At 66.5% G+C, this 112207-nt stretch carries 109 protein-coding genes and 5 tRNA genes (1 of these 114 running past the window's edge); 88 read left to right on the top strand and 26 right to left on the bottom strand.

From position 1 onward, the window contains the following. The 3 genes from N0B71_RS28110 to N0B71_RS28100 all read right to left on the bottom strand — a co-directional run. A protein-coding gene (locus N0B71_RS28110) for a LysE family translocator (protein ID WP_259756411.1) crosses the window boundary here: on the bottom strand, positions 1 to 468 show its 5' portion. It extends 153 nt beyond the left edge of the window; 468 of the gene's 621 nt are visible here — the first part of the coding sequence; it begins with the start codon at positions 466 to 468; its stop codon lies off the left edge, out of view. A 51-nt stretch (positions 469 to 519) separates the two neighbouring features. Then, on the bottom strand, positions 520 to 1323 hold the full coding sequence (locus tag N0B71_RS28105) for an AraC family transcriptional regulator (protein ID WP_259756409.1): 804 nt from the start codon (positions 1321 to 1323) through the stop codon (positions 520 to 522). 240 nt (positions 1324 to 1563) lie between these two features. Continuing rightward, positions 1564 to 2280, bottom strand: coding sequence for a TorF family putative porin (locus N0B71_RS28100; protein WP_259756408.1), 717 nt, complete (start codon positions 2278 to 2280; stop codon positions 1564 to 1566). 252 nt (positions 2281 to 2532) lie between these two features. Between N0B71_RS28100 and N0B71_RS28095 the strand changes: the two genes are divergently transcribed. From N0B71_RS28095 to N0B71_RS27960, 28 genes are all read left to right on the top strand, one after another. Then, positions 2533 to 2838 (top strand): STAS domain-containing protein, encoded by a 306-nt coding sequence (locus N0B71_RS28095; protein ID WP_259756407.1) that lies wholly within the window; start codon positions 2533 to 2535, stop codon positions 2836 to 2838. A gap of 28 nt (positions 2839 to 2866) precedes the next feature. After that, the gene (locus tag N0B71_RS28090; RefSeq protein ID WP_259756406.1) at positions 2867 to 4564 is read left to right on the top strand and encodes a SpoIIE family protein phosphatase; all 1698 of its coding nucleotides are present in this window, start codon (positions 2867 to 2869) and stop codon (positions 4562 to 4564) included. Positions 4565 to 4669: 105 nt separating this feature from the next. Further along, positions 4670 to 5011, top strand: a complete 342-nt coding sequence (locus N0B71_RS28085; RefSeq protein ID WP_259756404.1) for an Hpt domain-containing protein — start codon at positions 4670 to 4672, stop codon at positions 5009 to 5011. 66 nt (positions 5012 to 5077) lie between these two features. Further along, the gene (locus N0B71_RS28080) at positions 5078 to 6388 is read left to right on the top strand and encodes a flagellar hook-length control protein FliK (RefSeq protein ID WP_259756403.1); all 1311 of its coding nucleotides are present in this window, start codon (positions 5078 to 5080) and stop codon (positions 6386 to 6388) included. 538 nt (positions 6389 to 6926) lie between these two features. Next, the gene (gene fliL, locus N0B71_RS28075; protein WP_259756402.1) at positions 6927 to 7448 is read left to right on the top strand and encodes a flagellar basal body-associated protein FliL; all 522 of its coding nucleotides are present in this window, start codon (positions 6927 to 6929) and stop codon (positions 7446 to 7448) included. A gap of 9 nt (positions 7449 to 7457) precedes the next feature. Then, complete coding sequence (gene fliM, locus N0B71_RS28070; protein ID WP_259756401.1) at positions 7458 to 8429, top strand: flagellar motor switch protein FliM; 972 nt, start codon at positions 7458 to 7460, stop codon at positions 8427 to 8429. 22 nt (positions 8430 to 8451) lie between these two features. Further along, entirely contained in the window at positions 8452 to 8919 is a 468-nt protein-coding gene (fliN, locus tag N0B71_RS28065) for a flagellar motor switch protein FliN (RefSeq protein ID WP_259756400.1), read from the top strand. A 1-nt stretch (position 8920) separates the two neighbouring features. After that, the gene (gene fliO, locus N0B71_RS28060) at positions 8921 to 9397 is read left to right on the top strand and encodes a flagellar biosynthetic protein FliO (protein WP_259756399.1); all 477 of its coding nucleotides are present in this window, start codon (positions 8921 to 8923) and stop codon (positions 9395 to 9397) included. Between the two features lie 23 nt (positions 9398 to 9420). Then, positions 9421 to 10185, top strand: a complete 765-nt coding sequence (fliP, locus tag N0B71_RS28055; RefSeq protein WP_259759697.1) for a flagellar type III secretion system pore protein FliP — start codon at positions 9421 to 9423, stop codon at positions 10183 to 10185. 166 nt (positions 10186 to 10351) lie between these two features. Further along, positions 10352 to 10621 carry a flagellar biosynthesis protein FliQ gene (fliQ, locus tag N0B71_RS28050; protein WP_045212070.1) on the top strand — a complete coding sequence of 90 codons (270 nt, stop codon included), beginning with the start codon at positions 10352 to 10354 and terminating at the stop codon, positions 10619 to 10621. Beyond that, on the top strand, positions 10621 to 11397 hold the full coding sequence (gene fliR, locus N0B71_RS28045) for a flagellar biosynthetic protein FliR (RefSeq protein WP_259756396.1): 777 nt from the start codon (positions 10621 to 10623) through the stop codon (positions 11395 to 11397). Before fliQ ends, fliR begins: the two co-directional genes overlap by 1 nt. Next, a complete protein-coding gene (gene flhB, locus N0B71_RS28040) occupies positions 11397 to 12533 on the top strand; it encodes a flagellar biosynthesis protein FlhB (RefSeq protein ID WP_259756394.1) in 1137 nt (378 codons plus the stop codon). Before fliR ends, flhB begins: the two co-directional genes overlap by 1 nt. Before the next feature lie 137 nt (positions 12534 to 12670). After that, the gene (locus tag N0B71_RS28035; RefSeq protein WP_259756392.1) at positions 12671 to 13978 is read left to right on the top strand and encodes a TPM domain-containing protein; all 1308 of its coding nucleotides are present in this window, start codon (positions 12671 to 12673) and stop codon (positions 13976 to 13978) included. Positions 13979 to 14059: 81 nt separating this feature from the next. Next, positions 14060 to 14641, top strand: coding sequence for a hypothetical protein (locus N0B71_RS28030; protein ID WP_259756390.1), 582 nt, complete (start codon positions 14060 to 14062; stop codon positions 14639 to 14641). 114 nt (positions 14642 to 14755) lie between these two features. Then, positions 14756 to 16879, top strand: coding sequence for a flagellar biosynthesis protein FlhA (flhA, locus tag N0B71_RS28025; protein ID WP_259756389.1), 2124 nt, complete (start codon positions 14756 to 14758; stop codon positions 16877 to 16879). A 15-nt stretch (positions 16880 to 16894) separates the two neighbouring features. Beyond that, entirely contained in the window at positions 16895 to 18205 is a 1311-nt protein-coding gene (flhF, locus tag N0B71_RS28020; protein ID WP_259756387.1) for a flagellar biosynthesis protein FlhF, read from the top strand. 164 nt (positions 18206 to 18369) lie between these two features. Beyond that, positions 18370 to 19197 carry a flagellar synthesis regulator FleN gene (gene fleN, locus N0B71_RS28015; protein WP_017520297.1) on the top strand — a complete coding sequence of 276 codons (828 nt, stop codon included), beginning with the start codon at positions 18370 to 18372 and terminating at the stop codon, positions 19195 to 19197. Continuing rightward, positions 19194 to 19943, top strand: coding sequence for an RNA polymerase sigma factor FliA (gene fliA, locus N0B71_RS28010; protein WP_259756385.1), 750 nt, complete (start codon positions 19194 to 19196; stop codon positions 19941 to 19943). Before fleN ends, fliA begins: the two co-directional genes overlap by 4 nt. 197 nt (positions 19944 to 20140) lie before the next feature. After that, positions 20141 to 20515 carry a chemotaxis response regulator CheY gene (locus N0B71_RS28005; protein WP_085988857.1) on the top strand — a complete coding sequence of 125 codons (375 nt, stop codon included), beginning with the start codon at positions 20141 to 20143 and terminating at the stop codon, positions 20513 to 20515. 19 nt (positions 20516 to 20534) lie between these two features. Next, positions 20535 to 21317 (top strand): protein phosphatase CheZ, encoded by a 783-nt coding sequence (locus N0B71_RS28000; RefSeq protein WP_259756383.1) that lies wholly within the window; start codon positions 20535 to 20537, stop codon positions 21315 to 21317. Between the two features lie 32 nt (positions 21318 to 21349). After that, a complete protein-coding gene (locus tag N0B71_RS27995; protein WP_259756381.1) occupies positions 21350 to 23557 on the top strand; it encodes a chemotaxis protein CheA in 2208 nt (735 codons plus the stop codon). 323 nt (positions 23558 to 23880) lie between these two features. After that, positions 23881 to 24999 (top strand): protein-glutamate methylesterase/protein-glutamine glutaminase, encoded by a 1119-nt coding sequence (locus N0B71_RS27990; RefSeq protein ID WP_259756379.1) that lies wholly within the window; start codon positions 23881 to 23883, stop codon positions 24997 to 24999. Next, positions 24999 to 25739, top strand: a complete 741-nt coding sequence (locus N0B71_RS27985) for a flagellar motor protein (RefSeq protein WP_259756378.1) — start codon at positions 24999 to 25001, stop codon at positions 25737 to 25739. The genes N0B71_RS27990 and N0B71_RS27985 overlap by 1 nt, the downstream gene beginning before the upstream one ends. A gap of 16 nt (positions 25740 to 25755) precedes the next feature. After that, the gene (motD, locus tag N0B71_RS27980) at positions 25756 to 26640 is read left to right on the top strand and encodes a flagellar motor protein MotD (RefSeq protein ID WP_259756377.1); all 885 of its coding nucleotides are present in this window, start codon (positions 25756 to 25758) and stop codon (positions 26638 to 26640) included. 45 nt (positions 26641 to 26685) lie between these two features. Further along, a complete protein-coding gene (locus tag N0B71_RS27975; RefSeq protein WP_259756375.1) occupies positions 26686 to 27474 on the top strand; it encodes a ParA family protein in 789 nt (262 codons plus the stop codon). Between the two features lie 97 nt (positions 27475 to 27571). Further along, entirely contained in the window at positions 27572 to 28510 is a 939-nt protein-coding gene (locus tag N0B71_RS27970) for a CheW domain-containing protein (protein ID WP_259756373.1), read from the top strand. 62 nt (positions 28511 to 28572) lie between these two features. Next, positions 28573 to 29052, top strand: coding sequence for a chemotaxis protein CheW (locus N0B71_RS27965; protein ID WP_015476565.1), 480 nt, complete (start codon positions 28573 to 28575; stop codon positions 29050 to 29052). A 1-nt stretch (position 29053) separates the two neighbouring features. Continuing rightward, positions 29054 to 29461, top strand: coding sequence for a DUF2802 domain-containing protein (locus N0B71_RS27960; protein WP_259756371.1), 408 nt, complete (start codon positions 29054 to 29056; stop codon positions 29459 to 29461). A 62-nt stretch (positions 29462 to 29523) separates the two neighbouring features. Here N0B71_RS27960 and N0B71_RS27955 read toward each other — a convergent pair whose 3' ends face one another. Further along, positions 29524 to 30939, bottom strand: coding sequence for an amino acid permease (locus N0B71_RS27955; RefSeq protein ID WP_442964637.1), 1416 nt, complete (start codon positions 30937 to 30939; stop codon positions 29524 to 29526). Between the two features lie 445 nt (positions 30940 to 31384). Between N0B71_RS27955 and N0B71_RS27950 the strand changes: the two genes are divergently transcribed. Further along, on the top strand, positions 31385 to 31882 hold the full coding sequence (locus N0B71_RS27950; RefSeq protein ID WP_259756369.1) for a hypothetical protein: 498 nt from the start codon (positions 31385 to 31387) through the stop codon (positions 31880 to 31882). Between the two features lie 4 nt (positions 31883 to 31886). On the opposite strand, the gene N0B71_RS27945 is transcribed toward N0B71_RS27950, so the two are convergent. Together N0B71_RS27945 and fliK are read right to left on the bottom strand one after the other, a co-directional pair. Beyond that, positions 31887 to 32228, bottom strand: coding sequence for an EscU/YscU/HrcU family type III secretion system export apparatus switch protein (locus N0B71_RS27945; protein ID WP_259756367.1), 342 nt, complete (start codon positions 32226 to 32228; stop codon positions 31887 to 31889). After that, entirely contained in the window at positions 32225 to 33847 is a 1623-nt protein-coding gene (gene fliK / locus N0B71_RS27940) for a flagellar hook-length control protein FliK (RefSeq protein ID WP_259756365.1), read from the bottom strand. The genes N0B71_RS27945 and fliK overlap by 4 nt, the downstream gene beginning before the upstream one ends. A gap of 300 nt (positions 33848 to 34147) precedes the next feature. Between fliK and N0B71_RS27935 the strand changes: the two genes are divergently transcribed. The 11 genes from N0B71_RS27935 to N0B71_RS27885 all read left to right on the top strand — a co-directional run bounded on the left by N0B71_RS27935 (position 34148) and on the right by N0B71_RS27885 (position 42343). After that, the gene (locus tag N0B71_RS27935) at positions 34148 to 34783 is read left to right on the top strand and encodes a serine acetyltransferase (RefSeq protein WP_259756363.1); all 636 of its coding nucleotides are present in this window, start codon (positions 34148 to 34150) and stop codon (positions 34781 to 34783) included. 142 nt (positions 34784 to 34925) lie between these two features. After that, positions 34926 to 35582, top strand: a complete 657-nt coding sequence (gene ccmA / locus N0B71_RS27930) for a cytochrome c biogenesis heme-transporting ATPase CcmA (protein WP_259756362.1) — start codon at positions 34926 to 34928, stop codon at positions 35580 to 35582. Then, entirely contained in the window at positions 35579 to 36250 is a 672-nt protein-coding gene (gene ccmB, locus N0B71_RS27925) for a heme exporter protein CcmB (RefSeq protein WP_054907301.1), read from the top strand. Before ccmA ends, ccmB begins: the two co-directional genes overlap by 4 nt. 65 nt (positions 36251 to 36315) lie before the next feature. Further along, positions 36316 to 37062, top strand: a complete 747-nt coding sequence (locus N0B71_RS27920; RefSeq protein WP_088416741.1) for a heme ABC transporter permease — start codon at positions 36316 to 36318, stop codon at positions 37060 to 37062. Further along, positions 37059 to 37235 carry a heme exporter protein CcmD gene (ccmD, locus tag N0B71_RS27915; protein ID WP_081519307.1) on the top strand — a complete coding sequence of 59 codons (177 nt, stop codon included), beginning with the start codon at positions 37059 to 37061 and terminating at the stop codon, positions 37233 to 37235. Before N0B71_RS27920 ends, ccmD begins: the two co-directional genes overlap by 4 nt. Then, positions 37232 to 37717, top strand: coding sequence for a cytochrome c maturation protein CcmE (ccmE, locus tag N0B71_RS27910; protein ID WP_259756360.1), 486 nt, complete (start codon positions 37232 to 37234; stop codon positions 37715 to 37717). Before ccmD ends, ccmE begins: the two co-directional genes overlap by 4 nt. Before the next feature lies 1 nt (position 37718). After that, positions 37719 to 39692 (top strand): heme lyase CcmF/NrfE family subunit, encoded by a 1974-nt coding sequence (locus N0B71_RS27905; protein ID WP_259756359.1) that lies wholly within the window; start codon positions 37719 to 37721, stop codon positions 39690 to 39692. Between the two features lie 2 nt (positions 39693 to 39694). Further along, entirely contained in the window at positions 39695 to 40237 is a 543-nt protein-coding gene (gene dsbE, locus N0B71_RS27900) for a thiol:disulfide interchange protein DsbE (RefSeq protein ID WP_259756357.1), read from the top strand. Next, positions 40234 to 40704, top strand: coding sequence for a cytochrome c-type biogenesis protein (locus N0B71_RS27895; protein WP_259756355.1), 471 nt, complete (start codon positions 40234 to 40236; stop codon positions 40702 to 40704). Before dsbE ends, N0B71_RS27895 begins: the two co-directional genes overlap by 4 nt. Next, a complete protein-coding gene (gene ccmI, locus N0B71_RS27890; RefSeq protein WP_259756354.1) occupies positions 40701 to 41912 on the top strand; it encodes a c-type cytochrome biogenesis protein CcmI in 1212 nt (403 codons plus the stop codon). The genes N0B71_RS27895 and ccmI overlap by 4 nt, the downstream gene beginning before the upstream one ends. Positions 41913 to 41935: 23 nt before the next feature. Further along, a complete protein-coding gene (locus N0B71_RS27885; RefSeq protein WP_259756353.1) occupies positions 41936 to 42343 on the top strand; it encodes a hypothetical protein in 408 nt (135 codons plus the stop codon). A 444-nt stretch (positions 42344 to 42787) separates the two neighbouring features. Here N0B71_RS27885 and N0B71_RS27880 read toward each other — a convergent pair whose 3' ends face one another. Beyond that, the gene (locus N0B71_RS27880) at positions 42788 to 43990 is read right to left on the bottom strand and encodes a GGDEF domain-containing protein (protein ID WP_259756352.1); all 1203 of its coding nucleotides are present in this window, start codon (positions 43988 to 43990) and stop codon (positions 42788 to 42790) included. Positions 43991 to 44211: 221 nt separating this feature from the next. Between N0B71_RS27880 and N0B71_RS27875 the strand changes: the two genes are divergently transcribed. Continuing rightward, complete coding sequence (locus N0B71_RS27875; protein ID WP_259756350.1) at positions 44212 to 44925, top strand: lipoate--protein ligase family protein; 714 nt, start codon at positions 44212 to 44214, stop codon at positions 44923 to 44925. 58 nt (positions 44926 to 44983) lie between these two features. Continuing rightward, positions 44984 to 46798: a monovalent cation:proton antiporter-2 (CPA2) family protein gene (locus N0B71_RS27870; protein WP_259756349.1), complete on the top strand. Its 1815-nt coding sequence runs from the start codon at positions 44984 to 44986 to the stop codon at positions 46796 to 46798. A 94-nt stretch (positions 46799 to 46892) separates the two neighbouring features. Here the strand turns inward: N0B71_RS27870 and N0B71_RS27865 are convergent, their stop codons facing one another. Both N0B71_RS27865 and N0B71_RS27860 read right to left on the bottom strand, forming a co-directional pair. Beyond that, on the bottom strand, positions 46893 to 47159 hold the full coding sequence (locus tag N0B71_RS27865) for a hypothetical protein (RefSeq protein WP_259756347.1): 267 nt from the start codon (positions 47157 to 47159) through the stop codon (positions 46893 to 46895). Positions 47160 to 47903: 744 nt separating this feature from the next. Beyond that, a complete protein-coding gene (locus N0B71_RS27860; RefSeq protein WP_259756345.1) occupies positions 47904 to 48626 on the bottom strand; it encodes an RNA pseudouridine synthase in 723 nt (240 codons plus the stop codon). Positions 48627 to 48730: 104 nt separating this feature from the next. Between N0B71_RS27860 and N0B71_RS27855 the strand changes: the two genes are divergently transcribed. Further along, complete coding sequence (locus N0B71_RS27855; RefSeq protein ID WP_259756343.1) at positions 48731 to 49354, top strand: hypothetical protein; 624 nt, start codon at positions 48731 to 48733, stop codon at positions 49352 to 49354. 20 nt (positions 49355 to 49374) lie between these two features. Here N0B71_RS27855 and N0B71_RS27850 read toward each other — a convergent pair whose 3' ends face one another. The 3 genes from N0B71_RS27850 to N0B71_RS27840 form a co-directional block, all read right to left on the bottom strand. After that, positions 49375 to 49983 carry a DUF4893 domain-containing protein gene (locus N0B71_RS27850; RefSeq protein ID WP_259756342.1) on the bottom strand — a complete coding sequence of 203 codons (609 nt, stop codon included), beginning with the start codon at positions 49981 to 49983 and terminating at the stop codon, positions 49375 to 49377. Positions 49984 to 50034: 51 nt separating this feature from the next. Next, the gene (locus N0B71_RS27845) at positions 50035 to 51144 is read right to left on the bottom strand and encodes an AI-2E family transporter (RefSeq protein WP_259756341.1); all 1110 of its coding nucleotides are present in this window, start codon (positions 51142 to 51144) and stop codon (positions 50035 to 50037) included. A 204-nt stretch (positions 51145 to 51348) separates the two neighbouring features. Further along, positions 51349 to 51549, bottom strand: coding sequence for a hypothetical protein (locus N0B71_RS27840; protein WP_416788546.1), 201 nt, complete (start codon positions 51547 to 51549; stop codon positions 51349 to 51351). A gap of 156 nt (positions 51550 to 51705) precedes the next feature. Here N0B71_RS27840 and N0B71_RS27835 point away from each other — a divergent pair, with 156 nt between their 5' ends. Both N0B71_RS27835 and N0B71_RS27830 read left to right on the top strand, forming a co-directional pair. Continuing rightward, positions 51706 to 53475 (top strand): ABC transporter transmembrane domain-containing protein, encoded by a 1770-nt coding sequence (locus tag N0B71_RS27835; protein WP_259756340.1) that lies wholly within the window; start codon positions 51706 to 51708, stop codon positions 53473 to 53475. Positions 53476 to 53726: 251 nt separating this feature from the next. Continuing rightward, on the top strand, positions 53727 to 54563 hold the full coding sequence (locus N0B71_RS27830) for a CvfB family protein (protein ID WP_259756338.1): 837 nt from the start codon (positions 53727 to 53729) through the stop codon (positions 54561 to 54563). A 4-nt stretch (positions 54564 to 54567) separates the two neighbouring features. On the opposite strand, the gene N0B71_RS27825 is transcribed toward N0B71_RS27830, so the two are convergent. Then, on the bottom strand, positions 54568 to 54981 hold the full coding sequence (locus N0B71_RS27825) for a DUF5064 family protein (protein ID WP_259756337.1): 414 nt from the start codon (positions 54979 to 54981) through the stop codon (positions 54568 to 54570). A 187-nt stretch (positions 54982 to 55168) separates the two neighbouring features. Then, on the bottom strand, positions 55169 to 55723 hold the full coding sequence (locus N0B71_RS27820) for a magnesium transporter (RefSeq protein WP_259756335.1): 555 nt from the start codon (positions 55721 to 55723) through the stop codon (positions 55169 to 55171). 237 nt (positions 55724 to 55960) lie between these two features. On the opposite strand from N0B71_RS27820, the gene def reads away from it, so the two are divergent. Continuing rightward, the gene (gene def / locus N0B71_RS27815) at positions 55961 to 56500 is read left to right on the top strand and encodes a peptide deformylase (protein WP_259756333.1); all 540 of its coding nucleotides are present in this window, start codon (positions 55961 to 55963) and stop codon (positions 56498 to 56500) included. Between the two features lie 409 nt (positions 56501 to 56909). Here the strand turns inward: def and N0B71_RS27810 are convergent, their stop codons facing one another. Further along, positions 56910 to 57767 carry a MurR/RpiR family transcriptional regulator gene (locus tag N0B71_RS27810; protein ID WP_259756331.1) on the bottom strand — a complete coding sequence of 286 codons (858 nt, stop codon included), beginning with the start codon at positions 57765 to 57767 and terminating at the stop codon, positions 56910 to 56912. 186 nt (positions 57768 to 57953) lie between these two features. Between N0B71_RS27810 and zwf the strand changes: the two genes are divergently transcribed. The 3 genes from zwf to N0B71_RS27795 are packed head-to-tail and all read left to right on the top strand — an operon-like array spanning position 57954 to position 60791. After that, positions 57954 to 59423, top strand: a complete 1470-nt coding sequence (gene zwf / locus N0B71_RS27805) for a glucose-6-phosphate dehydrogenase (protein ID WP_259756330.1) — start codon at positions 57954 to 57956, stop codon at positions 59421 to 59423. Continuing rightward, positions 59410 to 60126: a 6-phosphogluconolactonase gene (gene pgl / locus N0B71_RS27800; protein WP_259756328.1), complete on the top strand. Its 717-nt coding sequence runs from the start codon at positions 59410 to 59412 to the stop codon at positions 60124 to 60126. The genes zwf and pgl overlap by 14 nt, the downstream gene beginning before the upstream one ends. A 17-nt stretch (positions 60127 to 60143) precedes the next feature. Further along, entirely contained in the window at positions 60144 to 60791 is a 648-nt protein-coding gene (locus N0B71_RS27795; RefSeq protein WP_259756326.1) for a bifunctional 4-hydroxy-2-oxoglutarate aldolase/2-dehydro-3-deoxy-phosphogluconate aldolase, read from the top strand. 165 nt (positions 60792 to 60956) lie between these two features. Here the strand turns inward: N0B71_RS27795 and N0B71_RS27790 are convergent, their stop codons facing one another. From N0B71_RS27790 to N0B71_RS27775, 4 genes are all read right to left on the bottom strand, one after another. Continuing rightward, the gene (locus tag N0B71_RS27790) at positions 60957 to 62789 is read right to left on the bottom strand and encodes an ABC transporter ATP-binding protein (RefSeq protein ID WP_259756324.1); all 1833 of its coding nucleotides are present in this window, start codon (positions 62787 to 62789) and stop codon (positions 60957 to 60959) included. 74 nt (positions 62790 to 62863) lie between these two features. Further along, positions 62864 to 63424, bottom strand: coding sequence for a peptidylprolyl isomerase (locus N0B71_RS27785; protein ID WP_259759693.1), 561 nt, complete (start codon positions 63422 to 63424; stop codon positions 62864 to 62866). 29 nt (positions 63425 to 63453) lie between these two features. After that, complete coding sequence (locus N0B71_RS27780; protein ID WP_259756323.1) at positions 63454 to 64245, bottom strand: alpha/beta fold hydrolase; 792 nt, start codon at positions 64243 to 64245, stop codon at positions 63454 to 63456. A gap of 31 nt (positions 64246 to 64276) precedes the next feature. Next, positions 64277 to 65203: a LysR family transcriptional regulator gene (locus N0B71_RS27775; RefSeq protein WP_259756322.1), complete on the bottom strand. Its 927-nt coding sequence runs from the start codon at positions 65201 to 65203 to the stop codon at positions 64277 to 64279. Between the two features lie 55 nt (positions 65204 to 65258). Here N0B71_RS27775 and N0B71_RS27770 point away from each other — a divergent pair, with 55 nt between their 5' ends. The 9 genes from N0B71_RS27770 (at position 65259) to N0B71_RS27730 (ending at position 72913) form a co-directional block, all read left to right on the top strand. After that, the gene (locus N0B71_RS27770; protein WP_259756321.1) at positions 65259 to 65573 is read left to right on the top strand and encodes a 3-phosphoglycerate kinase; all 315 of its coding nucleotides are present in this window, start codon (positions 65259 to 65261) and stop codon (positions 65571 to 65573) included. Positions 65574 to 65715: 142 nt separating this feature from the next. Then, on the top strand, positions 65716 to 66315 hold the full coding sequence (locus N0B71_RS27765; RefSeq protein ID WP_259756319.1) for an FMN-dependent NADH-azoreductase: 600 nt from the start codon (positions 65716 to 65718) through the stop codon (positions 66313 to 66315). 198 nt (positions 66316 to 66513) lie between these two features. After that, a complete protein-coding gene (ihfB, locus tag N0B71_RS27760; RefSeq protein WP_003091441.1) occupies positions 66514 to 66798 on the top strand; it encodes an integration host factor subunit beta in 285 nt (94 codons plus the stop codon). A gap of 33 nt (positions 66799 to 66831) precedes the next feature. Further along, positions 66832 to 67137, top strand: a complete 306-nt coding sequence (locus N0B71_RS27755; protein WP_259756317.1) for a LapA family protein — start codon at positions 66832 to 66834, stop codon at positions 67135 to 67137. After that, on the top strand, positions 67130 to 68281 hold the full coding sequence (locus N0B71_RS27750; RefSeq protein ID WP_259756316.1) for a tetratricopeptide repeat protein: 1152 nt from the start codon (positions 67130 to 67132) through the stop codon (positions 68279 to 68281). Before N0B71_RS27755 ends, N0B71_RS27750 begins: the two co-directional genes overlap by 8 nt. A gap of 54 nt (positions 68282 to 68335) precedes the next feature. Beyond that, complete coding sequence (locus N0B71_RS27745; protein WP_259756315.1) at positions 68336 to 69298, top strand: UDP-glucose 4-epimerase family protein; 963 nt, start codon at positions 68336 to 68338, stop codon at positions 69296 to 69298. Continuing rightward, positions 69295 to 70320 (top strand): MraY family glycosyltransferase, encoded by a 1026-nt coding sequence (locus tag N0B71_RS27740; protein ID WP_259756314.1) that lies wholly within the window; start codon positions 69295 to 69297, stop codon positions 70318 to 70320. The genes N0B71_RS27745 and N0B71_RS27740 overlap by 4 nt, the downstream gene beginning before the upstream one ends. 73 nt (positions 70321 to 70393) lie before the next feature. Further along, a complete protein-coding gene (locus tag N0B71_RS27735; RefSeq protein WP_259756312.1) occupies positions 70394 to 72382 on the top strand; it encodes a polysaccharide biosynthesis protein in 1989 nt (662 codons plus the stop codon). Between the two features lie 192 nt (positions 72383 to 72574). Next, positions 72575 to 72913, top strand: a complete 339-nt coding sequence (locus tag N0B71_RS27730; RefSeq protein ID WP_259756310.1) for a ComEA family DNA-binding protein — start codon at positions 72575 to 72577, stop codon at positions 72911 to 72913. A 250-nt stretch (positions 72914 to 73163) separates the two neighbouring features. Here N0B71_RS27730 and N0B71_RS27725 read toward each other — a convergent pair. Further along, positions 73164 to 73239: transfer RNA gene (locus N0B71_RS27725), tRNA-Asn, on the bottom strand. A gap of 69 nt (positions 73240 to 73308) precedes the next feature. Further along, entirely contained in the window at positions 73309 to 74505 is a 1197-nt protein-coding gene (locus N0B71_RS27720; RefSeq protein WP_259756308.1) for an amino acid aminotransferase, read from the bottom strand. A 184-nt stretch (positions 74506 to 74689) separates the two neighbouring features. Here N0B71_RS27720 and uvrB point away from each other — a divergent pair, with 184 nt between their 5' ends. Further along, positions 74690 to 76705 carry an excinuclease ABC subunit UvrB gene (gene uvrB / locus N0B71_RS27715; protein ID WP_259756306.1) on the top strand — a complete coding sequence of 672 codons (2016 nt, stop codon included), beginning with the start codon at positions 74690 to 74692 and terminating at the stop codon, positions 76703 to 76705. A gap of 132 nt (positions 76706 to 76837) precedes the next feature. On the opposite strand, the gene N0B71_RS27710 is transcribed toward uvrB, so the two are convergent. Continuing rightward, entirely contained in the window at positions 76838 to 78337 is a 1500-nt protein-coding gene (locus tag N0B71_RS27710; RefSeq protein ID WP_085988858.1) for an MDR family MFS transporter, read from the bottom strand. A gap of 49 nt (positions 78338 to 78386) precedes the next feature. Beyond that, positions 78387 to 79421: an HlyD family secretion protein gene (locus N0B71_RS27705; RefSeq protein ID WP_259756304.1), complete on the bottom strand. Its 1035-nt coding sequence runs from the start codon at positions 79419 to 79421 to the stop codon at positions 78387 to 78389. 109 nt (positions 79422 to 79530) lie between these two features. Here N0B71_RS27705 and N0B71_RS27700 point away from each other — a divergent pair, with 109 nt between their 5' ends. From N0B71_RS27700 to N0B71_RS27650, 11 genes are all read left to right on the top strand, one after another. Continuing rightward, positions 79531 to 80451: a LysR family transcriptional regulator gene (locus N0B71_RS27700; RefSeq protein ID WP_259756303.1), complete on the top strand. Its 921-nt coding sequence runs from the start codon at positions 79531 to 79533 to the stop codon at positions 80449 to 80451. Between the two features lie 61 nt (positions 80452 to 80512). Further along, positions 80513 to 81997 (top strand): glutamate--tRNA ligase, encoded by a 1485-nt coding sequence (gltX, locus tag N0B71_RS27695; RefSeq protein ID WP_259756302.1) that lies wholly within the window; start codon positions 80513 to 80515, stop codon positions 81995 to 81997. Positions 81998 to 82277: 280 nt separating this feature from the next. Beyond that, a tRNA-Ala gene (locus N0B71_RS27690) sits at positions 82278 to 82353 on the top strand. 52 nt (positions 82354 to 82405) lie between these two features. Continuing rightward, positions 82406 to 82481: transfer RNA gene (locus N0B71_RS27685), tRNA-Glu, on the top strand. 43 nt (positions 82482 to 82524) lie between these two features. Further along, a tRNA-Ala gene (locus tag N0B71_RS27680) sits at positions 82525 to 82600 on the top strand. Positions 82601 to 82658: 58 nt separating this feature from the next. Then, a tRNA-Glu gene (locus tag N0B71_RS27675) sits at positions 82659 to 82734 on the top strand. Positions 82735 to 82905: 171 nt separating this feature from the next. Next, positions 82906 to 83445 (top strand): TetR/AcrR family transcriptional regulator, encoded by a 540-nt coding sequence (locus N0B71_RS27670; protein ID WP_259756300.1) that lies wholly within the window; start codon positions 82906 to 82908, stop codon positions 83443 to 83445. Between the two features lie 13 nt (positions 83446 to 83458). After that, positions 83459 to 84298, top strand: coding sequence for an alpha/beta fold hydrolase (locus N0B71_RS27665; RefSeq protein ID WP_259756299.1), 840 nt, complete (start codon positions 83459 to 83461; stop codon positions 84296 to 84298). Between the two features lie 167 nt (positions 84299 to 84465). Continuing rightward, on the top strand, positions 84466 to 85116 hold the full coding sequence (locus tag N0B71_RS27660; RefSeq protein ID WP_259756298.1) for a bifunctional 4-hydroxy-2-oxoglutarate aldolase/2-dehydro-3-deoxy-phosphogluconate aldolase: 651 nt from the start codon (positions 84466 to 84468) through the stop codon (positions 85114 to 85116). After that, positions 85113 to 85568, top strand: a complete 456-nt coding sequence (locus N0B71_RS27655; protein WP_259756297.1) for an acyl-CoA thioesterase — start codon at positions 85113 to 85115, stop codon at positions 85566 to 85568. The genes N0B71_RS27660 and N0B71_RS27655 overlap by 4 nt, the downstream gene beginning before the upstream one ends. Positions 85569 to 85644: 76 nt before the next feature. Beyond that, on the top strand, positions 85645 to 86604 hold the full coding sequence (locus N0B71_RS27650; RefSeq protein WP_259756296.1) for a tRNA dihydrouridine synthase: 960 nt from the start codon (positions 85645 to 85647) through the stop codon (positions 86602 to 86604). 119 nt (positions 86605 to 86723) lie between these two features. On the opposite strand, the gene N0B71_RS27645 is transcribed toward N0B71_RS27650, so the two are convergent. After that, positions 86724 to 87470 carry an SDR family oxidoreductase gene (locus tag N0B71_RS27645; protein WP_259756294.1) on the bottom strand — a complete coding sequence of 249 codons (747 nt, stop codon included), beginning with the start codon at positions 87468 to 87470 and terminating at the stop codon, positions 86724 to 86726. 147 nt (positions 87471 to 87617) lie between these two features. Between N0B71_RS27645 and N0B71_RS27640 the strand changes: the two genes are divergently transcribed. Beyond that, on the top strand, positions 87618 to 88064 hold the full coding sequence (locus N0B71_RS27640; protein ID WP_259756293.1) for an Hsp20 family protein: 447 nt from the start codon (positions 87618 to 87620) through the stop codon (positions 88062 to 88064). Between the two features lie 109 nt (positions 88065 to 88173). On the opposite strand, the gene N0B71_RS27635 is transcribed toward N0B71_RS27640, so the two are convergent. After that, positions 88174 to 91050 (bottom strand): sensor domain-containing protein, encoded by a 2877-nt coding sequence (locus N0B71_RS27635; protein WP_259756292.1) that lies wholly within the window; start codon positions 91048 to 91050, stop codon positions 88174 to 88176. A 112-nt stretch (positions 91051 to 91162) separates the two neighbouring features. After that, the gene (locus tag N0B71_RS27630; protein ID WP_259756290.1) at positions 91163 to 92056 is read right to left on the bottom strand and encodes a LysR family transcriptional regulator; all 894 of its coding nucleotides are present in this window, start codon (positions 92054 to 92056) and stop codon (positions 91163 to 91165) included. Positions 92057 to 92222: 166 nt separating this feature from the next. On the opposite strand from N0B71_RS27630, the gene leuC reads away from it, so the two are divergent. The 17 genes from leuC to N0B71_RS27545 all read left to right on the top strand — a co-directional run bounded on the left by leuC (position 92223) and on the right by N0B71_RS27545 (position 112015). Continuing rightward, positions 92223 to 93650 (top strand): 3-isopropylmalate dehydratase large subunit, encoded by a 1428-nt coding sequence (gene leuC, locus N0B71_RS27625; RefSeq protein ID WP_259756288.1) that lies wholly within the window; start codon positions 92223 to 92225, stop codon positions 93648 to 93650. A gap of 11 nt (positions 93651 to 93661) precedes the next feature. Next, the gene (gene leuD / locus N0B71_RS27620; protein ID WP_259756286.1) at positions 93662 to 94306 is read left to right on the top strand and encodes a 3-isopropylmalate dehydratase small subunit; all 645 of its coding nucleotides are present in this window, start codon (positions 93662 to 93664) and stop codon (positions 94304 to 94306) included. Positions 94307 to 94338: 32 nt separating this feature from the next. After that, positions 94339 to 95103 carry a class I SAM-dependent methyltransferase gene (locus N0B71_RS27615; protein ID WP_259756285.1) on the top strand — a complete coding sequence of 255 codons (765 nt, stop codon included), beginning with the start codon at positions 94339 to 94341 and terminating at the stop codon, positions 95101 to 95103. 73 nt (positions 95104 to 95176) lie between these two features. Next, entirely contained in the window at positions 95177 to 96259 is a 1083-nt protein-coding gene (gene leuB / locus N0B71_RS27610; RefSeq protein WP_259756284.1) for a 3-isopropylmalate dehydrogenase, read from the top strand. A gap of 80 nt (positions 96260 to 96339) precedes the next feature. Further along, the gene (gene asd, locus N0B71_RS27605; protein WP_236170979.1) at positions 96340 to 97452 is read left to right on the top strand and encodes an aspartate-semialdehyde dehydrogenase; all 1113 of its coding nucleotides are present in this window, start codon (positions 96340 to 96342) and stop codon (positions 97450 to 97452) included. A gap of 261 nt (positions 97453 to 97713) precedes the next feature. Next, complete coding sequence (locus N0B71_RS27600) at positions 97714 to 98904, top strand: type IV pilus assembly protein FimV (RefSeq protein ID WP_259756281.1); 1191 nt, start codon at positions 97714 to 97716, stop codon at positions 98902 to 98904. A 97-nt stretch (positions 98905 to 99001) separates the two neighbouring features. Then, the gene (locus tag N0B71_RS27595; RefSeq protein WP_259756279.1) at positions 99002 to 100012 is read left to right on the top strand and encodes an aspartate-semialdehyde dehydrogenase; all 1011 of its coding nucleotides are present in this window, start codon (positions 99002 to 99004) and stop codon (positions 100010 to 100012) included. Positions 100013 to 100179: 167 nt separating this feature from the next. After that, entirely contained in the window at positions 100180 to 103071 is a 2892-nt protein-coding gene (locus tag N0B71_RS27590; protein WP_259756277.1) for a FimV/HubP family polar landmark protein, read from the top strand. A gap of 19 nt (positions 103072 to 103090) precedes the next feature. Beyond that, positions 103091 to 103948 (top strand): tRNA pseudouridine(38-40) synthase TruA, encoded by an 858-nt coding sequence (truA, locus tag N0B71_RS27585; RefSeq protein WP_259756276.1) that lies wholly within the window; start codon positions 103091 to 103093, stop codon positions 103946 to 103948. 57 nt (positions 103949 to 104005) lie between these two features. Beyond that, positions 104006 to 104629 (top strand): phosphoribosylanthranilate isomerase, encoded by a 624-nt coding sequence (locus tag N0B71_RS27580; RefSeq protein WP_259756275.1) that lies wholly within the window; start codon positions 104006 to 104008, stop codon positions 104627 to 104629. A 266-nt stretch (positions 104630 to 104895) separates the two neighbouring features. Continuing rightward, positions 104896 to 105771 (top strand): acetyl-CoA carboxylase, carboxyltransferase subunit beta, encoded by an 876-nt coding sequence (gene accD / locus N0B71_RS27575; protein ID WP_017520379.1) that lies wholly within the window; start codon positions 104896 to 104898, stop codon positions 105769 to 105771. Then, a complete protein-coding gene (gene folC / locus N0B71_RS27570) occupies positions 105768 to 107048 on the top strand; it encodes a bifunctional tetrahydrofolate synthase/dihydrofolate synthase (protein WP_259756271.1) in 1281 nt (426 codons plus the stop codon). The genes accD and folC overlap by 4 nt, the downstream gene beginning before the upstream one ends. Before the next feature lie 47 nt (positions 107049 to 107095). Beyond that, positions 107096 to 107770 carry an SPOR domain-containing protein gene (locus N0B71_RS27565; RefSeq protein ID WP_259756270.1) on the top strand — a complete coding sequence of 225 codons (675 nt, stop codon included), beginning with the start codon at positions 107096 to 107098 and terminating at the stop codon, positions 107768 to 107770. Positions 107771 to 107874: 104 nt separating this feature from the next. Then, positions 107875 to 108417: a CvpA family protein gene (locus N0B71_RS27560; RefSeq protein WP_259756268.1), complete on the top strand. Its 543-nt coding sequence runs from the start codon at positions 107875 to 107877 to the stop codon at positions 108415 to 108417. A 105-nt stretch (positions 108418 to 108522) separates the two neighbouring features. Beyond that, on the top strand, positions 108523 to 110028 hold the full coding sequence (gene purF, locus N0B71_RS27555) for an amidophosphoribosyltransferase (RefSeq protein WP_259756267.1): 1506 nt from the start codon (positions 108523 to 108525) through the stop codon (positions 110026 to 110028). Between the two features lie 11 nt (positions 110029 to 110039). Continuing rightward, positions 110040 to 111251: an O-succinylhomoserine sulfhydrylase gene (locus N0B71_RS27550; protein ID WP_259756265.1), complete on the top strand. Its 1212-nt coding sequence runs from the start codon at positions 110040 to 110042 to the stop codon at positions 111249 to 111251. Between the two features lie 5 nt (positions 111252 to 111256). Next, positions 111257 to 112015, top strand: coding sequence for an SDR family oxidoreductase (locus N0B71_RS27545; protein ID WP_259756264.1), 759 nt, complete (start codon positions 111257 to 111259; stop codon positions 112013 to 112015). Positions 112016 to 112207 lie beyond the last annotated feature (192 nt).

Raw genomic sequence — 112207 nt, 5'->3', positions numbered from 1 at the left:
GAAGGTCATGACCGCGAACACCAGGCCCAGCGCCAGAAACAGCGTCCGCGCGTCGTCATTGCCGGGCGGCACGAACTGCGGCAGAAAGGCCAGGAAGAACAGCCCGAGCTTGGGGTTGAGCAGGTTCAGCCAGAGCCCGGTGCCCACCAGTTGCGGCGTACTGCGCGGGCGGTCGGTGCCCTCCAGCGCCAGCGCGCCGCTGCCGCGCAAAACCTGCCAGGCGATGAACAGCAGGTAAGCCGTGCCCAGCAGCCGGACGACCTGGAAGCTGGTGGCGCTGGCCTGCAGGATCACCGACAGGCCGAAGGTGGCGAGCAGCAGCTGCGGGAGCATGCCCAGCGTGCAGCCGAGCGCCGCCAGGGTGGCGGCACGCGCGCCCAGGCCGAGGCCGACGGCGAGGGTGTAGAGCACGCCGGTGCCCGGCAGCAACACGACGACGAACGCCGTCAGCAGGAATTCTGCGTTCATTCCCGTGGGTTTCCTGTCAGTGGAGGGGAGGGGCGCAGCAGCGCCGCGCGTTCAGCGTTTGGCGGGCGGCGGCCTGATGGATGAGCGCCATTGCCCCGGCGTCAGCCCGAACTGACGAACGAAGGCGCGGGTCATGTGCGGCTGGTCGGCGAAGCCGGCCAACTGCGCGGCCTCCGCCAGCGTGCGGCCTGCGCCGATGGCCTGGTGCGCCTGGCGCACGCGGTACTGCAGGAGATAGGCGTGGGGCGTGGTGGCCAGTTCGCGACGAAAGCGGCGCAGGGCTGCAAAGGGCGTCAGCCCGGCAATGCCGGCCAGCTCCGCCAGCGAGGGGGCGTGGCGCGGGTCGTCGTGAATTCGTTCGAGCATGCGCGCCACGCCGCGCGAGGGCAGCGCCGCCACGGTCGTGGCACGGCGCTGTTCGAGCAGGTCGCCGAACAGCTCCAGCACGCCTTCGCTGGCCTCGTCGGGACAGGCGTCCGGCAAGCGCTGCAGCAGGGTGGCGATGCGCCGGGCAAGGCGTGGATCGGTGAGGGTCGGCAGGGAGAATTCCCGGCCGGCCCACTCGGCGCCGGCCAGCCGGGCGATCACCGCCGGCTCGACGTAGAGCATCCCCCAGCGGCGCGGGGCGCCACGCAGCGAGGCGCCGTCATGCAGTTCGTTGGGGCTCACCGTGATGATGTCGCACGGCTGCGCCTCGACCTGGCCGCGGCCACTCCAGGAGCGATGCCCGCCTTCGAGCATCACGCCGATGCCGTATTCGTCGTGGGCGTGACGCGGGAAACTGCGCTGGGTGAGGATCTCGACGCTGCGCAGGCCGGGCAGGGCGGTCGGGGTGCAGATCACGTGGTGCAGCATGGGTAGGCCTGCGTGAATGGTGAAGTGACTGGCAGAGTAGACCCTGCTCCCACGGCCATCTTGAATGAAATTGACTTTTTCAGGACCGCCAGGCGTCGCCCATCACGCATCGCACTGAAGCATGGCGGCGCCTTTGTGTAGGAGCGAGCTTGCTCGCGAACCTGCGCAGCTCCGCGGTCGAGAGGTTCGCGAGCAAGCTCGCTCCTACAGGTTGGTGGGGCGTCCGGACAAGGCCTGAGATCAGAAGAACGGCCGCGACGCCTTGAGCATGAACGCCGAATCGCAATAGGCGTTGTGCCCGGAGTAGGCGCTGCAGTCGCTGCCGGTGAGGCTGCTGCCGCTGTAGGAGAAATTCAGGTCGATGCCTTTCCACGGCCGGCTGAAGTTCAGGGACCAGTCGCCGAATTCGCTGACGCTGCCACCGCTGCCCAGGCTCACCGGTGAGGCGAGGTTGTAGGTGGAGTACTTGAAGGTGACGTCGAAGCCGAGGTCCTGCTGCACGCCCAGGTCGGTGAACAGCGTGGCCGTGCTGCGGCCGGCCTGGGCGCTGTAGGCGGCGCCCAGGCGGCTGCCGAATACCGAGAGGCCGCCGTACAGCGCCTGGCTGTCGTAGTCGGGCTGTTCCGGGCGGCTGTAGCGCAGGGTGCCGACTTCATAGCCCAGCTTGCCGTCGCCCAGCGGGTGCTTGTAGCCGGCGTAGCTGTCGATCTCCAGGGGCTTTTCCTGCTCGATGTTGGAGGTCCAGCTGCCGATGTACCAGCCACTGTCGTGGGTGATGTCGAGGCCGCCCTGGGCGCTGTTCGCCTGGCCCGGCTGGACCAGCCCCTGGGCCATGCTGCGGGTTGGCGAGGTGGCGAACTTGAGCTCGAAATCGCCCAGCTCGCGCTGCATCACCTGGGCCCCCGCGTACGGCGCCGCGCACAACACGCAGGCCGCGATGAGAATGGACTTGTACATGCTCCCCCCTTCATGCCTGGCGCGACGAGCCTGGCATGGCCTCTGCGGGCCTTCGCCAGGTGTCGCACGGGTAAAAGGGTAAAGGCATTTGCCGTGCCTGTGGCGACCGGTGGTCCAGTAATCGACCCGGGCGGCGACCCTCGGACCGGTCTGGCGAGGCGGTTTCCCATCGCTCGTCGAGGTTGCCGCTGTCATCGCTAGCTGCTACATCTTCAGACTCGTGCGCGACCATCGATCGATAAGGAGAATCCCATGGCCATCACTTCCGTTCCCTCCGCTGACGGGCAGGAGCTCACCATCGTGGTCCAGGGGCGTTTCGATTTCGGCGCACACCAGGAATTCCGCAATGCCTACGAACGCGTCGAGACCACGCCCAAGCGCTACGTGGTGGACCTCAAGGGGGCGACCTACCTCGACAGCTCGGCGCTGGGCATGCTCCTGCTGCTGCGCGACCACGCCGGCGGCGAGCACGCGCAGATCAGCCTGGCGCACTGCAATCCGGACGTGCGCAAGGTGCTGGCCATCTCCAACTTCGAGCAGCTGTTCACCATCAGCTGACCCGGCCCGCTGCGCAGTGGCAACGGCCGTGGCCGAACTCCTCACCGTCCTGATCGCCGACGACAACGCGGCCGATCGCCTGTTGCTGTCCACCATCGTCAGCCGCCAGGGGCACCGCGTGCTCACTGCCGCCAACGGCCTGGAGGCGCTGGCGCTGTTCGCCCAGGAGCGCCCGCAGCTGGTGCTGATGGATGCGCTGATGCCGGTGATGGACGGTTTCGAGGCGGCGCGACGGATTCGCCGGCAAGCCGGCGAGGAACTGGTGCCGATCATCTTCCTCACCTCGCTGAGCGAACCCGAGGCGCTGGTGCAGAGCCTGGAGGCGGGCGGCGACGACTTTCTCTCCAAGCCCTACAACCGCGTCATCCTCGAAGCCAAGATCCGCGCCATGGGCCGTCTGCATCACCTGCAGCGGATGGTGCTGGAGCAGCGCGACCTGATCGCCCGGCACAACGAGCACCTGCTCAACGAGCAGCGGGTGGCCAAGGCCGTGTTCGACAAGGTGGCGCACTCGGGCTGCCTGAATGCGGCGAACATCCGCTACCTGCAATCGCCCTTCGCGCTGTTCAATGGCGACCTGCTGCTGGCGGCCTTCAAGCCCTCCGGCGGCATGCACGTGCTGCTCGGCGATTTCACCGGCCACGGTTTGCCGGCGGCCATCGGCGCCATGCCGCTGGCCGAGGTGTTCTACGGCATGACCGCCAAGGGCTACCCCATGGCGGACATCCTTCGCGAGATGAACGCCAAGCTCAAGCGCATCCTCCCGGTGGGCGTGTTCTGCTGCGCCGCGGTGCTCAACCTGAGCTTCCAGCGCGGCCTGGTGGAGGTGTGGAACGGCGGCCTGCCCAACGGTTACCTGCACCGCCACGCCAGCGGCGAACTGCAGCCGCTGGTGTCGCGCCACCTGCCGCTGGGGATTCTGGAGGCCGCCGCCTTCAGCGACCAGTGCGAGGTCTACGCAATGGAGGAGGGCGACCGTGTGTTCCTCTTCTCCGACGGTGTGCTGGAGGCGCGCAATGCCAGCGGCGAGGCGTTCGGCGAGGAGCGCCTGCACCAGGTGTTCGCCGAGGGCCTGGCGCCGTCGCGCCTGTTCGATGGCATCCAGGCGGCGGTGGCGCGTTTCCGTGGCGAGGCCCAGGACGACGTCAGCATGCTGGAGGTCGCGCTGGTCCCGGAGGATTCTTTGCAGCGACCGCCGCTGGCGTTCGCCGACAATGGGTTGAGCAGCCCGCTGGACTGGTCCGCCAGCTTCGAATTCCGCGCGCCGACCCTGCGCCACTTCAACCCTCTGCCCTTCCTCCTGCAATTGCTGATGGAGGTGCACGACCTGCGTCCCCGCGGCGGCGCCCTCTACAGCGTGCTCGCCGAGTTGTACTCCAACGCCCTGGAGCACGGCGTGATGGGCCTGGACTCCGCGCTCAAGTGCGACGCCGCCGGCTTCGCCCGCTACTACCAGGAACGCAGCCAGCGCCTGGAGGCGCTGCGTGACGGCTTCGTCCGCTTCCACCTGGACCTTGCGCCCCACGGCGACGGCGGGCGGCTGCTGGTGCGGGTGGAGGACAGCGGCGACGGATTCGACGTGGGCGCGGTGCTGGCCTCCCAGCAGGCCGCCGGCAGTCTCTGCGGGCGCGGTCTGGCGCTGGTCCGGCAACTGGCGGACCGCTGCCAGTGGTCGAGCGACGGCAAGGCGGTCTCCGTGGAGTTCTTCTGGTCGGCTCAGGCATAATCGAGCCTTCTCGTCCCTTGGGAAGCTGTTCCGATTCTCGCGCTGCGCCAGGCCGGGCCTGAACGGATTCCCCGGGGTGGCGAGCCACCCTCCAGGGAGTGCCCAATGTCCGAGCCGCATCTCGATGGCGCCGTGCTGAGCAATTTGCTGTCGATCATGGAAGACGAGTACCCGCTCCTGGTGGAGACCTTCCTCAGCGATTCGGAAGAGCGCCTGCGCAGCATCCGCGAGGCCTTTGCCGCGGCCGACGCACCGGCCCTGCGCCACGCCGCGCACAGCTTCAAGGGCAGCTGCGGCAACATGGGCGCCGCGGTGCTCAGCAGCCTGTGCAAGCGCCTGGAAGAGGCCGCACGGCAGAATGACCTGGCCGGGGCGCAGAGCCTGATCGGCAAGGTCGAGCACGAGTTCTCCATCGTTCGCACCCTGCTGGTGGCCGGTCGTTCCTGAGCCTTTCCAAGTTGGCCCGCGCCTTGCTATCTCCGTGTTGGATATTCACCTCAACGGAGCACTCCGATGGCTGTCGCCCCGGATATTTTATTGAGCTCGGCGCCTGATATCAGGCCCAAGGCGGCGCTCTCCAAGTCTGCCCAGAATTCGCCGAACAGCAGCAACGACAAGGGTTCCAGCTTTGCCGACGTGTATGCCAGGGAGCAGCGTCCGGCGCCCAGCGAGCGAACCGACAAGCCCGCCAAGGCGAAAGCCGACAAGCCGCGGGACAGCGCCGACAAGGACACTGCCAGCCAGGATGCCACGGCGCCGGCTGCCGCCGACCAGCCAAAGGTTGCCGAGGACGGCAAGGCCTTGCCGGCCGACGGCGCGAGCAAGGCGGACGAGCCGGTGGCGGACACCGACGCCAAGCCCGACGCGACCCTCGACCCCCTGCTGATGCTGGGCATGACCGGCCAGCTGCCGGAGCCCGAGGCGCCGCCGCTGGTGGTCAGCAGCGGCACCAGCGCGCTTACCGAGGCCAGTGGCGACGACGACCTGCAGAAGCTCAACGAGATTCCCGGCGTCAGCCTGGCGCTCGGGCTGGGTGGCGACGAGCAGCCTGCCCAGGTGCAGCAGACCCAGTTGACCAACCCGTTGTCGGCCAAGGCTGGCGGCAAGGCAGTGGATGCCAACGGCAAGGATGACCTGTCGGCGGCGCTCGCGGCGCTGAACCCGGAGTCGGCCACCAAGGGCACAGGCACCCAGCTTGCCGAAGGCGCGCTGAAGGACGCCGTGGACCTGACGCAGCAGGTGGCGGACGTGCAGACCGACGCCAAGCCGGAGATGCCGCGCAACGAAGCCTTCGCCGCGCGTCTGGAATCCCTGACCCAGGCACTGAACACCCCGCAGGCCGTGACCAGCCGCCCGGTGAACCCGCTGGTGCCCGGCCAGGCGGTGTCGATGCAGCAGAACGGCTGGACCGACCAGGTGGTCGACCGGGTGATGTGGATGTCGTCGCAGAACCTCAAGTCCGCCGAGATCCAGATGGACCCGGCCGACCTCGGCCGCCTGGAAGTGCGTATCCACATGAGCGCCGACCAGACCCAGGTGAACTTCGTCAGCGCCAACGCCGGCGTGCGCGAGGCACTGGACAGCCAGCAGCACCGCTTGCGCGAGATGTTCAGCCAGCAGGGCATGGGCCAGCTCGACGTCAACGTCTCCGACCAGTCCGCCCGTGGCTGGCAGCAGCAACAGCAGCAGAGCGACGGCCGCGGCGGCGCGCGGAGCGTGGCGGGGGCCGAGGGCGGCGATGACGAGCCGATGATCAGCGGCATGTCGGAGATCCGCCCGGCATCGACGGCGCAGGGCAGGGGATTGGTGGATTATTACGCGTGATGGGGTGGGCGCGTTCCGGGTGGCGCGGTGCTGCCTGGAAGCGCCCTCTCCCTAACCCTCTCCCTGAAGGGAGAGGGGACTCGTTCGGCGTGCGTTGAAAGATCGACGCTCGCCGGGTGGCACATTACCGAGCACGGCACGAATGGCGCCCTCTCCCTTCAGGGAGAGGGCTGGGGAGAGGGCGTTCGCCCGAGTGCTGATGCCGCCCCTGGTCGCGCCCCTTCGGAGCGGGGCGCGCAGCCAGGGCTGGGGAGAGGATCCAAGCCCGAGCGCCACGCTTGCCCTCGTTCGCGAGCAAGCTCGCTCCTACAGTTTGGGCCCGACGCCGAGGCGGCTCTTCGTAGGAGCGAGCTTGCTCGCGAACCGCCCAACCCCCATCCCCTCCTGCGCCAAGGAAAATTCTTACTCCTCCCCGTGACATCCTCCGTCTAGCCTGTAATATCCGCGGCGGCGCCAGTCGGACGTTTCCGAACTGGCACAGCCCTTGCTGGTACCCCGGTATCAGCGTATCGCGCCGCAAAAGTGACGGATTATTGGCATGGCCAAGAAAGAACAGACGCCTTCTCTCCCCGATGGCCAGGCGCCCGGCAAGGGCAAGCTGAAGCTCATCATCATCATCGTGCTGGCCTTCCTGCTGGCGGTGGGTGCATCGGTGGGCGGTACCTGGTTCTTCCTGCACAAGAGCGCCAAGCCCGACGAGGCCGAGGCCAAGGCCGCGGAACACGCGGAGCCCACCCGCAAGCAGGCGGTGTACGAAATTCTCGCGCCGTCCTTCGTGGTCAACTTCAATCAGAACGGCCGCCAGCGTTATCTTCAGGTGGCCGTTGCCCTGATGGGCCGCGACCAGGCGCAGATGGATGCCCTGCGCGAGCAGATGCCGCTGGTGCGCAACCAGCTGGTAATGCTGTTTTCCAGCCAGAATTTCGACAACCTGGTGACGCCGGTCGGCAAGGAAATGCTCCGCCAGCAGGCCACGTCCAGTCTTCAGGAACTGGCGAAGAAGGCGACCGGTCAGTTGACCGTGGAGCAAGTGCTTTTCACCAATTTCGTATTGCAGTAGGTACCCGCCATGGCCATGCAGGATCTACTTTCCCAGGACGAGATCGACGCGCTGCTGCACGGCGTCGACGACGGCCTGGTGGAAACCGAGTCCGACGTCGAGCCGGGGGCGATCAAGTCCTACGACCTGACCAGTCAGGACCGTATCGTCCGGGGCCGCATGCCGACCCTGGAGATGATCAACGAGCGGTTCGCCCGCTACACCCGCATCAGCATGTTCAACCTGCTGCGCCGTTCGGCGGATGTCGCCGTGGGCGGCGTGCAGGTGATGAAATTCGGCGAGTACGTGCATTCGCTGTACGTTCCCACCAGCCTCAACCTGGTGAAGATGAAGCCGCTGCGCGGCACCGGCCTGTTCATCCTCGACGCCAAGCTGGTGTTCAAGCTGGTGGACAACTTCTTCGGCGGCGACGGCCGTCACGCCAAGATCGAAGGCCGCGAGTTCACCCCCACCGAGTTGCGCGTGGTGCGCATGGTCATCGAGCAGGCCTTCGTCGACCTCGCCGAGGCCTGGCACGCGGTCATGCCGATCACCTTCGAGTACGTGAACTCCGAGGTGAACCCGGCGATGGCCAACATCGTCAGCCCCAGCGAAGTGGTGGTGGTCTCCACCTTCCACATCGAGTTGGACGGCGGCGGCGGTGACCTGCACATCACCCTGCCATACGCGATGATCGAGCCGATCCGCGAGATGCTCGATGCCGGCTTCCAGTCCGACGTGGACGACCAGGACGAGCGCTGGATCAACGCCCTGCGCGAGGACATCCTCGACGTCAACGTGCCGCTGGGCGCCACCGTCGTGCGTCGCCAGCTCAAGCTGCGGGACATCCTGCACATGCAGCCGGGCGACGTGATCCCGGTGGAGCTGCCCGAGCACATGATCATGCGCGCCAACGGCGTGCCTTCCTTCAAGGTCAAGCTGGGTTCGCACAAGGGCAACCTGGCCTTGCAGATTCTCGATCCGCTCGTGCGCCCGCGCTGAGCGAATCCCAAGAGGACCCACCATGTCTGACGAAGAAAACGTAACCCCCGAAGAACAGGCGCTGGCCGACGAATGGGCCGCGGCGCTCTCCGAATCGGGTGACGCCAACCAGGACGACATCGACGCGATGATGGCCAGCGCCGCGGCGCCGGTCGTGCCCGCCGCGCCGCGCGCGCCGATGGAAGAGTTCGGCATGGCGCCCAAGGCGCCGACCATTGCCGGCCTGGAAGGCCCGAACCTGGACGTGATCCTGGATATCCCGGTGACCATTTCCATGGAAGTCGGCCATACCGACATCAGCATCCGCAACCTGCTGCAGCTCAACCAGGGCTCGGTGATCGAACTCGATCGCCTGGCCGGCGAGCCGCTGGACGTGCTGGTCAACGGCACGCTGATCGCCCACGGCGAGGTGGTGGTGGTGAACGAGAAGTTCGGCATCCGCCTCACCGACGTGATCAGCCCCAGCGAACGCATCAAGAAGCTGCGCTGACATGGCCCGCCTGCTCGCGAACCTCATTGCGTTGCCGTTGGCGGGGCTGTCCCTCTTCGCCCTGGGCGAGGAGGCGTCGGCGCCGGCGTCCAACCCGGCCATCGTCCATGCCAGCTCCACGCCGAGCCTGATCACCGGCAGTGCCGGCGCGCAGCTGATGCAACTGCTGCTGGGCCTGGTGCTGGTGGTCGGGCTGATCTTCCTGCTCGCCTGGCTGGTGCGTCGCGTGCAGCAGGTGGTGCCGCGCGGCAACCAGGCGATCCGCCTGATCTCCAGCCAGGCCCTCGGCCCGCGTGATCGCCTGGTGCTGGTGCAGGTGGGCGAGGAACAGGTGCTGCTGGGCCTGACGCCCGGGCGCATCACGCCGCTGCATGTCATGCGCCAGCCGGTGCATGCCGCCGAGTCGGAAGCGGCGCAGCCGGAATTCGCCCAGCGCCTGCTGGAATTGCTGAACAAGGACAAGGGCCGCCCGCAGTGACCCGTTCGCCGAACCTCTCCGTTCTGATCGGCGCGCTCAAGGCAGCCGCGCCGCTGCTCCTGGGCCTGCTGGCGTTGCTCGCGCCGCAGGCGTTTGCCGCCGATCCGACGCAGCTGACGGCGATCACCGTGACCACCAACCCGCAGGGGCAGCAGGAGTATTCGGTCAGCCTGCAGATCCTGCTGATCATGACCGCGCTGAGCTTCATCCCGGCGTTCGTCATGCTGATGACCAGCTTCACCCGGATCATCATCGTCTTCTCCATCCTGCGCCAGGCGCTGGGCCTGCAGAGCACGCCGTCGAACCAGGTGCTGATCGGCCTGGCGATGTTCCTCACGCTGTTCGTGATGGCGCCGGTGTTCGACAAGATCAACAGCACCGCGCTGCAGCCTTACCTCAACGAGCAGATCCCCGCGCAGGAGGCGATCACCCGCGCCGAGGTGCCGCTCAAGGCGTTCATGCTGGCGCAGACCCGGCAGTCGGACCTGGAGCTGTTCGTGCGCCTGTCCAAACGCACCGACATCGCCAGCGCCGACGCCACGCCCCTGACCATCCTGGTGCCGGCGTTCGTCACCTCGGAGTTGAAGACGGCGTTCCAGATCGGTTTCATGATCTTCATTCCGTTCCTGATCATCGACCTGGTGGTGTCCAGCGTGCTGATGGCGATGGGCATGATGATGCTCTCGCCGCTGATCATCTCGTTGCCGTTCAAGATCATGCTGTTCGTGCTGGTGGATGGCTGGGCGCTGATCATCGGCACCCTCGCCGGCAGCTTCGGGACGGTCTAGCGATGCCTGTCCCGCATGGCGCAACGGTATTCAGCGGCACCGTAGGATGGCGTGGAGCGAAGCGATACCCATCGATGCCCGGGCCGACTCGGCTGATGGGTATCGCAAGCTCCACCCATCCTACGCAAGAGCCTCCCTCTGGGGCCGCCGAGCAAGAGGAGCAACCATGACCCCCGAAGTCGCCGTCGACCTGTTCCGCGAAGCGCTCTGGCTGACCGCCGTGATGGTCGGCATTCTCGTGCTGCCCAGCCTGCTGGTGGGCCTGATCGTGGCGATGTTCCAGGCCGCCACGCAGATCAACGAGCAGACCCTGAGCTTCCTGCCGCGCCTGCTGGTGGTGCTGCTCACCCTCATCGTGCTGGGCCCCTGGCTGCTGCGGCAGTTGATGGAATACACCCAGTCGCTGATCACCAGCATCCCGACGCTGATCGGCTGATGCTCGAGCTCAGCAACGCGCAGATCGGCGGCTGGATCGGGGCCTTCCTGTTCCCGCTGTTCCGCATCGCCGCCATGCTGATGGTCATGCCCATCATCGGCACCCAGCTGGTGCCCACCCGCGTGCGCCTCTACCTGTCCGTGGCGATTGCCGTGGCGCTGGTGCCCAACCTGCCGCCGATGCCGCAGGTGGACGCGCTGAGCCTGAAGGCGATGGTCTACATCGCCCAGGAAATCCTCGTCGGCGCCATGCTCGGCTTCGTCCTGCAGCTGATGTTCCACGCCTTCGTGATTTCCGGGCAGATCATCTCCATGCAGATGGGCCTGGGCTTCGCCTCCATGATCGATCCCACCAACGGCATCTCGGTGCCCGTGCTGGGGCAGTTCTTCACCATGCTGGTGACGCTGCTGTTCCTCTCCATGAACGGCCACCTGGTGGTGTTCGAGGTGCTGGCGGAAAGCTTCACCACCTTGCCGGTGGGCGAGGGGCTGTCGAGCAACCACTTCATCACCGTCGCCGGCAAGCTCGGCTGGATCCTCGGTGCGGGGCTGATGCTGTCGCTGCCGGCGATCACCGCGCTGCTGGTGGTCAACCTGGCGTTCGGCGCCATGACCCGCGCCGCGCCGCAGCTGAACATCTTCTCCATCGGCTTCCCGCTGACCCTGGTGATGGGCTTCATCATCGTCTGGATCGGCAGCGCCGACATTCTGACCCAGTACCAGTCGCTGGCCAGCGAAGGCCTGCGGCTGCTGCGCGAACTCGTGGGGGCCCGCTGATGGCCGAGAACGACAGTAGCGAAGACAAGACAGAGGAACCTACAGAGAAACGGCGCAAGGACGCGCGCGAGAAGGGCCAGCTCCCTCGGTCCAAGGAGCTGAACACCCTGGCCGTGCTGCTGGCCGGCGCCGGCGCCCTGCTGATGTTCGGCGCCAGCCTGGCCGACGCGCTGATGCGCCTGATGCGCGGCAGCTTCGAGCTGGACCGCGCCACGGTGATGAACAGCGAGAGCATGCTCAACCTGCTGGCCGAGGGCGGCAAGATCGGCGCCGACGCGATCTGGCCGATCCTCGCGGTGCTGCTGATCGCAGCGCTGGTCGGCCCGGTGGCCCTGGGCGGCTGGCTGTTCTCCGCCGAGGCGCTGGCGCCCAAGTTCAGCCGGCTCAACCCGCTGGCCGGGCTCAAGCGCATGTTCTCGCTGCGCTCGGTGACCGAACTGCTCAAGGCCCTGGCCAAGTTCGTGCTGGTGCTGATCGTGGCGATCCTGGTGCTCAAGTCCGACCAGGACGACCTCATGGCGATCGCCCGCGAACCGCTGGAACAGGCCATGGTGCACAGCGCCAGGATCATCGGCTGGAGCGCCTTCTGGCTGGCCTGCAGCATCATCTTCATCGCCGCCGCGGATGTCCCCTTCCAGCTCTGGGACAACCGCAAGAAGCTGATGATGACCAAGCAGGAAGTGAAGGACGAGTACAAGGATTCCGAGGGCAAGCCCGAGGTCAAGGCCAAGGTCCGCCAGATGCAACGGGAGATGGCCAACCGGAGGATGATGCAGGCGGTGCCGCAGGCCGACGTGGTCATCACCAACCCGACCCACTTCGCCGTGGCCCTGCAATACGACGCCGAGAAGGGCGGCGCGCCCCGGCTGCTGGCCAAGGGCAACGACTTCATGGCGCTGAAGATCCGCGAGATCGCCCAGGAGCACAAGGTCACCGTGCTCGAATCGCCGGCCCTGGCGCGGGCGGTGTATTACTCCACCGAACTGGACCATGAAATCCCCGCCGGCCTCTACCTCGCCGTGGCCCAGGTGCTGGCCTACGTCTACCAGCTCAAGCAGTACCGCGCCGGCAAGGGCAAACGCCCCGGCCCGATGCCGGACCTGCCGATCCCGCCGGATTTGCGACGCGACGAGTGATCCTTCGGTGCTGCCTGGCTGGGCTGCTTCTCCGGTGGCGGCGGTTACAGCGGTGACGGTGGTGCGTCGGGCAGTGGGTGACGGCATAATTCGCCGATTTCCGGGCCGTCAGGCCCCGACCTTCAGGGAGCGAAGGCATGAACATCTGGATCCGCTGCGCGCTGTGTCTGCTGCTCCTGCTCGGTGTAACCGGTGTGCGGGCGGAGGTGCCGACCACTGTCGCCCTGCCAGCGGCGGACACGCTGGTCGTCGCATCCGACGAGGCCGAGCCCACGCCGACCGGCAGCATTGCGGTGCCGGAGCTGAAGAGCCCGGTCACCGACCTCACCGGCACCCTCGACAGCGGCACGCTCACCGCGTTGAAGCAGCGGCTGCTGGCGCTGCAGCAGCGCAAGGGCTCGCAGATTGCGGTGCTGATGTTGCCGAGCACCGGCGAGGACAGCATCGAGCAGTTCGCCACCCGCGTCTTCGAGCAGTGGCGCCTGGGTCGCAAGGGCATCGACGATGGCGTGCTGGTGCTGATCGCCAAGGACGACCGGCGCATGCGTATCGAGGTCGGTTACGGCCTGGAAGGGGCGATTCCCGATGTGGTGGCCAGCCGCATCATCCGGGAAGAGATGGTTCCGGCGTTTCGCGCGGGCGACTTCGCCGGCGGCATCGAGCGCACGGTGGGCAAGCTGGAGCGGCTGATCGACGGCGAGACTTTCGCTGACCAGCGCAGTGGCGTTGGCCTGACCCTGGAGGGCTGGCTGCTGCTCAGTGGCCTGGTCATCGGCGGCGTGGCCGGTATCGTCCTGCGGCGCCGCTGGATCAAGTTCAAGGTGGTGCTGCCGAGCCTGGTGGTGATTGCCATGCTGCTGGCCGCCAGCGGTGGTTTGCACAGCGGGCCGGTGCTGCTGTTCGCGCTGCCTTTCGCCATGCTCATGGGTGCCGGCATTGGCGCGGTGGCCGGCGGCTCGCGGCGGGCGGCGCTGATTGTCGGGGCAATCCTGGCCTACTTGCTGGCGCTGGCGGGCTGCGCCCAGTTCTTCGACGGCGGCGATGTCGCGCTGTTCGGTCTCGCCGCGCCGCTGGGCGGCTCGGCCGCGCTGATCTTCCTCAGCTTGCCGTTCCTGTTCGCCTATGCCGCCTGGAAGCGCAGCCGCCGCGGGTTCTTCATTCGCCTGGGCGTGACGGGTGGCATCGTCGGCTTCCTTGTGTACATCACGGAGGTCCTCAGCCAGCCTTGGGCATTCCCCGATTCGCTGGTGCTGATCCCGATGGTCTACGTCCCGGCGATGATCGCCTTCCTGGCCGGCACCGGGTCGGGTTCGGGGGGCGGGTCGAGTTCGGATTCCAGCTCCTATTCCAGCTCCAGCAGTGACAGTTCCTCCTCCAGCAGCGACAGCAGCTATTCCGGCGATGGCGGCTCCAGCGGTGGCGGTGGTTCGTCCGACAGTTGGTAACCCGCCGAACGTCAGGGGAACCTAATCGCCGCTGCGATGGGTCGAACCCAGGCAGCGATGAGCGCTGGCGGAGGGACGGAGATGGGTAGGGATTGCTTGAAACTGCTGGCGCTGGCCTCGATGGCCGGCTTCCTCGCGGGATGTGCGCCGGACGTGCCGGCCACCCGCTACAGCCTGCAGGTCTGCGGCCAGGAACACCGCTCGGAGGTGCGCGACCCGTGGTGGGGGTCGCTGTATGTCGCCCAGCTCGGCGGCGACAACGAACTGGTGATCGGCGTGCCGCTGGCGGTACAGGGGGAGGGTGGCCGCCCGGCGACGCTTACCGCGCAGTTCCACCTGACCACCGAGCAGGACCAGTTGCGCCGGGATCCTTCGAAGCTTTCCGGGCGCTACGCCATCGGCCCGGCGCGGGAGGGCCGCGCCCGGCTCGGTGAGGCGGTGGCGGTGGTGTTCCAGGAGGTGCCCGAGGACGCCCTGCGCGCCAGCCACGGCGAACTGGTGATCGACCGCGTGGAGATCGTCCGCAGCGAGGACGACACCGACTACGGGGTGATGTCCGGCCATTACCGTTTCGAGGCGCGCAGCGACGCCAATCAGTCCACCTGCGCGGTGGCCGGCAGCTTCCGCGACGGCACCTTCAAGCTGGTGAAAGACAGTTCGTAGAGCGGCTTCGACGAAGTTGGAACGCTTCCTGCAAAACCCTGTGCGGATGCCCGGTTGGGCGTCAAAAGTTTGATCCGGTGGCCGCTTCGGCCACCCACGTGCAGGGGATTTCGGGTGGATCGTACGCAATTGATCGGCACTGTTCGCAGCAGTCTGGCGGGGCTCAGCCGGGGCAACCTGGGTGTGCCGCTGCTGCTGCTCGCCATGCTGGCGATGATGACCCTGCCAATCCCGCCGTTCCTGCTGGACGTGCTGTTCACCTTCAACATTGCGCTGTCCATCGTCGTGCTGCTGGTCAGCGTGTACGCCCTGCGTCCGCTGGACTTCGCCGTGTTCCCGACCATCCTGCTGGTCGCCACGCTGCTGCGCCTGGCGCTGAACGTTGCCTCCACCCGCGTCGTGCTGCTCCACGGGCATGACGGCCACGCAGCCGCGGGCAAGGTGATCCAGGCCTTCGGCGAAGTGGTGATCGGCGGCAACTACGTCGTCGGTATCGTGGTCTTCGCGATCCTCATGATCATCAACTTCGTGGTGGTCACCAAGGGTGCCGGGCGTATCTCCGAGGTGAGCGCGCGCTTCACCCTCGACGCCATGCCCGGCAAGCAGATGGCCATCGACGCCGACCTCAACGCCGGCCTGATCGAGCAGGCGGAAGCCAAGAAGCGCCGCGCCGAAGTCGCCCAGGAAGCCGACTTCTATGGCTCCATGGACGGTGCCAGCAAGTTCGTCCGCGGTGACGCCGTCGCCGGCCTGCTGATCCTCTTCATCAACCTCATCGGTGGCGTGGCCATCGGCGTGATCCAGCACTCGATGAGCTTCGGCGATGCCGGCAAGGTCTACGCCCTGCTGACCATCGGTGACGGCCTGGTGGCGCAACTGCCGTCGCTGCTGCTGTCCACCGCCGCGGCGATCATGGTGACTCGCGTTTCCAGCGCCGAGGACATGGGCCAGCAGGTCAACCGCCAGATGTTCGCCTCGCCCAAGGCGCTGGCCATCTCCGCGGCCATCCTCATCGCCATGGGCCTGGTGCCGGGCATGCCGCACGTATCCTTCATCGGCCTGGGCGGCCTGGCTGCCGGTGGCGCCTACCTGATCTGGCACCGCCAGCGCCAGGCCAGCCAGAAGGCCGAGCAGGAAGCCCAGGCCCAGCAGGAACTGCTGCCCGCGCAGCGCGCCGAGCAGACCAAGGAGCTGGGCTGGGACGACGTGACGCCGGTGGACATGGTCGGCCTGGAAGTGGGCTACCGCCTGATTCCGCTGGTGGACCGCAACCAGGGCGGGCAATTGCTGGCGCGGATCAAGGGCGTGCGCAAGAAGCTGTCCCAGGACCTGGGCTTCCTGATGCCGTCGGTGCACATCCGCGACAACCTCGACCTGCTGCCCAACGCCTATCGTTTGACGCTTATGGGCGTCAGCGTGGCGGAGGCCGAGATCTATCCGGACCGCGACCTGGCGATCAACCCCGGCCAGGTCTTCGGCACCCTCAATGGCATTGCCGGCAAGGACCCGGCCTTCGGCCTGGAAGCCGTGTGGATCGAAGCCTCGCAGCGCGACCAGGCGCAGTCCCTGGGCTACACCGTGGTGGACGCCAGCACCGTGGTTGCGACACACCTCAACCAGGTCCTGCACAAGCACGCCCACGAGCTGCTTGGCCACGAAGAAGTCCAGCAACTGATGCAACTGCTGGCCAAGACCTCGCCCAAGCTCGCCGAGGAGCTGGTGCCTGGGCTGATTTCCCTGTCGACCCTGCTCAAGGTGCTGCAGGCGCTGCTGCAGGAACAGGTGCCGGTGCGCGACATCCGCACCATCGCCGAAGCCATCGCCAACGTCGCGGTGAAGAGTCAAGATCCCGCCGCGATGGTGGCGGCGGTTCGCGTCGCGCTGGCCCGCGCCATCGTGCAAACCATTGTGGGACTAGAGCCGGAGCTGCCTGTGATCACTCTGGAGCCCAGGTTGGAACAGATATTGCTCAATAGTCTTCAGAAGGCCGGACAGGGCTCCGAAGAAGGCATGTTGCTGGAACCCGGAATGGCCGAGAAGCTGCAACGCTCGATGGTTGAAGCGGCGCAGCGCCAGGAGATGCTTGGCAAGCCGGCGATTCTGCTGGTGGCCGGCCCCATCCGCGCGATGATGTCGCGATTCGCCCGGATGGCGGTGCCCACCATGAACGTGCTGGCGTACCAGGAAATTCCCGACAACAAACAAGTCACGATCGTTGCCACCGTTGGGCAGAACTGATTGAGGTCCGAGGCCATGCAGGTAAAACGCTTCTTCGCCGCTGATATGCGTCAGGCCATGAAACTGGTCCGTGACGAGCTGGGCCCGGACGCCTCGATCATCGGCAATCGCCGTGTCGCTGGCGGCGTGGAACTGACCGCGGCGCTGGATTACCAGGCACCGGTGGCGGCCAGCAAGCCGAACCCGGCGCTGGAAGCCGAGCTGCGCAAGACCCAGGCGAAGATCGCCCAGGCCAAGGCCGACCTGTCGGCGCCGACCCGTGCCGCCGATGGCGTGCGCGGCGACCGTCAAATGTACGGCACCGAGAAGCCGCGCCGCAGCGCCGCCGAAACCCTCGCCGCCGCCATGGACGCACCGGTGGCCCCGGCGCCGGCCGCCGCTGGCCAGCAGGCGCTGGAGGCCATGCGCTTCGAGCTCAACGGCCTGCGTGAACTGATCGAAGTGCAGCTTGGCTCGATTGCCTGGAACCAGTTGCAGAACCAGCGTCCGAAGCAGGCCAACCTGTGGCGTCGCCTGCAGCGCATGGGCCTGCCGGCCGACCTGTCGCGCAGCCTGCTGGAGCGCGTGGCCTCTATCGCCGACCCGAAGCAGGCCTGGCGCATGCTGCTGGCGCACCTGGCACGCTCGATCAACACCCCGGAGATCGACCTGCTGGAGCAGGGCGGGGTGATCGCCCTGGTCGGCCCGGCCGGCATGGGCAAGACCACCACCCTGGCCAAGCTGGCTGCCCGCTACGTGCTGAAGTACGGCGCGCAGAGCATCGCCCTGGTGTCCATGGACAGCTTCCGCATCGGCGCGCAGGAGCAGATCAAGACTCTGGGCCGCATTCTCAATGTGCCGGTCACCCTGGTCGATCCGGGGCAGTCGCTGATCCAGGCCATGGCCCCGCTGGCGCGCAAGCGCCTGGTGCTGATCGATACCGCGGGCCTGCCGGCCAACGACCCGGCGCTGCGCATGCAGCTCGAGGCGCTGTCGTCGCTGAGCCTGAACGTGAAGAATTACCTGGTGCTGGCCGCGACCAGCCAGAGCCAGGTGCTCAAGGCCGCCTGGCAGAACTATCGTTCCTGTGGGCTGGCCGGGTGCATCCTGACCAAACTGGACGAAGCGGGCAGCCTCGGGGAAGCTCTGGCTCTGGCTATCAGCCAGCATCTCCCGGTAGCCTATCTGGCTGACGGGCCGAAGATCCCGGATGACCTGCACCTGGCACGCGCGCACCAACTGGTGAGCCGCGCGGTGAGCCTGCAGTCGCCGGAAGAGCCCTGCGAAGACGCCATGGCCGACCTGTTCGCCGGCCTTTACCAGCAGCCGGTGCGTCGCGCCAGCTGACGATTGTGAGCCCCGGGTAGGGGCGCGGGGCGGCCGCTTGGGTCGCCCAAGCGATGCGGATGCTCTGCACGATGATCCGCGAGCACCGGCAGCAGGGGAGCACCGCAGCCGGAATAGCCGAAACGCTGGTGCGTGACGGTCGAACGACGAGACAAGGTATTGATATGGGCATGCATCCCGTTCAGGTAATCGCAGTCACCGGTGGCAAGGGTGGCGTGGGCAAGACCAACGTGTCGGTGAACCTGTCGCTGGCGCTGGCCGACCTGGGTCGCCGCGTCATGCTGCTGGACGCCGACCTGGGCCTGGCCAACGTCGACGTGCTGCTGGGCCTGTCGCCCAAGCGCACGCTGGCCGACGTGATCGAAGGCGAATGCGACCTGCGTGACGTGATCCTCCAGGGCCCGGGCGGTATCCGCATCGTTCCGGCGGCCTCGGGCACCCAGAGCATGGTCCACCTCACGCCGATGCAGCACGCCGGCCTGATCCAGGCCTTCAGCGACATCAGCGACAACATCGACGTGCTGGTGGTGGACACCGCCGCCGGCATCGGCGACTCGGTGGTGAGCTTCGTCCGCGCCGCGCAGGAAGTGCTGCTGGTCGTTTGCGATGAACCCACGTCCATCACCGATGCCTATGCTTTGATCAAGCTGCTCAACCGCGACTACGGCATGACCCGTTTCCGCGTGCTGGCGAACATGGCGCACAGCCCCCAGGAGGGCCGCAACCTGTTCGCCAAGCTGACCAAGGTCACCGACCGCTTCCTCGACGTGGCCCTGCAGTACGTGGGCGCCATTCCCTACGACGAGTCGGTGCGCAAGGCGGTGCAGAAGCAGCGTTCGGTGTATGAGGCGTTCCCGCGCAGCAAGGCGTCCCTGGCCTTCCGTGCGGTGGCGCAGAAGGTCGACAGCTGGCCGCTGCCGGCCAACCCTCGAGGGCACCTGGAGTTCTTCGTCGAGCGCCTGGTGCAACATCCCACGGGTTCGGCCGTATGACCGCGGCCTCCGGAGCGCGTATGTACAGCAAGGCGCAGGCGCACAACTCCCAGGAACTGCTGATCCAGAAGCATGCCCCGCTGGTGAAGCGTATCGCCTACCACCTGCTCGGCCGCCTGCCGGCCAGCGTGCAGGTGGAAGACCTGATGCAGGCCGGCATGATCGGCCTGCTGGAGGCGGCGAAGAAATACGACGCGGGCAAGGGCGCGAGCTTCGAGACCTACGCCGGCATCCGCATCCGCGGCGCCATGCTCGACGAGGTGCGCAAGGGCGACTGGGCCCCGCGTTCGGTGCACCGCAACACCCGCATGGTCAGCGACGCCATCCGCGCCGTCGAGGCGCGCACCGGACGCGACGCTAAAGATCAGGAGGTTGCTGCCGAACTCAATATGAGCCTCGAAGATTATTACGGCATCCTCAGCGACACCCAGGGCAGCCGTCTGTACAGCTTCGACGACATGTTGCAGGACGGCGAACAAAGTGGCGGCCTTGCCGAAGACGCATCGCACCACGACAACGAGCCGTCCCACGGGCTGGAGGACGAACGCTTCCAGGCGGCGCTGGCCGACGCCATCACCAAGCTGCCCGAGCGCGAGCGGCTGGTGCTGGCCCTGTACTACGACGAGGAACTCAACCTCAAGGAGATCGGCGAAGTACTGGGCGTCAGCGAATCCCGGGTCAGCCAGTTGCACAGCCAGTGCGCCGCGCGCTTGCGTTCGCGTCTGGCGGAGTGGCGCGCTCGCTGAGCATCGGGTAGTTTCGCGCCTGCTTGTTCCTAGCGAAAAGGCTGAAGGGATTTTCCTTAGGCAAGTTATAGGCTTACGAATTTTTTGGGTGACGTTCCCTTGACGCGCCCATGGCGAGAGCGCACGACGCTCGATGAATTGACGGCACGCCCGCCAGGGCGCGTTTGGTATCGATGGAGGCAGGTTTGGACAAGAACATGAAAATTCTCATCGTGGACGACTTTTCCACGATGAGGCGCATCATCAAGAACCTCCTGCGAGACCTGGGGTTCACCAACACCGCAGAGGCCGACGACGGCACCACTGCGCTGCCGATGCTGCACAGCGGCAACTTCGACTTCCTCGTTACCGACTGGAACATGCCCGGCATGACCGGGATCGACCTGCTCCGTGCGGTCCGCGCCGACGAGCGCCTCAAGCACCTGCCGGTGCTGATGGTCACCGCCGAAGCCAAGCGCGACCAGATCATCGAAGCGGCCCAGGCCGGGGTCAACGGCTATGTGGTCAAGCCTTTCACCGCTCAGGTGCTGAAAGAAAAGATCGAGAAGATTTTCGAGCGGGTCGGCAGCTGAGGCTGGCCAAGAGGGCGTCATGGATTTCAACGAATCCGCGGGTGACTTCGAGTCGACCCTGAAAAAACACGCGCGCGAATTGGTCGACTGCCTCGAGCAGGGCGACGTTCAGACCGCCGTGCAGCTGATCTCCGAGCTCAACCAGGCGCGTGATCGCGGGCTCTACCAGGAGGTAGGCAAGCTCACCCGCGAATTGCACAACGCCATCGTCAACTTCCAGATCGACCCCAACTCCCGGCACGCCGAGGAGATGTCGCAGATCGCCGATGCAACCGACCGCCTGTCCTACGTGGTGACGATGACCGAGAAAGCGGCCAATCGCACCATGGACCTGGTGGAGGAGTGCACCCCGGTGGTGATGCACATCGAGACCCAGGCCAAGGAGCTGCAGGAAGACTGGTCGCGCTTCATGCGCCGCGAGCTGGGCCCCGAGGCCTTCCGCGAGCTGGCCAAGCGCGTCGAGCAGTTCCTCTACATCAGCGCCCAGGACAGCCGCAAGCTCTCCGCGCACCTGAACGACATCCTGCTGGCGCAGGACTTCCAGGACCTCACCGGGCAAGTGATCAAGCGCGTCACCAAGCTGGTGACCGAGGTCGAGTCGAACCTGGTGAAGCTGGTCTGGATGGCAGGGCAGGTCGATCGCTACGCCGGCATCGAGCATGACCACGACAGCATGCGCGACGCGGTGGAAAAAGAAAGATCGGCCAAGGGTGAAGGTCCGCAGATTGCTGCCGATACAAGAAAAGACGTCGTGTCCGGTCAGGACGATGTCGACGACCTGTTATCCAGCCTTGGTTTTTAAGCGTCCGCTGACGCTGTAGAGGGAGCACCCGAATGAGCTTCGACGCCGATGACGAGATCCTCCAGGACTTCCTGGTGGAGGCCGGCGAGATCCTCGAGCAACTGTCCGAGCAACTGGTCGAGCTGGAAAGCCGCCCGGATGACATGGACCTGCTCAATGCCATCTTCCGTGGGTTCCACACCGTCAAGGGTGGGGCGGGCTTCCTCCAGCTGAACGCGCTGGTGGAGTGCTGCCACATCGCTGAAAACGTCTTCGACATGCTGCGCAAGGGCGAACGCCGCGTGGATGCCGAGCTGATGGACGTGATGCTGCAGGCGCTGGATACCGTCAATGTGATGTTCCAGCAGGTGCGGGATGCGCAGGAGCCGACGCCGGCCACGCCCGAGCTGCTCGCTGCCCTGTCGCGCCTGGCCGATCCGGATGCCGCGCCGGCCGAAGCTCCGGCCGCCGAGCCCGTCGTCGAACCCGCGCCGGCGGCTGCGGCAGCCTATGGCGACATCACCGACGCCGAGTTCGAGCAACTGATGGATGCGCTCGAGCCCGCCGCCGAAGCGCCCGCGGCGCCCGTGGGCGCCGGTGGCGACGACATCACCGACGACGAATTCGAAGCGCTTCTCGACCAGTTGCACGGCAAGGGCCAGTTCAGCGCTGGCGCCAAGGAGCCGGCCAAGGCTGCTCCGGCGCCGGCCGCCGAAGCGCCGGCCGGTGGCGACGAGATCAGCGACGACGAGTTCGAAGCGCTGCTCGACCAGTTGCATGGCAAGGGCCAGTTCACCGGCGCCAAGGAGGAAGCCCCGGCTCCCGCCGAAGCGGCTGCCGAGAAGAAAGCCGAGCAAGCGCCGGCACCTGGCGGCGACGACAACATCACCGACGACGAATTCGAGAAGCTGCTCGACGAGTTGCACGGCAAGGGCCAGTTCACCGGCGCGAAGGAAGAGCCAGCGGCGGCCAAGCCGGCGGCGCCAGCCCCCGCGCCCAAGCCTGCTGCGGCGCCGGCACCGGCTGCTGCGGCGGCCAAACCTGCCGCTGCCAAGCCTGCTGCCGCCGCGCCCGCCGAGAAGCCGGCCAGCGAAGCGGAAACCACCGTGCGCGTGGACACCGCCCGCCTGGACGAGATCATGAACATGGTCGGCGAACTGGTGCTGGTGCGTAACCGCCTGGTGCGCCTGGGCCTGAACAGCGGCGACGAGGCGATGGCCAAGGCCGTCTCCAACCTCGACGTGGTGACCGCCGACCTGCAGTCGTCGGTCATGAAGACCCGCATGCAGCCGATCAAGAAGGTCTTCGGCCGCTTCCCGCGCCAGGTCCGCGATCTGGCGCGCAACCTGAAGAAAGAGATCAACCTCGAGCTGATCGGCGAAGAGACCGACCTGGACAAGAACCTGGTCGAGGCCCTGGCCGACCCGCTGGTGCACCTGGTGCGCAACGCGGTCGACCACGGCATCGAAGGCCCCGACGAGCGAGAGGCCGCCGGCAAGTCGCGTTCGGGCAAGGTGGTGCTGTCCGCCGAACAGGAAGGCGACCACATCCTGCTGTCGATCTCCGACGACGGCAAAGGCATGGACCCGGACGTGCTGCGCGCCAAGGCGGTGGAGAAGGGGCTGCTGGACAAGGATGCGGCCGATCGCCTGTCCGAGTCCGACTGCTACAACCTGATCTTCGCCCCCGGCTTCTCGACCAAGACCGAGATCTCCGACGTCTCCGGCCGCGGTGTCGGCATGGACGTGGTGAAGACCAAGATTTCCCAGCTCAACGGGATCATCAACATCTACTCGACCAAGGGCCAGGGCTCGAAGATCGTCATCAAGGTCCCGCTGACCCTGGCGATCATGCCGACCCTGATGGTGATGCTGGGCAACCAGGCCTTCGCCTTCCCGCTGGTCAACGTCAACGAGATCTTCCACCTAGACCTCTCCAACACCAACGTGGTGGACGGCCAGGAAGTGGTGATCGTCCGCGACAAGGCCCTGCCGTTGTTCTACCTCAAGCGCTGGCTGGTGCCAGGTGCGCAGCATGACGAGCCGGGCGAGGGCCACGTGGTGATCCTCTCCGTGGGCACCCAGCGCATCGGCTTCGTGGTCGACCAGCTGGTGGGCCAGGAAGAGGTGGTGATCAAGCCGCTGGGCAAGATGCTGCAAGGCACGCCGGGCATGGCGGGGGCGACCATCACCGGGGACGGGCGCATCGCGCTGATCCTCGACGTGCCGAGCATGCTCAAGCGCTACGCCCGTCGTATCTGACAATAGGGTCAGTTGACGATTCGCCACGGCCGCGACGGAACCACATTTTGCGCAGGCCAAGGCACGAGGAGATAGGTTTGGTTATTCCAAATGAGCCAGTAACGCAGCGCGGCACAAAATGCGGCCCCGTCCCTTCGGGTTGCGCAGCAAATCACGCCATGCGTCGTTGCGGAACTCGACAAGGGAATGCCATTGCCGTCGTTCCGCGTCTAGCCTGGCGTGATTTGGCGCAGCAACGCGGCTCGCGCCGAATCGTCAACTGACCCTATGGGCGTGCCGCTTGGCGCGCCCGTGTGATGGAAGAAGTTTTTTCAGGAGTGTCTATGGCTGTCAAAGTCCTGGTGGTGGACGATTCGGGGTTCTTCCGCCGCCGTGTCTCGGAGATTCTTTCGGGCGACCCGCAGATCCAGGTGGTCGGTACGGCCACCAACGGCCGCGAGGCGATCGATCAGGCGCTGGCGCTCAAGCCCGACGTGATCACCATGGACTACGAGATGCCGCTGATGGACGGCATCACCGCCGTGCGGACCATCATGCAGCGCTGCCCGACGCCGGTCCTGATGTTCTCCTCGCTGACCCACGAGGGCGCCCGGGTGACCCTGGACGCGCTGGACGCCGGCGCGGTGGATTACCTGCCGAAGAATTTCGAGGACATCTCGCGCAACCCGGACAAGGTCCGCCAGTTGCTCTGCGAGAAGGTCCATACCATTGCCAAGAGCAATCGTCGCTTCGCGTCCTACTCGTCGTATTCGTCGAACCCGGCCGCGCCGGCTTCGACGTCTACTGCCGGCACCGCGCGCCCGGCCGCTCCTGCTTCGCCGGGCGGCAGCCACGCGCCGGCCGCTCCGGCGCCGGCGACCTCCTCCGCCCCAAAGCGTAAGCCCTACCGGCTGGTAGCCATCGGCACGTCGACCGGTGGGCCGGTGGCGCTGCAGCGGGTCCTGACCCAGCTGCCTGCCAACTTCCCCGCGCCGCTGGTGCTGATCCAGCACATGCCGGCGGCCTTCACCAAGGCCTTCGCCGAACGCCTGGACAAGCTCTGCAAGATCACCGTCAAGGAAGCCGAGGATGGCGACCTGCTGCGTCCCGGCGTGGCCCTGCTGGCTCCCGGCGGCAAGCAGATGATGATCGACGCCCGCGGTGCGATCCGCATCCTCCCCGGTGACGAACGCCTGAACTACAAGCCCTGCGTGGACGTGACCTTCGGTTCCGCGTCCAAGGCCTACGGCGACAAGGTGCTGGCGGTGGTCCTCACCGGCATGGGCGCCGACGGCCGCGAAGGCGCGCGCATGCTCAAGCAGGGCGGCGCCCAGGTGTGGGCCCAGGATGAGGCCAGCTGCGTGATCTACGGCATGCCCATGGCCATCGCCAAGGCGGGCCTGGCCGACGCGGTGTACAGCCTGGACGACATCGGCCGGCACCTGACCGAGGCCTGCGGCTGATGGATGTCCTCAGCCTGGTCGGCCTGATCCTCGCGCTGGTTGCCATCATCGGTGGCAACTTCCTCGAGGGCGGGCACGTCGGTGCCCTGGCCAACGGCCCGGCGGCGCTGATCGTGGTGGGCGGCACCCTCGCCGCCGCGCTGTTGCAGACCCCGGTCGCGGTGCTCAAGCGCGCCGTGACCATGCTGCGCTGGATGGTCCTGCCGCCCAAGGTGGACCTGGTCGGCGGCATCAACCATGTGGTCGGCTGGAGCATGACGGCGCGCAAGGAAGGCCTGCTGGGCCTGGAAACCGTCGCCGACGCCGAGCGCGACCCCTACGCGCGCAAGGGCCTGCAACTGCTGGTGGACGGCACCGAGCCCGAAGCCATCCGCAGCATCCTCGAAGTCGACCTGTACAACCAGGAAAGCCGCGACCTGGCCGCCGCCAAGGTGTTCGAGGCCATGGGCGGCTACTCGCCGACCATCGGCATCATCGGCGCGGTGATGGGCCTGATCCACGTCATGGGCAACCTCGCCGACCCGAGCCAGCTGGGCAACGGCATCGCCGTCGCCTTCGTCGCCACCATCTATGGCGTGGGCCTGGCCAACCTGTTGCTGCTGCCCATTGGCCACAAGCTGAAAAGCATCGTGCTGCGCCAGTCCTGCTACCGCGAGATGCTCATGGAGGGGCTGCTGTCCATCGCCGAGGGCGAAAACCCGCGTTCCATCGAGCTGAAGCTGCAAGGCTTCGTCGGCTAAGAAGAAGGTGATGCGCATGCCTCGCCGCAGACGCCATGAAGAACACGAAAATCACGAACGCTGGCTGGTGTCCTACGCGGACTTCATCACCCTGCTGTTCGCCTTCTTCGTGGTGATGTACTCGATCTCCTCGATCAACGAGGGCAAGTACAAGATCCTCTCGGAAACCCTGACCGGCGTGTTCAACCAGCCCGACCGCTCGGTGCGTCCGATCCCGATTGGCGAGGAGCGTCCGCACACCCAGCAGCCGGACCAGTCGCTGACCGATCCGCAGGACGAAGGGCAGGCCCAGGGCAACCCGGACACCCTCCAGCAGATTACCCAGAGCGTGCGCGAGGCGTTTGGAGACCTGATCGCCACCGACCAGTTGTCGGTGCGCGGCAACGAGTTCTGGATCGAGATCACCCTCAATTCCAGCCTGCTGTTCCCCAGCGGCGATGCGGTGCCCAACGACGCGGCGTTCGCGATCATCGAGAAGGTCGCCAGGATTCTGGCGCCTTACCGCAACCCGGTGCACGTCGAGGGCTTCACCGACAACGTGCCGATCCATAATTCGCAGTACCCGACCAACTGGGAACTGTCCGCGGCCCGCGCCGCCAGCATCGTCCGCATGCTCGCCCAGGACGGCCTCGACGCCGGTCGGCTGGCGGCGGTGGGCTATGGTGAATTCCAGCCGGTGGCGGACAATGCCACGGCGGACGGCCGCGCACGCAACCGCCGGGTGGTATTGGTGATCTCCCGTAACCTGGAGGTGCGCCGCAGCATCAGCGGCGCGGGCAGCGGCAAGGCGCAGCCGGACCCGGCGTTGCGGCATGCTGGCACGCAATCTGCACCAGTGGTTGCCAGCGAGGCGCCCGGCAGTGGCGCCGTCAATTCTTCGTCATCGGCAGGGGCTGAATGATATGAACACCCTGAACCGAAACACGGCCTGCGGGGAGCCAGCACTATGAAAGTCTGGGCGGTAGCCAACCAGAAAGGTGGCGTCGGCAAGACCACATCGTCGATCGCCTTGGCGGGCCTGCTGGCGGACGCCGGCAAGCGCGTGTTGATCGTCGACCTGGACCCCCACGGTTCGATGACCAGTTATTTCGGCCATGATCCGGACACCCTGGAACACAGCGTGTTCGACCTGTTCCTGCACCAGGGCAACGTGCCCGAGGGGCTGCCGGCATCGCTGCTGCTGCCCACCAGCCACGAGAACATCCGCCTGCTGCCGTCGAGCACCGCGCTGGCCACCCTGGAGCGCCAGTCGCCGGGGCAGAACGGCCTGGGCCTGGTGATCGCCAAGAGCCTGGCGCAGCTGTGGAACGAGTTCGACCACGCGATCATCGACAGCCCGCCGCTGCTGGGCGTGCTGATGGTCAACGCCATGGCGGCCAGCCAGCACCTGGTCATCCCGGTGCAGACCGAGTTCCTCGCCCTCAAGGGCCTGGAGCGCATGGTCAACACCCTGAAGATGGTCAACCGCTCGCGCAAGCAGGCGCTACCGTTCACCATCGTCCCGACCCTGTTCGACCGCCGTACCCAGGCCTCTCTGGGCACCCTGCGGGTGCTGCGCGACACCTACCCGGACACCCTCTGGCAGGCATTCATCCCGGTGGATACCAAGCTGCGCGACGCCAGCCGCCAGGGCCTGGTGCCCTCGCGCAACGATGGCAACAGCCGTGGCGTGATCGCCTACCGCGCACTGCTCAAGCATCTGCTGGCCCACGTGCCGGCAAGTCAGGTAGCGTGAGCATGCGGTGCTTGAACAAAAGAATCCGACGGATGCGCTCAAGAGCGGCGCGTCCGCTGCCGATAGGCTGGACAGTCACCTTGCGCGGTTATCCCTCATGAGTCGTTCCGCTACCGCCACGCGCCCCCAGCTTGCGCTGCAGTCCTACCTGGACGCGCTGCTGCAGGAGGCCACGTTCGAAGACTTCGCCCCGGAACCGGTGGCGCAGCCCGTTGCCGCGCCCGTTGCGCCGGCCGCCCCGGTGGCGCTGGTGGTCAGCGAGCCGCTCGCACCGCTCACCGCCGAGCCCCAGGCTGCGGTGGTGCAGACGGCGGATGCCAGCGTCAGCCTCGACGAATTCGAGGCGGCGGTGCTGGAGGAACAGGTCCGCGATGCGCGCCTGAGCGTTTCCGCCCGGGCGCCCGTCGCCGAGCTGCGCGCCCCCGCACCGATGGCCCCGGCCAGCGACGCGCCAACCACCGCCGCACCGGTTGCCGATGAGCCGCCTGCGCAGCTGGGCCAGGTCATCGACCTGCACCAGCCGGGCAGCGCCGAGCTGCCCGCCGCGCCGCTGAAGCTGCTCGACGACGGCCGCCCGGTATGGGCCGCCGAGCCGTTCGAGTGCCTGTTGTTCGACGTCGCCGGGCTGACCCTGGCGGTGCCGCTGGTGTGCCTGGGCTCGATCTATCCGCTGGCGGGGCACGACCTGACCCCGCTGTTCGGCCAGCCGGACTGGTTCCTGGGCATCCTGCCCGGGCAGAACGGCAACCTGAAGGTGCTCGACACCGCGCGCTGGGTGATGCCCGAGCGCTACCGGGACGACTACCGCGAAGGGCTGCAATACGTGATTTCCGTGCAGGGCTACGAGTGGGGGCTGGCGGTGCACCAGGTCAGCCGCTCGGTGCGCCTGGACCCGTCCGAGGTGAAGTGGCGCAGCCAGCGCCAGCAGCGCCCGTGGCTGGCCGGCACGGTGATCGACCAGATGTGCGCGCTGCTGGATGTCTCCGCCCTGGCCGAACTGATCGCCAGCGGCGCGGCCAAGCGCCTGCAGCACTAACCCAATACGACAGAAAACCTCCGCGCCGCAGGCGGCGTGGAAACCAGAAGAGGCGAGGGGATATGAAGAAAACGTCAGCGCAAGGTGCCGAAGATCCGATTCTGCAGTGGGTCACCTTCCGCCTGGACAACGAGACCTACGGCATCAACGTGATGCAGGTCCAGGAAGTGCTGCGCTACACCGAGATCGCGCCGGTCCCGGGTGCCCCGAGCTACGTGCTGGGCATCATCAACCTGCGCGGCAACGTGGTCACCGTGATCGACACCCGCCAGCGCTTCGGCCTGGACCCGGCGCCGGTTTCGGACAACACCCGCATCGTCATCATCGAAGCCGACAAGCAGGTGGTGGGCATCCTGGTCGACAGCGTCGCCGAGGTCGTCTACCTGCGCCAGTCCGAGATCGAGACCGCGCCGAACGTCGGTAACGAGGAATCGGCCAAGTTCATCCAGGGCGTCTGCAACAAGAACGGCGAGCTGCTGATCCTGGTCGAGCTTGACAAGATGATGACCGAGGAAGAGTGGTCGGAGCTGGAGAGCATCTGAGGTGCTGATTGCACTGGTGGTGCTCGCGGTCGCCTGCGTCGCCCTTGCTGGCGCCTGCGTCTGGCTGTCCGGCCGGCAGCGCGCCCAGCAAGCCCAGACGGTGGAGCTGACCAAGCAATTGGCGGTGTTCGAGCAGCGCCTGAAAGAGCAGGGCAAGCGCATCGAGTCGTACCAGCAGATCAACGTCCGCATGGGCGAGGAACTGCGCGAGCTGAGCAAGCAGGTCGCGCCGCTGCCCGAGCGTCTGGTGCGCATCGAGCAGCGCGACCCCACCAGCCTGTCCTTCAGCCAGGCTGCGCGCCTGGTCGGCATGGGCGCCAGCCCGGAAGACCTGACCCAGAGCTGCGGCCTGTCCCAGGCCGAGGCCGAGCTGGTCGCCCGGCTGCATCAAGGCAAGGCGCGCGACTAGCAAGCGCCGCCCCGACGAAACGAGGCCCCGGACGTGGGGCCTCGCATTCATCCGGCAGGTCTTCAGCCTTTGCGGTTTGTCGTACCGATATCGAAGCGCTGTGCAATCAGGCCCATGGTCACGATCACTGCCGCCAGCAGCAGCGTGTAGACTACTTCGTAGAAGTAGGTGCCTTCCCACACCATGACGATGAAGGCGCCGATGATGAAGGCGATCACTCCGTAGGTCAGCCAGGGGAACAGCCAGACCTTGAGCTTGATCTCCCGGCCTTCTGCCTCCAGCTTGCGGCGCATCCTCAATTGCGAGAAGGCAATGGCGAGGTAGACCAGCAGGGCGATGGTCCCGGTGGCCTGCATCAGCACGTCATAGACGTCCATCCATTGCATGGCGGTGAGGAAGATCGCCACCAGCGCGAAGAGGCTGGAGATCAGCACGCCTACGTACGGCGTGCCGGTGCGCCGGCCGGTGGTCTGCATGATGCGGTGGGCGTCGCCACGGCGCGCCAGGGAATAGAGCATGCGCGACGCGGTGTAGAGCGCCGAGTTGAAGCAGCTGCACACCGAGGTCAGCACCACGAAGTTGACGATCAGGCCGGTGTAGGGAATGCCCAGCGCGTCCAGGGTGACGCGGTACGAACCCCAGGTCGGGTCGCCCAGCTGCGGGTGGTTCCACGGCACCAGGGCGACCACGATGAAGATCGAGCCGATATAGAACAGGCAGATCCGCCAGACCACCGACTTGGTGGTGCGGATGATCGCCTTGTCGGGATTGGCCGACTCGGCGGCGGCCACCGTGACGATCTCCGCGCCGAGAAAGGCGAACATCACGCCAAGCAGGGCGACCACCACCGATTTGCCGCCGTTGGGCATGAAGCCGCCGTTGGCGGTCAGGTTCGACCAGCCGCCGGTGCTGCCCCACGGCCACAGGTGGGCGATCGCCAGGCCGCCGATGATGATGAAGATGACGATGGCGACCACCTTGATCAGGGCGAACCAGAACTCGAACTCGCCATAGCTGCGCACGTTCATGAAGTTCACCACGATCAGCGACAGCGTGACGATCAGCGCGAAGCCCCAGCCGGGGATCATCGGGAACCAGCTGTTGAGGATGTTGCCGGCGACGAAGGCTTCCCAGCCCATCAGCAAGGCCCAGAAGTACCAGTACAACCAGCCGATGGTGAAGCCGGCCCAGCGCCCGATGGCGCGGTCGGCATAGGTGGAGAAGGAACCGGTGTCCGGCTGGGCGACCGCCATCTCGCCGAGCATCCGCATCACCAGCACCACCAGGATGCCGCCGCCCAGGTAGGCCAGCACGGCCGCGGGCCCCGCCAGGGCGATGGTTTTACCGGAACCGACGAAGAGTGCCGCGCCGATGACGCCGGCGATGGACATCATGGTCAGGTGGCGGGATTTCAGTCCGCCCCTGAGTTCGTTGTGGTGAGGCGTGTTGCCTGCTTCATGCGTGCTGCTCACGATCAAACTTCCTTGCCGACAAATGACGATACGAACGGATGGAAGGGAAAATCCGTGCGGGTTTCCCTGGGGGCCTGACCACGCGGATGGACAGGTCGCGTTCGATGAACGAGAAACTCATAGGAACCTGGGTGTTTAACCCGCGTTCCCCATTCCTTCATCCGTTTCTCAAGTGGCGGCGCGGCTTCTTGTGCAAAGAATGAACGGGTTGGACATTTGCCGGTGCCCCGCCTGGCCGCGCTCGCGGCCCGCCGGTGGCGCGCTGCCGAGATGACTCGAACAGGCGGCAAAGGGGCTGAACAAAGCGATGCCCGCGGCGCAATGTCGGAAACCGGCCGTCGGGAAGTCTTATAAGTAGGATTTCCACTACAGCGGATTAGGACTCGTCTGATAAGAAGGGCGTCAATTCGTCGCTACATTGGCCCCATCAACTGTTATCGAGGCCATCGAAATGGCGACGATTTCCCATCGGGCGATGGTGCTGTGCTCGAATCCCGGCCGGCTCCTGAACTACAGCGTGCTGCTCAACCGCCTGGAGTTCTACCACCTGAGCCTGTGCCTGAACCTGGACGAAGTGCGCAAGGCGCTTGCCAACCGGCAGCGCTACGGGCTGTTCATCCACGATGATTTCCGCCCCGGCCCCAGCGAATTGTTGAGCCTCAAGGCGCTGAGCCAGAGCAATACCTTCCGCCAGTTCCTGCTGGTGGGGCACTACAGCGCCGAGGAAAAGCGCGGGCTGATGCAGTGGGCCTGGGCCAACCGCGTGCCGCTGCTGGACGTGCTGGACAAGCCGTTGTCCCTGGCGCAGCTGCGGGAAGTGACCAGCAGCATGGTGCTCTACCACAGCGAGGACGAGCAGCCGATTCGCAGGTCGGTGGGGGAATTCCGCGACTTCGCACCGGTCGGCGACTCGGCGCCGGCCCGCACTGGCTGCGCCTGCCGTTCCTGAGGAGTCAGCGACGCCGCGAGGCCGGGCCTTCCAGCAAGAGCGGCATTGCATCCGGCGCGGCGCCCGGGTTGTCATTCAACGGGCTCTTGCCCTTGAGGTACCAGGCGAAGGCGATGATCTCCGCGATGGTGCGGTAGAGCGCCTCGGGTATCGCATCGCCCAGTTCCAGCCGTGCCAGCAGGCGCACCAGTTCGCCGTTCTCGTAGATCGGCACCTCATGATGACGGGCGATGGCGAGGATGGTCTCCGCCAGCTCGTCGTCGCCCTTGGCGGTCAGTGTCGGCGCGCTCTGACCGTCGTAGTTGAGGGCGATGGCCTGGCGTGGCGCTTTTCTGGCCTTTTTCATGCGGTCTCATCCACCCAGCGCTGCTCCACGGCCGTGCGCGTGCCCTGGGGCGGCTTGCCCTGGCGACAGCTCAGTTCACCCACCGTCAGCCCGGCGTCATTCAGCCGCTGGCGCAGCGTGCCCAGCTCGCCGTCGATCAGGCTGGCGGTGCTGGCGCGCTCGGCCCACAGCTGGGTGCCGATGCTGCCGTGGGCGAGGGTGGCCTGGACTTGCAGCGGGCCGAGGCTGTCCAGGTCGAAGGCGAGGTCGACGCGCCAGAGCATCTCGCGCGGCGGCTGGTCCCGGTCCTTGCCCTGGGAGTCCTTTTCCTCCTGCTGGATACGCACCTGGATCGGTACCAGCTGCTGCTGATGGCGCAGGGGAATTTCCAGCTGCCAGGTGTTCAGTACCGTGCCGTCGGGCAGCACGTCGCTCTGTGCCAGGCTGCCCAACTGGTGGGTCTGCAGGCGGGCGACGGCGGCGGCGGCGAGCTTGAGCAGCGATTCGAGGTCGCCTTCCTCCTCCAATTCATTGGCCAGCCGGCTGGGCAGCGGGAAGCTGACCGGGGCTGGCGCGCGGCCGCTGCTCTGACCGATCACGCCCAGCGCGTTGCGCACGAAGGCCGGCATGGCCTGGGCCAGGTTGTTGGCTCCGGCCAGGGCGGTACCCGGCAGGTTGCTCAGTACCGCAGCCGCGGTGCCGCCCTGAACGGCCGGCAGCAGTTGAGCGATCAGCCGCAGCAGGTTGGCCTTGAGGTCCTGCGGCAGGCCTTCCACGCCGCGCAGCAATTGCCCTTCGAGGAACACGCCGCTCTGCTGGAAGGCCTGGGCCACGCCCTTGGCATCGCTGAGTTGACGCACGTCGGGCAGGGCGCCAAGCAGCTTGTCCACCGCCTGGCGCAATTCCGGGCTGGCGTCCTGGGCCGCGTTGGGATTGCTGGCCATGCCCTGTAGCGCCTTGAACAGGCCGTCCAGCGGGCCCTGACGGCTCTGCTGGACGCCGAGCTGCAGGCTCAGGTCGAGTTGCTCCAGGCGCGCGTTCATCGGCAGGAACTGCAAGGCTTGTTGATCCTGCACCCGAGCGCTGAGCAGGCTGTTGAGGGGCAGTGGGTTGGGCGATTCGAGGCTCAGCTGGCGCCCCGCCAGCGGGGTGTTGAGCAGGGTGACCAGCACCTTGTAGACCACCTGTTCGGCCTTGCCCAGGGCGATGGCCTGGCTGGCATCCACCTTGCCCTGGATCAGCGTGCCCACCGGCAACACGTCGAGGTCGAGGCTGCCCAGCGGCGCCTGGCTGGTCCCGGCCAGCCCCAGCGAGCCGAGGCTCGGTTGCGTCAGCAAGGTGGCGGCAAGGCTGGTCGGGTTCGTCATCGACAGCTGCAGGGTGCTGCCCTTGGGCAGCGCCTGGGGACTTTCCGCCACCACCAGGGCCTGTTGGCCGCCGGCCATCGTCAGGCGCAGCAGCAACTGGAAATTCACCTGCCCCTCGCGCACCGCCAGCACCTCGGCATGCGCCTTGTCCCCCGGCGGCAGCAGGTCGCCCAGGCTCTGCGCGAGCTTGAGCGTCAACTCGGCAGCACTCGGCGAGCTGCGCAGCGTCGGCGTGGGCGGTAGCGGGCGGGAAACGCCAATTTCGCTCGGCATCGAAGACCTGTAGGCGGAGTGACGGGTATACGCCCAGTGTATCGGCGGCGATGCACGGCACTTTAGACCGTTCGGCCGACGGCGGCGCTCGCGGATTCCTTAAGAGAGGTTTAAGGATCCGTTGGCACAATGACAGCATCGGCCTTCGGCCAAGTGCCGCAAATCCCGGTGTGGCAAGGACTTACGCGATTGTTGCCTCTTGGCGAACGCAGCGTTGTTTTGTGCCGATGGGCGGTATCAGAGTAATATTGCGTTTTCATTGCCGCAGGGACCGCAGGCTGAATCAAGTGGAATGCAGTAATGACCTTCGCGGAATTGAAACGACTGTGGCGGATCGAGATCCTGGGGGGCGAGGAAAGCCGCTTCAGCTGGACTCGGCTTCATCGTCGCTGCCGGCAGCGCGCCCGGTATCGTTACATGTTCTGGTTCCGCGTCGCCCAATACCTGCACTCCAGCCCCAGCGCCTTCTGGCAGAAGCGCGCCATGCGCCTGGGTGATCGCCTCGCCGAGCGCTTCGGTATCGAGATTCCGATTACTATCCCGGTGGGTGAGGGGCTTTACATCCCTCACCTGGTTGGCATCGTAATCACCCGCAAGGCGGTGATCGGCAAGAATTTCAGCATCTTCCAGAACACCACCATCGGCCAGAAGAACGATGGCAGTGCGCCGATCCTCATCGGCGACAACGTCAGCCTCGGTGCCAATGTCTGCATCATCGGCGACGGCCTCCACATCGGTGACAACGTGTCGGTTGGTGCCTCGGCCTTTGTCAACCGGGATATCCCGGCCAACCACTCCTATATCTCGCGGCATACTCATAGTCTGATCAAGCAGCAGGAAACGTCGCCGATCAGCACCATCCATACCCGTCGTGCCCGCGACGAAGAGGCGCAGCCGGACGATCATGACAGCCCAGGGGCCCGCCGCAGGGCCTGAGGCGCGTTACACCCTGTCGAAAAACCTGACGTCGGGTGTAGGAACGGCTGTGTATAATGCGCCGCCCGCGGCCGTGCTTGGCGGCCTGGCGGGTTTGGCCGCTTTTTTGCACTCCTGACTGTTTTCTGCCCGACGGTTGCCGATGCCCTTGACCCATCCCCTCCTCGAAACCGTGGCGCTCGCCTGCGAGCGGGACTGGCGCATGCTGTTCGAGCGTCTCGATGTGCGACTGGGCGCGGGCGAAATGCTACAGATCGTCGGCCCCAACGGCAGCGGCAAGACCAGCCTGCTGCGCCTGCTCAGCGGGCTGATGCAGCCCACCGCGGGGGAGGTGCTGCTCAATGGCAAGCCGCTGACCGAGCAGCGCCACGAGCTGGCGCGCCTGCTCCTGTGGATCGGCCACGCCGCGGGTATCAAGGGCCTGCTGACCGCCGAAGAGAATCTCGCCTGGCTCTGCGCGCTGCACCAGCCGGCCAGCCGCGATGCCATCTGGCAGGCGTTGGAAGCCGTCGGCCTGCGTGGCTTCGAGGATGTTCCCTGCCACACCCTGTCCGCCGGGCAGCAGCGCCGCGTGGCCCTGGCGCGCCTGTATTTGGCCGCGCCGCCGTTGTGGATCCTCGACGAACCCTTCACCGCCCTGGACAAGCAGGGCGTGGCGCAGCTCGAAGAACACCTGGCCGGCCATTGCGAACGCGGTGGCCTGGTGGTGCTGACCACCCACCACACCCTGGAACGCATGCCACAGGGGTACCGCGCCCTGGACCTTGGCCAGCACGCACGGGAGGTGGCGGCGCGATGAGCAACGTCTTCACCCTGCTGCTCGCCCGCGAAGCGCGGCTGCTGTTCCGACGTCCGGCGGAGCTGGCTAATCCTTTGGTGTTCTTCGCCATCGTCATCGCGCTGTTCCCGCTGGCGGTCGGTCCCGAGTCGGAAATGCTCAAGAACCTCTCGCCGGGCCTGGTCTGGGTCGCGGCTTTGCTGGCGGTGCTGCTGTCGCTGGACGGCCTGTTCCGCAGCGATTTCGAGGATGGTTCCCTGGAACAGTGGGTCCTTTCGCCGCACCCCCTGCCACTACTGGTCCTGGCCAAAGTGCTGGCACACTGGCTGGTTTCAGGGCTGGCCCTGGTGCTGCTGTCGCCGCTGTTCGCCCTGATGCTGGGCCTGCCGGCGCGCTGCCTGCCGGACCTGCTGCTGTCGCTGCTGCTGGGTACGCCGGTGTTGAGCCTGCTGGGCGCCGTGGGCGCCGCGCTCACCGTCGGCCTCAAGCGCGGTGGCCTGCTGCTGGCCCTGCTGATCCTGCCGCTCTACATTCCGGTGCTGATCCTGGGCAGCGGAGCGCTGCAGGCGTCGCTGCAGGGGCTGCCCACCGCCGGGCACCTGTTGTGGCTGGCCAGCCTGACGGCGTTAGCATTGACGCTGACGCCTTTTGCCATTGCCGCCGGGCTGAAGATCAGCGTCGGCGAGTGAACGAACGATCGCCGGGCTCTCGAAGCGGCACCGGCGGCAGACTAGAGCTTTGATGACAGAGCCTGATGATGAACTGGACTTGGTTTCACAAGCTTGGCTCGCCCAAGTGGTTCTACGAGATCAGCGGACGCTGGATGCCCTGGTTCGCGGTCGCCGCGATCCTGCTGATGGTCGCCGGTACCGTCTGGGGCCTGGCCTTCGCGCCGCCGGACTACCAGCAGGGCAATAGCTTCCGGATCATCTATATCCACGTACCGGCGGCGTTCCTCGCCCAGTCCTGCTACGTGATGCTGGCGGTGGCCGGCGCGGTCGGGCTGATCTGGAAGATGAAGATCGCCGACGTCGCCGTGCAGTGCGCCGCGCCCATCGGCGCCTGGATGACCTTCGTCGCGCTGGTCACTGGTGCCATCTGGGGCAAGCCGACCTGGGGCGCCTGGTGGGTCTGGGACGCGCGCCTGACCTCGATGCTGATCCTGCTGTTCCTGTATTTCGGCATCATCGCCCTGGGCCAGGCCATCACCAACCGCGACAGCGCGGCCAAAGCCTGCGCGGTACTGGCCATCGTCGGCGTGGTGAACATCCCGATCATCAAGTACTCGGTGGACTGGTGGAATACTCTGCACCAGCCGGCCACCTTCACGCTGACCGAAAAGCCGCCGATGCCGCCGGAGATGTGGATCCCGCTGCTGATGATGGTCGCCGGTTTCTACTGCTTCTTCGCCGTGGTGCTGATGATGCGCATGCGCCTGGAAGTGCTCAAGCGCGAAGCCCGCGCGAGCTGGGTCAAGGCCGAGGTGGAGCGCGCGCTATGAGTTTCGAATCCTTCTCCGATTTCCTCGCCATGGGTCACCATGGCCCTTACGTATGGTCCGCCTACGCCATCTGCCTGGTGGTCCTGGCGATCAACGTCGTCTCGCCCATCGTGGCGCGCCGGCGTTACCTGCAAGAAGAGGCGCGTCGTCTGCGCCGGGAGGCCAGCAAGTGAATCCGGTCCGCAAGAAGCGTCTGTACATCGTCCTCGCCATCGTCGCCGGTGTGGGCGTCGCCGTCAGCCTGGCGCTGTCGGCCCTGCAGGAAAACATCAACCTGTTCTACACCCCGACCCAGATCGCCAACGGCGAAGCCCCGCACGACACGCGCATCCGCGCCGGCGGGATGGTGGAGAAGGGCTCGCTCAAGCGCTCGGCGGATTCGCTGGACGTGGAATTCGTGGTCACCGACTTCGCCAAGGAGGTCACGGTGAAGTACCGCGGCATCCTCCCCGACCTGTTCCGCGAAGGGCAGGGCATCGTCGCCCTGGGCAAGATCGATTCCGCCGGCGTGCTGACCGCCGACGAAGTGCTGGCCAAGCACGACGAGAAATACATGCCGCCGGAAGTCACCAAGGCGCTCAAGGACAGCGGCAAGCTGGAGCACTACGAGGCCAGCCAGAACGGTGGCGCCGCGCCGCAACAGGGGAGCAACTGACATGGTTCCCGAGCTCGGCCACCTCTCGCTGATCCTCGCGCTGTGCATGGCGCTGGTGATGTCGTTCTTCCCGCTGGTCGGCGCGTGGCGCGGCGACCGCCAATGGATGAGCCTGGCGCGCCCGGCAGCCTGGGGGCAGTTCGCCTTCCTGCTGTTCTCCTTCGGCTGCCTGACCTGGGCCTTCCTCCACGATGACTTCTCGGTGGCCTACGTCGCCAGCAACTCCAACAGCGCGCTGCCGTGGTTCTACAAGTTCAGTGCCGTGTGGGGTGCCCACGAAGGCTCGCTGCTGCTCTGGGCGCTGATTCTCGGCGGCTGGACCTTCGCCGTGTCGGTGTTCTCCCGTCAGTTGCCGGAAGTGATGCTGGCCCGCGTGCTGGCCGTGATGGGCATGATCAGCACTGGCTTCCTGCTGTTCCTGATCATCACCTCCAACCCCTTCAGCCGCCTGCTGCCGCAGGTACCGGCGGACGGTAACGACCTGAACCCCTTGCTGCAGGACCCCGGCCTGATCGTCCACCCGCCGATGCTCTACATGGGCTACGTGGGCTTCTCGGTGGCCTTCGCCTTCGCCATCGCCGCGCTGCTCGGCGGCCGCCTCGACGCCGCCTGGGCGCGCTGGTCTCGGCCCTGGACCCTGGTGGCCTGGACTTTCCTCGGCATCGGCATCGTGCTCGGTTCCTGGTGGGCCTACTACGAACTGGGCTGGGGCGGCTGGTGGTTCTGGGACCCGGTGGAAAACGCCTCGTTCATGCCCTGGCTGGTGGGCACCGCGTTGATCCACTCGCTGGCGGTGACCGAGAAGCGCGGCGTGTTCAAGAGCTGGACCGTGCTGCTGGCCATCGCGGCCTTCTCCCTGAGCCTGCTGGGCACCTTCCTGGTCCGCTCCGGCGTGCTGACCTCGGTGCACGCCTTCGCCTCTGACCCGGAGCGCGGCGTGTTCATCCTGGCCTTCCTGCTGTTGGTGGTGGGCGGCTCGCTGACGCTGTTCGCCCTGCGCGCGCCGGTGGTCAAGAGCCAGGTCGGCTTCGCCCTGTGGTCCCGCGAGACCCTGCTGCTGCTGAACAACCTGATCCTGGTGGTCACCGCCTCGATGATCCTGCTGGGCACCCTCTACCCGCTGGTGCTCGACGCCATCAGCGGCGCCAAGCTGTCCGTCGGCCCGCCGTATTTCAACGCCCTGTTCGTACCGCTGATGGCGATCCTCATGCTGGCCCTGGCGGTCGGCGTGCTGGTGCGCTGGAAGGACACCCCGACCCGCTGGCTGCGCAACATGCTCACGCCGGTGCTGATCGGTACCGTGGTGCTGGGCGGCCTCGGCAGCTTCCTGTATGGCGAGCTGCACTGGGAAGTGCTGAGCGTGTTCATGCTCGCCGCCTGGGTGGTGCTGGCCGGCGTGCGCGACTTCTTCGACAAGGTCCGCCACAAGGGCGTGATCGCCGGCGCCGCGGGCCTGAACCGCAGCTATTGGGGCATGCAGCTGGCGCACTTCGGTATCGCCATCTGCGCCATCGGTGTGGTCCTCACCAGCCAGTTCAGCGCTCAGCGCGACCTGCGCATGGCGCCGGGCGAGTCGGTGGAGCTGGCCGGCTATCAGTTCCGCTTCGAGGGCACCCATCACTTCGAAGGCCCGAACTTCACCTCCGACAAGGGCACCATCCGTGTCACCCGCAACGGCTCCGAAGTTGCCACGCTGCACCCGGAAAAGCGCCTGTACAGCGTACAGAACTCCATGATGACCGAGGCCGGTATCCACGGCAGCCTGACCCGCGACCTCTACGTCGCCCTGGGTGAGCCGCTGGACAACGGCGCGTGGGCGGTGCGCGTGCACATCAAGCCCTTCGTGCGCTTCATCTGGCTCGGCGGTCTGCTGATGGCCCTGGGCGGCGTACTGGCCGCGCTGGATCGTCGCTACCGCCTGAAAGTGAAAACGCGCGTACGCGAGGCCCTGGGCCTCGCCGGACAGGGAGCCTGAGTGTGAAGCGTGCAATCCTGCTGTTGCCCCTGGCGATCTTCCTGGTCGTCGCGGTATTTCTCTTCCGCGGCCTGTGGCTGGACCCCAGTGAGCTGCCCTCGGCGCTGATCGGCAAGCCGTTCCCGGCATTCTCCCTGCCCAGCGTCACCGAGCCGGGCAAGACCTACACCGAGGCGGACCTCAAGGGTAAGCCGGCGCTGGTCAACGTCTGGGGCACCTGGTGCCCGACCTGCCGTTTCGAGCACCCGGTGCTCACCGATCTCGCCGCCAAGGGCGTGGTGATCTACGGCATCAACTACAAGGACGACGCGGCCGCCGCGCAGAAGTGGCTCAAGGAGCTGCACAACCCTTACCTGCTGAACATCGCCGATGCGCAGGGTACCCTGGGCCTGGACCTGGGCGTGTACGGCGCGCCGGAGACCTACATCATCGACAAGGACGGCATCATCCGCCACAAGCTGGTCGGCGCCGTGGACGAGAAGGTCTGGCGTGAGCAACTGGCGCCGATCTACCAGGGCCTGGTCGACGAAGCGGAGGGTAAATGAAGCGTCTTCTTGCCGCTGCCGCGCTCGGGCTTTGCCTCACCGGCATCGCCCACGCCGCCATCGACACCTACGAGTTCGCCAATGACATCGAGCGCGAGCGTTTCCGCGACCTGACCACCGAGCTGCGCTGCCCCAAGTGCCAGAACCAGGACATCGCCGATTCCAACGCACCGATCGCCGCCGACCTGCGCAAGCAGATCTACACCCAGATGGCCGCCGGCAAGAGCAACCAGCAGATCATCGACTACATGGTCGACCGCTACGGCGAGTTCGTGCGCTACAAGCCCGAAGTCAGCGAGCGCACCTGGCTGCTCTGGTTCGGCCCCGCCGCGCTGCTGGGCCTGGGCGTGATCGTCATCGGCGCCATCGTCGCGCGGCGCCGTCGCCCGGCGGCTGCCACTTCCACCACGCTGTCCGCCGAGGAGCAGGCGCGTCTCGACCAATTGCTGGATAACCAAGACAAATGATCGATTTCTGGCTCGCCGCCGGCCTGCTGTTGCTGGTGGCCCTGGCATTCCTCCTCGTCCCTCTGCTGCGCGGCCGCAAGGCCCAGGCCGAGGAAGACCGCACCGCCCTCAACGTCGCCCTGTACCAGGAACGCCTGGCCGAGCTGGGCAGCCAGCGTGACGCCGGCACCCTGGACGACGCGCAGTTCGACGCCGGCCGCGCCGAGGCCGCGCGCGAGCTGCTCTCCGATACCGAAGGCGCCGGCGAGGACCGCCGTTCCCGCCTGGGGCGCGCCGCGCCGCTGGTGGCTGCGCTGGTGTTGCCGTTCCTCGCCCTGGGGCTCTACCTGCACTGGGGCGCCAGCGACAAGGTCGAGCTGGCCCGCGAATTCGCCACCGCGCCCAAGTCCATGGAAGAGGTGACCTCGCGCCTGGAGCGCTCCCTCAAGGCCCAGCCGGATTCCGCCGAAGGCTGGTACTTCCTCGGTCGCGCCTACATGACGCAGAACCGCGCCACCGACGCCGCCACGGCCTTCGAGCAGGCCGCGCGCCTGTCCGGCCGCCAGCCGGAAGTGCTCGGCCAGTGGGCCCAGGCGCTGTACTTCGCGGGTAACAAGGCGCTCAGCCAACAGGTTCGTGACCTGGCCGACGAAGCGCTGAAGAAGGACCCGCAGGAAGTCACCACCCTCGGCCTGCTGGGCATCGCTGCCTTCGAGGACGAAAAGTACGCCAACGCCATCGACTACTGGGGCCGCCTGGTCGCCGTGCTGCCGCAGGACGACCCGTCCCGCGAGGCCATCGCCGGCGGCATCGAGCGCGCCCGCCAACGCATGATCGAGCAGGGCCAGACGCCGCCCGAGGCGCCGGCGGCCGCCGCAACCGCTGGCGTGACCCTGAAGGTGAAGGTCGACCTCAGCGCCGCGGTGAAGGGCCAGGTCAAGCCGGACGACAGCGTGTTCGTCTTCGCCCTCGCCGTGAGCGGCCCGCCGATGCCGCTGGCGGTCAAGCGCCTGAAGGTGTCCGACCTGCCCAGCGAGGTGTCGCTCAGCGACGCCGACGCGATGATGCCGCAGCTCAAGCTCTCCCAGCACCCGCAGGTGCAACTGGTGGCGCGTATCTCCCGCGCCGGCAATGCCACCGCCGGGGAATGGATCGGACGAAGCGCTTCGTTGTCTACTTCCCAGGCGGGCGAGCAGAGCGTGACAATCGACAGCCCGGATCAGAAGTAATCACGACACGAGAGGGTTGAGCGATGAAGGGCAGAGTGCTGGCGCTGGGCGCCATGCTGGTACTGGGTGGTTGCGTGGTGCAACCGCAGCAGCCGGAGCAGCCGACGTCGCCCATACCGCCGCCCTCGCAGCCAAGCAAGCCGATCCCGCCGGCCAAGACCTCCAGCTCGCCCATCACTCCGCAGCCGTCCAAGCCGGCGGCGGCGTCCAAGCGTCCGACCCAGTTCGCCCCGCCGCCCGGCGGCAAGGGCCGCTGGGATGCGAGCCTGGGCGTGTATGTGATCCAGGGCCAGAAGGACCTCTACTACCGCCAGCGCACCTACTACCACTGGGACAACGGCTGGTACTGGGCCGTCGGCCCGCAAGGCCCCTGGACCGAGACCGACAGCAGCGGCGTGCCGCCGGGGCTGACGCGCAAGTACGCCCAGTAACGCACCGCGTGCTTTTCGCAGGAGCGAGCTTGCTCGCGAACGGGCCATTCCCCAGCGGCACTCACCACCCTCTCCCTAACCCTCTCCCTGAAGGGAGAGGGGACGGGCTTGGAGTATCCGTCGATGTCCGCCGGTCACATCAGGGAAGCACGGACAGCTCCCTCTCCCTTCGGGGCGGGGCGCGCTGCCCAGCCAATCGCGGACGAAGTCCGCTCCTACGAATCCTGATAGCTTGGGTAGGCCGTAGGGCGAACAACCCGGAACGGGTCATGCGCCGATGGCCCCGCGGCGGATAACGCTGGCGCGTGATGCGCCCTACGCGCGTTCGTAGGAGCGGATTTATCCGCGAGGTGCCGGAACCGCTCCGGTCGTCCAGGGTGCCTGCCCAGCCGATCGCGGACGGAACCCGCCCCTACGCACCGGGATGGCAGCCCGCGTGGGCGCTCAGTCAAACGTCCCCATCTCCATTCCCAGTTCAATCACCTCCACGCGGTTGCGTCCGCTGGCCTTGGCCTTGTACAGCGCCTTGTCCGCCGCCGCGTACAGCCCTTCATAGGTGCCCGGTACGCCGGCCTCCAGGCAGGCGATGCCGAAGCTCGCGGTGAGGTAGAGCAGGCCGTCCTTCATGGGTAGCGGGGTTTCCTCCAGCAGCCGCCGCACCTTCTCGGCAATGGCGCGGGCCTGGAACTGCGCGGTATCGGGCAGCAACAGGAGAAACTCCTCGCCGCCCAGGCGCGCCACGCTGTCGCCGGTGCGCGTGTAGTTGCGCAGCAGGCTGGCGGTGTGGCGGATGACTTCGTCGCCCAGCGGGTGGCCGTAGCGGTCGTTGATGAACTTGAAATGGTCCAGGTCCACCATCAGCAGGCTGATGGGCGCGGGCTGGCGGGCGACGCGGGACAGTTCCATGCCCACCAACTGGTCGAACTGGCGGCGGTTGAACAGCCCGGTGAGCGGGTCGTGGCCGGCGAGGTACTCCAGCTGGCGGTTCTTTTCCTCCAGCTCCAGCCGTTGCTGGCGGAGGAATTCGCGCTGGCGCAGGTTGCGCACATGGCCGTGCCAGAGGATGAACGACAGCACCAGGCCGATACCGCAGATGGTCAGCCCGCCCATCTGGTTCGACAGGCGCAACTGCGGGCTGGCCTGGGTCAGGACCATGGTCAGCTCGAATGCGGAGAGGGCGAGGATGTAGAGGATCACCGCCAGGCTCGGGCGCAACAGGATGAGCAGTGCGGTGGCCACCGAGGCCATGAGGAAGGGGGTGATGCTGCTCGTCACCTGCTGGTCGGCGCCGGTGATCGCTACGCCGAAGCCGAGCACCAGCAGGCTGCCCAGCACGGTCAGGGTCTGCATGTACCACAAGGGCGCACTGCGGCGCGGCGGCGAGGCCAGCCAGGCGAGCACGCCGAGCAGGCTGAACAGTACCGCGACCACGGCATGCACGCGGATGATATCCAGCCGCCAGCCGTCGTATTCGGGGCTGGAGCCCTGCAGGTTGAGGCGAAACACGACGATGTGGATCAGGTCGAAGGGCACCGCCAGCAGGGCGGCAAAATACAGGCGCCGCAGGTTCTCCCGGGCGATGGGCAGTGCCAGTGCGTCGTTGATGGCAATGGCGTGGTGAAGACGCTGCAGCAACGTCCTGGACACGGGCTCTGGCCTCCTGCGCAAAGTGCCGGCCAGTAGCAGGATAGACGCAGCTCCGCTTCGCTGCGGTGCGCAGATGCGCCCAGGGTGACCTGGGGCGACACAACGGTAGTCTCAGCCCGCTACGCTGAAATTTCCCAGCACGCAACAAATTGGCCTGAAACATTGTCGGAAAAGCCCCTGGCGGGCATAGTCCGCAACCCGATTGATCCAAGGACGCTGTCATGAACAGAGTGAAAAGACTGTCGGCGCAGCACGGGCTGGACGCCGAACGTGCGCTGCTCGACGCCGCCTTCGCCGGTGAGCGCGACAGCGGCCTGCTGTTCTGGCGGCCACTGGAGCAGTCGCTGGTCATGCCGCGCCGGCTCAGCCGCCTGGAGGGTTTTGCCGACGCCGAAGCTGCCTGCGCCGCGCTGGGCTGGCCGATCGCCCTGCGCGATACCGGCGGTGAGCCGGTGCCGCAGTCTGCCGGGGTACTGAATGTGGCGCTGGTCTATGCGATCCCGCCCAGCGACAACGAACAGACGCGCATCGAAACCGCCTACCTGCGCCTGTGCCAGCCCTTGTGCGACTGGCTGGCCGCCCTGGGCCTCGACCCGGGCCTGGGGGAAGTGGAGGGCGCTTTCTGCGATGGCCGCTACAACGTCAACCTGGGCGGCCGCAAGCTGGTGGGCACGGCCCAGCGCTGGCGCCGCCGGCCCAGCGACGGGCGCTACGTGGTGCTGGCCCACGGCGCCATCCTGATGGAAAACCAGCGCGAGCCGATGGTCGCGGCGGTGAACGCCTTCTACCAGCACTGCGCCCTCGACGCGTGCGTGCGCGCCGGCAGCCACGTGGCGCTGGAGGAGCGTTACGAGCAGCCCTGGGACCAGGTGGACGCCCTGGCCGGGCAGTTCCAGCGGCACCTGCTGGCCGAGGGCGTGGCGCTGGATGCATGAGATGAACGACATGGGTGGATCTTCGCTTCGCCCCAACCCTTCCAAGGAGTCTTGATACATGGAACATGGGACGAATTACCTGCAGTCGGCGGTGGTCTTCCTGCTCGCGGCGGTGTTCATGGTGCCGCTGGCCAAGCGCCTGCAACTGGGGGCGGTGCTCGGCTACCTGCTGGCCGGGGTGTTCATCGGCCCGTCGCTGCTGGGGCTGATCGACAACCCGGAAAGCGTTGCCAGCCTGTCCGAACTGGGCGTGGTGCTGCTGCTCTTCATCATTGGCCTGGAGCTTTCGCCCAAGCGCCTGTGGGTGATGCGCAAGCAGGTATTCGGCGTCGGCCTGGCGCAGGTCCTGCTCACGGGCCTGGCCATTGGCAGCGTCGCGGTGCTGGCCTTCGACATGCCGGTGAACACCTCCGTGGTGCTGGGCGGCGGCCTGGCGCTGTCCTCCACCGCCTTCGGCCTGCAGATCCTCGCCGAGCGCAAGGAGCTGAACAGCGCCTACGGCCGCCTCGGCTTCGCCATCCTGCTGTTCCAGGACATCGCCGCGATCCCGCTGATCGCCATGATCCCGCTGCTGGGCGCGCGCGCCGATTCAGCGGCGCCCGGCGGTGACCTGGCCCATGTCCTGGAAGTGGTCGGCAGCATTGCCGTGGTGGTGATCGGCGGGCGATTCCTGCTGCGCCCGGTGTTCCGCTCGGTGGCTCGCACCGGCCAGGCCGACCTGTCCACCGCCACCGCGCTGCTGGTGGTGGTCGGCACCGCCTGGCTGATGGAGTGGGCCGGCGTGTCCATGGGCCTGGGCGCCTTCCTCGCCGGCCTGCTGCTGGCGGACTCGGAATACCGCCATGAACTGGAGGCGCAGATCGAACCCTTCAAGGGCCTGCTGCTGGGGCTGTTCTTCATCAGCGTGGGCATGAGCGCCGACCTCGGCCTGCTCAAGAGCGAGCCGTTGGTGGTGCTTGGCCTGACCCTGCTGCTGGTGGGCATCAAGCTGCCGCTGCTGTTCCTCATCGGTCGCCTGGCCGGCGGGCTGGACAAGGTCTCGGCGATCCGCCTGGGCGTGCTGCTGGGCGCCGGCGGCGAGTTCGCCTTCGTGGTGTTCAAGCTGGCCCTGGCCCAGGGCCTGATGGACGGCAAGCTGCACTCGCTGCTGGTGCTGTGCATCACCCTGTCCATGGCCATGACCCCACTGCTGGTGCTGGCCCTGGCGCGCAGCATCAAGCCCAAGCCGGCCGTGCTGCGCGAGCCGCCGCCCGAATACCGCCAGCTGCCGGACGACGCCCCGCGCGTGGTGATCGCCGGCATGGGCCGGATGGGCCAGGTGGTCGCCCGTATCATGCGCGCCCAGGGCGTGCCCTTCGTCGCGCTGGATACCTCGGTGGATACCATCGAACTGACCCGCAGCTACGGCAATATCCCGATCTTCTATGGCGACCCGCTGCGCCCGGAAATCCTCCGCGCGGCCCAGGTCGAGAAAGCCGAGTTCTTCGTCGTCGCCACCGACGACCCGCAGACCAACATCGAGACCGCGCGGCTGGTGCGCAAGCTCTACCCGCACCTGAAGGTCATCGGCCGCGCGCGTAACCGCCAGCACGTCTACCACCTGCTGGACGCCGACGCGACGCCGGTGCGTGAGACCTTCCATTCGAGCCTGGAGATGAGCCGCCTGCTGCTGACCGGCCTGGGGCTGAACGAGGAGCAGGTCGCCGCACGCATCCGCCGCTTCAAGCGCCACGACGAAGCGGTGCTGATGGCCCAGTACCGCGTCTACGACGACGAGGCCGCGGTTATCCAGACCGCCCGCGAGGCGCGCAAGGAACTGGAAACCCTGTTCGAGGCGGACCACCTGGAAGACCAGGGCATCGGCCACCACTGACGGGGCATCGGGGTGTCGGAAGGGGGAGAGGGCATTCGCGCGCGCCACGCGGGCGCGCTCGGGCAATGCCGCCGGATCGGAACGCAGGTGGGTGTCAGGCGGTTTTCGCCAGGATCGGCTCGTTCGCCACGGCGACCAGTACGGGGCGGGCCAGTTGATGCTTCACCGCCGGGCGCGGTTTGCGGCTGACCGAGGGGCGAGGGTCGGGGATGACTACCGCCGACCCCGGCGAGCGCAGGGTCAGCACGGCGATGACGCTGAGCAGCACCACGGTGGCGAGCACGACGCTGGCCAGCGCGACGTACAGCAGCAGCTCCACCAGGGAGCCCACGAGCAGCAGGAAATCGAGAATGACTTGCATGGTGGTGTCCTCTTGACGATCCGTTGGGGCGACTGTCGCGGCTAGCTCGTTCGCCCCTGCGGCCCGACTGCGGGGCCGGCGAATCTCCTGCCAGCGAGTTGATGGGGCCACGATGCCTGTCGCGGATCATCAAGAGAACTGAATGCGTCGACTGGTGACTATCGATGCTATCGATAGCGGCGCAAAGCCTCGTGGTTGAGCGGTTTGGCGCCTTCGTAGGAGCGAGCTTGCTCGCGAACGGGCGTCGGAGCAGTGGGGCTGTTCGCGAGCAAGCTCGCTCCTACAGGGAGGGTAGGGAGCCCGGTCGCGTAGGAGCGGACCTTGTCCGCGAAAATCCATCGCCGCGAAATTCATACTCGCCGGCGAGCAACTAGGCTGGGCGCCGCCTGTAGGAGCGCGCCATGCGCGCGATCGCGGGCATGGCCCGCTCCTACAGGGGAAGCCCGTGCCATCCGCAGGCGTAGGAGCGGACCTTGTCCGCGAAAATCCATCGCGGCGAAATCCGCACTCACCGGCGAGCAACCAGGCTGGGGGCCACCTGTTGGAGCGCGTCATGCGCGCGATCGCGGGCATGGCCCGCTCCTACAGGAGATGTCGCGGCGCGAGGGCTGGCCCTCTCCCCAGCCAGGGTTAGGGAGAGGGAAAATCGCCAGCACGGAGCTTCAGATAACGACGTTTCTCCTACAGGGAAACTCGGGGGGGCTCTCAGGGAACGGCGGCCGTCGTTCCTGAGACAGAATCCCGTCAGAACTTCTCGCCCGGCTGCAGGAAGCGCCACTGGCCAACCGGCAGCTTGCCCATGGCCACGCCACCCAGGCGCAGGCGGCGGATCGACACGGCGTGCAGGCCGACCGCGCGGCACATGGCGGAGATCTGGCCGGGGCGGAACTGCTTGCCGGCGAAGCGCAGGCGGTTTTCGCTCTGCCAGCTGACCTTCAGCGGCGGCAGTTCGCGGCCGTCGATCACCAGGCCGCGGCACAGGCGCTTCAGGCCGTTGTCGACGATCTGCCCGCTGACTTCGACGACGTACTCGTGCTCGATGTTGTCCGCCTCGTCCACCAGCCGGCGCTGCACGCCGCGGCTCTGGGTATAGACCAGCAGGCCGCTGGCGTCGGTCTCCAGCGCGGTGGTGTTGAGCTGGTGGCCGAAGTGCTTGCGCAGCAGGCGCTGCTGCAGGTTGTCCTCGGACCAGCGCTTGTCCGGGGTCAGCAGTTGCTGGGCGGAGTTGGCGCCGTTGCCGCTGCCCAGGCCCACCGGCTTGTGCACCAGGATGGTCACCGGCGGAATCGGGTCGGGGGAGGCGCCGGGCAGCAGTTCGATGCGCTGGCTGTCGACCTTGAATTGCGGTTCCTCCACGCGCTGGCCGTCCACTGTGACCCAGCCGCCCTCGATGTACAGCTCGGCTTCGCGGCGCGAACAGGGCAGCAGCTCGGCGAGGCGCTTGGACAGGCGGATGGCTTCGGACATTTCAGGCAACCAGACAGGGGAAAACATCCATTGTAACCGCAACCCGGCGGAATGATCCGCGCCGGGACCGGTCACAACCTCAGACGAAGCGGCGAGGGATCACGATGCAGATCACCCTGATCGACGGCCTGGGCTGGGACCTGGACGAACACGGCACGGGCGGGCTGATCAACCGGCGCGGCGAGAAGGTGCACCTGCGCCAGGGCGACATGGACGGCGCCTGCGGGCCGTACTGCCTGGTGATGGCCATGCTCGCCCGCAACCAGCTGGGGCGGCGCCAGGCCAAGGGCTTGGCGCCGGTGGACTCGCGAACCCGCTACGGGCGGCTGATGGAGGCCCTGAACCAGCACGAGACGCTGGTGCGCGTCGGCACCACCGGCGCCGACCTGCTGGAGCTGCTCAAGGTCATCAGCGACAAGGAATACCGTGTCGAACGTGGCAACGGTACGCGGATGGTCGAGCTGACCCGCCGGCACCTGGAGGACAACATCCCCGTGGTGCTGGGCTTCCATGGCCGCAAGGACAGCGATATCCGCCACTGGTGCCTGGCGGTGGGGATGAGCGACGACGCCTTCTTCCTCCTCGACCCGGCCCATGACCTGCAGCGCGGGCTGGCCTGGAACGCGGTGCTCACCACCCAGGCCAACGGCTCGCGCTTCGGCTATCGCTACCTCAACGCAAAGGGCACCTGGGCGGTGACGCTCAAGGAAATGGTCGCGCTGTTCTAGCCGTCGCCGCGCCGCGGGGTTCAGCGGGTGAAGCGGAACAGGTTGTAGCCGCCCAATTGTTCGGGCACCAGCAGCACGAAGCCGTCGTAAGAATGGCGCACCACACCGACCACATCGGATTCCCGCGCGGCGGCGTGTTCCAGGCCGCTGTAGCCGACCTGCGGTTCGTCATTGACCGAGGCGCCGCCGACGAACACCCACTGCTTGTCGTCCAGGCGTTGCAGGTAGCCGCTGATGCGCTGCGAGCCGCTGGTCTTCTCCAGGAACAGGCCTTGCGGTGTCTGCCGCACCGAGCACTTGAAGTTCGGGTAGCCATACAGCGCGTCGCCATCGAGCTGGACCGAGCGGCACTTCCAGTTGCCGGTCAGGGCCGCGTCGGCCAGCGGCTCCGGGTCCTCCAGCACGATGCGGTAGAGATTCAGCGCCTCGTTGCGGGTGGTTTCGTCCTCGCTCTGCTGGAGCTGGTCGAGCCGTTGCTTGACCTGTCCGTCGAGGCTGGTCAGGCGCTGCTGGTCGGCGGCATTGACCACGGCCGGCCAGACAACGGCAGTTTCTTCGGCGAAGGCCAGCGGGGAGAGCAGCAGACCGGCGGCGAGCAGGGCGGCGGTGAGGGTGCAGCGTTTGGACATCGTGTGCATTCCATTGCGGGTGAGGCCCGCGGTCGCGCCGCGGGCGGGAGGTCAGGGAGTGGTGTGTTCGGGCGTCTCGACGGGCGGCGCGACCGGCGCCTCGCGCTCGTGCACCCAGGACATGAACAGCTCGTAGCCCAGGGCCAGCACCACCGGGCCGACGAACAGACCGATGATGCCGTTGCTCAGCATGCCGCCCAGGGCGCCGATCAGGATCACGGCCATCGGCACCTTGCTGCCGCGGCCGAACATCAGCGGCTTGAGCACGTTGTCCGACAGGCCGCCGGCGACCGTCCAGACGGTGAACAGGATGGACACCAGCAGCGAGTCGCTGGTCATGAACACGTAGGCCACCGCCGGCAGGGTGATCAGCACCACCGGCAACTGGGTGATGCCCAGCAGCAACACGCCCAGGGCCAGCAGGCCGGCGCCGGGAATGCCCATGACGATGAAGCCGAGGCCGAGGATCAGCGTCTGGATGAAGGCCACGCCGACCACGCCCTGGGCCACCGCGCGGATGGTGCCGGTGCACAGCTCGGCCAGGCCGGGGCCACGGTCCGGCCCGGAGATGCGGATGGCGATGTCGCAGGCAGTGCGGCTGCCGAGCTTGCCGTAGGCCATGATCACCCCGGCGATGACGAACGCGGCGAGGAACTGCATCAAGCCCATGCCGACGCCGGCCGCCTGCCCGGCGACCTTCTTCGCCACGCCCTGCAGGTGCGGCGCCAGTTGATGCGCCACGCCCATGAAGTCAGTGGCCACGCGGTGCCAGAAGGGATAGACGTACTGCCCGATCACCGGCCAGTTCTGCATCGAGTCCGGCGGCAGCGGGATCTGCAGGGTGCGGTTCTGGATGGCGTGCACCAGGTCGCGCACCGAGTCGGCCATGGACAGCCCGATCACCACCACCGGCACCAGCAGGATCACCAGGCCGAGGATGACGATCAGGCTCGCCGCGCTGTTCGGCCGATCGCCCAGCCAGCCGCTGAGCAACTGGTGCATGGGGTAGAGGGTGATGGCGAGGATCACCGACCAGAGCATCAGGTCGAGGAAGGGGTGGAAGATGCGGAAGCAGAAGACGGCCAGCAACAGGATGAGGCCGGCGCGGATCAGCACATCGAGCAGGTTACGCGATAGCAGCTTTTCCGGAGAGGGCAGCATGGGGTGCTCCTTGCGAGTGGCCATGGGATGGCCAGGTCCTGACTATCGGCGGACTCTGCCCCAGTGCAAGGTGCGAGGCAATACGAAACGTGTGTAAATGCGGAGGTTTTGGTGTAACGCGAGGGGGAAAGGCGAGCGGTGCGGCGGGGGCTGACGCGGGGGAGGCGGGCAGCCTGCCGGGAGCCGGCAGGCTTGCCTGCGCGATTACTTCTTGCCGAGGCTGATGTGGCGGCTCGGTGCGCCGTAGTTCTGACCGGTCACGCCCTTGGCGATCTGCTGGATCTCACCGCCGGATTTGAGGAAGGCGGCAACCTGGTCGGCCAGCGCTTCGCTGGTGGCGGTAGCGGCGGGGGCTTTGGGAGCGGCCTTTTGGCGGGTGGAGGGCTTGGTAGTCATGTCTGCCATACCTGTCTGCGCAAATTGGCCGCCCATTGTACATCAAACGAGCACCTTTCGGGGTGGAGATGGAACGAACGGTCCCACACCCCGTCCGATGCGCCCTTCGCCGGCCTCGGCATGGCGGTGCTACCCTCTGCCCATTCCGGCCGTACAGAGCCCGCCATGTCCCTGTTGTCGTCCCGCCAGCGCAATGCCCTGCGCCTGGCTCGCTCGTTCCTCGCTCCCTACCGCTGGCGCGCCGTCGGCGCCCTGCTGGCGCTGCTGTTCACCGCCGCCATCACCCTGTCGCTGGGGCAGGGCATCCGCCTGCTGGTGGACCAGGGCTTCATCACCCAGTCCGAGCAACTGCTCACGCGCGCCATCGGCATCTTCTTCGCCCTGGTGCTGTGCCTGGCGGTCGGCACCTTCGTGCGTTTCTACCTGGTGTCGTGGATTGGCGAGCGTTTTGTCGCCGATATCCGCCAGCGGGTCTTCGACCACCTCATCGAACTGCACCCCGGCTTCTACGAGAACAACCGCGCCTCGGAAATCCAGTCGCGCCTGACGGCCGACACCACCTTGCTGCAATCGGTGATCGGTTCCTCGCTGTCCATGGCGCTGCGCAACGTACTGATGCTGCTGGGCGGGGTGATCCTGATGTTCTTCACCAACGCCAAGCTGACCAGCATCGTCGTCGCCTCGCTGCCGCTGGTGATCGCGCCGATCCTCCTGTTCGGCCGCCGCGTGCGCAGCCTCTCGCGGCTCAGCCAGGACCGCGTGGCGGACGTCGGCAGTTACGTCGGCGAATCCCTCGGCCAGATCAAGACGGTGCAGGCCTACAACCACCAGGCGCAGGACCGTGCGCGCTTTGGTCGCACGGTGGAAGAAGCCTTCGATACCGCGCGCAAGCGCATCACCCAGCGTTCGTGGCTGGTGAGCGTGGTCATCCTGCTGGTGCTGGGCGCCGTCGGGGTGATGCTCTGGGTCGGCGGCATGGACGTGATCGCCGGGCGCATCAGCCCCGGCGACCTGGCGGCCTTCGTGTTCTACAGCCTCATCGTCGGCATGGCTTTCGGCACCCTCAGTGAAGTGATCGGCGAGCTGCAACGCGCCGCCGGCGCCGCCGAGCGCATCGCCGAGCTGCTGCGCGCACGCAGTGAAATCGTCGCGCCGAGCAGCGACCTGCTGCGGCTGCCGCCCCGCATCGTCGGCAGCATCGAGCTGCAGGGCGTGCGCTTCGCCTATCCGTCGCGCCCGCAGCAGTGGGCCATCGACGGCATCGACCTGCGCGTCGAGCCGGGTGAAACCCTGGCGCTGGTCGGCCCCTCCGGCGCCGGCAAATCCACGCTGTTCGACCTGCTGCTGCGCTTCTACGACCCGCAGCAGGGGCGCATTCTCATCGACGGCCAGCCCATCGCCCGTCTCGATCCGGCGGACCTGCGCCGCAGCTTCGCGCTGGTGTCGCAGAACCCGGCGCTGTTCTTCGGCACGGTGGAGGAGAACATCCGCTACGGCCGGCCCGACGCCAGCGACGCGGAAGTCGAGGCCGCCGCCCGCGCCGCCCATGCCCACGAATTCATCCTGCGCCTGCCGCAGGGCTACCGCACGCACCTGGGCGAGAGTGGCCTGGGCCTGTCCGGCGGCCAGCGCCAGCGCCTGGCGATTGCCCGTGCGCTGCTGGTGGACGCGCCTATCCTGTTGCTCGACGAGGCCACCAGCGCGCTGGATGCCGAGAGCGAACACCTGATTCAGCAGGCGTTGCCGGGGCTGATGCGCGACCGCACCACCCTGGTGATCGCCCACCGCCTGGCCACGGTGCTCAATGCCGACCGCATTGCGGTGATCGAGCATGGCCGGCTGGTGGCGCTGGGGCGGCATGCCGAGCTGGTGGCCAGCAGTCCGCTCTATGCACGCCTGGCGGAGCTGCAGTTCGGCCAGGCGGAGAATAATTAGGGCCGTGAGCCTCTGTTCCTTGCCCGCGGCGATCCCTGCGCGGCTTGGGTTCGCGAGCAAGCTCGCTCCTACCCGAAGCTCGCCGGGCTCATACCTGTAGGAGCGAGCTTGCTCGCGAACCGCACGGCACCGAACCCTATCGCGGACGAAGTCCGCTCCTACAGGGCAGGTCCTGCGTCATCCGGCAACCGGCGGCAGCCATAACGCGCCAATGCGCGTAGAATGCCCGCCCCGTTCACGAGGTAAGCGTCATGGCAGTCATAGGTCGGTTCAATTCGTTGCAGGTGGTCAAGCACACCGATTTCGGTCTCTACCTGGATGGCGAGAGCCACGGCGAAATCCTGCTGCCCAAGCGCTACGTGCCCAAGAACGAAGACACCGAGGTGGGCGACTGGCTCAACGTGTTCATCTACCTGGACAGTGAAGACCGCCTGATCGCCACCACGCAGAAGCCCAAGGTGCAGGTGGGCGGCTTCGCCAGCCTGAAGGTGGTGGAGGTCAACCGCGTCGGCCTGTTCCTCGACTGGGGCCTGCCCAAGGACCTGCTCCTGCCGCACTCGGAAGAAAAGCGCCCGCTGCAGGTCGGCGATTACTGCGTGGTCTACGTCTACCTGGACGAACGCACCCGCCGCATCACCGCCACCGCGCGCCTGGACCGCTACCTGGACAACGTCCCGGCCAACTACAAGCCCGGCCAGCAGGTGGACCTGCTGGTCGTCGAGCGCACCGACCTGGGCTACAAGGCCATCATCGATGGCAAGCACTGGGGCCTGATCCACAAGAACGAAGTGTTCAAGTTCATGCGCAACGGTCTGCGCGAGACCGGCTACATCAAGGAAATCCGCGCCGACGGCAAGATCAGCCTGAGCCTGCAACCGGCAGGTGCGGGGCTGTCCGATGCGTTGAGCGAGCAGATCCTGCAGGCCGTGCGTGAGGCTGGCGGCTCGCTGGCGCTCAGCGACAAGAGTCCGCCGGAGCTGATCGCTCAGCAGTTCGGTGTCAGCAAGGGCAACTTCAAGAAGGCCATCGGCGGGCTGTTCAAGCAGGGCCTGATCGTCATCCACGACGACCGCATCGAACTCGCCTGACGGCTCAGCCGCGCCCGCGCACGATGGATTCGGCCACCGCGCAACGCGGCTCGGCCGGGGCCAGCGAGCCCATGCGCTGCAGGTCGACCGGCGTGCCCGGCTCAGCCCTCAACTGGCGACGCAGGTCATCGAATACCCGGTCATGTTCCTTGCGAAAGCGCAGCACCGGCCCGCGGCAGACCCGCAGCCCGTGGCGGCGCAGGATGCGCGTGGCGCTGCCGGCGAAATTGAAGGCGAGGTCGCCGGGGAGGTCGAAGCCATCCTTGAATGGCTGGCCGTCGATCTCCCCGTCCAGTTCGAACCTCACCTGGGCGTCGCGGCTGGCGGGGTTCTCCACGGTGTAGCTGAGGCGAATGCGGTACTGCTGGCGGTCCAGGCCGGTGCTGGAGTGGATGGTGACCTCGGTGGGCGTGGTCATGCGGTCCTCCTGACGAATATCGCGGTGGCGGGCCGGCGAGCGGCAGGGACAGTCTCGAACCCGCCGATGCAGAGCCGCCTGACATGCGTCAAGAGTAGGACTTTTCCGAAGGAAGCAGGCGTAGCGTGACGCCTTCCGCGCCAACCACGATGGCGCGGAGCCGATCTTCAGGCCGCAACCGATGCCGTTACATCATGTGCCGGAAGCGATTCCAGGCCTGCTCGACGGACAGCCACCAACTCGGCATGGCGTTGCCGAAGCCGGCGATTTCCAGGCGCGGGTGGTGGCGTACCACCATGTCCAGCACCGGTTCCTGTTCGGGCTTTACGTCCACGAAGAACACGTGGCGGCCTTCCTGCAGGTTGTCCTGGAAGCGGCGCACGTCGCCGCTGGGGCGCTGCAGGCCGAAGAAGCTGCTTTCCCACAGGCTGAAGCCCAGCAGCACCGCGGCGAGGAACAGCACGGGAATCCAGCCGGCGGCGGTCTGCGTCCAGCCGCTCAGGTAGCCGACCAGCAGCACCAGCGCGGCCAGCGCCGCGCCGATGACCAGTCCGACCTTGCCCCAGTGCACCACGTCCTTCTTCATCATCGAGGGCACTTCGTGCAGGCGGTGCTCCTGCACTTCCGCGTCGCTGTCGCTCAGCACGTGCATCTGCTCGATGCCGATACCGCTTTGGGAAAGCTCCTGCTCGACCTGTTCCAGGTCATCCAGGTTGTCGCTGATGTAGTAGTGCCGGTTCATGACCCACCTCCCGCCCCCGGAATCAAAGCGTCCCCCAGGGTTCGAGCGCCATCTGCCGCGAATGTCGGCAAACGTCCGTCGTTCGATGGTCGTTCAGAGGTTCAGTCTACCACCCGCTCGGCGAGCTCCGCGGGGCGCTGCCGGGCGGTCGCGGGGTTGCCAGACGGTTCGCGGGGGCCGAGGATGCTGCTCGTACTGGAAGCATGCCGCTTTCACTCAACGGCGAACGAGGCCGAGATGATCCGCGAGATTCTCAAGATGGGCGACGAGCGCCTGCTGCGCATCGCCCCGCCGGTGCCCGAGTCGATGATCGGCAGCGCCGAGCTGGCGCAACTGATCGACGACATGTTCGAAACCATGCACCACGTCGGCGGCGTCGGCCTGGCGGCGCCGCAGATCGGCGTCGACCTGCAACTGGTGATCTTCGGGTTCGAGCGCAGCGAGCGCTACCCGGATGCGCCGGCGGTGCCGCCGACCATTCTGCTCAACCCGCTGATCACACCTATTGGCGACGAGTTGGAAGAAGGCTGGGAGGGCTGCCTGTCGGTGCCGGGGTTGCGCGGCGCGGTGAATCGCTACCAGCGCATCCGCTACCAGGGCGTCGACCCGCAGGGGCAGCCCATCGACCGCACCGTGGAGGGCTTCCACGCCCGCGTGGTGCAGCACGAGTGCGACCACCTGATCGGTCGCCTGTACCCGTCGCGGATTACCGATTTCAGCAAGTTCGGCTTTACCGAGGTGCTGTTCCCGGGACTGGATCCGGCGGCGGATGATTGATCGGCCGCGCATCGAGCGGGGGCAGGCGCAGGATTTCCCCGGCAGTAGCACGCCGTCTTTCAGCGGTGCAGGGCGAGCGATCGCGGGCATGGCCCGCTCCTACAGGTTTGCCCCGCCGCTGGGGCGGTCGTAGGAGCAACTGCCTTTTTCTGAAAGTTTGTGCCTGGGTTCTTCCCTCTCCCTAACCTCCTCCCTGAAGGGAGAGGGGACTGGATCAGTGCCGGCTGAAACTGCGGCGTCAGTCGGTTCGCATGGCTTCCTCTCTCTTCGGAGCGGGGCGCGTAGCCAGGGCGGGGGAGAGGGCGGCCCGGGCGCTACACTTCCTGTAGGAGCGGACCTTGTCCGCGAAGTCCCAGCCATGCGCGCGAGCATCCCGCAGAAGCTCCGCTCCTCCGAAACTGTATTTCCCTCAGTCTTCCTCATCGAGCTGGTAGCGCGTCGGCACCAGGCTCTCCTTGATCTTGCGCAGGTGCGGCTGGAAGTCCACGCCGCGGCGCAGGGTCACGCCCGTGGCCAGTACGTCGAGCACGGTGAGCTGGATGATCCGCGAGGTCATCGGCATATAGATGTCGGTGTCCTCGGGCAGCGGAATGTCCAGGCTCAGGGTGCTGGCGCGGGCCAGCGGCGAGTCGGCGGCGGTCAGGCCGAGCACCGAGGCGCCGTTCTGCCGCGCCAGGTGCGCCACGTCCACCAGCTCGCGGGTGCGCCCGGTATAGGAAATCACCACGAACAGGTCGCCGGTGTGGGCCACCGAGGCGATCATCCGCTGCATCAACACGTCGCTGTGAGCCGACACCGCCAGGTTGAAGCGGAAGAACTTGTGCTGCGCGTCGAGCGCCACCGAGCTGGACGCGCCGAGGCCGAAGAAGTGGATCTGCCGGGCCTGGATCAGCAGGTCCACGGCGCGGTCGATCGCTTTCGGGTCGAGCAGTCGGTGGGCGCTGTCCAGCGAAGCGATGGTGCTGCTGAAGATCTTCCGGGTGTAGGCCTCGGGGCCGTCGTCGGCGGCCACCGCCTGGGTGACGAAGGCCGCGCCGCTGGCCAGGCTCTGGGCCAGCTGGATCTTCAGCTCGGGGTAACCGCTCATGTCGAAGGAGCGGCAGAAGCGGTTCACCGTCGGCTCGCTGACGCTGGACGCCTGGGCCAGCGCGGCGATGCTGAAGCGCGTGGCCTGCTGCGGATCGCGCAGGATCACCTCGGCGACCTTGCGCTCGGCCTTGTTCAGCTCTTCCAGACGGCTCTGGATCTGCTCCAGCAGGTTTTTCATCCGTGCTCCTTGGGCAATCGACGGTTGGCCGGGTAGGTGCGGCCAGCGGCGCTATCCTAACGTCAGGCCGGCAGAGGACCAACAACGGTGCGAAGCGGCAAAAATATGTTGTTTAATTACTACATATTTGCCTTAATGTCGGTGTGGAAGGCTAACTATCGTTCAAAGTTTGGTTGGAAACAACAAATGCCTGAAGTCCGCGTTCTGCCTTGTACCCTCGCGCTGTTCGGCGCCCTGGGTGATCTCGCCCTGCGCAAATTGCTGCCGGCGCTCTATCAGCTCGACCGTGAAGACCTGCTGCACCGCGATACCCGCATTCTCGCCCTGGCCCGCGACGACGGGGCCACGGAGGCGCCGCTGGCGACCATCGAGCAGCGTCTGCGCCAGTATGTGCCGCAGAAGGAGTGGGACGAGCAGGTCTGGGCCCGCTTCCAGGCGCGCCTGCATCACCTGAGCATGGACTTCCTCGATGCCAGCTCCTACCAGGCGCTGGCCGAGCTGGTGGGCGACGAGAAGACCCTGGTCGCCTACTTCGCTACCGCGGCCTCGGTGTTCGGCGGTATCTGCGAGAACCTCGCTGCCGTCGGCCTGGCCGAGCGCACCCGGGTGGTGCTGGAAAAGCCCATCGGCCATGACCTGGAATCCTCCCGTGCGGTCAACGACGCGGTGGCGCGCTTCTTCCCGGAAAACCGCATCTACCGGATCGACCACTACCTGGGCAAGGAGACGGTGCAGAACCTCATCGCGCTGCGCTTCGCCAACAGCCTGTTCGAGACCCAGTGGAATCAGAATCACATCTCCCACGTGGAGATCACCGTGGCCGAGAAGGTCGGCATCGAAGGCCGCTGGGGCTACTTCGACAAGGCAGGCCAACTGCGCGACATGGTGCAGAACCACCTGCTGCAACTGCTCTGCCTGATCGCCATGGACCCGCCGGCGAACCTCACCGCCGACAGCATCCGTGACGAGAAGGTGAAGGTGTTGCGGGCGCTCGAACCCATCGCCCCCGAGCAGCTGGCGACCCGCGTGGTGCGCGGCCAGTACACCGCCGGCTATATCGATGGCAAGGCGGTGCCGGGCTACCTCGCCGAGGAAAACGCCAACCCCAACAGCGATGCCGAGACCTTCGTCGCCCTGCGCGTGGACATCCGCAACTGGCGCTGGTCCGGCGTGCCGTTCTACCTGCGCACTGGCAAGCGCATGCCGCAGAAGCTGTCGCAGATCGTCATCCACTTCAAGGAACCGCCGCACTACATCTTCGCCCCCGAGCAGCGTTCGCTGATCAGCAACCGGCTGATCATCCGCCTGCAGCCGGACGAGGGTATTTCCCTGCAGGTGATGACCAAGGACCAGGGCCTGGGCAAAGGCATGCAGCTGCGCACCGGCCCGCTGCAACTGAATTTCTCCGAAACCTTCCAGACCGCCCGTACGCCGGATGCCTACGAGCGACTGCTGCTGGAAGTCACGCAAGGCAACCAGAACCTGTTCGTCCGCAAGGATGAGATCGAGGCCGCCTGGACATGGTGCGACGGCCTGATCGACGGCTGGGGGCGCCTGGGCGAGGAGCCCAAGCCATACCCCGCCGGAAGCTGGGGACCACAGGCCTCGGTTGCCCTGATCGCACGCGACGGGAGGGACTGGTATGGCGATCTTTGAACCCGAACTGGCCGAAGGCATGGCCTGGAAGTCCTGGAGCAGCGCTGCGGCGCAGGCCCGTGGACTGGCCGACGCCGTGGCGGACGCACTGCGCGACGCGCTGATCGAGCGTGGCCGCGCGCTGCTGGTGGTCTCTGGCGGGCGCAGCCCGGTGGCCTTCCTCGAAGCGCTGAGCAGCGCGGTGCTGGACTGGTCGAACGTGGCCGTCAGCCTCGCCGACGAGCGCTGGGTGCCCGAGTCGCACCCCGACAGCAACGCCGGCCTGCTGCGCCGTCACCTGTTCAAGGGCGCGGCGGCGAAGGCGCAGTTCATCGGTCTTTACCAGCCGGCGGCGAGCCTGGAAGAGGCCGCCGACAAGGCCGACCGCTACCTGCACGAGCTGATGCTGCCCATCGACGTGCTGGTGCTCGGCATGGGTGACGACGGCCACACGGCGTCGCTGTTCCCCGGCAGCGCCAACCTGGTGGAGGCCCTCGACCCGGCCGGTACGCGCCGTTGCTTGCCGATGTGGGCGCCGAGCGTGCCGCACCAGCGCCTGACCCTGACGCGCGCCGTGCTGCAGGGCGCGCGGGTGCAGATCCTGGCGATCCAGGGCGAGTCCAAGCTGGCCACCCTGAGCCAGGCGCTTGCCGACAACGACGACCAGCGCATGCCGGTCAATGCGTTCCTGCGTTCCCCTCTTTCGATCCACTGGTGCCCCTGAGGCACGGAGTTACCGCAATGTCTGAACAACACATCCAGCAGATCGACGCCCTGGCACAGCGCGCGCGCATCCTGCCGGTGATCACCATCGACCGCGAGGCGGACATCCTGCCCATGGCGGATGCCCTGGCGGCCGGCGGCATCACTGTTCTGGAAGTGACCTTGCGGACGTCCCTGGGGCTTACCGCGATCCGCCTGCTGAGCGAGCAGCGCCCGGAGCTGGTCGTCGGCGCCGGCACCGTGCTCGACGCGGAAACCTTTGCCCAGGCGGAAGCGGCGGGGGCGCAGTTCATCGTCACGCCGGGCTGCACCGAGGAGCTGCTGCAGTATGCGGTGACCCGTCCGGTGCCGTTGCTGCCGGGCGTGGCCACGGCGTCGGAAATCATGGCGGCCTACCGCCACGGCCTGCGCCGCTTCAAGCTCTTTCCGGCGAAGGTCTGCGGCGGCGTGGAGGCCCTCAAGGCGTTTGGCGGGCCGTTCCCGGAAGTGCGTTTCTGCCCCACCGGCGGCGTCGGCCCGGACAACCTCAATGACTATTACCGGCTGGCCAACGTGATGTGCGTGGGTGGCAGCTGGATGCTGCCCAAGGCCGCCATCGACAGCGGCGACTGGGCCACGGTCGAACGCCTGAGCCGCGAGGCGCTGGCGCTACTGGATACACACTGAGCTGTCCTGATCTGGACATGCCCGGCCTTGTGCCGGGCTTTTTTATGGGCACGTGAGCCGCGGCGTTCGCACTACCTGTAGGAGCGAGCTTGCTCGCGAACAGCCCCAGCATCCGAGCTGCCGGGAAATCGATTCGCGAGCAAGCTCGCTCCTACGAAGGGCACCTCAATCCACCCCGACGAACCCACCGGTCTGGTGCCGCCACAGGCGCGCATACAACCCGCCATGGGCCAGCAGTTCGGCATGGCTGCCGCTTTCGACCACGCGGCCGTGCTCCAGCACCACCAGGCGGTCCATGCGCGCGATGGTGGAGAGGCGGTGGGCGATGGCGATCACCGTCTTGCCCTGCATCAGGGTTTCCAGGCTTTCCTGGATCGCAGCTTCCACTTCCGAGTCCAGCGCCGAGGTGGCCTCGTCGAGGATCAGAATCGGTGCGTCCTTGAGCAGTACGCGGGTGATCGCGATGCGCTGGCGCTGCCCGCCGGAGAGCTTTACCCCGCGTTCGCCGACGTGGGCATCGAGACCGAAGCGGCCCTCGGCGTCGCTCAGTTGCGGGATGAACTCCGAGGCGCGGGCCTTCTGGATGGCGTCCTGCAGCTCCGCTTCGCCGGCATCCGGGCGGCCGTAGAGCAGGTTGGAGCGGATCGAGCGGTGCAGCAGCGAGGTGTCCTGGGTGACCATGCCGATCTGCGCGCGCAGGCTTTCCTGGGTCACGTGGGCGATGTCCTGGCCGTCGATGAGGATGCGTCCGCCTTCCAGGTCATACAGGCGCAGCAGCAGGTTCACCAGGGTCGACTTGCCGGCGCCGGACGGGCCGACCAGGCCGATCTTCTCGCCGGGGCGCACGGTCAGGTCGAGGCCGCTGATCAGGCCGCCGCCCTTGCCGTAGCTGAAGCTCACCTGGTCGAAGCGCACTTCGCCGCGGTTCACCACCAGGGGCTTGGCGTCGGGCGCATCGACCACCTGGCGGGGCAGGGCGATGGTCTGCATGCCGTCCTGCACCTGGCCGACGTTCTCGAAAATGCCGCCGACCACCCACATGATCCAGCCGGACATGTTGACGATGCGGATGACCAGACCGGTGGCCAGGGCAATGGCGCCCACCGAGATCAGCGACTGGGTCCACAGCCACAGGGCCAGGCCCGTGGTGCCGGCGATGAGCAGGCCGTTGAACACGGTGATGGTGACGTCCATCGAGGTCACCACGCGTCCGGCGCGCTGGGCCTTGCGGGTCTGGTCGTCGATGGCGTCGCGGGCGTAGTCCTCTTCCTGGCGCGTGTGGGCGAACAGCTTGAGGGTGGTGATGTTGGTGTAGCCATCGACGATCCGGCCCATGAGTTTGGAGCGCGAATCCGAGGCCACGACCGAGCGATGCTTCACCTGCGGGATGAAGTAGCCCAGCGCGCCCACGTAGCCGATCATCCAGAGCAGCAGGGGGATCATCAGGCGCCAGTCCGCCTCGGCGAACAGCACCAGGGAACTGATGATGTAGATGAGCACGTGCCAGATCGCATCGACTGCCTGCACGGCAGAGTCGCGCAGGGAATTGCCGGTCTGCATGATGCGCTGGGCGATGCGCCCGGCGAAGTCGTTCTGGAAGAAGCCCAGGCTCTGCTTGAGCACGTAGCGGTGGTTCTGCCAGCGGATCAGGTTGGTCATGCTGGGGTTGATGCTCTGGTGCACCAGCATGTCGTGCAGGCCGAAGAACACCGGGCGCAGGATCAGCGCCACCACGGCCATCCAGATCAGTTCATGGCCGTGTACCGAGAAAAAGTCAGCGGGGGCGGTGCCCTGGGCAAGGTCGACGATGCGCCCCAGGTAGCTGAACAGCGCGACTTCTATCAGGGCGGCGACCAGGCCGACGACGAGCAGGGCCAGGAACACCGGCCAGACCTGGCGCAGGTAATAGACGTAGAAGCGGATGACGTCGGTGGGCGGCATGCGCTCGGGGACGTCGCGGAAGGGATCGATCAGACGCTCGAAACGACGGTACAACATGATTCTTCTCGGGTTGTTGGCGGAGCCTCCCTGGCCCCGCCGTTAATGGCCTCCGTCAGCCGTCCGGGTGGAACTTACAGACGCTTGGCGGAGAGGATGACCACGGGGGTGGTCGGTACGTCCTGGAACATGCCGCGGTTGCCGGTCTTCACGCCGGCGATCTGGTCGACAACGCCCATGCCGCGCACGACCTTGCCGAACACCGCGTAGCCGAAGTCGCGGGCGCCGTGGTTGAGGAAGTCGTTGCCGGTCAGGTTGATGAAGAACTGGCTGGTGGCGGAGTTCACGTCGCTGGTGCGCGCCATGGCCAGGGTGCCGCGCTCGTTGAGCAGGCCGTTGTCGGCCTCGTTCTTGATCGGCGCCTGGGTGTCCTTTTCCTTCATGGCTTCGGTGAAACCGCCGCCCTGGATCATGAAGTTGGGAATCACGCGGTGGAAGATGGTTCCGTTGTAGAAGCCGCTGTCGACGTAGGACAGGTAGTTCTTCACAGAAATCGGTGCCTTGTCGGCGTACAGCTCGATTTCGATTTCACCGGAGGTGGTGGACAGCAGCACGTGCGGCTTGTTGGCATCGGCGGCGAGCGCCGAACCGGCCAGGACCAGGGAGCAGGCGGCGAGCAGGAAGCGTTTGAACAGGGTCATTTGGCGGATGTTTCCTGAAGGTTCTAGGGATGGTCGACCTGCTCGAGGAAATCGAGCAGGGTGGTATTGAATCGTTCCGGCTGGTCCAGCGGCGTGGCATGGCGCGAGTCCTCGATCACCACCAGGCGTGCGTTGGGCATGCGCCCGACATACGCCTGCTTGAGCGAGACGGGGGTGTAGTCGCGGTCGGCGCTGATCACCAGGGTTGGACAGGTTATGCGCGCGAGGCGCTCCTGCACACCCCAGCCGATGATGGCGTGCAGGCTGGAGAGGTAGGCGCGCTTGTCATTCTGCGGCCAGCGCTGCTCGATCTTGCGGCGCAGGTCGCTCTGTTCCGGCTTGGGGAAGAGCATCCGGCCCAGCGCCTTGCCCACCGTGTCCAGGCCCAGCACATGGGCGAGGAACAGCCGGCGCGCCACTTCCAGGTACTCGCGCAGGCTGCGCGGCTTCACTTCCGGGGCGCTGTTGACGATGGTCAGGCTGTTCAGCCGTTCCGGCCAGCGGGTAGCCAGTTCGAAGCCGATCATCCCGCCCATGCTGATGCCCACCAAGTGCACGCGGCCCAGGCGCAGGTGGTCGAGCAGGGCGACCACGTCGTCGGCGAAGGCGGCGATGCTGTAGCGCTGGCGCGGTTTGTCCGACTGGCCGTGGCCGCGCACATCCAGGGCAATCACCCGGTGGCGCTTTTCCAGTTCGGGCACCTGGAATTCCCAGTCGCGGGTGCTGGAGCCGAGCCCGTGCACCAGCAGCACCGGCGTGCCGAAGCCGCTCTCTTCATAGTGCAGGCGATGACCGGCGTGGTCGAAGAACGGCATGTCGGGCTCCTTGTGCGTGTGGTCCTGGGCGTCAGGCCGGGCTTTGCGGGGCGGCGAAATGGGCGTCGAGCGGCACGTTGGCGTAGGCGGTCAGCAGCTCCACGAGGATCTGCGTAGCCGGGCCCAGGGGTTTTTCCTTGTTCGGATAAAGATAGAAGCGGCTCTCGCGCACGCCGCCCTGTTTCATCGGCAGCGGCTTGAGCTGACCGTCGCGCAGCTCGCGCTCGATCATGTGCCGCGGCAGCCAGGCAAAGCCCAGGCCGTTGCTGACGAAGGTGGCGGCGGTGGCCAGGCTGCCGACCGTCCAGCGCTGTTCGGCGCCGAGCCAGCCGACGTCGCGCGGCTGCAGGCGGCCGGAGTCGCGGATCACCACCTGCATCTGGGTTTCCAGGTCCTGATGGGTGACTTCGCGCTGCAGGCGGTGCAGGGCGTGGTCGGGATGGGCAACGGCGACGAAGTCGACGATGGACAGGTCGGCGCCCAGGTGGCCGGGGATGTTCAGGCCGCTGATGGCGAGGTCCGCATGGCCCTGCACCAGCGCTTCCTCCACACCCGACAGCACCTCCTCGCGCAGCAGCACCCGGCAGCCGCGGCTCTGCGGCATGAAGGCCGACAGCGAGCGCACCAGGCGCACGGTGGGGTAGGCGGCGTCCACGACCAGGCGCACCTCCGGCTCCCAGCCCTGCTCCATGTGGTGGGCCAGCTCTTCGAGTTGTCCGGCGGATTTGACCAGTTGCCGCGAACGGCGCAGCAGCACTTCACCGGCTTCGGTGAGCACGGCCTTGCGCCCGTCGATGCGCAGCAGCGGAACGCCGAGTTGCTCCTGCATGCGCGCCACGGTGTAGCTGATCGACGACTGCGAACGGTGCAGGGCTTCCGCCGCCTGGGCGAAGCCGCCGTGATCGACCACGGCCTGCAGGGTTCTCCACTGATCCAGGGTAACGCGGGGCGCTTTCATCCTCGCTTCCTCTTGTCTAATCTGGCGGTCCGCAGAAGACCAACAAGAGACCGCCATGAAAAAATTCTGTTGTGCCGTTCTGGCACTGCTGCCGCTGACCGCCCTGGCTTACCCCATCGAGGTGCAGAAGAGCCTTAACGGCGCCGAGGTGGACATCGAGACCCAGGACATCGGTGACCAGATGGGGGCGATCCTCCTGCGCAACGGCGGCCAGCAGCCGGTGACCTGCACCGCGGTCTTCGTCAACGGCCCGGAAACGCCCCATGTGCGCAAGGCCACCATCGCGCCGGGCAAGGAGGCCAACCTGACCTCCAGCTTCAGCCGTGCGGTGATCAAGCTGCGCATCAAGCTCACCTGCAATCCTTCCTGAGTGTTCGTCCAGAGTAGAAGCAGGCGGGACAAAAATCAATTTATCCGATAATTAGAAGCGATTTTTTACGCTTTTTTATCGATTTGTTCATATTTAGGATGACCTCCATCGACACATTCAACGACCGATGGAGGTCCAGTCCATGTCCCGCGTTCTGGTTATCGAAAGCAGTGCCCGTCAGGAAGGTTCCGTTTCCCGCCAACTGACCCGCGATTTCATCGCCCAGTGGCAAGCGGCCCACCCGGCCGACTCGATCCAGGTTCGCGACCTGGCCGTCGAGCAGGTGCCGCACCTGGACGCCCACCTGCTGGGCGGCTGGATGAAGCCGGTGCAGGAACACAGCGACATCGAGCGCGCCGCCCTGGAACGCTCCAACCTGCTGACCGCCGAACTGCAGGCCGCCGACGTCCTGGTCCTGGCTGCGCCGATGTACAACTTCGCCATCCCCAGCACCCTCAAGTCCTGGCTGGACCACGTGCTGCGCGCCGGCGTCACCTTCCAGTACACCGAGACCGGCCCGCAGGGCCTGCTCACCGGCAAGCGCGCCTTCGTCCTCACCAGCCGCGGCGGCGTCTACGCCGGTGGCGCGCTGGATCACCAGGAACCCTACCTGCGCCAGGCGCTGGGGTTTGTCGGCATCCACGACGTGACCTTCATCCACGCCGAAGGCCTGAACATGGGCGGTGAATTCGCCGAGAAGGGCCTGGCCAAGGCCAAGGCGCAGCTCGCCGCCATCGCCTGATCCGTTTTTCCGCTTGCGCGTCCCCCCGCTCCTGGACGCGACCGTGGCCGATCTCCTCCCCAGGGATCGGCCATTTTTTATTGGGCAACCACTTGACCGGGTGAAAACACATCCTTCGGCTTCGGGCTGTTCAAAGCATGACCAGCATGCTAAAAGAACCTTGAGCTGATCTAGCCGCTTGAAAAAGAAGGGAAAACCATGACCAAGTCGGAGTTGATCGAGAGAATCGTCACCCATCAGGGGCAGCTTTCCGCAAAGGATGTGGAGCTGGCGATCAAGACCATGCTTGAGCAAATGTCCCAGGCTCTGGCGACGGGGGATCGCATCGAAATCCGGGGTTTCGGCAGCTTCTCTCTGCATTACCGCGCGCCTCGCGTGGGGCGTAATCCGAAAACCGGCGAGTCGGTGCGCCTGGACGGCAAGTTCGTCCCGCACTTCAAGCCCGGCAAGGAGTTGCGCGACCGCGTCAACGAACCCGAGTGACCCCGGGGTATCCGTCTTCAAGAAGGAGTGTCCATGCTTCGGGCAAAACGTTTCCTGCTGATTCTGGCGCTGGTCGTGCTGGCCGCCGTCGTCGTGGTTTTCGTCCTGGAAAACCTGCAATCGACCCAACTGACCTTCCTGGGCTGGCAGTCGCCGCAGTGGCCGCTGGTAGTCTTCATCTCCCTTGCCTTCATCCTGGGCGGCGTCATCGGCCTGCTGCTGAGCATCCCCTTCCGCGCCAGGGCGCATGCGCGCCTGTCCGGGCTGCGCTCGGAAGTCACCCGTTTCCGCAAGGAGAATGACGCGCTGCGTGAAAAGTCGCTGACGGACCATGCCTAGCGTCGTCGCCACGCTGTTCTTCTTCTGCGCCCTGGCCATCGGCTGGTGGATGGGGCGTCGTTCGCTTTCCCGGGCCCCGGCTGTCTCCGAATCCAACCTGCGAGCGCGGGTCCACAGCATGCACAACCTGCTGGAGCGGCACTCCGACGATGCGCTGGAGAGCTTGTCCCAGGGGCTGGTGGTCAGCCCGGAGACGCTGGAAAGTCATCTCCACGTCGGCAACCTGTTTCGTCGCCGGGGCGATATCGAGAAAGCCATCCACATCCACCAGGACCTGCTGGGTCGTGCCGGCGAGGACGGTTCGCTGGTGGCCCAGGTGCGCCTGGAGCTGGCCCGCGACTACATCGCCGGCGGCCTGCTGGGCAGCGCCGAGGAGTTGCTCGACGAGCTGACTCGGCAGCGCGACGAACCGATCTCCCTCGAGGCGCTGGATGAACAGCGCCTGATCTGCGAACGCGAGAAGAACTGGTCCCGCGCCATCGAACTGGCTGCCCGACTGGTGCCGAGCCGTCCCGAACTCAGTGCCGCGCTGGCCAACTATTTCTGCGAACTGGCCCAGGAGAAGGGCAGGGCAGGGGACCGCAGTGCCATGCAGGAATTGCTGCGCGAGGCGCGTCGGGTTGACAAGCGCTGCGTGCGCGCGCTGCTGATGCGCCTGGACTGTGAGCTGTGGCGCAAGGACCAGGCCGCGGCGGTGGCCACCATCGGCGAACTGGCCAGGGATGCCAAGGCCTTCCTCGGCGAGATCGTGCCGCTGCTGCGGCGTTACGACGGCCTGGCCCGCCCCGAACTGCTGGCATGCCTGCGCGAACTGGCCGCAGGTGAAGAGGTGCCGCCGGCCATCCTCGCGCTGCTGGCCGACAGCGAGCAGCCGGCGCAGGCAGCGACCTGGCGTGAGAGCCTGCTGGAGCGGGTGGAGCGCCATCCGTCCTGGCAGGGCGTCGGCGAATACCTCGAAGTGGTCGCAAGCGAGCCGGAAAAAGAGCCGGCGGGCGGAAAAATCGCTCCAATAATCATCGGTTTGTATAAGACAATGCCGCGCTATCGATGCGGCAAATGCGGCTTCGCCGGCCGCGAGCTGCATTGGCAATGCCCCAGCTGTCACGCTTGGAATGCGCTGCGACCGGTCATCTCGCCGCTCTGACGCGTTCGCTCAACATGGAAGACGCCGCTGGCGTCAGGTTCTGCAGGTACTGGCTTGAAGGTTCTACTCACGGGCGCGACCGGGTTTGTCGGCCGAGGCGTGCTGGCGCGCTTGCGTCAGGAAAACGATGTGCAGGTCCGCGTCGCTCAGCGCGGCCGTGCGGCGGCGTGGCCCGAGGGCGTCGAGGTGGCGCAGATCGACGGGCTGAGTGTCGCCCAATCCTGGGATGAGGCGCTGCAGGGCGTCGAGGTGGTGATCCACTGCGCCGCGCGCGTTCATGTGATGGACGAGCAGGCGGCCGACCCTCTGGCTGAGTTCCGCGCGGTCAACGTCGAGGCGACCCGCCATCTGGCGCAGCAGGCGGCAGCGGCCGGGGTGACGCGTTTCGTCTTCGTCAGTTCGATCAAGGTCAATGGCGAGGAAACCGCCGCAGGGCGGCCGTTCACCGCCGATGCGACGCCGCGCCCGCAGGACGCCTACGGGCAATCCAAGCTCGAAGCGGAGCAGGCCCTGTTCGCGATTGCCGCGCAGACCGGGCTGGAGGTCGTGGTGGTGCGCCCGCCGCTGGTCTACGGGCCCGGGGTGAAGGCCAACTTCGCCAGCCTGATGCGCGCCTTGCAGCGCCGATTGCCGTTGCCCTTTGGCGCCATCGACAATCGCCGCAGCCTGGTGGCGCGGGACAACCTGGTGGACCTGCTGCTGTGCTGTGCCCGGCATCCGGCGGCGGCGGGGCAGGTATTCCTGGTCAGCGACGGCGAGGATCTGTCCACTGCGCAGCTGTGTCGCGGCCTGAGCCAGGCGCTGGGCGTGCGTCCGCGCCTGCTGCCGGTTCCGCCTGTGCTGCTGCGCCTGCTGGGGCGGCTGACGGGCCGCAGCCAGCAGGTCCAGCGTCTGCTGGGCTCGTTCCAGGTGGATATCTCCGCCACGTGCAGACGGCTCGATTGGCGGCCGCCGGTACGCGTCGAACAGGCGTTGCGGGAAACGGCGCAAGCCAACGGCAGGGAGCCAAAACGATGAGCATGGGATTACTGCTGGCGGTCGTCTTCATCGCCTCATGGGCAATGACGGCCGGCGTGCGGCGCTACGCGCTGGCGCGCAGCATCATGGACATTCCCAACGCGCGCAGTTCGCACCAGATTCCCACGCCGCGTGGCGGCGGTGTCGCCATCGTGCTGGGTTTCCTCGGCTGCCTGCCCTTGGCGGGCCTGCTGGGTGCGGCGGATGGCAGCAGCCTGCTGGCCCTGTTGCCGGCCGGCGCCCTGGTAGCGATCGTTGGGTTTATCGACGATCACCGGCACATTCCGGCGCGCTGGCGGCTGCTCGGGCATTTTGCCGCGGCGCTCTGGCTTCTCGGCTGGCTGGGCGGCGTGCCTCCGCTGCCGATGCCCTGGGGGCCTCTGGACCTCGGCCTGGCGGGCGATCTGCTCGGATTGGTGTTTCTCGTCTGGTTGCTCAACCTGTACAACTTCATGGATGGCATCGACGGGATCGCCGGCCTCGAGGCCATCACCGTCTGCCTGGGCGGCGCCCTATGCGGCTGGGCTGTGGGAGCGGCGCAACTGATCTGGCTGCCAGCGATCCTCGGGTTGGCGGCGGCGGGGTTCCTGGTCTGGAACTTCCCTCCGGCGCGCATTTTCATGGGCGATGCGGGCAGCGGCTTCCTCGGCTTGATCCTTGGCGGCCTGGCCTTGCAGGCGGCGTCGGTGGCACCGCCGTTGATCTGGAGCTGGTTGATCCTGCTGGGCGTGTTCGTCGTGGATGCCACCTTCACCCTGATCCACCGCCTGATGCGCGGCGAGCGCGTCTACGAAGCGCATCGCAGCCATGCCTACCAGCGCGCCTCGCGGCGCTACGGCAGCCATCTGCGGGTGTCGCTGGCGGTCACCGCGATCAACGTGCTGTGGCTCATGCCGCTGGCGTTGCTGGTCGCGCTGGGGCATGTTTCGGGTTTCTTGGCGCTGATTGTGGCCTATGCTCCCTTGGTGCTTGTCGTAGCTCATCTGGGTGCAGGTCGTCCGGATGAACAGGAAGTGAGCTGAACTCCGCCGGATTTGGTGGTCAATGTAGCGGATGGACACTACCCTCCGTTCGGGATTTAAGGGACAAGCGCTGATGCTCCGAGAACGCCTGCTGAGGCTTCCGAGACGACATAAACGATTACTGCAGGTCGCCACCGATATCGTCCTGGTGTGGTTCGCGTTGTGGCTGGCGTTCATCGTGCGCCTGGGCGCCGACGACCTGGAGTATCCCTTCCGAGTCCACGGCTGGTTGTTCGTGGCGGCGCCGTTGGTGGCCATCCCGCTGTTCATCCGATTCGGCATGTACCGGGCGGTCATGCGCTACCTGGGCAACGACGCGCTGGTCGCCATCTGGAAGGCCGTGACGATCTCGGCGTTGCTGCTGTCGCTGGTGGTCTACTGGAACCGCTCGGTAACCGAGATGGTTCCGCGCTCGCTGGTCCTCAACTACTGGTGGCTGAGCCTGCTGATGATCGGCGGCCTGCGCCTGGCGATGCGCCAGTACTTCATGGGCGACTGGTACAGCACGGTGCAGGCCGTTCCGTTCCTCAAGCAGCAGGATGGCCTGCCCAAGGTGGCCGTCTATGGCGCCGGTTCTGCGGGCAACCAGCTGGTGGCGGCGCTGCGCCTGGGGCGTGCGATGCGCCCGGTGGCGTTCATTGATGACGACGATGAGATCGCCAACCGCGTCATTGCCGGCCTGCGCGTCTACAAGCCCAAGCATATCCAGCAGATGATCGACGAAACCGGCGTGCAGGAAGTGCTGCTGGCGATTCCGTCGGCCACCCGTGCCCGTCGCCGCGAGATTCTCGGCTTGCTCGAACCCTACCCGGTCCACGTGCGCAGCGTGCCCGGCTTCATCGACCTGGCCAACGGCAGGGTGCGGGTGGACGACATCCAGGAAGTGGACATCGCCGACCTGCTCGGCCGCGACCCCGTGGAGCCGCGCAAGGAACTGTTCGAGCACTGCATCCGCGGCGAAGTCGTCATGGTCACCGGTGCCGGTGGCTCCATCGGGTCGGAGCTGTGCCGGCAGATTCTCGGCTCCGGGCCCACCGTGCTGGTGCTGTTCGAGCACAGCGAATACAACCTCTATCGGATCCACCAGGAGCTGGAAAGCCGCGTCAAGCGCGAGTCCCTCGCGGTGCAGCTGGTGCCGATCCTGGGCTCCGTGCGCAGTGCCGAGCGCCTGCTGGACGTCATGCGCACCTGGAAAGTCGCCACCGTCTACCACGCGGCGGCGTACAAGCACGTGCCCATCGTCGAGCACAACATCTCCGAGGGCGTGCTCAACAACGTGATGGGCACGCTGCACACTGCGCAGGTGGCCGTGCAGGCCGGGGTCGCTCACTTCGTGCTGATTTCCACCGACAAGGCGGTGCGCCCGACCAACGTGATGGGCAGTACCAAGCGCCTCGCGGAGATGATCCTGCAGGCCCTGAGCCAGGAGTCGGCGCCGGTGCTGTTCGGCGATAAATCCGGTGTACACCAGGTCAACAAGACCCGGTTCACCATGGTGCGCTTCGGCAACGTGCTGGGCTCGTCCGGGTCGGTGATTCCGCTGTTCCGCGAGCAGATCAAGCGTGGCGGCCCGGTGACCGTCACCCATCCGGGAATCACCCGGTATTTCATGACCATCCCCGAAGCCGCCCAGCTGGTCATCCAGGCCGGCTCCATGGGCCGCGGCGGCGATGTCTTCGTGCTCGACATGGGGCAGCCGGTGAAGATTCTCGAGCTGGCCGAACGGATGATCCACCTCTCCGGCCTGAGCGTGCGCTCCGAGCACACACCGCACGGCGACATCTCCATCGAATTCAGCGGCCTGCGGCCCGGTGAAAAGCTCTATGAAGAGCTGCTGATCGGCGACAACGTCAGTGCCACCGAGCACCCGATGATCATGAAGGCCAACGAGGAGTTGATGCCGTGGGAGGGCTTCAAGCTCGTCCTGGCGGATCTGCTCAAGGCCGTGGACCAGGGCAACTACGCACGGGTGCGGCAACTGCTGCGGGAGACCGTCAGCGGTTATTGCCCGGAAGGCGAGATCGTCGACCTGATCCACCAGCAGCGGCGCATGGAGCCCTGATCCAGGGCCGTTAGCAGACGTGGCGATCGCTGCGTCTGCGAGCTATGTCAGGCGTTTCTTCGCCCTCTGTGGGCGGCGCCGGAAACTGCAGCCGACTCGCTGCACCGGCGTTTCCCTTGGTATTTCTGGCGATATGTTTTCTTCGCGGCGCATCGGCGCTGCCTCGAAACCTGATATGGCTGGAAACGATTCATGAAGAGAAATCTGCTTTCCGTTGCAAGCCTGCTCCTGCTGGCGAGCCTCTCCTGGGCGGGTATCGCCCAGGCGGATACGAAGGCTGCCCCTGTGACGCAACCCACCGCCCAGGCGCCCGCGCCCAAGGCGCCTGCCTCGACGGAGTCGGTGAACATCAATACGGCGTCCGCCGAAGAGTTGCAGAAGGCCCTGAAGGGCATCGGCAAGGTGAAGGCCCAGGCCATCGTCGACTACCGGACCAGCAATGGGCCGTTCACCACGGTTGACCAACTGCTGGAGGTGAAGGGGATCGGCAAGGGGACGCTGGACAAGAACCGCGACCGGATATCGCTCTGACGCGCGCCGTGTTCAAAGGAAGAGGCCGGTCGATGACCGGCTTTTTTCATGCCCGCTTTTTTATATCCAATAAAAAAGCCCCCGGCATGTGCCGAGGGCTTTGAATTTGGCTCCGCGACCTGGACTCGACGGCGTCAGCCGAACGCGCTTCAGCGCGGCCCCGAAGGGGGAATCACCTGGGACGTAGTCCCTGGAGAGAGTCCAGCGGCCCAATAAAAAAGCCCCCGGCATGTGCCGAGGGCTTTGAATTTGGCTCCGCGACCTGGACTCGAACCAGGGACCCAATGATTAACAGTCATTTGCTCTACCGACTGAGCTATCGCGGAACAACGGTGCGTATCTTACTGATTAAGAAGGGGAAGTCAACATTCAGCCGATAACTTCCCCTGATTTTTTTACAGCACCTGGACGATGGCGCGGGTGACGGTGTCCAGGTTGCCGTTGTTCAGCGCGGCGACGCAGATGCGGCCGGTGCCGACGGCGTAGATGCCGAATTCGTTCTTCAGGCGCTCGACCTGCTCGGCGGTCAGGCCGGAGTAGGAGAACATGCCGCGCTGCTGGGCCACGAAGCCGAAGTCACGCTTGGCGCCCAGGGCGGCCAGTTGTTCGACCATGGCCACGCGCATGGTGCGGATGCGGGTGCGCATCTCGCCCAGTTCTTCTTCCCAGACGGCACGCAGTTCCGGGCTGTTCAGCACGGCGGCGACGACGCTGGCGCCGTGGGTCGGCGGGTTGGAGTAGTTGGTGCGGATCACGCGCTTGACCTGGGACAGGACGCGGGCGGACTCCTCGCGGCTGTTGGTCACGACCGACAGGGCGCCAACGCGCTCGCCGTACAGCGAGAACGATTTGGAGAAGGAGCTGGAGACGAAGAAGTTCAGGCCCGACTTGGCGAACAGGCGCACGGCGGAGGCGTCTTCGTCGATGCCGTCACCGAAGCCCTGGTAGGCGATGTCGAGGAACGGTACGTGGCCCTTGGCCTTGAGCACGTCCAGCACCTGCTTCCAGTCGTCCATGGTCAGGTCGACGCCCGTCGGGTTATGGCAACAAGCGTGCAGAACCACGATCGATTGGGAAGGCAGGGCGTTCAGGTCTTCCAGCAGGCCGGCACGGTTGACGCCATGGGTGGCGGCGTCGTAGTAGCGGTAGTTCTGCACCGGGAAGCCGGCGGACTCGAACAGGGCGCGGTGGTTTTCCCAGCTCGGGTCGCTGATGGCGACGGTGGCGTTGGGCAGCAGGCGCTTGAGGAAGTCGGCGCCGGTCTTCAGGGCGCCGGTACCACCGACGGCCTGGGTGGTGACCACGCGGCCTTCGGCCAGCAGTTCCGAGTCAGCGCCGAATAGCAGCTTCTGCACGCCCGAATCGTAGGCGGCGATGCCTTCGATCGGCAGGTAGCCGCGCGGAGCATGGGCCTCGATGCGGGCTTTCTCCGCGGCCTGCACGGCGCGCAGCAACGGGAGGCGGCCTTCCTCGTTGTAGTAAACGCCTACGCCCAGGTTGATCTTGCCCGGACGGGTATCGGCGTTGAAAGCTTCGTTCAGGCCCAGGATCGGGTCACGGGGGGCCATTTCGACAGCGGAGAACAGACTCATGTTGGCAGCAGCTCTAAGGCGGGAGTGAAGTGCAATTGCAACCCACCCGCTCACGGCGCTGGGGGTTGCGTCGACGGGCCGGTATTATATAGGCCTCTATGGCAGGCGGCGAGTTGTCGCGCATGCTTTTCGACTGGTATGACGCTTTGGCGACCGAAGCGTCACACGCAAAAGCGAGGTTCCCATGTCGATTTTTCAGCTGGATTCGCGATTCGAGCCCGCCGGTGACCAGCCCGAAGCCATCCGACAGATGGTGGAAGGCCTGGAAGCGGGTCTGTCGCACCAGACGCTGTTGGGGGTGACCGGCTCCGGCAAGACCTTCAGCATCGCCAACGTCATTTCCCAGGTGCAGCGCCCGACCATGGTGCTGGCGCCGAACAAGACGCTGGCCGCGCAACTCTACGGCGAATTCAAGACCTTCTTCCCCAACAACGCCGTCGAGTACTTCGTCTCCTACTACGACTACTACCAGCCCGAGGCCTATGTGCCGTCCTCGGACACGTACATCGAGAAGGATTCCTCGATCAACGACCACATCGAGCAGATGCGGCTGTCGGCGACCAAGGCGCTGCTGGAGCGCAAGGACGCCATCATCGTCTGCACCGTGTCGTCGATCTACGGCCTGGGCGACCCGGCGTCCTACCTGAAGATGGTTCTGCACCTGGATCGCGGCGACAAGATGGACCAGCGCGAGCTGCTGCGCCGCCTGACCAGCCTGCAATACACCCGCAACGACATGGACTTCGCCCGCGCGACCTTCCGCGTGCGGGGCGACGTGATCGATATCTTCCCCGCTGAATCGGACCTGGAGGCCATTCGCGTCGAGCTGTTCGACGATGAGGTGGAGAACATCGCCGCCTTCGATCCGCTGACCGGCGAGGTGCTCACCAAGCTGCCGCGCTTCACCTTCTACCCCAAGAGCCACTACGTCACCCCGCGGGAGACGCTGCTGGAGGCGGTGGAGCAGATCAAGGAAGAGCTGAAGGTGCGCCTGGACTACCTGCGCACCAACAACAAGCTGGTGGAGGCGCAGCGCCTGGAACAGCGCACCCGTTTCGACCTGGAGATGATCCTCGAACTGGGCTACTGCAACGGCATCGAGAACTACTCGCGCTACCTCTCCGGGCGCGGTCCCGGCGAGCCGCCGCCGACGCTGTACGACTACCTGCCGGACAACGCCCTGCTGGTGATCGACGAATCCCACGTCAGCGTTCCCCAGGTCGGCGCCATGTACAAGGGCGACCGCTCGCGCAAGGAAACTCTGGTGGAGTACGGCTTCCGCCTGCCGTCGGCGCTGGACAACCGCCCGCTGCGCTTCGAGGAGTGGGAGGCGATCAGCCCGCAGACCATCTTCGTCTCGGCGACGCCCGGGCCCTATGAGGACCAGCACGCCGGCCGGGTGATCGAACAGGTGGTGCGGCCCACCGGCCTGGTCGACCCGGAAGTGGAAATCCGCTCGGCAACGACCCAGGTGGACGACCTGCTCTCGGAAATCAACCGTCGCGTGGCCCAGGACCAGCGCGTGCTGGTCACCACCCTGACCAAGCGCATGGCCGAGGACCTCACCGACTACCTGGGCGACCACGACGTGCGCGTGCGCTACCTGCACTCGGACATCGACACCGTGGAGCGGGTGGAAATCATCCGCGACCTGCGCCTGGGCAAGTTCGACGTGCTGGTTGGCATCAACCTGCTGCGCGAGGGCCTGGACATGCCGGAAGTGGCGCTGGTGGCGATCCTCGATGCCGACAAGGAAGGCTTCCTGCGCTCCGAGCGCTCGCTGATCCAGACCATCGGCCGCGCCGCGCGCAACCTGCACGGCAAGGCGATTCTCTACGCCGACAGCATCACCGGCTCGATGCAGCGGGCGATCAACGAGACCGAGCGGCGCCGTACCAAGCAGCTGGAGTTCAACGCCAAGCACGGCATCGTGCCCAAGGGCGTGAAGAAGGACATCAAGGACATCCTCGAAGGTGCCGTGGTGCCGGGCGCCAAGGGCAAGCGGCGCAGCCTGGCGAAGGTGGCGGAGGAGAGCGGCAAGTACGAGAACGAACTGCGCACGCCGGACGAGATCGGCAAGCGCATCAAGCAGCTCGAGGAGCGCATGTACCAGCTGGCCCGCGACCTGGAGTTCGAGGCCGCGGCCGGCGTGCGCGACGAGATCGGCAAGCTGCGTGATCGGATGGTGTCGATGGGGTGAGTGGCAGCGCCGCTCAAATGGCTCTTCGTAGGAGCGAGCTTGCTCGCGAACCACTGAGCACCCTGGGATTCCGGCGGGAAGCGGGTTCGCGAGCAAGCTCGCTCTTACGCAGGGTGGCGTAGTGCGGGGCGGTCAGTGCGCCCCGGCTCCCGCCCCAGCCCCCATGCCCGCCGGCAGCGGGCGCGTCAGCAGCACCGCCACCATGCTCACCGCCAGCACGATGCCGATGGCATGGAAGGCGTCGTTGTAGGCCATGATCGCCGCCTGCTGGTGGACGATCTCGCTGATCTTGCCCAGCGCCGCCTGCTGCGTGCCGAGTTGCGATGTCAGCTGCGCCAGGCGCTCGTCAACGGCGCCGTTGACCGGCACCACTGCTTCGCGCAGGTAGTCGTAATAGACCTTGGCGCGGCTATCCAGCAGCGTGGCCAGCAGGGCGATGCCGATGGCGCCGCCGAGGTTGCGCAGGATGTTGAACAGGCTGGAGGCCGAGCCCGCGTCCTGCGGTTGCAGGTAGACGGTGGCGATCAGCGAGATGGTGACCATCACCATCGGCTGCCCGAGGGCGCGCAGCAGCTGGATCTGGTTGAACTGCGGCCCGGCGAAGTCCGGGTTGAGCACGCCGGAGAAGAAGCTCGCCATGCCGAACAGGCCGAAGCCCAGGGCGCAGAGCAGGCGCGGCTCGATGATCTTCATCAGCTTGGGAATCAGCGGGATGAGGAACAGCTGCGGCACGCCCATCCACATGATCACCTCGCCGATCTGCATCGCGTTGTAACCCTGGATCTGCGCGAGATACAGCGGCAGCACGTAGATCGAACCGTAGAGCCCCATGCCCAGGCCGATGCTGGAAATGCTCGACAGGCCGAAGTTGCGGTTGCGCAGGATGCCTAAGTTGATCAGCGGGTTGGGCCGCGAGGTCTGCAGGATCACGAAGAGGATCAGGCTGACCAGCGCGATGCTGCCCAGGCTGACGATCAGGTTCGATTCCAGCCAGTCCTTGCGGTGGCCTTCCTCGAGGAAGACCTGCAGGCAGCCCAGGCCGATGGCCATGGTGACGATGCCGGCGTAGTCGGTGCTTTTCAGCAGCTCCCAGTGCGCCGGCTTCTTTTCCAGGCCGTAGAGCAGCCCCGCGATCATCAGCAGGCCCGGCGGAATGTTGATGTAGAAGATGTATTCCCAGCCGAAGTTCTCCGTCAGCCAGCCGCCCAGGGTCGGGCCGATGGAGGGCGCGAAGGTGGCGGTGATGGCGAACAGCGCCATGCCCTTGGGGCGGTGGTGCTCCGGCAGCTTGATCAGCGCCAGGGTGAACGCCAGGGGGATCAGCGCCCCGCCGGTGAAGCCCTGCATGGCGCGGAACACGATCATGCTCTCCAGGTTCCAGGCGAACGAGCAGAGCAGCGAGGAGAACAGGAAGCCGACGGAGATCATCCACGCCAGGCGGCGCGCGGAGAGCAGCTGCACCAGCCAGGCGGTGAGCGGGATCATGATGATCTCGGCCACCAGGTAGGAGGTGGAGATCCACGAACCTTCCTCCAGGGTGGCGGCCAGCGCGCCCTGGATGTCCTTGAGCGAGGAGTTGGTGATCTGGATGTCGAGCACCGCCATGAACGCGCCGAGCATGGCGCTGAACACGGCGATCCAGTCGCGGCGGGTCGGTTCGCCGACCGGCCGGATCAGTTGGTCACCGGCCACCCAGCTCGACCTCTGCCTCGACGGACATGCCCGGGCGGATCAGCCCCTTGAGCGGGTTGTCGTCGGCGAAGGTGATCTTGACCGGAATGCGCTGCACCACCTTGGTGAAGTTGCCGGTGGCGTTGTCCGGCGGCAGCAGGCTGAACTGCGCGCCGGAGGCGGCGAACAGGCTCTGCACCTGGCCTTCGATGGGATGGTCGGGGAAGGAGTCGAACACCAGCTTGGCGCTCTGGCCGGGGCGCATCTTGCCGATCTGGGTTTCCTTGAAGTTGGCCTGGACCCAGATGCCGTCGTCCGGCACCAGCGACAGCAGTTGGCTGCCCACCTGCACGTACTGGCCGACGCGGGCGCCGCGCTGGCCCACCAGGCCGCTGACCGGCGCATGGATTTCGGTACGGGCGAGGTTGATCTCGGCCTGGGTGATGTCGGCGCGGGCGCTTTCGATCTGCGCCTGCAGGCGCTGCACGTCGGTGGCGAGGGTTTCGCGCTGCACGCGCTGGGCCTGCAGGTCCGCCTGGGCCTTGGCGACCTGGGAGCGGGCGACATTGGAGTCGGCGGCCAGGGTGGTCACGCGTTCTTCCGACACGTAGCCGGGCTTGCGCAGGGCCTGGGCGCGGCCGAGGTCGACCTCGGTTCGGCCGAGGGTGGCCTGGCTGGCGTTCACGTCGGCCGCGCTGGCGGCGATCATGCTGGTCTGGCCCTTGAGCTTGCTGCGCGCCTGCTCCAGTTCCGCCTCGCGGGTGGCCAAGGTGGCCTTGGCGCGGTCGAGGGCGAGCTGGAAGTCGGCGGCTTCGAGCTTGACCAGCAACTGGCCCTTCTCGACGTGCTGGTTGTCCTGTACCAGCACCTCCTCGACGCGGGCACCGAGTTGGCTGGCGATACGGGTGATCTCCCCCTGCACGTAGGCGTTGTCGGTGCTCTCGACGAAGCGGCCGATGAAGTACCAGCGCGCCAGGAAGGCGAGGGCGACCACGGCGAGGATGACGAAGAACACGGACAGGCGGCGTTTCAATTGTGCGGGCATAGGTAAACGAGCGTTTGGTTGGCCAAAAAATGTTTGCCAATGTAACAGTGTTCCGTGGCGGCACGTAGCCGCTACACTTCGGAAACTTTGTTGCTTATAGGGAACAATCATGGGGCTGGATGATGCGCTGATCTTCACCCGCGTGGTGGAGCTGCACAGTTTCACCCAGGCCGCGCACAGCCTCGGGATGCAGAAGTCCACGGTGAGCCGGCGTATTGCTCTGCTGGAAGAGCGCCTGGGCGTGCGCCTGATCAACCGCACCACCCGCAAGCTGCGCCTGACCGAGGTGGGCCAGGCCTATTACGATCGCTGCCGGCAGATCATGCATGACTTCGCCGAGGCGGAGCAGGCGGTGATGCAACTGCAGCAGGCGCCGTCGGGATTGTTGCGCATCAGCGCGCCCATCGAGTTCGGCCAGATGTACCTGGCCAAGGTGCTGGGCGACTTCATGAACCTGTATCCGCAGATCACCGCGGAGGTCGAGCTGACCTCGCGAAACGTCGATCCGCTGGAGGAGGGCGTGGATATCGTCATCATGGTCGGCCAGCCGGAGGACTCCACCCTGATCGCCCGGCGCATGCTGACCACCAATCGCTGCCTGTGCGCCAGCCCGGACTACCTGGAGCTGCACGGCCGGCCGCAGACCGTCGATGAGCTGGCGGGCCACCGCGCCGTGTTGCTGCAGGCCGACTCCCAACGCTACTGGCCGCTGCGCGGGGAAACCGTGCCGTGCCACCGGGTGCTGTCGTGCAACAACATCACCTTCGCCCGCGAAGCCGTGCTGGCCGGGGTGGGCATTGCCTCGCTGCCGGAGCTGATCGTCGACGAGCAACTGGCCAGCGGCCGCCTGGTGCGCGTGTTGCCGCAGATCCAGCTGCCGGTGGGCGAGCTGTACGCCGTCTATCCGTCGCGGCGCTTCCAGGCGATGAAAGTGAAGGCGTTCCTCGACTTCCTGATCCACAACCTGCCCATCGATCCCGGTCGCTGGCTGGAGCCGAAGGCGGCCCGCCTGATACCATCGCACCCATGAGCGCGCGCGCCGTCGCGCGCTGTCCGCTTCACACGAAGAATTGCTGCACACGAGAGCCTTCATGACCACAGTCCGCACCCGTATCGCGCCGTCTCCCACCGGCGACCCGCACGTCGGCACCGCGTATATCGCGCTGTTCAACCTCTGCTTCGCCCGCCAGCACGGCGGTCAGTTCATTCTGCGCATCGAGGACACCGACCAGGTGCGTTCGACCCGCGAATCGGAACAGCAGATCTTCGACGCACTGCGCTGGCTGGGTATCGAGTGGGACGAGGGCCCGGACGTCGGCGGCCCGCACGGCCCGTACCGGCAGAGCGAGCGCGGCGCCATCTATAAGCAGTACAGCGACGAACTGGTCGAAAAAGGCCACGCCTTCCCCTGCTTCTGTTCCGCCGAGCGCCTTGATGCGGTGCGTGCCGAGCAGCAGGCGCGCAAGGAAACCCCGCGCTACGACGGCCATTGCATGCACATCCCGAAAGAGGAGTCGGCCAAGCGCATCGCCGCCGGCGAATCCCACGTGGTGCGCATGAAGGTGCCGACCGAGGGCGTCTGCGTGGTGCCGGACATGCTCCGTGGCGACGTGGAAATCCCGTGGGACCGCATGGACATGCAGGTGCTGATGAAGGCCGACGGCCTGCCCACCTACTTCCTGGCCAACGTGGTCGACGACCACCTGATGGGCATCACCCACGTGCTGCGCGGCGAAGAGTGGCTGCCCTCGGCGCCCAAGCTGATCAAGCTGTACGAGTACTTCGGCTGGGAGCAGCCGGTGCTCTGCTACATGCCGCTGCTGCGCAACCCGGACAAGAGCAAGCTGTCCAAGCGCAAGAACCCCACCTCCATCACCTTCTACGAGCGCATGGGCCTGCTGCCCCAGGCGCTGCTGAACTACCTCGGCCGCATGGGCTGGTCCATGCCCGACGAGCGCGAGAAGTTCAGCCTGGCGGAGATGATCGAGCACTTCGACCTGTCCCGCGTGTCGCTGGGCGGCCCGATCTTCGACATCGAGAAACTCTCCTGGCTGAACGGCCAGTGGATTCGCGAGCTGTCCGTCGAGGACTTCGCCAAGGAAGTGCAGAAGTGGGCGCTCAATCCCGAGTACCTGATGAAGATCGCCCCGCACGTGCAAGGCCGCGTGGAGAACTTCAGCCAGATCGCCCCGCTGGCCGGCTTCTTCTTCAGTGGCGGCGTGCCGCTGGACGCCAAGCTGTTCGAGCACAAGAAGCTCGACGCCACCCAGGTGCGCCAGGTGCTGCAGCTGGTGCTGTGGAAGCTCGAAGCGCTGCGCCAGTGGGAAAAGGAGCGCATCACCGCGACCATCCAGGCCGTGGCCGAACACCTGGGCCTGAAGCTGCGTGACGTGATGCCGCTGATGTTCCCGGCCATTACCGGCCAGGCCAGCTCGGTGTCGGTGCTCGACGCCATGGAAATCCTCGGCGCCGACCTGTCGCGCTATCGCCTGCGCCAGGCCCTGGAGCTGCTGGGCGGGGCGTCGAAGAAAGAAGCCAAGGAGTGGGAAAAGATTCGCGACGCCATCGGCTCCTGAGTTCTTTCCTACAATGAAAAGGCCGGGCGCTGCGAAGCTCCCGGCCTTTTTTGTGCCCGTATCGACGGTTATGGCCGAGCCGGGGGAGGGCGGGGAAGCCGCGCAGTCAGCCGCGCGGAAACCGGAGCGGTCACATAAGTGATTGTTCTGTGGGAGAAAAAAATAAGAAATCTGAAAAAATGTTGTTGACAGGGGTTCGCCTCGCCCCTAAGATGCGCCCCGTTCCTGCGACGAACTGAACTGACAGAGCGAAGCGGAACGGTAGATCCAGCGGTACTTTGGGGCTATAGCTCAGCTGGGAGAGCGCTTGCATGGCATGCAAGAGGTCGACGGTTCGATCCCGTCTAGCTCCACCAAATTACCAGTAAGCTTCGTTTGTCCGAACGAAGCCGAAATCGAAGGTTTTGCGTCCCCTTCGTCTAGTGGCCTAGGACACCGCCCTTTCACGGCGGTAACAGGGGTTCGAGTCCCCTAGGGGACGCCACTATCCAGCGACGATGCGTTCGCGTCGTCAGCCAGAGTCATCTGGGGCTATAGCTCAGCTGGGAGAGCGCTTGCATGGCATGCAAGAGGTCGACGGTTCGATCCCGTCTAGCTCCACCAAATTCCCAAACGGGATGAAGCCAGAATCCACCGCCTGGTGGGTTTATTCGAAGGATATGTCCCCTTCGTCTAGTGGCCTAGGACACCGCCCTTTCACGGCGGTAACAGGGGTTCGAGTCCCCTAGGGGACGCCATTTTTATCGCTCTGCGATGCCTATAGGGCCACTGAGACTTTCAGTGGCCCTTTTGTTTTTTCCCCTTTCGAAAAATTGTCCTCCGACCAATGGTCGCGGTTTCCGCTTGCCGATTTTTATTATGAGAATAATATTCTCACCATAATATTTTGTCCGAGCCGGAGGTCCGCCATGAGTGACAAGAAAGCCCAGACCCGCGAACGCATCCTGTCTGCCGCGACCAGCGCGCTGCTGCAGCACGGCCCGGTCAGCCCCAGCGTGGGAGAGGTGATGTCGGCGGCGGGGCTGACGGTGGGCGGCTTCTATTCGCACTTCGAGAGCAAGGACGCGCTGATGCTGGAGGCCTTCCGCCAGTTGCTCGCCAAGCGCCGCGAAGGGCTCAAGCGTTTCGATCCGCGGTTGAGCTTCGCCGAACGCCGCGCGCTGACGGCGCAGTTCTACCTCTCGCGCAAGCACCGCGATACCGAGGAGGAGGGTTGCCCCATCCCCAGCTCGCTGAACGAGCTGGCCAACCTGCCGGAAGCGTTCCGCCAGACCCTGGAAGAGCACGTGGAGCTGATGGTGGCGGCGCTGGCCGGCCGTCCCGAGGAAATCGACACCGTGCTCAGCGACATGGCCTTGATGGTGGGTGGATTGGCGCTGGCCCGTGCCCTGGGCAATGGCGACCTGTCCGATCGTGTCCTGCGCGCCGCGAAGAAAGCGGTGATCTGAGGAGGTACGGAAAATGAGCAGTCTGAGCTGGGTTCGAGCCATCAACGCCACCCTCGGCCGCGTTGCGCCGACATGGGCGGCGCGACGCATGCAGGAGCTGTTCGTGACGCCCAACCAGCATGCCCCGCGCGACTGGGAGCTGCCGCTGCTGGCCAGCTCCGAGCGCGTCACCCTGCGCTTCGGCTTGTCCGCGCTGCGCTGGGGAGAGGGGCCGGCCGTGCTGCTCATGCACGGCTGGGAGGGGCGCCCGACCCAGTTCGCGGCCCTGATCGAGAAACTGGTGGGCGCCGGTTACGGCGTGATTGCCCTCGACGGGCCGGGGCATGGTCGCTCGCCCGGCCGCGACGCGGATCTCGTGCTGTTCGCCCGTGCGCTGCTGGAGGCGGCCGGCGAGTTGCCCCCGCTGCGCGCCGTGATCGGCCATTCCATGGGTGGCGCCAGTGCGCTGCTGGCGACCCAGATGGGCTTGCGCACCGAAACGCTGGTGACGATCGGTGCGCCGAGCAACGTGCTCGGTGTGCTGCGCGGCTTCGCCAGAATGGTCGGCTTGCCGGCCGAGGCCCGTTCGCGCTTCATCCGTATGATCGAAGGGCGCACCGGCATCGCGGCCAAGCAGCTGGACGTCGCGCGCTACCGCCTGGACATGCCCGGGCTGGTCGTGCACGCCGCCGATGACCGCTACGTGCGGGCCAGCGAAGCCGAGGCGATTCACCAGGCCTGGCCAGGCAGCCGCCTGCTGCACCTGCCCGACGGCGGCCATCACCGTGTGCTGGCGGATGCGCGGGTAACCGATGCGATTCTGGAGCTGCTGGAGGGCGTGGAAATGCCGTTGCCCCTGGCGTTGGCGTCCTGAGCTATTCACCAGTGTGATAACGGCGGCTACACGCCGCCGTTTTCGTTCCATGATGGCCCCTTGCGGGTCGTCAGGCCCGGTAGCCTGGCGTAGACTTTCGAGCATTTCCGGCCGCCCCGGCCTGGGCGCGAGGTCTTGCGCACGCGGGTGGTCGACTGGGGGATTGCATGAGTATGTCTACCGATTGGGTGCTGCAGCAGGCGCGCCCGGTCATGCCGGTGCTGGTGATCGACGAGGTGGCGCTGGCCGGTGACCTGGCCCGTGCCCTGTACGACGGTGGTGTCCGGGTGCTGGAAGTGACCCTGCGCACGCCGCAGGCGCTGGACGCGGTGGCCGAGATTCGCCGCGAGCTGCCGGAGATGATCGTCGGCGCCGGTACGCTGATCCACACCGAGCAGTTCCAGGAGGCCCGCGACGCCGGCGCGCAGTTCGCTGCCAGCCCGGGCTGCACGCCGCGCCTGGTGGCGGCGGCGGAAGACGCCAAGATGCCGTTCCTGCCGGGGGTGATGACGCCCTCCGAAGTGCTGGTGGCGCTGGAGTATGGCTACCGCTCGCTGAAGTTGTTCCCCGCCGACGGCAACGCCGCGATCAAGATGCTCAAGAGCCTGAAGGCGCCCTTCGCCGGCATCCGCTTCTGCCCGACTGGCGGCATCACCCAGGAGAACCTCCTCAACGTCCTGCGCCTGCCCAACGTTGCCTGCGTCGGCGGCACCTGGATCGCGCCGCCGAGCCTGGTTCGCGCCCGCGCCTGGGACCAGATCACCCAACTGGCCGCCGAGGCGATCACGCTGGCCGCAAGCCTGGAGCACGCCTCATGAGCTGGCAGTTGCCCGATCCGTTCGTCATCGACATCGAGGTCAAGCCCGAGGACATCGACGGCCTCGGCCATGCCAACAACGCGGTCTACGTCAGCTGGCTGGAGCGCTGCGCCTGGCGCCACTCCCAGAGCCTGGGGCTGGACCTGGCCGAGTACCGCCGGCTGGACCGCGCCATGGCCGTGGTGCGCCATGAGGTGGACTACCTGGCCGCCGCCTACGAAGGCGACCAGTTGCAACTGGCGACCTGGATCGTGCAGTCCGACCAGCGCCTGAAGATGACCCGGCACTTCCAGCTGGTACGCCCGGACGATGCCCTGACCCTGCTGCGCGCGCAGACCACCTTCGTCTGCATCGAACTGTCCAGCGGCAAGCCCAAGCGCATGCCGGTGGAATTCATCGAAGGCTACGGCCGCGCCCTGCTTGCCCCGGAGGCCGTGGCCGCCGGCGCGTGATCCGTCGTGCCGCGCTTTTCCCGGCGCGGCGCATTCCCTACAATCCGCGGCCTTCGCCATTGCCCGAGATTCTCCCGTGCAGATCGCCCTGGCCCCGATGGAGGGGCTGGTAGATGACATCCTGCGCGATGTGCTGACCCGCGTCGGCGGCATCGACTGGTGCGTCACCGAGTTCATCCGCATCAACGACCGCCTGCTGCCGCCGGCGTCGTTCCTCGCGCTCGCTCCGGAACTGGCGCACGGCAGCCGCACCCGCGCCGGCGTACCGATGCGCGTGCAACTGCTCGGCTCCGACCCGCAGCTGCTGGCGGAAAACGCCGTGCAGGCCTGCGAGCTGGGTGCGCCGGTGATCGATCTGAACTTCGGCTGCCCGGCCAAGACGGTGAACCGCTCCCGTGGTGGCGCGGTGCTGCTCAAAGAGCCCGAGCTGATGTTCCGCATCATCGAGGCGGTGCGCCGCGCGGTGCCGGCGCACATTCCGGTGACTTCGAAGATGCGCCTGGGCTACGACAGCCCCGACGGCGCCATCGATTGCGCCCGTGCCCTGGCCGACGGCGGCTCCGCCCATGTGGTCGTCCACGCGCGGACCAAGGCCGACGGGTACAAGCCGCCGGCGCACTGGGAGTGGGTGGCGAAGGTCGCCGACGCGGTGAAGGTGCCGGTGTTCGCCAATGGCGAGGTGTGGACCCTGGAGGACTACCAGCGCTGTCGCTCCATCAGCGGCGTGGCCGACATCATGCTCGGCCGCGGGCTGGTCTCCCGCCCGGACCTCGCCCGGCAGATCGCCGCCTGGCGTGATGGCCGTGACGTCGTGCCGATGCCGTGGTCCGAGGTGCGTGTGCTGCTCGACGATTTCTGGCGCCAGGCCCGGTGCAAGCTGGCGCCACGTTACGCGCCGGGGCGCCTGAAGCAGTGGCTGGGCATGCTCACCCGCAGCTATCCCGAAGCGGTGGAACTGTTCGCCCTGGTGCGCCGCGAGCATGACTGCGACGTGCTGGACCGGGTGCTGCAGGTCGAGATCGAAGTCGCCGCCTGACTCCGTACTGCTCTTCGTAGGAGCGAGCTTGCTCGCGAACCGCCCAACACCAATGCATCGGGATAGACCGCGTTCGCGAGCAAGCTCGCTCCTACAAAAGCGTGCGTCACGATTTTGAATCAGCGCCCGCCACTGACATCGATGAATCCACCCGTGCTGTAGCTGGACTCATCCGAGGCGAGGAACAGAATCGCCCGCGCCACTTCCTCCGCCTCGCCACCCCGGCCCAGGGGGATGGCCGACTGCAGGCGCTCCACGCGCCCCGGCTCGCCGCCGCTTGCATGGATGTCGGTCTTGATCAGCCCCGGGCGCACGGCGTTCACGCGGATGCCGTCGGCCGCCACTTCCTTGGCCAGGCCGATGGTCAGGCTGTCCACCGCACCTTTGGCGGCGGCGTAGTCGATGTACTCGTTGGGCGAACCCAGGCGCGAGGCCATGGAGGACACGTTGACGATGCTTCCGCCCCTGCCGCCATGCCTGCGCGCCATGCGTTTCACCGCCTCCCGGCAGCAGAGGAAGGTGCCGGTCACGTTCACCGCGAACACCCGTTGCAGCCGCGCCACGTCCATTTCTTCCAGGCGCATCTGGCGTTCCAGAATGCCGGCATTGTTCACCAGCACATCGAGGCGGCCGAAGGCGTCGTGTACGTCGCCGAACAGCCGCAGCACCTCGTCTTCATCGGCAACGTCGGCGGCGAAGGCGCGAGCCTCGCCACCCGACGCCGTGATCCGCGCGACCAGCGCCTGGGCCGTGTCCCGCTCGCGGCGGTAGTTGAGCGCCACGGCGAAGCCGCGCTCGGCGGCGAGCAGGGCGGTAGCGGCGCCGATGCCGCGACTGGCGCCGGTGATCAGCATGACCTTCTTCACGGGGAAATCCTTTTTTCGCAGGTGGGCTTGAAACGGATTCTGCCGTCCCTATCTATGTCCCTGCGGGAGGCCGAAGACGGGTCCCGCACCGGAGTTCTGACATCAGGCTCCAGATCATACCTTGCTGAAATATTCAGGAGATTCGCCATGAGCAACGTCCTTTCCCTCGCCCCGCTGTTCCGCCAGTCCGTTGGCTTCGATCGTTTCAACGATCTGTTCGAGTCCGCCCTGCGCAGTGAAAGCGGCAGTTCCTACCCGCCCTACAACGTCGAGAAGCATGGTGACGACCAGTACCGCATCGTCATCGCCGCCGCCGGCCTGCAGGAAGAAGACCTGGAACTGCAAGTGGAGCGCGGCGTGCTGACCGTCAACGGCGGCAAGCGCGAAAAGGCTTCCGATAGCGTCACCTACCTGCACCAGGGCATCGCCCAGCGCGCCTTCAAGCTGTCGTTCCGCCTCGCCGACCATATCGAGGTCCAGGGCGCATCGCTGAAGAACGGCCTGCTCAGCGTCGAGCTGGTGCGCATCGTTCCGGAAGAAGCCAAGCCCAAGCGGATTGCCATCAACGGCCAGAACCCGGCCATCGAAGGCTGAGCAGCGCCCCGGCGCTAGCTGCGCCGCCGCTGCATGGCAAAACGCCCGTCTCGGAAGAGACGGGCGTTTTCGTTGGTGCTCGGAAATGCGGCCCGCGCAGTAGCGGGCCTCAGGTCGCCTGCTGGCTGTCGCGGCGGGGCAGCAGGGCGATGAATTCCTCCAGCGGCACCGGCCGGCCGAACAGGTAGCCCTGGTACAGGTGGCAGCCCTGTTCGGTCAGCAGCGCCAGTTGCTCCGGCGTTTCCACCCCTTCGGCCACCAGCTCCAGGCCGAGGCTCTGGCCCATGGCGATGATGGCGCGGACGATTTCCGCGTCGTTGCTGTTGCTGGGCGCGTCCCGCACGAAGCTCTGGTCGATCTTCAGGCTGTCCACCGGCAGGCGCTTCAGGTACGTCAGCGAGGAATAGCCGGTGCCGAAATCGTCCATGGCGAACTGCACGCCGGCTTCGCGCAGGCGCTCCATGCGCGCGATGGTGTCGTCCAGTTGCTGGATCACGATGCCCTCGGTGATCTCCAGCTTCAGCAGGCTGGGCGGCAACTTGACCTTGTGCAGCACGCTGAGCAGGCGCTCGACGAAATCGCCCTGGCGGAACTGCCGCGGGCTGATGTTCACGCTCAGGCTGAAGTTGTCGACATCGATACGGCCCTCGGCGAGCAGTTGCGCGCCGGTGCGGCAGGCTTCCTCGATGACCCACTGGCCGACCTCGACGATCAGCCCGCTGTCCTCCAGGACGCGGATGAAGCTGGCCGGCGATTGCGGGCCGCGCGTCGGGTGGTGCCAGCGCAGCAGCGCCTCGGCGCCGACGATGCGCGAATCACGGGCGTCCACCTGGGGCTGGTAGTGCAGGTTGAACTCGCGGCGGGTCAGCGCCATGCGCAGGCCATTCTCCAGGCGCAGGCGTTCGATGGCCGCCTGCTGCATGGATTCGTGGAACAGCTGCACGGTATTGCGGCCGGCGTCCTTGGCGCGGTACATGGCGATGTCGGCGCGCTTGAGCAGGTCGTCCGGGGTGGCGCCGTCGTCGGGGATCAGGGCGATGCCGATGCTCGGGGTGATCTGCAGGCGGTGGCCGTCCAGCAGCATCGGCTCGGCCAGCAGGTCGCGGAGTTTTTCCGCCAGCTGGCGTACCTGCTGCGCGGTGTCCAGGCGGCTGCCCTCGATGCCGGTGAGCAGCACCACGAACTCGTCGCCGCCCAGGCGCGCCACGGTGTCTTCCTGGCGCACGCTGGCCTCCAGGCGTGCGGTGACCATCTGCAGGATGGAGTCGCCGACCGAATGCCCGAGGGAATCGTTGATGTGCTTGAAGTGGTCCAGGTCGAGGAACATCAGCGCGCCGCGCAGGCTGTGGCGCTGCAGCAGGGAGATCTGCTGCTTCAGGCGGTCCATCAGCAGGGCGCGGTTGGGCAGGTCGGTCAGGGCGTCGTGGTAGGCCAGGTGCTGGATGCGTGCCTCGGCTTCGCGCAGTTCGCTGGTGTCGCGGGCGGTGAGCAACAGGCAGTCCATGCCGCCCAGTTCGATCGGTTCCACCGACACGTCCACCGTCCGGATCGTTCCGTCGCGGTGGCGGCCGCGCATTTCCAGGTGGTGCACGAAGCCGTCGCGGTTCAGCGCGGCGATCATGTTCAGGCGTTCGTCCGGGTCGGCCCAGATGTTCATGTCCAGCGAGGTCTGCCCCAGCACTTCCTCCGGACGGTAGCCGGTGAGGCGGTGGAAGCCGTCGTTGACCTCGATGTAGCGGCCCGTCTCGCGCTCGGTGATGGTGATGGCGTCGGGGCTGGAGTGGAACGCCTTGGCGAACTTCTCCTGGCTGGCCTTGAGCGCGGCCTCGGCCTGCAGCCGGCGGGTCACGTCGCGGAAGCTGGAAAGGATGCACAGCTGGCGATCGACCCAGATCAGCCGGCTGGCGACCATGCAGGTGATGGTCCGGCCTTCGCGGGTGAGGAATTGCACCTCGACGTTCTGCAGCGAGTGGTCGCGCATTAGCTGTTCGAACAGCCGCGAGCGCTGGTGGTGGTCGGCCCAGAAGGTGACCTGGTGCGAGGAGCGGCCGATGATGTCCTCGGCTAGCCAGCCGAAGGTGCTGCAGAAGCTCGGGTTCACCTCGATGAACTCGCCGTCGCGCACGCGCGAGACGCAGATCGGGTCCGGGCTGCCCTGGAACAGGCTGGCGAATTTTTCTTCCGAAGCTTGCAGGCTGCGTTCGCGCAGCACGCGGTCGGTGATGTCGAGCAGGGTGCCGGCCATGCGCAGCGGCTTGCCCTGGGCGTCGCGGTAGAGCCGCGCACGGCTTTCCAGGTAGCGCACTTCGCCGGAGCCGAGCTGCGCGCGGTAGGTGAACTGGTAGTCGTTCTCCGGCCCGCGGGTTAGCCGGGCGTAGGCCTGGCGCATGCGCTGGCGGTCGGTCTTGTCGACGCAGGCGAAGAACTCGCCGAAGGGTCCGTGGAAATCCCGGTCAGGCAATTCGTGCAGCACGGCGGCGCGGGGCGAGCCGTAGAGCAGTCCGCTGGGGATGTGCCAGTCCCAGATGCCCAGTTGCGCGGAGTCCAGCGCGAGGTCCAGGCGTTCCTGGCTGTCACGCAGGGCGCGTTCCTGGGCGCGGGCGCGGGTGAGGTCGCGCACCGTCAGCACCAGGCAGGGGTGGCCGTCCTGTTCGATCTGGCAGCCGTAGACGCTGGCGTGGCGAACTTCGCCGGTGCGGGTCAGCAGGGTGACTTCGAAGCCGTCGATCTGCTGCTCGGCGGTGATGGTGTCGAGCATCCGCTGGCGCTCATCGAGGCTGCGCCACAGGCCGAGCTCGACCGAGGTGCGGCCCAGGGCTTCTTCGCGGCTCCAGCCGAAGCGGTCGACGAAACTGGCGTTGAGTTCGAGGAAACGGCCGCTGTCCCGGTCGGTGATGACCATGGCGTCGGGCGCGGTATGGAAGGCTTTGGCGAACTTGTCCTGGCCGTCGGTGGCGAAGGGGGGCGTGCGCGGAGGTTGGCTCATGCGGCGCTCCCCCGGCGTCTGGCAGTGCCGGCCCAGTACGGCCGGCCAAGGCGAAGTGGCGTGCGGACGGGCATTGGGGCCCCTTCTTCTAGTTCTGTCAGAACAATAGAGGTTAGGCCGCGACAGGCGCAAGCCCGGCCGCCTGGGCGTCGAGCAGGCGCATGAAGGCCCGCGCGGCGTTGGACAGGGTGCGCTCGGTATGCAGGATGTAGCCCAGCTGGCGACTGAGCTGGATGTCCTGCAGGGGCAGGCGCACGACGCTGTCGTCGAGCATGGTGCGCGGCAGGACGCTCCAGGCCAGGCCGATGGAGACCATCATCTTGATGGTCTCCATGTAGTTGGTGCTCATGCCGATGTTCGGGGTCAGGCCCTCGGCCTCGAACATGCGCCGCACGATGTGGTGGGTGAAGGTGTTGCCGCCGGGGAACACCGCCGGATGCCGCGCCACGTCGGCCAGGAATACCGGGCCCTGCACCGCCAGCGGGTGCTCGGGGGCGGCGACGAAGTCCAGCGGGTCGTCCCACACCGGCACCGCGCGCACGGGCTCGGCGGTTTCCGGAGCGAGGGTGATCACGGCCAGCTCGGCACGGCCGTGGAGAATCTCCTCGTAGGCCACTTCCGAGTCGCAGAACTGGATATCCAGCGCCACCTGCGGGTGCGCCTTGGTAAAGGCGCGCAGCAGCGGCGGCAGGCGGTGCAGGCCGATGTGGTGGCTGGTGGCCAGGACCAGCCGGCCGCTCACCTCGCCGTTGAGGTTGGTCAGGGCGCGGCGGGTGTCGTCCAGTACGCTGAGGATCTGGTAGGCGCGCGGCAGCAGGGCGCGGCCGGATTCGGTGAGGGTCACCTCGCGGCCGACGCGGTCGAACAGGCGCACGCCCAGCTGGTTTTCCAGGGCGGCGATGCGCTTGCTCACCGCCGGCTGTGTCAGGTGCAGGCGCTCGCCGGCTTCGGAGAAGCTGCCGGACTCGGCGATGGCCAGGAAGGTGTTGAGGCTGGTCAGGTCCATATCGACTCCCTGCGCTCTGGAGGCGGCGCCTGACGTTTATAACGCACCGTATTCCTTGTGGGAATCCTTTGGATAAAAAATATGAATTTGAGTTATTCGGTGCCTTTCCATAGGATCATCCCCACAAGCCCAAGGGGCATAGAAAGACGCTGATGAGGACTCTCTGATGGCCGGCAAGACGCTCTACGACAAACTCTGGGAAATGCACGAGGTGAAGCGCCGTGACGATGGTTCGTCGCTCATCTACATCGACCGCCACATCCTCCACGAAGTGACCTCGCCGCAGGCCTTCGAAGGCCTGCGCCTGGCCGGCCGCAAGCCCTGGCGCATCGATGCGAACATCGCCACCCCGGACCACAACGTGCCGACCACCCAGGCCGAGCGCAAGGGCGGCCTGCAGGCCATCGCCGACGAAGTCTCGCGCATCCAGGTCCAGACCCTGGACGAGAACTGCGATGACTTCGGCATCCTCGAATTCAAGATGAACGACGTCCGCCAGGGCATCGTTCACGTGGTCGGCCCGGAGCAGGGCGCGACCCTGCCGGGCATGACCGTGGTCTGCGGCGACTCGCACACCTCGACCCACGGCGCCTTCGGCGCGCTGGCCCACGGTATCGGCACCTCCGAGGTGGAGCACGTGCTCGCCACCCAGTGCCTGGTCGCCAAGAAGATGAAGAACATGCAGGTGCGCGTGGAGGGCAAGCTGCCCTTCGGCGTGACCGCCAAGGACATCGTCCTCGCGGTGATCGGCAAGATCGGCACCGCAGGCGGCAACGGCCATGCCCTGGAGTTCGCCGGCAGCGCCATCCGCGACCTGTCCATGGAAGGCCGCATGACCATCTGCAACATGTCCATCGAGGCGGGCGCCCGCGTCGGCATGGTGGCGTGCGACGAGAAGACCATCGAATACGTGAAAGGCCGTCCGTTCTCGCCGCAAGGCAGTGACTGGGACAAGGCCGTGGAGGCCTGGAGCGACCTGGTGTCCGACCCCGACGCGCACTTCGACACCATCGTCGAACTGCGGGCCGAGGACATCAAGCCGCAGGTCAGCTGGGGCACTTCGCCCGAGATGGTCCTCGCGGTGGACCAGAACGTGCCGGACCCGGCGGCCGAAGCCGATGCGGTCAAGCGCGACTCCATCGTCCGCGCCCTGAAATACATGGGCCTGAACGCCAACCAGGCGATCACCGATATCCAGCTGGACCGCGTATTCATCGGCTCCTGCACCAACTCGCGCATCGAAGACCTGCGCGCCGCCGCCGCCGTGGCCAAGGGCCGCAAGGTCGCCGCCACCGTGAAGCAGGCGCTGGTTGTGCCGGGCTCGGGCCTGGTGAAGGCCCAGGCCGAACAGGAAGGGCTGGACAAGATCTTCATCGAAGCCGGCTTCGAATGGCGTGAACCGGGCTGCTCCATGTGCCTGGCGATGAACCCGGACCGCCTGGAGAGCGGCGAGCATTGCGCGTCCACCTCCAACCGCAACTTCGAAGGTCGCCAGGGCGCCGGTGGCCGCACCCACCTGGTGAGCCCGGCGATGGCTGCCGCGGCAGCCGTGACCGGTCGTTTCATCGATGTACGCGAATTGATGCAGGCCTGAGGGGACCGAACATGAAAGCATTCACCCAGCACACCGGTCTCGTCGCGCCGCTCGACCGCGCCAACGTCGACACCGACCAGATCATTCCCAAGCAATTCCTCAAGTCGATCAAGCGCACCGGCTTCGGCCCGAACCTGTTCGACGAGTGGCGCTACCTCGATGTAGGCCAGCCGAACCAGGACAACTCCAAGCGTCCGCTGAACCAGGACTTCGTCCTCAACTTCCCGCGCTACCAGGGCGCCAGCGTGCTGCTGGCGCGCGAGAACTTCGGTTGCGGCTCCTCCCGCGAGCACGCGCCGTGGGCGCTGGACGAGTACGGTTTCCGCACCGTGATCGCGCCGAGCTTCGCCGACATCTTCTTCAACAACAGCTTCAAGAACGGCCTGCTGCCGATCATCCTGAAGGATGAAGAAGTCGACGAACTGTTCGCCCAGTGCGAAGCCACCGAGGGTTACCAACTGACCGTCGACCTGGCCGCGCAGACCGTGACCCGCCCGGACGGCAAAAAGTACAGCTTCGACGTGGACGCATTCCGCAAGCATTGCCTGCTCAATGGCCTGGACGACATCGGCCTGACCCTGCAGGACGCCGACGCCATCCGCAGTTTCGAAGCCGGCTACAAGCAGCGGCAGCCCTGGTTGTTCCGCGACGCCTGAGCGGCGCCGCGCCACCGAGCAAGGAGAACAGCATGACCGAGAGCCGTCACGAGCACGTGGTCCAGCGCCAGTTCGGCGCCCAGGCCAACGCTTACCTGACCAGCGCCGTACACGCCCAGGGCGAGGAATTCGCGCTGCTGCGCGAAACCGTGGCGGCTGACGCCGGCTCGCGCGTGCTGGACCTTGGCTGCGGGGCTGGGCACGTGAGCTTCCAGATCGCGGAATTTTGCGATGAAGTGATCGCCTACGACCTGTCCCAGCAGATGCTCGACGTGGTGGCCTCGGCCGCCGCCGAGCGTGGCCTGGGCAATATCTCTACCCGCTGTGGCGCCGCCGAGCAGCTGCCGTTCGAGGACGGCGAGTTCGACTTCGTCTTCAGCCGCTATTCCGCGCACCACTGGCGGGATGTCGGCCAGGCGCTGCGCGAAGTGCGCCGGGTGCTCAAGCCGGGCGGCGTGGCCTGCTTCATCGATGTCGCGGCGCCGGGCTTGCCACTGCTGGACACCTATCTGCAGACTGTCGAGGTCCTGCGCGATACCAGCCACGTGCGTGACTACTCCCCGTCGGAGTGGGCGCGTTTAGTGGGTGAGGCGGGTCTTGCGGTGACGGCCGCCAAGCGCCAGCGCCTGCGCCTGGAGTTCACTTCCTGGGTCGAGCGCATGCGCACGCCCGAGGTGATGCGCCAGGCCATTCGTGCCCTGCAGCTGTCGATGGGGGACGAGGTGCGCGAGTATTTCGAGATCGACGCCGAGGGCTCCTTCAGCACCGACGTGCTGGTGCTCTGGGCCAGTAAATAGCAGCCACAAGCTTCAAGCCGCAGGCTCCGGTCACGAGCCTGCGGCTTTTACTCTTTTCCGAAGGAAACAAGCGATGAGCAAACAGATTCTGGTTCTTCCCGGCGACGGTATCGGCCCGGAGATCATGGCCGAAGCGGTCAAGGTGCTGGAGCTGGCCAACGACAAGTTCGCCCTGGGCTTCGAACTGACCGAAGACGTGATCGGCGGCGCCGCCATCGACAAGCACGGCGTACCGCTGGCCGACGAGACCCTGGAGCGCGCGCGCAACGCCGACGCCGTGCTGCTGGGCGCCGTGGGCGGCCCGAAGTGGGACAAGATCGAACGTGACATCCGTCCCGAGCGCGGCCTGCTGAAGATCCGCTCGCAACTGGGCCTGTTCGGCAACCTGCGTCCTGCCATCCTCTATCCGCAACTGGCCGATGCCTCCAGCCTGAAGCCCGAAGTGGTCGCCGGCCTGGACATCCTCATCGTCCGCGAGCTGACCGGCGGCATCTACTTCGGCCAACCACGCGAGCAGCGCGTGCTGGAGAACGGCGAGCGCCAGGCGTATGACACCCTGCCGTACAGCGAGAGCGAAATCCGCCGCATCGCCCGTGTCGGCTTCGACATGGCCCGCGTGCGCAACAAGAAGCTGTGCTCGGTGGACAAGGCCAACGTCCTGGCCTCCAGCCAGCTGTGGCGCGAAGTGGTCGAGGAAGTCGCCAAGGACTACCCGGACATCGAGCTGTCGCACATGTACGTCGACAACGCCGCCATGCAGCTGGTGCGTGCGCCCAAGCAGTTCGACGTGATGGTCACCGACAACATGTTCGGCGACATCCTGTCGGATGAAGCTTCCATGCTCACCGGCTCCATCGGCATGCTGCCTTCTGCCTCGCTGGATTCGAACAACAAGGGCATGTACGAGCCGTGCCACGGTTCCGCCCCGGACATCGCCGGCAAGGGCATCGCCAACCCGCTGGCGACCATCCTCTCGGTCTCGATGATGCTGCGTTACACCTTCAACGAAGGCGCTGCCGCCGATGCCATCGAGAAGGCGGTCAGCCTGGTGCTCGACCAGGGCCTGCGCACCGGCGACATCTGGTCCGAAGGCTGCACCAAGGTCGGTACCCGCGAAATGGGCGATGCGGTAGTCGCGGCGCTGCGGAATCTGTAATCTCTCCGGTTCGCTCGCTCCCGGCCAGGTTCACACAGGCGGGAGCGACGGCCCTCTAAATATTTGAAGGTGTAGTAGCGATGAAGCGTGTAGGTCTGATCGGTTGGCGTGGCATGGTGGGTTCGGTGCTCATGCAGCGGATGCTGGAAGAGCGGGACTTCGACCTGATCGAGCCGGTGTTCTTCACCACCTCCAACGTGGGTGGCGAAGGTCCGTCCATTGGCAAGGACATTGCCCCCCTCAAGGACGCCTACAGCATCGAGGAACTGAAAACCCTCGACGTCATCCTGACCTGCCAGGGCGGCGACTACACCAGCGAAGTCTTCCCCAAGCTGCGCGAAGCCGGCTGGCAGGGCTACTGGATCGACGCCGCCTCCAGCCTGCGCATGCAGGATGACGCGGTCATCGTCCTCGACCCGGTGAACCGCAAGGTCATCGACAACTCGCTGGACGCCGGCACCAAGAACTACATCGGCGGCAACTGCACCGTCAGCCTGATGCTGATGGCCCTGGGCGGCCTGTTCGAAGCCGGCCTGGTCGAGTGGATGAGCGCCATGACCTACCAGGCGGCCTCGGGCGCCGGCGCGCAGAACATGCGCGAGCTGATCAAGCAGATGGGCGCCATCAACGCGTCCGTCGCCGATGACCTGGCCAACCCGTCCAGCGCCATCCTCGACATCGACCGCAAGGTCGCCGAAGCCATTCGCAGCGATGCCATGCCCACCGAGAACTTCGGTGCGCCGCTGGCCGGCAGCCTGATCCCGTGGATCGACAAGGAACTGCCCAACGGCCAGAGCCGCGAAGAGTGGAAAGGCCAGGCGGAAACCAACAAGATCCTTGGCCGCTTCAAGAACCCGATCCCGGTGGACGGCATCTGCGTGCGCATCGGCGCCATGCGCTGCCACAGCCAGGCGCTGACCATCAAGCTGAACAAGGATGTGCCGATGGCTGACATCGAAGGCCTGATCAGCCAGCACAACCCTTGGGTCAAGCTGATCCCGAACCAGCGCGAAATCAGCATGCGCGAACTGACGCCGGCCGCCGTTACCGGCACCCTGAGCGTTCCGGTCGGCCGTCTGCGCAAGCTCAACATGGGCTCGCAGTACATCGGTGCCTTCACCGTGGGCGACCAGCTGCTGTGGGGCGCCGCCGAGCCGCTGCGCCGCATGCTGCGTATCCTGCTGGAGCGTTGATCCGCCCCTTTCCGTGTTCACCACAACGCCGGCCTCGAGCCGGCGTTGTGCTTTTCGGAGCACGATAAGTTCCCTATGTGTAGGTGAACCGCCGCACAAAACCGCCAGCCCGTGCGGCTGTCGGCTCCTTGACGCCGGTTTCTGTGACGCAGCCGGAAAAGCCACCGGGAACCAGCCGCTATCCTCGCAGCCCGTCCATGGGGACAGGTTTCGGTGCGCCTTTTCGCGCCGGCCGATGGCAAGCACGCAGCGGGGGAGAGCATGGCTCGGTTACACAGATTGTGGTTGGCGACGGCAGTGGCCGCGGCGTTCGTGCCGGGCATGGCGGGCGCGCTGGAGCTGGGCGACATCTCCTCGCGGGCTGCGCTGGGGCAGAACCTCTCGGCCAATATCGACCTGCGTGGCGCGGCGGACCTGAGCGCCGACGACGTCGTGGTCAGCCTCGCCTCGGCGGAAGACTTCGAGCGCCTGGGGGTGGATCGCAGCGTGGTCACCAGCGGGCTGACCTTCACCCCCGACCTGGGCAAGAACGGCCGTGGTGTCATCCACGTCCGTTCGTCGAAGCCGATCCGCGAACCCTACGTCAACTTTGTCCTGCAGGTGGTCTGGCCGCAGGGGCGCCTGGTGCGCGAATTCACGGTGCTGCTCGATCCGCCGACCTACCTCGCCAGCCCGGTTACGCCGCCTGCCATTGCGCCGGTGACCGCTGCGCGTGCGCCGCTTGCGCCGCCCGTGGCGCCGCCGGTGGCCAGCGCGCCGCCCGCGGACAGCTATCGCATCCAGCGCAACGACGCGTTGTGGGATATCGCCTCGCGCAATCGCCCCTCTGCCAGCGTCTCGGTCATGCAGACCATGGCGGCGATCCAGCGCATGAACCCCGATGCCTTCGTCGACGGCAACATCAACCGCATCAAGGTCGGCCAGGTGCTGCGCCTGCCCAGCGAGCAGCAGGTTCGCGAGCAGAGCCACGCCCAGGCGGTAGCCCAGGTGCAAAGCCAGAATGCCGAGTGGAAGGCCAAGCGCGCTCCGCAGGTGGCCCAGCAGGGGCGCCAGCTCGATGCCACGCACAAGGCGGAGGCGGGCAGCGCGCCGGCCGACGCCCCGGCGCGTGACAACCTGCGTCTGCTCTCCGGTCAGCCAGGCAAGGACCATGGCAAGGTCGAGGCCGAACAGCTGGCCGTGGCCCAGGAGGGGCTGGACAGTGCCCGTCGCGAAGGTGAGGAACTGCGCAGCCGGATTGCCGACCTGGAAAGCCAGACCCAGAAGCTGAACAGGCTGATCGAACTGAAGGATTCGCAGATCGCCGGCCTGATCGCGCGGCTGGCCGAGCAGGATCGCGCCAAGACCCAGGGCGTTGCGCCCGCGGGCACGCCGCAGGCCGCAGCCGGCGACGTCGCACAGGCGGCCAACCCGCTGACCGCCCAGGCCGAAGGCGCCGCGCCGCGCCCCTGAGCTGCGGCGATAGGTGGCGGGGCCCTCGATTGCTTCGCCGCCGGTGGGGGCAGTAAAGTGCTGCGCTACTTTTCCCACCGATTTGTGAGATTTCCGGATGCCTGAAACACTCGACATCGCCGTAGTAGGCGCCACTGGGCTCGTTGGCGAGGCTTTGGTCGAACTGCTGGAAGAGCGCGACTTCCCCGTCGCCAACCTGTATCTGCTGGCCAGCGGCGAATCCGCCGGCAAGTCGATCGCCTTCCGTGGGCGCAACATCCGGGTCGGCAAGCTCGATGAATTCGATTTCGCCAAGGTGCGCCTGGCCTTCCTGTCCGTGGCCGCCGACGCGGCTGTCGAGTGCGCTGCCCGGGCCCAGCAGGCTGGCTGCAGCGTGATCGACCTCAGTGGTGCCTCGCTGAACCAGGATGCGGCGCTGCTGGCCCAGGCCTGTGTGAATGGCGAGGCCCTGGAAACCCTGTCACTGCCCGCGCGGATTGCCGCGCCGGCCGCGCCCGCTGCCGAGGTCGCCGAAGTGCTGGCCGCACTGCGCAGCGTGCTGGAGCTGCGCCAGGTCAACGTCGCTGCATGCCTGTCTGCCTCCGCCCTGGGGCGCGAGGGCGTGCAGGAGCTGGCGCGGCAGACCGCCGAACTGCTCAACGCCCGCCCGCTGGAGCCGCGCCTGGTGGATCGCCAGTTCGCCTTCAACATGCTGGCGCAACTGGGCGGCGTCGATGAGCTGGGCTATTCCGTCGTCGAGCGGCGCACGGCGGCCGAGCTCGCCGTGCTGTTCCCGGAGCTGCGGGAGGGCCTGAGTGTGACCTGTAGTCTGGCGCCGGTATTCTTTGGCGACACACTGATGGTATCTATCAAGGCGGCGGCGCCGGTTTCCCTCTCTGCCGTCAGCGCCGCGCTGGACGCTGCCGACGGTATCGAGCTGGTGGAAGATGATTACCCGACCGTCATCGGCGACGCGCAGGGACAGGATAGTGTGTATGTCGGTCGCCTACGGACCGGTCTGACAGATTCGTGCGAACTGAATTTGTGGATTGCGTCAGATAATGTGAGAAAAGGCGCAGCCCTAAATGCTGTGAACTTGGGCGAATTGTTGATAAAACACTATCTGTAAAAGATACTTACCGAATATTTGAAGAAGTATTCTAGCTTGGCAATACTGGCCGGAACGCCGCTGACAGGGGAGAGCACCGCCGTGAAAACGGAGGGTGTAGTGGGCAGCGGCGCCCGATAGACGTCGTTCTAATCCAGAAAAAAGCTATTAAAACAAGGGATTACTATATGGTCCGGCTTCGCAAACTGGTGCAGGCAATCGCAGCTGCTTCGGCACTGACCTCGGGCATGGCGCATGCGCTGGGGTTGGGGGATATCCACCTGCGTTCGGCGCTGAACCAGCCGCTGGATGCCGAGATCGACCTGGTCGAAGTTCGCGATCTGTCCGCCGCCGAGGTGATCCCCAAGCTGGCTTCGCCGGAAGACTTCAACAAGGCCGGCGTCGACCGCCAGTACTTCCTGACCGGCTTGAAGTTCACGCCCATCGTCAAGCCCAACGGCAAGAGCGTCATCCGCGTGACCTCCGACCGTCCGGTGCAGGAGCCGTACCTGAACTTCCTCGTGGAAGTCGTCTGGCCCAACGGTCGCTTGCTGCGCGAGTACACCGTGCTGCTCGACCCGCCGCTGTATTCCCCGCAGACCGCCGCCGCCGTGCCGCGCGCGCCGATGGCCGCCCCCGCACCGGTGGTGCGCCCGTCCGCCCCCGCCGCGCCGCGTGCTACGCCTGCGCCCAGCGCCGCTCCGGCTGCGCCGTCGCGCCGCCTGGAAGGCAACGAATACCGTACCGGCAAGAATGACACCCTCTGGGAAATCGCCGCTCGTGCGCGCCCGGACGGCAGCGTTTCCGTGCAGCAGACCATGCTGGCCATCCAGGACCTCAACCCTGACGCCTTCCTCGGCGGCAACATCAACCGCCTGAAGAGCGGCCAGGTGCTGCGCCTGCCCGATGCCGAGCAGATCAAGGCACGCACCCAGCCGGCCGCCGTCGCCGAGGTCAACCAGCAGTACACCGCCTGGCGCGAAGGCCGCAGCCTGCCCACCGGCGGCGCCCGTCAGCTGGACGCCACGCCGCGCGCCAATGCCGGCAATGCACCGGCCCAGGCCGACACCAAGGACAGCCTGCGCCTGCTCTCCGGCGAGAACGGCAAGGCCAAGGGTGGCGACAAGGGCAGCAAGGACGGCCAGGCCGTCGCCGACAAGCTGGCCGTGACCAAGGAAAGCCTCGACAGCACCCGTCGTGAGAACGAGGAGCTGACCAGCCGCATGAGCGACCTGCAGAGCCAGATGGACAAGCTGCAGAAACTCATTGCGCTGAAGGACGCCCAACTGGCGAAACTGCAAAGCGAGCTGGGCAACGACAAGGCTGCCGCAGCCAATGGCGCCGCCGCCGTGCCTACACCGCAGCCGGGCGGCGACGCTGCTGCCCAGCCGGGCACTGCGCCGGTTCCGGCAGCCGCAGAACAACCCGCCGCTCCGGCGCCGGCTGGCGATGCCGGTACGCCGCCGGCTCCCGCCGCGGAAGCTCAACCGCAACCGGCACCCGCGCCTGCTCCGGCACCCGCCGCGCCGACCCCTGCGCCTGAGGCGCAGAAGCCCGCGCCCGCTCCTGCACCGGTCGCTGCGCCGGCTGCCCAGGCCGAAACCAGCTTCATCGACGAGATTCTCGCCAACCCGCTCTGGCTGGGCGCCATCGCCGGCAGTGCGCTGCTCGCGCTGCTGGTCCTGCTGATGATCATTTCCCGCCGCCGTGCCGCGAAGGAGCAGGAAAGCCTTGCTGCCTACGCGGGCGACGACGAGCCGCACCTGGACGACGACCTGACGCTCGCCGGCAGCGAACTGGACACCCTCGACGTGCCGCAGGCCGCCGAAGTCGCCGCTCCCGTCCAGGCTGCACCCGAGCGCGTCGCCGCGCAGACCAGCGATGCGCTGGGCGAGGCGGACATCTACATCGCATACGGCCGCTTCAACCAGGCCGCCGAGTTGCTGCAGGGCGCCATCTACGACGAGCCGCAGCGCACCGACCTGCGCCTGAAGCTGATGGAGGTCTACGCCGAGATCGGTGACCGCGAAGGCTTCGCCCGCCAGGAAAACGAACTGCGCGAGATCGGCGGCGCTGAGCCGCAGGTCGAGCAACTCAAATCCCGCTATCCGGGCATGGTCGCCCTGGCGGCCGTCGGGGGTGGCCTGGCCGCTGCCGCGCTGGCCGAGAAGGACGATCTCGACGGCTTCAGCCTGGACGACTTCGAGGTCGAGACTCCCGCCGCGACCTCGCAGCCCGCTGCGCATCCCCATGGCGACCTGGACGATGCCTTCGACCTGGCGCTGGATGACCTCGACCTGGGCGACGACAAGCCTGCCGCCCCGGCCGCCCCGGCCGCCCCGCCGAGCGACGAGCTATCCTTCGGCAACTTCGATCTCGATGACGACCTGAGCCTGGAGGCTTCGCCGGCGCAAGCGCCGAGCGCCCAGCTGGAGGACGACTTCGCCTTCGATCTGGACCTGCCGGAGCAGCCGGCCGCGAAGGTCGAGACCCCGTCGCTGGCTGACGACCTGGGCGATTTCTCCCTGGACCTGGACAAGGACCTGGAAAAGGACGGTGCTGCCACCCTGGCTTCGGCGGAAGACGACTTCCTGCTGGGCCTGGACGACGATACCGCGTCGCTGTCCGGCGTGAGCCCCGAGGAGTTCAGCCTGGATATCGACAGCAAGGCGCCCCAGGCCGATGACCTGCCGGATGACTTCGATCTGTCCCTGGCCGACGATGAGCCGGCTCCGGCCAAGGTCGACGACAGCTTCGCCGCTCAGCTGGACGAAGTGAGCGCCGAACTGGATCGCCTCTCCGCTCAGGATGACGAGCCCCAGGCGCCGGCCGTCCAGCCGCTGGCAGACGACAGCTTCGCCGCGGGCGATCTGGACCTGCCGGGCGCCGACGCCGACGACGAGGACGAGTTCGATTTCCTCTCCGGCGCCGACGAAGCGGCCACCAAACTCGACCTGGCGCGTGCCTACATCGATATGGGCGACACCGAAGGCGCCCGCGACATCCTCGACGAAGTACTCACCGAGGGTAACGACAACCAGCAGCAGGAAGCGCGCGAACTGCTCGGGCGTATCGCCTGAGCCGGAAGGCTCCAGATAGATGATTGAAGCAGTACCCTCAGCGGCGGCCGAATCGGCCGCCGTTGGCGTTTCCAGGATTGCCCTGGGCGTCGAATACAAAGGTGCGCGTTATCGCGGCTGGCAACGCCAGGAAGACGGCGTGCCGTCCGTGCAGGCGGCGCTGGAAAAAGCCCTGTCGAAAGTGGCGGACGAGCCGGTCTCGCTGATGTGCGCCGGGCGTACCGATGCGGCCGTGCATGCCAGCGGCCAGGTCGTGCATTTCGATACCGCGGTCGCGCGCCCGCTCAAGGCCTGGATCATGGGCAGCAATGCCAATCTGCCGGGCGATATCAGCGTGACCTGGGCCAAGGTGATGCCGGCGCACTTCCATGCCCGCTTCAGCGCCATGGCGCGGCGCTACCGCTACGTGATCTACAACGATCCGATCCGCCCGGCGCACCAGGCCGAGGAGGTCACCTGGAACCACCGGCCGCTGGACGTCTCGCGCATGCGCGAGGCGGCGAGGGCGCTGGTCGGCACCCACGACTTCACATCGTTCCGCGCCGTGCAGTGCCAGGCCAAGTCGCCGGTGAAGACGGTGCACCACCTGGAAGTGATCGAGCACGGTCGCTTCATCGTGCTGGATATCCGCGCCAACGCGTTCCTGCACCACATGGTGCGCAATTTTGCCGGCGTGCTGATGACCATCGGCGCCGGCGAGCGGCCGGTGGAGTGGGCGGCAGAGGTGTTGGCAGCGCGCGACCGGCGTGCCGGCGGCGTGACCGCGCATCCCTATGGCCTGTACCTGGTGCGCGTGGAATATCCCGAAGAGTTCGTGTTGCCCGAGCGCTACCTGGGGCCACATTTCCTTTCAAGTTTGCCGGATATCGTTGGCTGACGATGCCAGGGGCATTTGCTACCATCGGCCGATCACTTGCCTGAAGGTTGCCGCATCTTGTCCGCCGTTCGCATCAAAATCTGCGGTATTACCCGCGTCGAGGATGCCCTGGCCGCCGCCGAGGCGGGGGCCGACGCCATCGGCCTGGTGTTCTACGCCAAGAGCCCGCGCGCGGTCAGCATCCAGCAGGCGCGGGCGATCGTCGCCGCACTGCCTCCCTTCGTCAGCACCGTCGGCCTGTTCGTCGACGCCAGCCGCTGCGAACTGGGGGAAATCCTCGATGCGGTGCCGCTGGATGTCCTGCAATTCCATGGCGACGAGACGCCCGAGGCCTGCTCCGGCTGGCACAAGCGCTACCTGAAGGCGCTGCGGGTGAAGCCCGGCGACGATGTGGCGGCGCAGATTGCGAAATATCCGCAGGCCAGCGGCTTCCTCCTCGACACCTACGTCGAAGGCGTGCCGGGCGGAACCGGGCTGGCCTTCGACTGGTCCCTGGTGCCCAGGGATGTGCAGCGCCCGTTGATCCTGGCCGGCGGCCTGACGGCCGCCAACGTGGCGGATGCCATCACCCAGGTGCGGCCCTACGCCGTGGACGTCAGCGGCGGGGTGGAGGCGAGCAAGGGCATCAAGGATGCGCAGAAGATCCGTGATTTCATCGCGCAATGCCGTTCGGTGGCCTGACGCGGAATCTTCATGTGACGACGAGCGGCCAGCCGCCGTCCACTACCCAATCGCTACCCGCGGGTAGCGCTGGGCGTCATCGCAGCAGGGCTATCGTCATGGCCTGCCCGCCGGTGGCCCGCATCGAGAGCTGTATCCGTGGCGACGCCCCAGGCGGCGCCTTTGTTTGCGAGGCGTTCCGGCCTTGAGGTCGGAACCGCGACGATGAATTTGCTCAGAGGCACGCGCAACCCATCGCGCCGCGCCCCTGCACTGGAGACGAGAGCATGAGCAACTGGCTGGTAGACAAGCTGATCCCTTCCATCATGCGTTCCGAGGCGAAGAAGAGCTCGGTACCGGAAGGCCTGTGGCACAAGTGCCCGTCCTGCGAAGCGGTGCTGTACCGCCCGGAGCTGGAAAAGACCCTCGACGTCTGCCCCAAGTGCGATCACCACATGCGCATCGGCGCGCGTGCGCGCATCGATATCTTTCTCGATGAAGAAGGCCGCGAGGAGCTGGGCGCCGAGCTGGAGCCGGTGGACCGCCTGAAGTTCCGCGACAGCAAGAAGTACAAGGACCGCCTGACCGCCGCGCAGAAGGATACCGGCGAGAAGGACGCGCTGATCTCCATGAGCGGCAAGCTGATGGGCCTGCCGGTCGTGGTCAGCGCCTTCGAATTCTCCTTCATGGGCGGCTCCATGGGCTCCATCGTCGGCGAGCGCTTCGTACGCGCGGCCAACTACGCCCTGGAAAACCGTTGCCCGATGATCTGCTTCTCCGCCTCGGGTGGCGCGCGCATGCAGGAAGCGCTGATCTCCCTGATGCAGATGGCCAAGACCTCCGCCGCACTGGCTCGCCTGCGCGAAGAAGGCATTCCGTTCATCTCCGTGCTGACCGACCCGGTCTACGGCGGCGTGTCCGCGAGCCTGGCGATGCTCGGCGACGTGATCGTCGGCGAGCCGCGCGCCCTGATCGGCTTCGCCGGCCCGCGGGTGATCGAGCAGACCGTGCGCGAGAAGCTGCCCGAAGGCTTCCAGCGCAGCGAATTCCTGCTGGAGCACGGCGCCATCGACATGATCGTGCACCGTTCCGAAATGCGTGAGCGTCTGGCCAAGCTGCTCGCCAAGTTCACCCACACTCCAAGTACCGCGCTCGCAGGATGACCCAACGTACCCTTGCCGACTGGCTCAGCTATCTCGAACAACTCCACCCCACGGCAATCGACATGGGGCTGGACCGCTCCCGTGAAGTGGCTGGCCGGCTTGGCCTGGGGCGCCCCGCGCCCCGCGTGGTGACCGTTACCGGCACCAACGGCAAGGGCTCCACCTGCGCCTTCCTCGCCGCCCTGCTGGGCGAGCAGGGCCAGCGTGTCGGCGTGTACAGCTCGCCGCACCTGCTGCGTTACAACGAGCGCGTGCTCATCGATGGCGCCGAAGCCAGCGACGCTGCGCTCTGCGAAGCCTTCGCCGCCGTCGAGGCGGCCAGAGGCGAAATCTCCCTCACCTATTTCGAGATGGGCACCCTCGCGGCCTTCTGGCTGTTCGAGCGCGCCAGGTTGGACGCCGTGGTGCTGGAAGTCGGCCTGGGCGGTCGGTTGGATGCGGTCAACTTGATCGACTCCGACATTGCCGTGGTCACCAGCATCGGCATCGACCACGCCGACTGGCTGGGCGACACGCGGGAAAGCGTGGCCTTCGAGAAGGCCGGCATCTTCCGCGCGGGCAAGCCGGCCGTCTGTGGTGACCTGGAGCCGCCGGCACCGATCCTGGAGCAGGCGCGTGCGCTGGGTTCGCCGCTGGCCCTGCGCGGTCGCGACTTCGACTTGGCGATGGGCGAGGGCGACTGGCACTGGCGCGGTCGCTCCGCCACGGGCGAAGCGCTGAGCCTGCACAATCTTCCGCTGCTCGAGCTGCCGATGGAGAACGCAGCGCTGGCCTTGCAGGTCTATGCCTTGCTGGACCTGCCGTGGCAGCCTGCACAACTGGTCGCCGCGCTGCAGCGCACCCGCGTCACCGGGCGCCTGGACCGGCGCACCGTGCAGTGGCATGGCGAAGAGCGCCACTTGCTGCTCGACGTCGGGCATAATCCGCACGCGGCGCAGTATCTCGCCGGCCGCTTGCGCGCGGCGCCGCCCAAGGGTGTGCGCCACGCGGTGTTCGGCCTGCTGGCGGACAAGGATCTCGACGGCGTACTGGAACCCGTGCTCGGCTTGGTGCAGGATTGGGCCGTCGCGCCGCTGCCTACCGGCCGCAGCCGTCCCGCCGCAGAGCTGGCGGCGGCGCTGCAGGCTCGCGGGGCCCAGGTCGGTTGCCATGGCGATATCGCCGCGGCGCTGGCGGCGCAGTGCGATGCAGCGAGCGCCGACGACGAGATTCTGGTGTTTGGTTCGTTCTACAGCGTGGCGGATGCCCTGGAGTGGCTCGCCAAGGCTGCTCAATAAGCGGCTCGATGAGCTGCTCAATAAGTGGACCTGAGGGGAGTGGTTGCATGGCGTTGCTCGATAAGGGGCTCAAGCAGCGGGTAGTCGGAGCGCTGGTGCTGCTGGCACTGGCGGTGATCTTCCTGCCGATGCTGTTCTCCCGCGAGGATGATGTACGCCAGGTGGTGGTCGAGGCGCCGGTGATGCCTAAACCGCCGGCCATGCCCACCGTCGAAGTGCAACCGACCGAAGTTCCCGAGCCGCAGGCTGAGGACGCCGACAACGCCGTGCCGCCGGCCGAGGCGCCTGCCGCGCAAACGCCTTCCGCGCCGATTGCCAGCCTGCCGACCCAGCAGGCGCAGCCGACCCCGCCGAAGGCGCCGGCCGCGCAACCGGCCGCTCCCAAGCCAGCCGCTCCGGTGCAGCAGCCTGCCCAGGCCCAGGCCAGCGCCACTCCGGCCGCTGCCGCGCAACAGCCGGCGCAGCGCCTGGACAGCAACAACCTGCCGGTGAGCTGGTCGGTGCAATTGGCCAGCCTGTCCAATCGCGCCCGCGCCGACGAACTGCAGAAGTCCCTGCGCAGCCAGGGCTACAACGCCTACGTGCGCAGCTTCGACGGTATGAACCGGGTGTTCGTCGGCCCGGTGGTCGAGCGCGCCGAGGCGGACCGCCTGCGCGACCAGCTGGGCAAGCAGCAGAAGCTCAATGGTTTCGTCGTGCGTTTCCAGCCTGAGCGTGGCTGAGAGCGTTCGTTAGCTTTTCTCAATCGGCCCCATGACAAACTGGGGCTCTTCTAAATCGAAGGCCTCTGCTAAAATGCGGGGCCTTTCCGTTTCTGGGCCGCAACGTGGCATTTACCTGGGTCGATTGGACGATGATCGGCATCATCGTCATTTCCAGCCTGATCAGCTTGAGCCGTGGTTTCGTCAAGGAAGCCCTGTCGCTGGTCACCTGGATCGTAGCCGGCGCGGTCGCCTGGATGTTCGGCGGCGCCCTGGCCGAGCATCTCGCACCCTACATTCAGCTGCCCTCGGGGCGTGTCATCGCCGCGTGCGCCCTGTTGTTCGTCGTCACGCTGCTGTTGGGTGCGCTGGTCAACTTCCTTATCAGCGAGCTGGTGCGGGTAACCGGCATGTCCGGTACCGACCGTGTGCTCGGCATGGTCTTCGGCGGCGCTCGTGGCGTGCTGCTGGTGGTACTGCTGGTCGGCCTGCTGAGCCTGGCGCCGGTGCAACAGGACCCGTGGTGGCAGCAATCGGTGCTGATGCCGCATTTCCTGATGGTCGCCGACTGGTCGAAGAATTTCATCCTGACGTTTGCCGGGCAGTGGATGTCCGGCGTGACCATCACTCCGCCATCCGGAGTGGGGTCGATGCTGCCGGCCCAGTGACGGGCGGGCGGAGGCGACGGGTAGCCGTCGCCGCTATGGCAGGTCCGGTGGATACTGCCAGCTACGGAATTGTTTTAGCCTGAAACCAACTAGGGGTTGCGTCGCATGTGTGGCATCGTCGGTATCGTGGGCAAGTCGAACGTCAATCAGGCGCTCTATGACGCGCTCACCGTTCTCCAGCATCGTGGCCAGGACGCTGCGGGGATTGTCACCTGTCAGGACGACCGTCTGTACCTGCGCAAGGACAACGGCCTGGTCCGTGATGTCTTCCAGCAGCGCCACATGCAGCGCCTGGTCGGCAAGATCGGCATCGGCCACGTGCGCTACCCCACCGCGGGCAGCTCCAGCTCGGCCGAAGCGCAGCCGTTCTACGTCAACTCGCCCTACGGCATCACCCTGGCGCACAACGGTAACCTGACCAACGTCGAGCAGTTGGCCAAGGAGATCTACGAATCCGACCTGCGCCACGTGAACACCAACTCCGACTCGGAGGTGCTGCTCAACGTATTCGCCCATGAGCTGGCGGTGCGCAACAAGCTGCAGCCCACCGAGGAAGACGTGTTCGCCGCGGTGGCGGGCGTGCATGCCCGCTGCGTCGGCGGTTACGCCGTGGTGGCGATGATCACCGGCTACGGCATCGTCGGCTTCCGCGATCCCCACGCGATCCGCCCGATCGTCTTCGGCCAGCGTCACACCGAGAACGGCGTGGAATACATGATCGCCTCGGAAAGCGTGGCCCTGGACGTCCTCGGCTTCACCCTGATCCGCGACCTGGCGCCGGGCGAAGCGGTGTACATCACCGAAGAAGGCAAGCTGTTCACCCGCCAGTGCGCGGCTAACCCGCAGTACTCGCCGTGCATCTTCGAGCACGTCTACCTCGCCCGCCCGGACTCCATCATCGACGGCATCTCGGTCTACAAGGCGCGCCTGCGCATGGGCGAGAAGCTGGCCGACAAGATCCTGCGCGAACGTCCGGACCACGATATCGACGTGGTCATCCCGATCCCGGACACCAGCCGTACCGCCGCGCTGGAGCTGGCCAACCGCCTGGGCGTGAAGTTCCGCGAAGGCTTCGTGAAGAACCGCTACATCGGCCGTACCTTCATCATGCCCGGCCAGGCCGCGCGCAAGAAATCGGTGCGCCAGAAGCTCAACGCCATCGAGCTGGAATTCCGCGGCAAGAACGTGATGCTGGTGGACGACTCCATCGTCCGCGGCACCACCTGCAAGCAGATCATCCAGATGGCCCGCGAGGCCGGCGCGAAGAACGTCTACTTCTGCTCCGCCGCCCCCGCGGTGCGCTACCCCAACGTCTACGGCATCGACATGCCGAGCGCCCACGAGCTGATCGCGCACAACCGCAGCACCGAGGAAGTCGGCGAGCTGATCGGCGCCGACTGGCTGGTGTATCAGGACCTGCAGGACCTGATCGAATCCACCGAGGGCGGCAAGATCAAGATCGACCACTTCGACTGCGCCGTGTTCAACGGTGAGTACGTCACCGGCGACGTCGACGAAGCCTATCTGAACAAGATCGACCAGGCGCGCAACGACGCCACCAAGACCAAGGGTGCCGCGGTCAGCGCCATCATCGATCTCTATAACGACTAAGGAGAGCAGGCATGGCTCAGGATTGGGAAGCCGGCCGGCTGGACAGCGACCTGGAGGGTGTCGGCTTCGACACCCTCGCAGTGCGCGCCGGGCAGCGCCGCACCCCGGAGGCGGAACACGGCGAAGGCCTGTTCACCACCTCCAGCTACGTGTTCCGCAGCGCCGCCGATGCGGCCGCACGTTTCGCCGGTGAAGTGCCGGGCAACGTCTACTCGCGCTACACCAACCCCACGGTGCGCACCTTCGAGGAGCGCATCGCCGCGCTGGAAGGCGCCGAGCAGGCAGTGGCGACGTCCACCGGGATGTCGGCGATCCTCTCCCTGGTGATGAGCCTGTGCAGCGCCGGCGACCACGTGCTGGTGTCGCGCAGCGTGTTCGGCTCGACCATCAGCCTGTTCGAGAAGTACTTCAAGCGCTTCGGCATCGAAGTGGACTACCCGCCGCTGAGCGACCTGAAAGCCTGGGAAGCGGCCTGCAAGCCGAACACCAAGCTGTTCTTCGTCGAATCGCCGTCCAACCCGCTGGCCGAACTGGTGGACATCGCCGCGCTGGCCGAGATTGCCCATGCCAAGGGCGCGCTGCTGGCGGTGGACAACTGCTTCTGCACCCCGGCGCTGCAACAGCCGCTGAAACTGGGCGCGGACGTGGTCATCCACTCGGCGACCAAGTACATCGACGGCCAGGGCCGTACCATGGGCGGCGTGGTTGCCGGTCGCCGCGTGCACATGGAGCTGGTCGTCGGTTTCCTGCGTACCGCCGGCCCGACCCTGAGCCCGTTCAACGCCTGGATCTTCATCAAGGGCCTGGAAACCCTGCGCGTGCGCATGCAGGCCCACAGTGCCTCGGCGCAACGGGTTGCCGAGTGGCTGGAGCAACAGCCCGGTGTGGAGCGCGTGTATTACGCGGGCCTGACCAGTCACCCGCAGCACGAGCTTGCCAAGTGCCAGCAGAAGGGCTTCGGCGCCGTGGTGAGCTTCGAGGTGAAGGGCGACAAGGCTGCCGCCTGGCGCTGCATCGACGCCACCCGGATGATCTCCATCACCACCAACCTGGGTGATACCAAGACCACCATCGCTCACCCGGCGACCACCTCCCATGGTCGTCTGTCGCCGGCCGAGCGGGAGAACGCGGGTATCCGTGACAACCTGATCCGCGTTGCCGTGGGCCTGGAAGATGTCGACGACATCCAGGCTGACCTGGCGCGAGGCCTGGCTGCGCTGTGAGTGTGATGGAAGCCCTGGGCAACGGCCGGGTGGTGCTGGTCACCGGTGCAGCGCATGGCATCGGCCTGGGCGTCGCCGCCTGGCTGGTCGCCGAGGGCTGGCAGGTGGTGCTGGCGGATATCGACCGCGAGCGTGGCCCGAAAGTCGCGGCAGCACTGGGCGAGCGCGCCAGCTTCATCGCACTGGACGTGGCCAGCGAAGGGCAGGTGGCCGCGGCCGTGGCCGAGCTGATCGGCCAGTTCGGTCGCCTCGATGCGCTGGTGAGCAACGCCGCCATCGCCCGGCCGCACAATACGCCGTTGGAAGGGCTTGGCCTGAATGAGTGGAACCGCACCCTGGCGGTGAACCTCACCGGCCCGATGCTGTTGGCCAAGCACTGCGCGCCGTACCTGCGCGCGCACAGTGGTGCCATCGTCAACATCGCCTCCACCCGCGCGCACCAGTCCGAGCCGAATTCCGAAGCCTACGCGGCAAGCAAGGGTGGGCTGCTGTCCTTGACCCATGCCCTGGCCAGCAGCCTGGGCCCGGAGATTCGCGTCAATGCGATTTCCCCCGGCTGGATCGACGCCCGCGACCTGCGCGAGCGCGAGGCCGCGCCGCTGACCGAACTGGACCATGACCAGCACCTGGTCGGCCGCGTCGGCACGGTAGAGGACATCGCCTCGGCGGTGGCCTGGCTGATCGGCGACAGCGCCGGCTTCGTCACGGGCCAGGAGCTGGTGATCGATGGCGGCATGACGCGCAAGATGATCTACCTCGACTGACCGTCGGGCGTGGAAGAGGAGGGCGGCCCTGGGGTCGCCCTTTTTCTTTTCCGGTTGGTCTCTGCAGTAGATCCGTTCGAGTACCGGAGCCCAGTTGTAGGAGCGGGCCTTGCCCGCGATCGCGCGCATGGCGCGCTCCTATAGGTTGACGCAGTGCTTCCCTACCAGTGCACCTGTTCGCCGATCCTTTTT

It is taken from the genome of Pseudomonas sp. GCEP-101, from assembly GCF_025133575.1.
GTDB lineage: Bacteria > Pseudomonadota > Gammaproteobacteria > Pseudomonadales > Pseudomonadaceae > Pseudomonas > Pseudomonas nitroreducens_B.
Note: the sequence above shows the minus strand (reverse complement) of the source record. Positions and strands in the feature narration are given on the sequence as shown.

Coding starts and splice junctions, on each gene's coding strand:
- purF (WP_259756267.1), top strand. CDS start 108,523: ATGTGTGGCATCGTCGGTATCGTGGGCAAGTCGAACGTCAATCAGGCG.
- N0B71_RS27850 (WP_259756342.1), bottom strand. CDS start 49,983: ATGTCCAAACGCTGCACCCTCACCGCCGCCCTGCTCGCCGCCGGTCTG.
- N0B71_RS27670 (WP_259756300.1), top strand. CDS start 82,906: ATGAGTGACAAGAAAGCCCAGACCCGCGAACGCATCCTGTCTGCCGCG.
- N0B71_RS27770 (WP_259756321.1), top strand. CDS start 65,259: ATGAAAAAATTCTGTTGTGCCGTTCTGGCACTGCTGCCGCTGACCGCC.
- N0B71_RS27810 (WP_259756331.1), bottom strand. CDS start 57,767: ATGAAAAACCTGCTGGAGCAGATCCAGAGCCGTCTGGAAGAGCTGAAC.
- N0B71_RS27870 (WP_259756349.1), top strand. CDS start 44,984: ATGGAACATGGGACGAATTACCTGCAGTCGGCGGTGGTCTTCCTGCTC.
- N0B71_RS27720 (WP_259756308.1), bottom strand. CDS start 74,505: ATGAGTCTGTTCTCCGCTGTCGAAATGGCCCCCCGTGACCCGATCCTG.
- fliR (WP_259756396.1), top strand. CDS start 10,621: ATGCTCGAGCTCAGCAACGCGCAGATCGGCGGCTGGATCGGGGCCTTC.
- N0B71_RS27615 (WP_259756285.1), top strand. CDS start 94,339: ATGACCGAGAGCCGTCACGAGCACGTGGTCCAGCGCCAGTTCGGCGCC.
- N0B71_RS27875 (WP_259756350.1), top strand. CDS start 44,212: ATGAACAGAGTGAAAAGACTGTCGGCGCAGCACGGGCTGGACGCCGAA.
- N0B71_RS27985 (WP_259756378.1), top strand. CDS start 24,999: ATGGATGTCCTCAGCCTGGTCGGCCTGATCCTCGCGCTGGTTGCCATC.
- N0B71_RS27590 (WP_259756277.1), top strand. CDS start 100,180: ATGGTCCGGCTTCGCAAACTGGTGCAGGCAATCGCAGCTGCTTCGGCA.
- N0B71_RS27740 (WP_259756314.1), top strand. CDS start 69,295: ATGAGCATGGGATTACTGCTGGCGGTCGTCTTCATCGCCTCATGGGCA.
- N0B71_RS27795 (WP_259756326.1), top strand. CDS start 60,144: ATGTCTGAACAACACATCCAGCAGATCGACGCCCTGGCACAGCGCGCG.
- N0B71_RS27630 (WP_259756290.1), bottom strand. CDS start 92,056: ATGGACCTGACCAGCCTCAACACCTTCCTGGCCATCGCCGAGTCCGGC.
- N0B71_RS27775 (WP_259756322.1), bottom strand. CDS start 65,203: ATGAAAGCGCCCCGCGTTACCCTGGATCAGTGGAGAACCCTGCAGGCC.
- N0B71_RS27820 (WP_259756335.1), bottom strand. CDS start 55,723: ATGAACCGGCACTACTACATCAGCGACAACCTGGATGACCTGGAACAG.
- N0B71_RS28100 (WP_259756408.1), bottom strand. CDS start 2,280: ATGTACAAGTCCATTCTCATCGCGGCCTGCGTGTTGTGCGCGGCGCCG.
- N0B71_RS27595 (WP_259756279.1), top strand. CDS start 99,002: ATGCCTGAAACACTCGACATCGCCGTAGTAGGCGCCACTGGGCTCGTT.
- folC (WP_259756271.1), top strand. CDS start 105,768: ATGACCCAACGTACCCTTGCCGACTGGCTCAGCTATCTCGAACAACTC.
- N0B71_RS27935 (WP_259756363.1), top strand. CDS start 34,148: ATGACCTTCGCGGAATTGAAACGACTGTGGCGGATCGAGATCCTGGGG.
- leuC (WP_259756288.1), top strand. CDS start 92,223: ATGGCCGGCAAGACGCTCTACGACAAACTCTGGGAAATGCACGAGGTG.
- N0B71_RS27790 (WP_259756324.1), bottom strand. CDS start 62,789: ATGTTGTACCGTCGTTTCGAGCGTCTGATCGATCCCTTCCGCGACGTC.
- leuB (WP_259756284.1), top strand. CDS start 95,177: ATGAGCAAACAGATTCTGGTTCTTCCCGGCGACGGTATCGGCCCGGAG.
- N0B71_RS27895 (WP_259756355.1), top strand. CDS start 40,234: ATGAAGCGTCTTCTTGCCGCTGCCGCGCTCGGGCTTTGCCTCACCGGC.
- N0B71_RS27975 (WP_259756375.1), top strand. CDS start 26,686: ATGAAAGTCTGGGCGGTAGCCAACCAGAAAGGTGGCGTCGGCAAGACC.
- N0B71_RS27700 (WP_259756303.1), top strand. CDS start 79,531: ATGGGGCTGGATGATGCGCTGATCTTCACCCGCGTGGTGGAGCTGCAC.
- N0B71_RS27750 (WP_259756316.1), top strand. CDS start 67,130: ATGCCTAGCGTCGTCGCCACGCTGTTCTTCTTCTGCGCCCTGGCCATC.
- N0B71_RS27830 (WP_259756338.1), top strand. CDS start 53,727: ATGGCAGTCATAGGTCGGTTCAATTCGTTGCAGGTGGTCAAGCACACC.
- def (WP_259756333.1), top strand. CDS start 55,961: ATGATCCGCGAGATTCTCAAGATGGGCGACGAGCGCCTGCTGCGCATC.
- N0B71_RS27635 (WP_259756292.1), bottom strand. CDS start 91,050: ATGAGCCAACCTCCGCGCACGCCCCCCTTCGCCACCGACGGCCAGGAC.
- fliA (WP_259756385.1), top strand. CDS start 19,194: ATGACCGCGGCCTCCGGAGCGCGTATGTACAGCAAGGCGCAGGCGCAC.
- N0B71_RS27995 (WP_259756381.1), top strand. CDS start 21,350: ATGAGCTTCGACGCCGATGACGAGATCCTCCAGGACTTCCTGGTGGAG.
- N0B71_RS27825 (WP_259756337.1), bottom strand. CDS start 54,981: ATGACCACGCCCACCGAGGTCACCATCCACTCCAGCACCGGCCTGGAC.
- N0B71_RS27845 (WP_259756341.1), bottom strand. CDS start 51,144: ATGCTGCCCTCTCCGGAAAAGCTGCTATCGCGTAACCTGCTCGATGTG.
- ccmD (WP_081519307.1), top strand. CDS start 37,059: ATGAGTTTCGAATCCTTCTCCGATTTCCTCGCCATGGGTCACCATGGC.
- N0B71_RS27840 (WP_416788546.1), bottom strand. CDS start 51,549: ATGGCAGACATGACTACCAAGCCCTCCACCCGCCAAAAGGCCGCTCCC.
- N0B71_RS27735 (WP_259756312.1), top strand. CDS start 70,394: ATGCTCCGAGAACGCCTGCTGAGGCTTCCGAGACGACATAAACGATTA.
- accD (WP_017520379.1), top strand. CDS start 104,896: ATGAGCAACTGGCTGGTAGACAAGCTGATCCCTTCCATCATGCGTTCC.
- uvrB (WP_259756306.1), top strand. CDS start 74,690: ATGTCGATTTTTCAGCTGGATTCGCGATTCGAGCCCGCCGGTGACCAG.
- N0B71_RS27965 (WP_015476565.1), top strand. CDS start 28,573: ATGAAGAAAACGTCAGCGCAAGGTGCCGAAGATCCGATTCTGCAGTGG.
- truA (WP_259756276.1), top strand. CDS start 103,091: ATGATTGAAGCAGTACCCTCAGCGGCGGCCGAATCGGCCGCCGTTGGC.
- N0B71_RS27780 (WP_259756323.1), bottom strand. CDS start 64,245: ATGCCGTTCTTCGACCACGCCGGTCATCGCCTGCACTATGAAGAGAGC.
- leuD (WP_259756286.1), top strand. CDS start 93,662: ATGAAAGCATTCACCCAGCACACCGGTCTCGTCGCGCCGCTCGACCGC.
- N0B71_RS27970 (WP_259756373.1), top strand. CDS start 27,572: ATGAGTCGTTCCGCTACCGCCACGCGCCCCCAGCTTGCGCTGCAGTCC.
- motD (WP_259756377.1), top strand. CDS start 25,756: ATGCCTCGCCGCAGACGCCATGAAGAACACGAAAATCACGAACGCTGG.
- N0B71_RS27860 (WP_259756345.1), bottom strand. CDS start 48,626: ATGTCCGAAGCCATCCGCCTGTCCAAGCGCCTCGCCGAGCTGCTGCCC.
- ccmB (WP_054907301.1), top strand. CDS start 35,579: ATGAGCAACGTCTTCACCCTGCTGCTCGCCCGCGAAGCGCGGCTGCTG.
- flhF (WP_259756387.1), top strand. CDS start 16,895: ATGCAGGTAAAACGCTTCTTCGCCGCTGATATGCGTCAGGCCATGAAA.
- N0B71_RS27905 (WP_259756359.1), top strand. CDS start 37,719: ATGGTTCCCGAGCTCGGCCACCTCTCGCTGATCCTCGCGCTGTGCATG.
- N0B71_RS27885 (WP_259756353.1), top strand. CDS start 41,936: ATGAAGGGCAGAGTGCTGGCGCTGGGCGCCATGCTGGTACTGGGTGGT.
- asd (WP_236170979.1), top strand. CDS start 96,340: ATGAAGCGTGTAGGTCTGATCGGTTGGCGTGGCATGGTGGGTTCGGTG.
- N0B71_RS28005 (WP_085988857.1), top strand. CDS start 20,141: ATGAAAATTCTCATCGTGGACGACTTTTCCACGATGAGGCGCATCATC.
- N0B71_RS28105 (WP_259756409.1), bottom strand. CDS start 1,323: ATGCTGCACCACGTGATCTGCACCCCGACCGCCCTGCCCGGCCTGCGC.
- N0B71_RS27950 (WP_259756369.1), top strand. CDS start 31,385: ATGGCGACGATTTCCCATCGGGCGATGGTGCTGTGCTCGAATCCCGGC.
- N0B71_RS28080 (WP_259756403.1), top strand. CDS start 5,078: ATGGCTGTCGCCCCGGATATTTTATTGAGCTCGGCGCCTGATATCAGG.
- N0B71_RS27855 (WP_259756343.1), top strand. CDS start 48,731: ATGCAGATCACCCTGATCGACGGCCTGGGCTGGGACCTGGACGAACAC.
- pgl (WP_259756328.1), top strand. CDS start 59,410: ATGGCGATCTTTGAACCCGAACTGGCCGAAGGCATGGCCTGGAAGTCC.
- fliN (WP_259756400.1), top strand. CDS start 8,452: ATGTCTGACGAAGAAAACGTAACCCCCGAAGAACAGGCGCTGGCCGAC.
- fliO (WP_259756399.1), top strand. CDS start 8,921: ATGGCCCGCCTGCTCGCGAACCTCATTGCGTTGCCGTTGGCGGGGCTG.
- fliK (WP_259756365.1), bottom strand. CDS start 33,847: ATGCCGAGCGAAATTGGCGTTTCCCGCCCGCTACCGCCCACGCCGACG.
- gltX (WP_259756302.1), top strand. CDS start 80,513: ATGACCACAGTCCGCACCCGTATCGCGCCGTCTCCCACCGGCGACCCG.
- ccmI (WP_259756354.1), top strand. CDS start 40,701: ATGATCGATTTCTGGCTCGCCGCCGGCCTGCTGTTGCTGGTGGCCCTG.
- N0B71_RS27705 (WP_259756304.1), bottom strand. CDS start 79,421: ATGCCCGCACAATTGAAACGCCGCCTGTCCGTGTTCTTCGTCATCCTC.
- N0B71_RS27865 (WP_259756347.1), bottom strand. CDS start 47,159: ATGCAAGTCATTCTCGATTTCCTGCTGCTCGTGGGCTCCCTGGTGGAG.
- N0B71_RS27640 (WP_259756293.1), top strand. CDS start 87,618: ATGAGCAACGTCCTTTCCCTCGCCCCGCTGTTCCGCCAGTCCGTTGGC.
- fleN (WP_017520297.1), top strand. CDS start 18,370: ATGGGCATGCATCCCGTTCAGGTAATCGCAGTCACCGGTGGCAAGGGT.
- N0B71_RS27655 (WP_259756297.1), top strand. CDS start 85,113: ATGAGCTGGCAGTTGCCCGATCCGTTCGTCATCGACATCGAGGTCAAG.
- fliL (WP_259756402.1), top strand. CDS start 6,927: ATGGCCAAGAAAGAACAGACGCCTTCTCTCCCCGATGGCCAGGCGCCC.
- N0B71_RS27660 (WP_259756298.1), top strand. CDS start 84,466: ATGAGTATGTCTACCGATTGGGTGCTGCAGCAGGCGCGCCCGGTCATG.
- N0B71_RS27765 (WP_259756319.1), top strand. CDS start 65,716: ATGTCCCGCGTTCTGGTTATCGAAAGCAGTGCCCGTCAGGAAGGTTCC.
- N0B71_RS28035 (WP_259756392.1), top strand. CDS start 12,671: ATGAACATCTGGATCCGCTGCGCGCTGTGTCTGCTGCTCCTGCTCGGT.
- fliM (WP_259756401.1), top strand. CDS start 7,458: ATGGCCATGCAGGATCTACTTTCCCAGGACGAGATCGACGCGCTGCTG.
- N0B71_RS28085 (WP_259756404.1), top strand. CDS start 4,670: ATGTCCGAGCCGCATCTCGATGGCGCCGTGCTGAGCAATTTGCTGTCG.
- N0B71_RS27665 (WP_259756299.1), top strand. CDS start 83,459: ATGAGCAGTCTGAGCTGGGTTCGAGCCATCAACGCCACCCTCGGCCGC.
- N0B71_RS28095 (WP_259756407.1), top strand. CDS start 2,533: ATGGCCATCACTTCCGTTCCCTCCGCTGACGGGCAGGAGCTCACCATC.
- ihfB (WP_003091441.1), top strand. CDS start 66,514: ATGACCAAGTCGGAGTTGATCGAGAGAATCGTCACCCATCAGGGGCAG.
- fliQ (WP_045212070.1), top strand. CDS start 10,352: ATGACCCCCGAAGTCGCCGTCGACCTGTTCCGCGAAGCGCTCTGGCTG.
- N0B71_RS27550 (WP_259756265.1), top strand. CDS start 110,040: ATGGCTCAGGATTGGGAAGCCGGCCGGCTGGACAGCGACCTGGAGGGT.
- N0B71_RS27990 (WP_259756379.1), top strand. CDS start 23,881: ATGGCTGTCAAAGTCCTGGTGGTGGACGATTCGGGGTTCTTCCGCCGC.
- N0B71_RS27600 (WP_259756281.1), top strand. CDS start 97,714: ATGGCTCGGTTACACAGATTGTGGTTGGCGACGGCAGTGGCCGCGGCG.
- zwf (WP_259756330.1), top strand. CDS start 57,954: ATGCCTGAAGTCCGCGTTCTGCCTTGTACCCTCGCGCTGTTCGGCGCC.
- N0B71_RS27565 (WP_259756270.1), top strand. CDS start 107,096: ATGGCGTTGCTCGATAAGGGGCTCAAGCAGCGGGTAGTCGGAGCGCTG.
- N0B71_RS27755 (WP_259756317.1), top strand. CDS start 66,832: ATGCTTCGGGCAAAACGTTTCCTGCTGATTCTGGCGCTGGTCGTGCTG.
- ccmA (WP_259756362.1), top strand. CDS start 34,926: ATGCCCTTGACCCATCCCCTCCTCGAAACCGTGGCGCTCGCCTGCGAG.
- N0B71_RS27730 (WP_259756310.1), top strand. CDS start 72,575: ATGAAGAGAAATCTGCTTTCCGTTGCAAGCCTGCTCCTGCTGGCGAGC.
- flhB (WP_259756394.1), top strand. CDS start 11,397: ATGGCCGAGAACGACAGTAGCGAAGACAAGACAGAGGAACCTACAGAG.
- N0B71_RS27545 (WP_259756264.1), top strand. CDS start 111,257: ATGGAAGCCCTGGGCAACGGCCGGGTGGTGCTGGTCACCGGTGCAGCG.
- N0B71_RS27835 (WP_259756340.1), top strand. CDS start 51,706: ATGTCCCTGTTGTCGTCCCGCCAGCGCAATGCCCTGCGCCTGGCTCGC.
- N0B71_RS27920 (WP_088416741.1), top strand. CDS start 36,316: ATGATGAACTGGACTTGGTTTCACAAGCTTGGCTCGCCCAAGTGGTTC.
- N0B71_RS28030 (WP_259756390.1), top strand. CDS start 14,060: ATGGGTAGGGATTGCTTGAAACTGCTGGCGCTGGCCTCGATGGCCGGC.
- N0B71_RS27945 (WP_259756367.1), bottom strand. CDS start 32,228: ATGAAAAAGGCCAGAAAAGCGCCACGCCAGGCCATCGCCCTCAACTAC.
- N0B71_RS28000 (WP_259756383.1), top strand. CDS start 20,535: ATGGATTTCAACGAATCCGCGGGTGACTTCGAGTCGACCCTGAAAAAA.